The organism is Enterobacter sp. BWH64 (assembly GCF_001037645.1).
In the GTDB taxonomy this organism is placed as follows: Bacteria; Pseudomonadota; Gammaproteobacteria; order Enterobacterales; family Enterobacteriaceae; genus Enterobacter; species Enterobacter hormaechei_C.
On sequence record NZ_KQ089922.1, the window covers coordinates 1,318,351 to 1,433,693 of the forward strand.

Here is a 115,343-nt window from a genome sequence, read left to right on the forward strand (position 1 = left end):
TTGTTGGGAAAACCTCCGAAGCATCCGGATAAAGAGTGTGAGTATTTATTACACAATTATATCGGATGGCTGAGCAGGCGACGGACATTCAGAAGGCCGCTCTTGCGAGCGGCCAGCAGCTAGTTGCCGGGGTGGCGACAAACTTACGGAACTGCTTTCGGGCCCGGTGACGGGGTGCTATACCATGCTTAACGATTCAGCAAATTTTTTAATGTTGCTTTTTTGTAAACAGATTAACACTGTGCAGAAATCCTGCTATGCTGCCCGACGCGGTATCGGGCATTTACCCTACAAACTGCTGTCTCACAGGAGCGTGAAGAGAACGCCCGCCGCATATGACAATGAGAGCGAGGAGAACCGTCGTGCTAGAAGAATACCGTAAGCACGTAGCAGAACGTGCCGCCGAGGGAATTGTACCCAAACCGTTAGATGCAACCCAAATGGCCGCGCTCGTCGAGCTGCTGAAGAACCCGCCTGAGGGCGAAGAAGAATTCCTGTTAGATCTGCTGATCAACCGTGTACCGCCTGGCGTAGATGAAGCTGCCTACGTAAAAGCCGGATTCCTTGCCGCCGTTGCCAAAGGCGAAGCCACCTCCCCACTGGTTACTCCTGAAAAAGCGATTGAACTGCTCGGCACCATGCAGGGCGGCTATAACATTCATCCGCTGATTGACGCGCTGGATAACGACAAGCTGGCGCCAATTGCTGCCAAAGCGCTCTCTTCAACGCTGCTGATGTTCGATAACTTCTACGATGTGGAAGAAAAAGCCAAAGCAGGCAACGTTTACGCGAAGCAGGTGATGCAGTCCTGGGCCGATGCCGAATGGTTCCTGAACCGCCCTCAGCTTGCTGAAAAAATTACCGTTACCGTCTTTAAAGTGACCGGTGAAACCAACACCGATGACCTTTCTCCGGCGCCGGATGCATGGTCTCGCCCGGATATCCCACTGCACGCCCTGGCGATGCTGAAAAACGCCCGTGAAGGCATTGAGCCGGATCAGCCAGGCGTGGTTGGCCCGATCAAACAGATCGAAGCCCTGCAACAAAAAGGTTTCCCGCTGGCTTACGTCGGTGACGTGGTTGGTACCGGTTCTTCCCGTAAATCCGCCACCAACTCCGTGCTGTGGTTCATGGGCGACGACATTCCGCACGTGCCGAACAAGCGCGGCGGCGGCCTGTGCCTCGGCGGCAAAATTGCGCCAATCTTCTTCAACACCATGGAAGATGCGGGCGCGCTGCCAATTGAAGTGGACGTGAGCAACCTGAACATGGGCGACGTGATTGACGTTTACCCGTATAAAGGCGAAGTGCGCAACCACGAAACCAACGAACTGCTGGCCAGCTTCGAACTGAAAACCGACGTGCTGATCGACGAAGTGCGTGCCGGTGGCCGTATTCCGCTGATCATCGGCCGTGGCCTGACCACCAAAGCGCGTGAAGCGCTGGGTCTGCCGCACAGTGACGTATTCCGTCAGGCGAAAGACGTGGCCGAGAGCAACCGCGGTTACTCTCTGGCGCAGAAAATGGTGGGTCGCGCCTGCGGCGTCACTGGTATCCGTCCTGGCGCGTACTGCGAACCGAAAATGACCTCCGTGGGGTCTCAGGACACCACTGGCCCAATGACCCGTGATGAACTGAAAGACCTGGCGTGCCTGGGCTTCTCTTCCGATCTGGTGATGCAATCCTTCTGCCACACCGCGGCGTATCCGAAGCCGGTTGACGTAACCACGCACCACACGCTGCCAGACTTCATTATGAACCGTGGCGGTGTCTCCCTGCGTCCGGGCGACGGCGTTATCCACTCCTGGCTGAACCGCATGCTGCTGCCGGATACCGTCGGTACCGGCGGTGACTCCCATACCCGATTCCCAATCGGGATCTCCTTCCCGGCGGGTTCCGGTCTGGTGGCGTTTGCCGCAGCGACCGGCGTGATGCCGCTGGACATGCCGGAATCGGTGCTGGTGCGCTTCAAAGGCAAAATGCAACCGGGCATTACCCTGCGCGATCTGGTGCACGCGATCCCGCTGTATGCCATCAAACAGGGTCTGCTGACCGTTGAGAAGAAAGGCAAGAAAAACATCTTCTCTGGCCGCATTCTGGAAATTGAAGGTCTGCCGGATCTGAAAGTTGAGCAGGCGTTCGAACTGACCGATGCCTCTGCCGAGCGTTCTGCGGCGGGCTGTACCATCAAGCTGAACAAAGAGCCGATCATTGAGTATCTGACCTCCAACATCGTGCTGCTGAAGTGGATGATTGCGGAAGGCTACGGCGACCGTCGTACGCTGGAGCGTCGTATTCAGGGCATGGAAAAATGGCTGGCGGATCCGCAGCTGCTGGAAGCCGATGCAGACGCAGAGTACGCGGCGGTGATTGAGATCGATCTGGCGGATATCAAAGAGCCAATCCTGTGTGCGCCTAACGATCCGGACGATGCGCGTCTGCTCTCTGACGTGCAGGGCGATAAGATCGACGAAGTGTTCATCGGCTCCTGTATGACCAACATCGGCCACTTCCGTGCGGCCGGTAAGCTGCTGGATACCCACAAAGGCCAGCTGCCGACCCGTCTGTGGGTGGCGCCGCCAACCCGTATGGACGCGGCACAGCTGACCGAAGAGGGTTACTACAGCGTGTTTGGTAAGAGCGGGGCGCGTATCGAAATCCCTGGCTGTTCCCTGTGTATGGGCAACCAGGCGCGCGTGGCCGACGGTGCGACGGTGGTTTCCACCTCAACCCGTAACTTCCCGAACCGTTTAGGTACCGGGGCGAACGTTTACCTGGCCTCTGCGGAGCTGGCGGCGGTTGCGGCGCTGATTGGCAAACTGCCAACGCCGGAAGAGTACCAGACCTTTGTGGCTCAGGTAGATAAGACGGCGGTGGATACTTATCGTTATCTGAACTTCGACCAGCTCTCTCAGTACACCGAGAAGGCTGACGGGGTGATCTTCCAGACCGCAGTATAAATGCTACCCTCCCCCGTGGGAGAGGGGCTGGGGGTGAGGGCACCAGACCGCTCCGCACCTGACCCATTGCCCGGTGGCGCTACGCTTACCGGGCCTACAAAACCCATCGCAACGTCGGTGGGTTTTTTATTTTCATTCCTCCCACCTCTCCCGCTTTTTTTCTTCCTCTCTGCTGCGATAATTACCCTAATGGCTTTGCAGAGGAAAACGCTATGGATTACGAATTTTTGCGCGACATCACCGGCGTGGTGAAAGTGCGAATGTCGATGGGGCACGAAGCCGTTGGACACTGGTTTAACGAAGAGGTGAAAGAGAACCTCGCGCTGCTGGATGAAGTCGAACAGGCGGCGGAAACGGTGAAAGGCAGTGAACGCTCCTGGCAACGCGCCGGGCACGAATACACGCTGTGGATGGATGGCGAAGAGGTGATGGTGCGCGCCAACCAACTTGAGTTCTCGGGTGATGAGATGGAAGAGGGGATGAGCTACTACGACGAAGAGAGCCTGTCGCTTTGCGGCGTGGAAGACTTCCTGAGCGTGTTGAACGCCTACCGCGATTTTATGCAACAGAAGTAATTCCCCGAAGCGTCCCTGCTCCGGATCACGTTTACACGGTCGGAATGTTACGGCCGTAGTAAATTTCGCGCATCTCTTTCCAGAGCAGGTCGGTAATGACCTTACGCTCTTCGTCACTTAAATCTTCCGGCCTGGTATGGAACATATAGTGCTTAAGATCGAACTCTTTAAGCATCATCTTGGTATGGAAGATATTCTCCTGATAGACGTTCACATCCATCATGTCGTACAGCGACTTCATGTCCTCGGACATGAAGTTCTGAATGGAGTTGATCTCATGATCAATGAAGTGCTTCATGCCGTTGATATCACGGGTAAAACCACGCACGCGATAATCAATAGTGACGATATCGGATTCCAGCTGGTGGATTAAATAATTCAACGCATTCAGCGGTGAAATCACGCCGCAGGTCGACACTTCAATATCCGCGCGGAAGGTACACAGCCCGCCTTCCGGGTGGCTTTCCGGGTAGGTGTGCACGCAGATGTGGCTTTTATCCAGGTGGGCGACTACCACTTCCGGCAGCGGGCCGGGGTGCTCGGTTTTGTCGATAAGCTTCGGGTCAACCGGCTCTTCACTCACCAGAATGGTGACGCTCGCACCCTGAGGCTCATAATCCTGGCGCGCGATATTCAGGATGTTCGCGCCGATAATCGAGCAGGTCTCTGTCAGGATCTCGGTCAGACGGTTGGCGTTGTAGAGTTCATCGATATAGGCGATGTAACCATCGCGCTCTTCTGCTGTTTTGGCGTAGCAGATATCGTAAATACAAAAACTCAGGCTTTTGGTCAGATTGTTAAAGCCATGCAGTTTAAGCTTTTTCAATTAGTTCACCTCCTTTGAGGACAGCGCGTCTTGCAGATATTGAGGCAACGCAAAGGCTGCGGTGTGGATCGCCGGGTTGTAGTACCGGCACTGGAGTCCGGCCTGGTGGAAGCGGGCCTGCACGATCTCGGTAGAAAGATGGCGCAGTACGTCGTTATCCGTCGCCCAGGCAAAGGTCATGATCCCACCGTAGTAAGTGGGGATCGCCGCCTGGTAGAAGCTGACGTCAGCAAAATAGGTGCTCAGCTTACGGTGGCTATCAAGTGCTTCATCCTGTTGCAGGAAGCAAACGCCGTTTTGCGCCACAAAAATTCCGCCAGGCTTCAGGCAGCGCTTGCAGCCTTCGTAAAACGACGAGGTAAACAGCGACGCGCCCGGACCGATAGGGTCGGTACAGTCAGAGATAATGACATCAAACGTTTGCGTGGTCTGGTTAACAAAATTGACGCCATCGTCGATAACCAGATTAAACCGCGGATCGTCATAGCTGCCGGCATTATGGTTGGGCAGATACTGGCGGCAGAACGACACCACACCGGCGTCGATTTCCACCATGGTGATGGTTTCGACATTCTGATGGCGAGAGACTTCACGCAGCATCGCGCCGTCGCCGCCGCCGATAATCAGCACGTCCTTCGCGTGGCCGTGGGCCAGCAGCGGGACGTGGGTCATCATTTCGTGATAGATAAACTCGTCGCGCTCGGTGGTTTGCACCACGCCGTCCAGCGCCATCACGCGGCCAAAGGCGGCGTTTTCGAAGATTATCAAATCCTGATGATCGGTTTTCTCATGATAGAGCACGTTATCCACGGCAAAATACTGACCAAACTGGTCATGCAGCGTTTCTTGCCATACCGTTTTTTCGGTCATGGGGAGCACCTCCTTCGTTAACATCCATTACATCCGGCAGATGGGCGCAACACAACACCGCCGTGAGGCGGTAAGCGGGTCAACAAGGGGCGTCGGGAAGGTTACTTCACGTAGGCGAGCAGGCTGAGTGAATCGCGAGCCAGCGCTTTGCATTTTTTAGCAGTGGGAATGCCAATACCGCTTAAATCACGGTAGCTGTCTTCACCGAGCGCCTTCATGTCGAAGCTGTCGTAGTTGCTGAGGTCCCATTGGTTCTGCTGGGCAAAAAAGACCAGTGCGCGACGAATTTGCCCATTGGGTAAATTCTGGTAACCACAATCGTTTTTCAGAAAAACAAAAACTGCCGTCAGATCGGCCATATCTTCCGCTTCGTTTTCACTTAGCGCGTAACTGTTCGCACACATCGCCATCAGGCTGGCGAACAAAATTGTTCTGAAAAACGTCTTCATTGCCTTTACCACTGCATCACGGAAAATTAACGTTAGCATACTTGATGCCAGGCCGACGATCTTTATTATTGCCGCCGTGCTTGACCTTCCGGTAAGGGGAGGGTTTATGCTCAAAAGATCGCCTGCTGGAAATAAGGAAATGCACATGCAACGTCGTGATTTTTTAAAATTTTCTGCCGCGCTGGGGGTTGCCAGCGCGTTACCTCTCTGGAGCCGCGCCGTTTTTGCCGCCGACAGACCGGCTTTACCCATTCCTGAATTACTCGCCGCAGATGCCCGGAGCCGCATTCAGCTTGTGGTGCAGGCCGGTAAAACCACGTTCGGTCAGCACGCCGCCACGACGTGGGGCTATAACGGCAATCTGCTCGGCCCGGCGTTGCAGTTACGCAAAGGGAAGGCGGTGACCGTAGACATTCATAACACGCTTGCGGAAGAGACCACGCTGCACTGGCACGGGCTGGAAGTCCCGGGCGAAGTGGATGGAGGGCCTCAGGGCATTATCAGGCCTGGTGGTAAACGCAGCGTAACCTTTACTCCGGAACAACGCGCGGCGACCTGCTGGTTCCACCCGCATCAGCATGGCAAAACGGGCCATCAGGTGGCGATGGGGCTGGCCGGCCTGGTGCTGATTGAAGACGATGAAAGCCGCCTGCTGCGCCTGCCAAAACAGTGGGGAATCGACGATGTCCCGGTGATTGTGCAGGACAAAAAATTCAACGCTGACGGGCAAATTGACTATCAGCTGGACGTAATGAGCGCGGCGGTAGGCTGGTTTGGCGATACACTCCTGACCAACGGCGCGATCTACCCGCAGCATGCCGCGCCAAAAGGCTGGCTGCGCTTACGTCTGCTTAACGGCTGTAACGCCCGCTCGCTGAACTTCGCCACCAGCGATAAACGCCCGCTTTACGTGGTGGCAAGCGACGGCGGCCTGCTGCCGGAGCCGGTGAAGGTGAGCGAGCTGCCGATGCTGATGGGGGAGCGCTTCGAGGTGCTGGTGGACATCAGCGATGGCAAAGCGTTTGACCTGGTGACCCTGCCGGTCAGCCAGATGGGGATGGCCGTTGCGCCGTTTGATAAGCCGCATCCGGTCCTGCGCATTCAGCCGCTACAGATCACCGCCTCCGGTACGCTGCCGGAGACCCTCACCACGCTGCCAGCACTCCCGTCGCTGGACGGGCTTACGCAGCGTAAACTTCAGCTTTCTATGGACCCGATGCTAGACATGATGGGCATGCAGGCGCTGATGAAGAAGTACGGCAATCAGGCCATGGCGGGAATGCATCACGGCCAGATGATGGGCCATATGAATATGGACCACGGTAAAATGGGCGGCATGGATCACGGCGGCCATGGTTTCGATTTCCACAACGCCAACCGCATCAACGGCAAAGCGTTCGATATGAACACGCCCATGTTCGCCGCCATGAAAGGGCAGTTTGAACGCTGGGTGATTTCAGGCGAAGGCGACATGATGCTGCACCCGTTCCATATCCACGGCACGCAGTTCCGTATTCTGTCTGAAAATGGTAAAGCACCGGAGGCGCATCGTGCGGGCTGGAAAGATACGGTGAGAGTGGAAGGCGGCGTCAGCGAGGTGCTGGTGAAGTTTGACCACGAGGCGCCGAAAGAGTTTGCCTATATGGCCCACTGTCATCTGCTGGAGCATGAAGATACGGGGATGATGCTCGGTTTTACCGTATAAAAAAAGCCGGGTGGCGGCTTCGCCTTACCCGGCCTACATAGGGCACCCGTAGGCCCGGTAAGCGTTAGCGCCACCGGGCTTTTTCGTTACTTAGCGTCGTCAGGCAGTGCATACGCGACAATATAGTCGCCCATCTTCGTGCCAAACGAACCGTGACCACCCGCAGAGATGACAACGTACTGCTTGCCATTCACTTCATAGGTCATCGGCGTTGCCTGTCCACCGGCTGGCAGACGGCCTTGCCACAGTTTCTCACCGTTGGTCATGTTGTACGCGCGCAGGTAGTTATCTGCGGTTGCCGCGATGAACAGCACGTTACCGGCGGTGGAGATTGGGCCACCCAGCATTGGCATACCCATAATGAAAGGCACTGGAACAGGCATCGGGAACGGCATGCTGTCCTGTGGCGTACCAATACGTTTCTTCCAGACGATCTTGTTGGTCTTCAGATCCAGACCGGAGATGTAACCCCAGGCAGGCTGTTTACACGGCAGACCAAACGGAGACAGGAACGGATTCAGGGTCACACCATAAGGAACGCCATACTGTGGCTGGATACCGGCTTCGGTACCGCTGCCTTTCGCATCTTTCGGCTGCTCCATTGGGTTACCCGGACCACGAGGGATCAGGCGGGAAACGAACGGCAGCGCCATTGGGTTAGCGATGGCGACCTGACGGTTAGGGTCAACGGAGATCCCACCCCATTCGAACATCCCCAGGTTACCCGGGAAGACCAGCGTACCCTGCTCTGACGGCGGGGTGAAAATCCCTTCGTAGCGCAGCTGGTGGAACATCACGCGGCATACCAGCTGGTCAAACATGGTGGCACCCCACATGTCTGCACCGCTGAGATCTTTCTTCGGACGGAAGCTCAGGTCAGAGAACGGCTGCGTTTTGGTGACGTAGTCGCCTTTGGCCGCACCCTGCGGAACCGGTTTTTCCGGCGCAGGAACAACCAGCTTACCGTTGCTACGATCAAGCACGAAGATGTTACCGGTTTTCGCCGGGGCGTAAATCACCGGTACGGTTTTACCGTTAACGGTAATGTCCGCCAGCGTCGGCTGGGACGGCATATCCATATCCCACAGATCGTGGTGAACGGTCTGGTAGCTCCATGCCAGTTTACCGGTCGTTGCGTTCAGCGCCACGATGGAGCTGGCGTAACGTTCCTGCTCCGGCGTACGGTTACCGCCCCAGATATCCGGCGTGGTCACGCCCATCGGCAGATAGACCAGGTCCAGCTTCGCGTCATACGCTGCCGGTGCCCAGGAGTTCGGTGAGTTAAAGGTAAAGGTGTGTTCATCCGATGGGATCGCGTTAGGATCTTTCGCGCCCGGGTCGAAGGCCCACAGCAGTTTACCGGTGTTCACGTCGAAACCACGGATAACGCCGGAGGTTTCACGGGTAGAGAAGTTATCCGTTACCGAACCGGCAATCACGATGGTTTTATCGGTGATGATTGGCGGGGAGGTCGGCTCATACAGGCCCGGCGTGGTGTCCGGCATGTTGGTCTGAAGATTCAGAATGCCTTTATTGGCGAAGGTTTCGCACAGCTTGCCGGTCTCAGCGTTAATGGCAAACAGGCGGCCATCGTTCACCGGCAGCATAATGCGGCGAGGACAGTCGGCAATGACTTCCGGGCTGGCATTATCGGCGCGCGCTTCGTGGTAAGAGACGCCGCGGCAGGTAATGTGCTGGAACGACGGGTTGGAGTTCAGCTGTGGATCAAAGTGCCATTTCTCTTTACCGGTAGCCGCGTCGAGCGCGAACAGACGCTGGTGCGCCGTACACAGGTAGAGCATGTTGCCCACTTTAATCGGGGTCACTTCGTTGGTCAGCTCACCCGGATCGTTTGGCATCTTCAGGTCGCCGGTACGGAATACCCAGGCTTCCTTCAGGTTTTTCACGTTGTCCGCGTTGATCTGCTTCAGCGGGGAGTAGCGTTGACCTTCCTGGTTACGACCATAAGCAGGCCAGTCACCGTCCGCCACCTGCGAAATAGCCGCAGCCGGCGTGGATTCCGCGTTCAGCGTACCGTTGATCTCCTGCGGGTCGTTAAAACCGGCCCAGGTCAGGATGCCGCCACTAATCAGCAGGGCAACGACCAGACCGGCCACGGCGCCACTGGAAGGGACGATCAGACGACGCCAGACAAACGGCAGGATCAGCCAGATACCGAAGAAGACCAGAATGTCGCTGCGCGGCGTCAACGCCCAGAAGTCGAACCCGACTTCCCAGACGCCCCAGATCATGGTTGCGAGCAGTAACGCTGCGTACAGCCACAGAGCAGATTGTTTTCTGCGTAAAAGCAGGACGGTTACGCCAACCATAACCAGACCCGCAATCGGGTAGTACCAGGAGCCGCCAATCGCGACCAGCCATACGCCACCGATTAACAAATACAGCGCGCAGAATGCGGCAAACGCGGCTGTTAATGTCACCAGTAGACGCGGCTGTTTAGTTTTTGTTTCAGCCATAGAAAAGTACTCGTCAGTTTTGTTAATTATTTGCTAGCAATTAATTATAGGTATTAACAACTGTGATCGGAATCACAAATATTGCTTTTTATAACTCATACGCCAGGCTTATCCATTTACTGGTATAATGGCTGGCTTGCGTATCGATGCCGGAGCGAGAGTCATCCGCATTGAGAGATTTTCACTAAAATCATTTGGTTAGTAATATGAAACATACTGTTGAAGTGATGATCCCGGAAGCCGAGATCAAAGCGCGTATCGCCGAACTGGGTCGTCAAATCACCGAACATTACAAGGACAGCGGCAGCGAAATGGTGCTGGTCGGTCTGTTGCGTGGCTCTTTCATGTTCATGGCAGACCTGTGCCGTGAAGTGCAGGTGCCGCACGAGGTCGATTTTATGACCGCCTCCAGCTACGGCAGCGGCATGTCCACAACCCGTGATGTGAAAATCCTGAAAGATCTGGATGAAGATATTCGTGGCAAAGATGTGTTGATTGTTGAGGACATCATCGACTCCGGCAACACGCTCTCTAAAGTGCGTGAGATCCTGAGCCTGCGTGAACCAAAATCACTGGCGATTTGTACTCTGCTGGATAAGCCTGAGCGCCGTGAAGTGCAGGTGCCGGTGGAGTTCGTTGGTTTCTCCATCCCGGACGAATTCGTGGTGGGTTACGGCATTGATTACGCGCAGCGTTATCGCCATCTGCCGTATGTTGGGAAAGTAGTGATTCTGGACGAATAATTGCGGGCTGATGCCCTCACCCCAGCCCTCTCCCACAGGGAGAGGGTGAAAACCCCCGGCTTTGTTATTTATGGTTAACGTGCTTAAGCTTGAGGTTGGCAATTCCCGAGCGGTAACGCTGTTCCAGCGTTTCGCGGTTGGTGGCGGTCACTTCCAGATTGCGTAGCAGGCCGTCGTGAATACCGTACGCCCAGCCGTGGATGGAGACCTTCTGTCCGCGTTTCCAGGCAGACTGCATAATCGTCGAGTGGCCTAGGTTATAGACCTGCTCCATCACGTTCAGCTCACACAGCGTGTCGAGACGGCGCTCCTGCGGCATTTCGCCCAGCAGTGAGCTATGTTTGAACCAGATATCACGGATGTGCAGCAGCCAGTTATCGATTAACCCCAGCTCTGTATTTTCGACCGCCGCCTGTACGCCGCCGCAGCCGTAGTGGCCACAAATAATGATGTGCTCAACCTCCAGAACGTCAACGGCATACTGAACAACCGAAAGGCAGTTGAGATCGGTATGAATAACGAGGTTAGCAACATTGCGGTGAACAAACAGTTCGCCCGGTTCAAGACCGGTCAGACGTTCGGCGGGGACGCGGCTGTCGGAACATCCAATCCAGAGAAAGCGCGGGTTCTGCGCCTGTGCCAGTTTTCCAAAAAATCCGGGGTCTTCCTCCACCAGCATTTTTGACCATAGTGCATTGTTGCTGATGAGTGTATCTATGTCGTTCATGGAGGTTAGCGACCTGTAACCAAGTGATTGCGTTGCGCTACTATAGGGTAACCCGACTTTTAATGAAACCACACAACGAGTGTCAGAACTTAAGGTAAGTTGAATTCATGGCGATTGCACTGGAGCTTGAACAGCTCAAAAAAACCTACCCGGGGGGCGTCCAGGCGCTGCGCGGGATAGATCTTAAAGTCGAAGCGGGAGATTTCTACGCGCTTCTGGGGCCGAACGGGGCGGGAAAATCGACCACCATCGGGATTATCAGCTCGCTGGTCAATAAAACGTCTGGTCGCGTTAGCGTGTTTGGCTACGACCTGCAAAAAGACGTGGTCAACGCCAAGCGCCAGCTGGGGCTGGTGCCGCAGGAGTTCAACTTCAACCCGTTTGAGACGGTACAGCAGATTGTTGTTAACCAGGCGGGTTACTATGGCGTTGAGCGCAAAGAAGCGCTGGAGCGCAGCGAAAAGTACCTGAAACAGCTTGATCTGTGGGAGAAGCGTAACGAGCGCGCGCGGATGTTGTCCGGGGGGATGAAGCGCCGCCTGATGATTGCTCGCGCGCTGATGCACGAGCCAAAGCTGCTCATTCTTGATGAACCGACCGCTGGCGTGGATATTGAACTGCGTCGTTCCATGTGGGGCTTCCTGAAGGATCTGAACGACAAAGGCACCACCATCATCCTGACCACACACTACCTGGAAGAGGCAGAGATGCTGTGCCGCAACATCGGCATCATTCAGCACGGCGAGCTGGTGGAAAACACCTCGATGAAGAACCTGCTCTCCAAGCTGAAATCAGAAACCTTTATTCTCGACCTGGCGGCGAAAAGCGCCCTGCCGAAGCTGGAGGGGTATAACTATCGCCTGGTCGATACCTCGACGCTGGAGGTAGAAGTGCTGCGCGAGCAGGGAATCAACAGCGTGTTCTCCCAGCTGAGCGCGCAGGGCGTTCAGGTATTAAGCATGCGTAACAAAGCGAACCGACTGGAAGAGCTGTTTGTCTCTCTGGTGCACGATAAACAAGGAGACAAGGCATGACGCATCTTTACTGGGTCGCGCTGAAAAGCATCTGGGCGAAAGAGATTAACCGCTTTATGCGCATCTGGGTGCAAACCCTGGTGCCGCCGGTGATCACCATGACGCTCTACTTCATCATTTTCGGCAACCTGATTGGCTCCCGCATTGGTGAGATGCACGGCTTTACCTATATGCAGTTTATCGTGCCGGGCCTGATCATGATGGCAGTGATCACCAACGCTTACGCGAACGTGGCGTCCTCATTCTTCAGCGCCAAGTTCCAGCGCAACATTGAAGAGCTGCTGGTGGCGCCAGTGCCGACGCACGTCATTATCGCCGGTTACGTGGGCGGCGGCGTGGCGCGCGGGCTGTGCGTGGGTATTCTGGTGACGGCGATTTCGCTGTTCTTCGTGCCGTTCCAGGTGCACTCGTGGCTGTTCGTGGCGCTCACGCTATTGCTGACGGCGATCCTGTTCTCACTGGCTGGCTTGCTGAACGCCGTGTTCGCCAAAACGTTCGATGACATCAGCCTGATCCCGACCTTCGTGCTGACGCCGCTAACCTATCTGGGCGGGGTGTTCTACTCCCTGACGCTGCTGCCGCCGTTCTGGCAGGCGCTGTCGCACCTGAACCCGATTGTCTATATGATCAGCGGCTTCCGCTTTGGTTTCCTCGGCATTACCGATGTCCCGCTGTTCACCACCGTTGTGGTGCTGGCGGTATTTATCGTGGCGTTCTATCTGCTGTGCTGGTATCTGATCCAGCGTGGACGTGGGCTGCGTAGCTAATCTTCTGCCCGGCGACGTTCTGTTTGCCGGGCACTTTCTTTGACAGTTATCACCGTAAACTAACCTTCACCTGGATAAACTACTCGCCTGCTAAGGAGAGACGTTATGCTGGGATGGGTTATCACCTGCCACGATGAAGAGGCACAGGAAATGCTCCTGAAGCTGGAGGCCCGATTTGGCCCTCTGGCGCAATGTCGTGCGGTAAATTACTGGCGAGGGCTGAGCACCAATATGCTAAGCCGGATGATGTGCGACGCGCTGCATGAAACCGACACCGGTGATGGCGTGATTTTTCTCACCGACAGATCGGGCGCGGCGCCTTACCGTTTAGCGGCGTTAATGAGCCATAAGCATGATAACTGTGAAGTAATCTCCGGTATCAGCCTGCCTTTACTCGAAGCGATGTATCCGCTGCGCGCAACGTTGAGCAGCGCTGAGTTTCGTCACGCCATTGTGGCGCAGGGCTCGCCGGGCGTGAGCAGCCTGTGGCACCAGCAGCAGAAGAATCCGCCTTTCGTTCTGCTTCACGATCTGTATAAGCATTAAACATTGGTATTGATGTCGCTTTTGGTACAATGGCGACTGATTATCCGTATCGATTTATATCCCATGTTCATGCGCGTTATCTTTATCCTTCTGCTACTGGTCTCCGGTGGTGCGTCTGCCAGCCTGACCAGTCAGCAAGGCCTTCCTGCCCAATATATGCAAACCACCGAAGATGCGGCCATCTGGGCGCAGGTGGGAAATGCCGTCGTGAACGTGGGCAATGTCCGCGCCGGGCAGATCCTCGCCGTCTTTCCGGCCGCGGCGGATTACTATGAATTTCGTTTCGGATTCGGTACGGGGTTTATTGATAAAGAGCACCTGGAAAAAGTGCAGGGTAAGCAACGCGTTGAGGACAGTCTGGGCGATCTGAACAAGCCGCTCAGCAATCAAAACCTCATCACCTGGAAAGACACGCCGGTGTATAACGCCCCCAGCAGCGGAAGCGCGCCCTTTGGCACCTTAAGCGCCAATCTTCGCTATCCGATTCTGAATAAGCTGAAAGATCGCCTGAACCAGACCTGGTTTCAAATTCGCATCGGCAATCGTCTGGCGTGGATCAGCAGCCTGGATGCACAGGAAGATAACGGACTGCCGGTTCTGACCTACCACCATATCCTGCGTGATGAAGAGAACACCCGTTTTCGACATACCTCCACGACAACCAGCGTACGTGCGTTTAATAATCAGATGGCCTGGTTACGCGATCAAGGCTATACCACGCTGACAATGTACCAGCTTGAAGGGTACGTGCGTAACAAGATGAACCTCCCCGCGAAAGCGGTGGTGATCACTTTTGATGATGGCCTGAAATCGGTGAGCCGCTACGCGTATCCGGTGCTGAAAGAGTATGGCTTCAACGCGACGGCGTTTATTATTTCATCCCGAATCAAAGGTCACCCTCAGAAGTGGGATCCCCGATCGCTACAGTTTATGAGCGTTCAGGAAATTAAGGCTATTCAGGATGTGTTCGACATTCAGTCTCACACCCACTTCCTGCATCGCGTAGATGGGTATAAACACCCCATCTTATTGAGCCGCAGCTATCACGTGATCCTGTTCGATTTTGAACGCTCACGGCGTGCACTGGCGCAGTTCAACCCGCGCGTGCTGTATGTTTCGTACCCGTTTGGCGGGTATGACAATAAAGCGATTAAAGCCGCGAATGATGCCGGTTTTCATCTGGCAGTGACAACGGTGAAGGGGAAGGTGAAGCCGGGGGATAATCCGTTCTTACTGAAGCGACTGTATATTCTGAGAACGGATTCGCTGGAGACAATGTCGCGGCTGATCAGCAATCAGCCGCAGGGGTAGGTTATTCGTACGTGGTCTGAATGGTCACGGTGGTACCGAAAACACCGACGGTTACCGGATCGCTACCGGTTTTGACCAACCTGGCCCAAAGTGATCTGTCAATAATACTAACAGGATCCCCAACAACCTCTCCTATAGCAATGACACGTTGGTAACTGTCTGCCGGCACGGGGTAATGATCATTTTCAGAATCCGTAATCATGACGCCGACGCCTCCTGCCGCAGTAACACCACCAGTATTCTCGACGGTATTGGTAAAATATTTTTTATCTGCGGTGGTATGTGTGGAGGATAACGTATAGTAAACAGCGGTTGTATTTACACATGTACCCGTAACATGGAACTCGACTTTGCTGGTATTCCCGTTTTCGACTTCTGCGGGATACCAGTCACCAAGATTTACCGTTGTGGGCGCACGTAAGACACAGGTCGGGCGATTTAAAGGCATGCTAAATGACATCTCGCTCATGTTCACATGGGGACGAGGGTGATCGGATGTCTTCGGATCGCTTGGATCGCCCAGAATGATCTGACCAATCGGGCCTGCACCGGCCGTTAAAAAATTAACATCCGAAGGAACACCCTGAAATCCATTGGTTTGATAGATTTCCATGCGCACATGCCAGGTTTTTTCGTCAAGCAACTCTTCGTGATCGTCATTAGGTGCGGTCATATACCAGGACCCTGCGTTGGGCGGGAACCACGCGGTGACGCCGTTACCATCGGGATACATCGCCAGGGTATAGACAATACCCGGAATATTCGTCCGGAAGGTGGCTTTGTTATCTATGTAGCCTGCCAGCATTGAGTTGTCGGTAATCTGATAGGTGTTTTCACCGTCATTTCCCCCAGCACAGTGAGATTTTAACGCAGGCGTTGTTTCCATAATGATCGTATTACTGATCTGTATGGGAGTTGTTACTGTGCCCACAGGCAGAGGAGTGATAACTGGTTGTGCACCTGGAGACATAATCTGCAAGTCATCATTACCGTAAAATTTGCACTCCTCGAAATTAGCCCGTGCTGCGCCAGACAGCCCGAACGCTGCGAACGCTAATATAGTGAGGTATTTTTTCATCCTAAATCCCTTTATTCGTAGCTGACATTAACCAGAACATTACTTATCACAGCGCCGCTGGTGATCGTTCCAATATTCTGATAACGTGCGTAAAAGCCATAATCCTTTATATAGTTCTCACTACTTCCACTGACATCGTAAATAACGTTTGATGTCCCGTCGCTGTTCAGGACGTTAGTTTTGAACGTATCTGAAAAAATAACGATACCCACATTTTCAGCCGCACCGGCTGTGGCATCGTTTTTAAACACCTGGTTGTGATTACTCCAGAAACCATTTTGCGGAGCAAAACTAAATTTTAGTTTGTTAATCGTTGCGCCTTCTGTACTGCTCGCATAGCAGTCATCTACGTGGATGGTAAAAGGCGTTCCAGCTTCATCATCGTTTGGCGATAAACGATCGCTCTTGTCGCTGTTATAAAACCAGTCTCGTGACACGGTCGGCAAAGTGATCTCTCCGCCGTTTTCGACGCTTAGCCGACAGGTATTATTAACGATGTTTGCTGTCAGGTTTACATCCATACCTGAACCTGCCTGGCTTACGCCAGGCAGAGTGCTACCAGCCAGACCGATAAGCAACACAAGACCGGGCTGGTGTAAATTAAACGGTGATTGTTGCATAATGGTTCCTGGAATTATTGATAGGTGACTGTGAAGGTTACTGGCGCAGTAACGGCACCTGTGCCAACATCGGCAATATTTCTGTCTTTCGCAATCACAATGCGTGAGTTCATCGGGAATTCCCCTACACCGTCAGCAATGGTGACCTCCTGTGCCGCCGGAGGCCTTTTGCAACTCAACATTACGCCAGTATCTACAACTCCTGACCAGATTTCGAAGCCTGTTGCTAACCCAGCAGAATAAGAATCTCCGTCCGTTTTCGGACCCGAGCATCCCCCACCTGCACCACTCGCTGCGGCTACCGTTGCCTTAGTTACACCAGAGCAGTTTGTAAAGGCAATTTTTAACGGCTCGACACGAGTCTTATTTACCAGATCGGTTTTATATACGTCGCCAAACGCAATTTCAGTGGACGCAGTTCCTGCACCGTTAAGCACTTTTGCTGTACACGTGCCCGAGACTATTTTTGATTTTATCGTTAATTTAACACTGTCAGTACCTGTAATTGCTGCGTTTGCCATTCCCGAATACAGAAGTGCAGAAACGGACAGGGCGATAAAAGTAGATTTAAATTTCATAATGTTGCTCCGTTTTCCTGCACCAATTACTCGTAGCTAAATTCAAAAGTCGCAGTAGCCTCAAAATCACCAACTGTCATGCTATTAACTTTGGTTTCACGTATTGTGGCTACTAAAGGAACTTCTTTATTCTGGATTTCTGTTGCACTCCAGACCAGTCGCTTAGCATCATCGTAAGAGTTGATGATAAACGGGGCCTCCGGTGCGCTGGCTCTGGCTATTTCAACAGCAGAGTAGTCTGCGCCTCCATCGGCTTTTGGTTTTTGGTTAACAAGGCCGCTAAGCAAATAACCCGATTGGTTTCCTTTTACCGTGGCTTTCAGTGAGGTCAGAGAGGCCGGGCACTCAACAATCACAATTTTGAAATTGGCATTTGCGGTGCCAGCTTTGACATCGTCGAGACGCACCTGGCCGCCGTTACCAATGAGCAGTGTTTGATCCGTATCGGAACCCGTACCGCCCATCAGTTTCATATCACAAGTGGTTTCACGGATATTGGCCGTAAAGTTAACATCGAGATTCGTGCCCTCGGCGAGCGCCGAACCTGATAACGCCAGCATCGTTACGGCAACGACTGACAGGCTATAAAGATTTTTTTTCATACAAACTCTCGTCTATTTTCCCGAATAATTACATCTGGCACACTTGATTGCTGAGCACCGTTGTAAGTCCTACTTTTTGAGCATGTGATGAGACGTTATAATGCACGTCACATTTACTGTCTTTATCGCTTCCCCAGACAACATGAAGCGTGCCTTCATCCTCAACGCCGCGGACATAGGCTTGCCCCGCCTGTCCCACGGTGCCAATAGATTCATTTTTTTCATTTAAAACATCAGCGCCTAAAGGAATAAATCCGTTATCGGTGCGCTTAAGTTCTAAAATTAATGAACGACCTTCATCGGTTGCAAAATCAACCAGCACAACGGAACCACTGCGGGGAACCGTAATTTCACTGGTGTTTTTAATTTCAACGTCGTTTTCCAGCGTGCTGATATCAAGGTATACGCGGTTTTCACGGTAGGCAGACATATAAGGCAGAATGCCATAGCCGGAACTGCCTATTTCGCTGTTACCAAAGCCGATACCGGCGCCTTTCGCACCACTCGCTTTGACCAGTGCCAGCGCATCGTTGTCACCAATACTCCCTGGCGCAAATGCAATACCTCCTGAATGGATGACCATGCCACCGTTATAGGAGGCAGAATATTGTTTACTGTTGTCATCACCAAAAGAGGCAGATAAACCCAGCGGGCCATATTCACTGTTATAGGACCCGTAGCCGCTTATCTGATTCAGGTCACCATAATTACCACTGTTTGACGAGGCGCTAACGGAATAACTCACCTTATTATCTTGCGTATTTCCACCCGCGGACGTGTTAAAGCTTGTGCCGCCTTTAAGGTCGGAACGTAATCCCATATTGATGTTCGAGAATCCACCGGCATTCCCTCTATCTTTTGAGAATACACTTAATGGAATGCTTAGGCTTAAATAAACGCTGTCGTCTTTCTTGCCGTTCTGATCATAGGTTCGCTGTAATGACAAGCTGTAGCTGCCGTAGGTGAAGCTATTGTTATACCCAATATTGTAATTGGAAGTAGAGCCCGTCGCGTTCCAGTAATCCTGCCAGGTGCCGCTTACATACAGGGAGCCAAAATTGTCTTCTCCGGAGGTCAGCGGTTGGTTAAGACTAATTTGCACCTGGTTTTTGGTGCGCTGATAGTCTGCATATAGCGCTTCGTTTGAGTCATAGCTACGGTTTGAGTACTTCTGGTGCCTAATACTGTCCTGAAGTTGCGCCGCATCGTTAAGCGTCAGGTAGTCTTCCGTCGAGAAACGATAAGCCGCAACGTTAAAGGAAGTATTCGTCGACTCAATCATTTTGCTGTAGGTTAAACGATAACTTTGCCCGCTTAATTTATCCAGCCCCTCAATATCTGCATAAGATTGCGTAACGTCGAATGCAAACGCACCAACAGGGGTGTTCATTGCCACGCCGAGAATACCGGCATAAAAATCCATGTCGGTATATTGCGCGCCAATATAACCCGTGAACGTATTATTCAGGCCATAGTAAAGTGTACCGTAACCCACTTTAGGCGCATCAATCAGTGAATCGTCATTTAACTCACCTAAACCGACGTCCCAGCGAGAGGCTCCCGGACGGAGCATCTGCGTGACGGATGAAAAGGGTACGGTAAAGGAGCGTTTGCTGCCATCAGCTTCTTCAATCGTTACCAGTAAATCATTTCCGTAACCTGTGGTACTCAGGTCGTTTATTTCAAACGCGCCTGGTGGCACCGAGGTTTCATAAATCTTATTGCCGCTCTGCGTGACGCTGACCTTCGCGTTACTGTTCGCGACACCCCGAATGACAGGCGCGTAGCCTGTGGACCCCATTGGCAACATGCGATCGTCACTGTACATGCGTGCGCCGCGAAGGCTCATAGAGTTAAATGCCTCGCCACGCGTGTAAGAGTCGCCGATGACAAACTGAGCACTCAATGGTGTAATATCGCGCTGCAAATAGACATCCTGACTGGAGTATTTTGTGCCGCTATCTTTGTCCCAGTTAAAATTGCCACGCGAGCGCAGGCGCCATGGCCCCATATTCAGACCATAGCGTAACCCTACATATGCACTTTCTGATGTACTGCCGTTGTTCTCGCTACGCCAGCCGTTCATGTCATAAGAGAGCAGAGCGGAAGGAATCCCGTTATCCCACAACGATGGATCGACATAGCCCGCCGGGCGTTTCAGCACATAAATCTGGGGAAAATTAAAATCCATAGCCTGCTTGCCACTGTCATAGCTAACCGTAGCGCCAGCGAAAGATTTTTTAATATCGACGCAGGTTTCATCGTCTTCCGGTCCGTCAGGCAATGTGCTGGTGTCGACACCCGATTGTGACAGCAGCAGTTTTGTTATGCACGGGGTCGCACGAGGTGTTCCGTTATCTTTAAACGTGACCTCCACGGTGGACTTCAGTTTACCGTTCAGGTTGATCTTAGTGCGATAGGTCCCCGGTAAAACCGGGTTGCCATGTGAAAAACGATTAATATCAATATTAGCGCTGCCATTTAAAAGAAATTGATCGTTAAACTCGACCTCTTCTTCATTATCAGGCAGATCTTTTGCTGGCGTGATATTTTCTGCACAGGCATAAAAAGGCAATGCTGCACTTATCGTAAGACATAAAAGAGAACGTTTAAATAACATGGCACATCCACTTAATCAGTGCAGAGAGGGTCCTCTCCACAGAGTTAATGCTATTAATTATTATATGTATTAAAGGGTGCTCTATTTTAGTCCCGCTTCGTGATGGTCTGTGCCGCCATAGTCATTAATAGAATCAAACTCTACTTTACCATTTACGGCAGAAGCTAAACCTTTAACCGTCATTGTGGTATCACTGAACGGTGGAACGGCCTTATGATCAACGTCGTATGTTTTTTGACTGGCTTTAATGGTTACCGCCGAAACGGAGACGTTATACGGTGAATTATTATGGGCAACAAGCTTAACCGCGTTTCCTTCTTTTTTCTGCGTCCATGTCAAATGCTCAGCTGCTTCACCTGCCGAGCCTTTTAACCCGTCAGGACGGTAAAAGAATTTAATACGTGTTCTGAATGCCAGCTGAAGCTGGTTAAGATTCTCTTTATCCGCAGCTTTTGATTTTGGTGGAATCTCCAGGACATTGAACCAGAAAAGCGATTCACGATCCTGTGGTAAAGGTGTACCTGTGTAGGTAATACGTACGGATTGGCCTTTTTTCGGGTCAATACGGGATACTGGAGGGGTAATGATAAAAGGAAGCTTTAACTCTTCCGGATTTACGCCATCACGCCCATCATCAAGCCAGGTTTGAACCAAAAGCGGTTTGGTTCCATGGTTATCGAGATTAACAACAACATCCTTCGATGACTGTGGATAGATAATACGGGTGCCGGAAATAACAATATCCGCACTTGCATTCGATGTGGCCAAAACGGCAGTTGCGAGCAATACGGCTTGAAAACTTTTAATGAAGACTGAATGAGACATTTTTTCCACTTCCTTTTGGAATTACACAAGCAATCCCTCATTCATCATGAAGGATTGCTTAATTTAAAGTTTACGAATCTCTTATTCGTAAATCATGGTGAAGGCAACCTGTGCCTGCACGGTACCAGCAGAAACTGGATTACTTGTTGCATCCCAACCCTGACCCTGGGTGTACGCTACGCGGTAGTACAGGTTTCCTGCGCCAGAAGTTTCATCGATGGTTGCTTTCTGGGAGTTGTTAGTCTGGTCAATTTTGATCTGATCGACAGCTGAGTTACCGTCGTTTGACAGCACCAGGTTAACGTTCTTAGCTGAACCCTGAGCATTGCTTGGTGGAACCAGCAGACCGCCTTCGGTAGAAGAGGAGCCAGCCCAGGAAGAGAACTGTGCAGATGCTTTCTTCACAGTTGCGGTATCACAACCGGTCAGTGAAAGGCTGAATTTCTTTTCACCCAGGGTGCTGGTGCTACCCAGTGCGTTTGCGAAATCACGCACAAATACAGTGTCCAGAGTCACATCAAAATCGTTACCGTTCTGATCGATTTTCTGGTCAAGGGAGACCTGGCAAGTATTGTTAGAAACCATGCCGTGGAAAGTAATAGTGCCGGTGTCAGGATCTGCCGCTACCGCTGAACCCGCAGCCAATACGCTTGCCATAGCAATTGCCAAACCATATTTTTTAGAAATCATTTAAATATCCATATTCGTTGAGTGAATAATAAGTGCCCGTAAATCTTTTATTTGAAATTAAATTTCGTGGCGAATTATATTGTTAATCTCAATGAAATATAGATGTTGTGCGTGATTTAAACTAAATGAATAGTTTAGTAAATTTAAAATTATTTATTATCAATGTGATGGGATTGTCTGGTTGTGCGGGGAGAGTTTGAATATTAATTCTATAAATGCTTTTTAAAGACCCATTCATTTAATAAATGCGCAGGAATGGGTCGTGGGATAAATATTATCAGGCAACCTGTACCGGAATCGCCTTCGCGGTACGTTTCATCTCATTGTCGCCTTCAAAGTAGGCTACTTTTGGCTGCCAGCGACGCGCTTCTTCGTCAGACATCATGACAAAGCTGGCGATAATCACGATATCGCCTACGTCCGCGCAGTGCGCCGCCGCCCCGTTGACGGAGATGATTTTGGACCCGCGCTCAGCGGCAATGGCGTAGGTAGAGAAGCGTTTGCCGTTATTTACGTTCCAGATATCAATGGCTTCGTTTTCGAGAATACCCGCCGCGTCGAGAAAATCCTGGTCGATCGCGCAGGAGCCTTCATAATGCAGGTCGGCCTGAGTGACTTTCACACGGTGAAGCTTACCTTGCAGCATTTTGCGAATCATTACGTTTACCTTTCATCTTCCGGGTAGAAAAACTACGCCAGCTCAACCACTTTGTTATCGATAAGGCGGGCCTGGCCGAGCCATGCCGCCACCAGAATTACCGCACGTTTGCTGGTCTCTGTAAGTGCCAGAAGCGTATCGGCATCCCGAATTTGAACGTCGTCAGCACGAAGACCTTTCTCGTTCAGCGCCTGTTCAGCCAGGGCGATAATCTCTTCTGCTGTTAACTCTTTTGCCAGCAGTTGCTCTGCCATCGTATTCATGACTTTGCTTAAGCCCGGCGCAATTTTACGCTGTTCGGCGGTCAGATAGCCGTTACGGGAACTGAGCGCCAGGCCATCTTTCGCACGCACAATCGGTACGCCGACGATCTCGATGTCGTAGCCCATGTCGGCAACCATTTTGCGGATCAGCGCCAACTGCTGGAAATCTTTCTCGCCAAAGCAGGCGATGTCCGGCTGCACAAGGTTAAACAGCTTGCTGACGATGGTGGAGACGCCACGGAAATGGCCCGGGCGGCTGGCGCCCTCCAGCATGGTCGAAATACCCGGCACGTCGACGTAGGTCGATTCAGTGGTACCCTGGGGATACACATCTGCGGGTGCCGGTGCGAAGACGATATCCGCATGACGTTTTTTGAGCTTCTCGCAATCTTCCTGCAAGGTACGTGGGTAGCGCGCCAGATCGTCTTCGCGATCGAACTGCATCGGGTTAACGAAGATACTGACCACCACGATATCTGCCCGGGCTCTCGCTTCATCGACCAGCTTCATATGGCCGTCGTGCAGGTTGCCCATGGTTGGAACAAGGGCGATACGTTTACCTTCCTGACGCGCCCGACGAATATGCTGACGCAGCAGCGGCAGGGTTTCTATGATTAGCACACCTGGACTCCTTAATGGAAACTGTGTTCTTCGCCCGGATAAACGCCGGACTCAACCTCGGCAATATACTGCCGCACAGCAGCACGCATGTCGCCTGCTTCTGACAGGAAATTTTTAGCAAATTTTGGAATGTGGCCGCCGGTGATCCCGAAGGCGTCGTGCATGACCAGAATCTGGCCATCGGTGACGTTACCCGCGCCGATACCGATCACCGGAATCGACAGCGCCTCAGTGATACGCTTAGCCAGCTCAACCGGCACACACTCCAGCACCAGCAGCTGCGCGCCCGCGGCTTCCAGCGCCACGGCATCATCAAACAGCGTCTGCGCCGCATCGCCTCGGCCCTGCACCTTATATCCGCCAAAGATGTTGACCGACTGCGGCGTCAGCCCCAAATGACCACAAACCGGCACGGCGCGGTCGGTGAGCATTTTCACCGTATCGACCAGCCAGGCGCCGCCTTCGATTTTGACCATATTGGCGCCGGCGCGCATCACTGTCGCCGCATTTTCGAAGGCCTGCTCCGGGGTGGCATACGCCATAAACGGCAGATCGGAAAGCAGCAGGCAGGCGGGGGCACCCCGGCGCACGGCGCGGGTATGGTAAGCAATATCCTCGACCGTGACCGGCAGAGTGGAATCATGTCCTTGTACCGTCATCCCTAACGAGTCTCCGACCAGCATGACGTTGATCCCTTCTTCGGCAAACAGTTTTGCGAAGCTGTAGTCATACGCGGTGATAGTGGCGAAGCGTTTTTTTTCCTGTTTGCATTTCTGCAATAAGGAGATGGTGGTTGGTTTCATACTGTTTCCTGATGGCCCAAAAGCGAATCTTTGCGCATTCTAACAGTAACATTTGAGGGAACAATGATTTTAGGCAATCGATTAACCGCAAATAAGGAATGGTTAATCGATGCGGAGGCGGGATTACCAGCGGGCCGGTTTATCCGCGTTGAGATTTTGCAGAACGGCTTGCAGCGAGGCGCCGTCAGGGAAGGTGAGATCGGGCGCGACTTCAAACAGTGGCCAGAGCATAAACCCACGGTTTTTCATGTCGTAATGCGGAACGGTGAGGCGTTCGGTGTTAATCACCTCGTGACCGAAAAGCATAATATCGAGATCGAGCGTGCGCGGTCCCCAGCGTTCGGCTTTGCGGACACGACCCTGCTGTAGCTCAATACACTGGGTATTATCCAGCAGCGTTTCTGCGTCAAGGGTCGTTTCCAGCACCACGGCGGCGTTCAGATAATCAGGTTGATCCTGCGGGCCGAGCGGCGGCGTACGGTAAAATGAGGACAGCGCGACAATGCGGCTTTGGGGGATCTCTCCCAGGGCCTGCACGGCAGCGTTAACCTGCTCCAGCGGAGAGGCCAGATTGCTGCCGATGGCGATATATGCAAGGGTCATGCCGTACCTTCACGACGCGGTGCGCGCTTGCGCGGGCGACGGTGACGACGGCGCGGTGCCGGTTCATCATCCAGATCCGTAAGCATATCTTTCTGCTCCGGTGGCGCAGAAACCTGAAACTCGCCCCACCACTGCGCCAGGCGCTGTAGTTCCGGGTTCCTTTCCACTTCAGCACGCAGAGAGAGCAGATCGAACGCGGCGCGGAACTTAGGATGCTCCATCAGCTTCCAGGCGCGTTTACCCTGACGGCGGGACATACGCAGCTGAAGCTGCCAGATATCACGCACCAGCGTGGTAATACGTTTCGGGATCGCCAGCGTGCGACAGCCTTCGTCCAGCACGTCGTTTGCCGCCAGCGCGAACGCATCATAATAGGCGAGACCGCTCTCCTGGGTAATGCGCTGCGCCGTTTCCAGCAGCGGATACCAGAACATGGCCGCGAACAGGAACGCCGGATTCACGCGCATATCGTTATGAATACGGGTATCGGTGTTCTTCAGCACCTGCGCAATTATCCGCTCCATTGCGCTGTCACCGTTTTCGGTGAAGTAGCGGGTAATGGTCGGGAACAGCGGCTGGAACAGGTTGTACTCACGCAGCAGGTTGTAGGTTTCAAACCCGTAGCCTGCCTGGAGCAGCTTTAACGACTCCTCAAACAGACGGGCAGGGGGCACGTCGTTGATCAGCGTCGCCAGGCGCGGGATCGGCTCTGCGGTTTCCGGGCTGATACGCATGTTCAGCTTGGCGGCGAAACGCACAGCGCGCAGCATTCGGACCGGATCTTCGCGATAGCGTGTTTCCGGCGTGCCGATCAGGCGAATCAGACCGTCTTTCAGATCCTGCATACCGCCGACGTAATCGCGCACGGTAAAATCCGCCACGCTGTAGTAAAGACTGTTGATGGTGAAATCGCGACGCTGAGCATCTTCTTCAATAGAGCCGAAGATGTTGTCACGCAGCAGCATGCCGTTTTGGCCGCGCTGGGAAGTCGTGCGATCGTTAACGCCCGCTTCGTGGTGACCGCGGAAGGTCGCCACTTCAATAATTTCCGGTCCAAACATCACGTGCGCCAGACGGAAACGGCGGCCAACCAGACGGCAGTTGCGGAATAATTTACGCACCTGCTCAGGCGTGGCGCTGGTCGTCACGTCGAAATCTTTTGGTTTTTTGCCCAGCAGTAAATCGCGCACCCCGCCGCCGACGAGATAGGCCTCGTAGCCTGCTTTATTCAGACGATAGAGCACCTTGAGGGCATTTTCACTGATATCTTTGCGGGAAATATTGTGCTGCTCACGCGGAATGACCGACATGTGTGGCTGTGCAATAGCGTCGTTCGCCATGCTCTCTTCGCGGCTCAGCACTTTACGGCAAAAATTAGCGACTCGGGTAAAAATAGTACACCTCGTAGTGTGTTTTGTTATCAAAAAAGCGGCTAATCATAGCTCAGCGCAACGCATTTGAGAATGCTGGATTTTTGGCACGGCCATAAGCGTCCAGTCAGCAATGGCCGTTTTCAGCAATTCATCCAGACTCAGATCCTGCCATTCCTGCGTTACATTCTGGTTGAGAAATCGCAGCGCGTCGATCAAAACCGGGCGCGGATCGCCGTCAGGCAGCGCCGGGGCATGATTCTGTTTCGATAGCTTATTTCCCTGTTCATTGACTGCCAGCGGCAGATGGATGTAATCCGGCACCGCCCAGCCAAACTGCTGGTAAAGCGATATTTGCCGCACGGTAGGCTCAACCAGATCCGCCCCGCGCACGATTTCCGTAACGCCCTGGAAATGGTCATCGATAACCACCGCCAGGTTATAGGCAAACAAACCATCACGACGGTGAATAATAAAATCTTCACGCGCCAGGCGTTCATCCGCCTGAATTGTTCCTGAGAGTACGTCGGTAAACTGCGTCACCGGAGAACGCTGTATCAGCCGTACGGCGGCATTCTCAGGACCGTTGTGCCGCGTACGGCAGTGGCCGTCATAAACGCCACCTACGCTCTGAATACGCGCCCGCGTGCAGGTGCAGTTATAGGAAAGGCCCTGTTCAGCAAGCCACGCCAGACGTTCACGGTAGGCATCATGGCGTTGAGACTGCCAGAGTACGTCGCCGTCCCAGTGAAGACCGTAATGTTCCAGCTGACGCAGAATAGTGTCTGCTGCACCGGGAACTTCACGTGGAGGATCGATATCTTCAATGCGGACCAGCCATTGACCCTGGCGGGCGCGAGCCTGTAGGTAGCTGCCGAGCGCGGCAATTAATGAGCCGAAGTGTAATTCACCGGAGGGAGATGGCGCAAAGCGCCCGATATAGTGAGATTCAGACATATCAACGGTAACAAGGCGGGAGAGACTCCCGCCTTAGCTGAGTAGTGAGAGGGCAGGCGTTAGCCGGCCATCTGTTTTTCGCGGATTTCTGCCAGCGTTTTACAGTCGATGCACAGATCGGCTGTTGGACGCGCTTCCAGGCGACGAATACCGATTTCAACACCGCAGGATTCGCAGTAGCCAAAATCTTCGTCCTCGACCTTCTTCAGCGTTTTTTCGATCTTTTTGATCAGTTTGCGCTCGCGGTCACGGTTACGCAGTTCGAGGCTGAACTCTTCTTCCTGAGCGGCACGGTCGACCGGGTCCGGGAAGTTAGCAGCTTCATCCTGCATATGTGTAACGGTGCGATCGACTTCATCCCTGAGTTGATTACGCCATGCTTCAAGAATACGCTTGAAGTGCGACAGCTGGGCTTCGTTCATATACTCTTCGCCCGGCTTCTCTTGATACGGCTCCACCCCAGCGATGGCGAGAATACTCAGGGACGATGTTTTACGGTTTTGCCCTTCTTGCATGTTGCTTCTCCTTAACACGCACTATCGATCCCCGTGTTGGGGGAAAAATCAGGTCGCTATAAATAGCAGATGCTTTTCCGTATGGCAATTATCTAAACGTAACACTTGACAACCCTGTGAGGAAAAGCGTATTTGCGCACGCGGCCAGAACACTTATTAGTCAATCGTCTAATCCCTTATAAGACAATGGGAAGAGAGGATCTCAGAGTCATATTATCGGCAGAAAGTTCCGCTTTATAGGCGAAAATCTCTACCCCCTGCTTTTGTGCCTCATTCAACAATTGCGCGTATTTAGGATCAATATGACGGGCCGGGGAAAACCGTTCAATGGCTGAATGCAGAACCGCAAACAGCAACACGGCGCGCTTGCCCGCCGCCGCTACACTCATTAGCTCTCGCAGATGCTTCTGGCCACGTAGCGTTACCGCATCCGGAAAGAAGCCGTTTTCCTGTTCCGCTAACGTCACTGATTTCACTTCAATATAGCACTCAGGGCGGTCTTCCGCCTGTAACATAAAATCAATTCTGCTGCCTTCATCGCCATATTTCACTTCGCTTTTTTGCGTGCCGTAACCCACCAGTTCAGGAAGCATTCCATTTGTCAGGGCTTCCTTAACCAGCTGATTTGCGCGCAGGGTATTCACGCAAATAAATGCCCCGCTTTGCGTCTCGGTCATTTCCCAGGTATGAGGATATTTGCGTTTAGTATTTTCTGATGTGGAATACCAGACCGTGTCACCCGGCGTGGCGCAACCGGTCATGGCGCCGGTGTTAGGGCAGTGCAGCGTGAGCGTTTCGCCCTCAGGGGTGATCACGTCAGCGAGAAAGCGTTTGTAACGCTGGATCAGCGTGGCGGGCTGGAGTGCAGGGCTAAACTTCATCAGGATTCCTTAACGTGTCGCCCAGCGTCCAGCGCTGAAGCGGAGTATAGCGGGTGCGTCCTTGTACAAAGGCAGATTCGTACAGCGCAAATTCATTCACCTGAAAGGACCAGTGAAAGCCCGGTGGCGGGATGGCAACGGCCTGACCCGCATCGCGCAGCAGGGTAATGTGGGGATGAAACGGCTGCGGGCTCTGATAACAGCCGCTGCGCGCGGCCTGCGCCCGCAGCATGTTGGCGAGCTGTAGCAGTCCGCGAGGGGGCTGCCGCGTCCCCAGCCAGACCACCCGAGAGCGCAGCCATTGCCCGGCATCGTCAAGATGCAGCGTAAACCCCGGCTGCGAAATGCGTCCGGCCATTGCGCTTAACGCGCGCTGCTTTTCAGCGCTTACTTCACCAAGAAAGGCTAACGTCAGGTGCATATTGGCGGCGACGACGGGGCGGCCCGCTTCTGCGGGGAAGTGGCTGGCGCGCCAGCGAACAATCTGCCGTTGAAGCGTGGTGGGTAATTCAATGGCGAAGAATAGCCGTTTTGACTCAGACATGCGCAAGACTCGGTAATGATATGCGCCGATGCTACAATGTACGCCGATTAATGTTAACCCTCTGGAGCCGTAAGTGTCCTCTTTGCCCGTCGCCGTCGTCCTTCCTGAGCTACTCGCAGCCTTAGAACATGCGCCACAGGTTTTGCTCAGCGCGCCCACCGGAGCGGGTAAATCCACCTGGCTGCCCCTGCAAATTCTGCGCGAGGGGAGCATCAGCGGGAAAATTATCCTGCTGGAGCCGCGCAGGCTGGCGGCGCGCAATGTGGCGCAGCGCCTGGCTGAACTGCTGAATGAAAAACCGGGCGAGACGGTAGGGTACCGGATGCGCGCCGAAACCTGCGTTGGACCGTCCACGCGGCTGGAGGTGGTCACCGAAGGTATTCTCACCCGTATGCTGCAAAACGATCCGGAGCTGACCGGCGTCGGGCTGGTGATCCTTGATGAATTTCACGAGCGCAGCCTCCAGGCCGATCTGGCCCTTGCGCTGCTGCTCGACGTTCAGCAGGGGCTGCGCGACGACCTTCGGTTGCTGATTATGTCGGCGACGCTGGATAACGAGCGGCTCCGGCAGACGCTCCCTGACGCGCCGATGATCTCCTCTGAAGGGCGTGCGTTCCCGGTCGAGCGCCGCTATCAGCCGCTGCCTGCCCATCAGCGTTTTGACGAAGCGGTTGCCATCGCCACCGCCGAATTGCTCCGTCAGGAACCCGGCTCGCTGCTGCTGTTTTTACCCGGCGTAGGCGAAATCCAGCGCGTACAGGAGCAGCTGGCATCCCGGGTGAACAGTGACGTTATGCTGTGCCCGCTCTACGGCGCGCTGCCGTTGGCTGACCAGCGCAAGGCGATCCTTCCCGCACCGGCGGGGCAGCGCAAAGTGGTGCTGGCAACCAATATCGCGGAAACCAGTTTGACCATCGAAGGCATTCGCCTGGTGGTGGACAGTACGCAGGAGAGGGTGGCCAGTTTTGATCCGCGTACCGGGCTGACCAGGCTACTGACGCAGCGCATCAGCCAGGCCTCAATGGTGCAGCGCGCAGGGCGAGCAGGGCGTCTTGAGCCGGGTATTTGCCTGCATTTAACCAGCGCCGAGCAGGCGGAGCGTGCGGCATTGCAGAGCACGCCTGAGATTTTACAAAGCGATCTCTCCGGGCTGGTGATGGATCTGATGCAGTGGGGCTGCCCGGACCCTGACCAGCTCACCTGGCTTAATCCTCCGCCTGTCGTGAACCTTTCCGCCGCGCGCAGCCTGCTGACCCAGCTTGGCGCGCTGGAAGACGAGCGACTGACGGCGCGCGGTCAGAAAATGGCGGCGCTGGGCAACGATCCGCGTCTGGCGGCAATGCTGGTGGCAGCACAGGGCGACGATGAAATTGCCACGGCGGCAAAACTGGCGGCTATTCTTGAGGAGCCGCCGCGCGGTGGCAGCAGCGATCTGGGACAGGCCTTTTCTCGCCATCAGGGAAACTGGCAACAACGCGCGCAGCAGCTGTGTAAACGCCTGAATTGCCGGGGCGGTTCGCCTGACAGCGATAAAGTTATCCCTCTGCTGGCCCAGGCCTTCCCGGACAGGATCGCGCGCCGTCGCGGGCTGGATGGTCGCTATCAGCTGGCAAATGGGATGGGCGCGATGCTGGACAGCGATGACGCCCTGACGCGTCACGAATGGCTGATCGCGCCGCTCTTGCTCCAGGGCAGCCACTCCCCGGACGCGCGTATTTTACAGGCGGTTGCCGTGGATATTGACGCCCTGACGCGTGCCTGCCCGCAGCTGCTTCAGCAATCTGACATCGTGGAATGGGATGATGCCCAGGGCACGCTGAAGGCGTTACGTCGTAGCCAGATTGGCAAACTGACGCTCGGGACGAAACCGCTGGCGAAGCCGTCGGAGGAAGAGTTACACCAGGCGATGCTGAACGGCATTCGGGAAAAAGGGCTGAGCGTACTGAACTGGACGCCGGAGGCCGAACAGTATCGCATTCGCCTGCATTGCGCCGCGAAGTGGCTGCCGGAACAGGGGTGGCCAGCGGTGAATGATGAGACGCTGCTCGCGACGCTTGAACAATGGCTGTTGCCGCAGATGAACGGCGTACACTCGCTGCGCGCCCTGAAGGCGCTTGATGTTAAGGCAGCGTTACAGAATTTACTGGACTGGTCGTTACGTCAACGTCTGGATAGTGAACTGCCTGGGCATTACACTGTGCCAACCGGGAGCCGGATTGCCATTCGTTATCATGAGGATAATCCGCCGGCGCTGGCGGTTCGGATGCAGGAGATGTTTGGTGAGGCCACCACGCCATCCATCGCTGAAGGGCGCGTGCCGTTAGTGCTTGAGCTGCTTTCGCCTGCGCATCGTCCCTTGCAGATCACCCGCGATCTGGGGGCGTTCTGGGCGGGGAGCTATCGTGAAGTGCAGAAAGAGATGAAAGGGCGATATCCCAAACACGTCTGGCCGGACGATCCGGCGAATACCGCGCCGACACGGCGCACGAAGAAATATTCGTAATGGATCGAAAAGGGGAGTGCGGCCTGATGCCCTCACCCCGGCCCTCTCCCACAGGGAGAGGGAGAAACAAACTTTGAGAGATTTCTTCTTTCACTGACCTGTGCAAGATAAGAAAATCTGGCCTTTGCGCCTGAATGTTGCGGAGAAAAAGCATGGCGGGGAATGACCGCGAGCCAATAGGACGTAAGGGAAAGCCGACGCGTCCGGCGAAAGAAAAGGTAAGCCGTCGTCGCCTCAGAGATGAGGAGTATGACGATGACTATGAAGACGATTATGAGGATGAAGAACCGATGCCACGTAAAGGGAAAGGCAAAGGGCGTAAGCCTCGTGGTAAGCGCGGCTGGTTCTGGTTGCTGCTGAAGCTGTTCATTGTTTTTGTTGTCCTGATCGCGATTTACGGCGTTTATCTGGATCAGAAGATCCGCAGCCGTATCGACGGGAAAGTCTGGCAATTGCCTGCGGCAGTGTACGGTCGCATGGTGAACCTTGAGCCGGACATGTCCATCAGCAAGAACGAGATGGTGAAGCTGCTGCAAGCCACGCAGTATCGTCAGGTCACGAAAATGACCCGTCCGGGTGAATTTACCGTCCAGGCGAAAAGCATTGAGATGATCCGCCGTCCGTTCGACTTCCCGGACAGTAAAGAAGGGCAGGTGCGCGCGCGTCTGACCTTTGACGGCGATCGTCTGGAAACCATTGAGAACATGGATAACGATCGCCAGTTCGGTTTCTTCCGTCTCGATCCGCGCCTCATCACCATGCTGTCGTCCGCAAACGGCGAACAGCGCCTGTTCGTGGCGCGTAATGGCTTCCCGGATCTGCTGGTAGATACCCTGCTGGCAACCGAAGACCGCCACTTCTACGAGCACGACGGTATTAGCCTTTACTCCATTGGTCGTGCGGTACTGGCGAACCTGACCGCCGGGCGTACGGTGCAGGGGGCGAGTACCCTGACCCAGCAGCTGGTGAAAAACCTGTTCCTCTCCAGCGAACGCTCTTACTGGCGTAAAGCCAATGAAGCGTACATGGCCGTGCTGATGGATGCACGCTACAGCAAGGATCGTATTCTTGAGCTGTACATGAACGAGGTGTACCTCGGTCAGAGCGGTGACAACGAGATCCGCGGCTTCCCGCTGGCGAGCCTGTACTACTTTGGTCGTCCGGTAGAAGAGCTGAGCCTTGACCAGCAGGCACTGCTGGTGGGCATGGTGAAAGGCGCGTCGATCTACAACCCGTGGCGTAACCCGAAACTGGCGCTGGAGCGTCGTAACCTGGTGCTGCGTCTGCTGCAACAACAGCAGGTGATTGACCAGGAGCTGTACGACATGCTGAGCGCGCGTCCGCTGGGCGTTCAGCCGCGTGGTGGGGTGATTTCTCCGCAGCCAGCCTTTATGCAGATGGTGCGTCAGGAGTTGCAGTCTAAGCTCGGGGATAAAGTGAAAGATCTCTCCGGCGTGAAGATCTTTACCACCTTTGACTCCGTGGCACAGGACGCCGCAGAAAAAGCGGCGGTAGAAGGTATTCCGGCGCTGAAAAAGCAGCGTAAGCTGAGCGATCTGGAAACCGCGATGGTAGTGGTTGACCGTAACACCGGCGAAGTTCGTGCCATGGTGGGTGGCGCTGAGCCGCAGTTTGCGGGCTATAACCGTGCCATGCAGGCGCGTCGTTCAATTGGTTCACTGGCAAAACCGGCGACCTATCTGACCGCGCTGAGCCAGCCGAATCTTTATCGCCTGAATACCTGGATTGCCGATGCGCCAATTTCCCTGCGCCAGCCTAACGGCCAGGTTTGGTCACCGCAGAACGATGACAGACAGTTCAGCGGCCAGGTCATGCTGGTGGATGCGTTAACCCGCTCGATGAACGTGCCAACGGTTAACCTCGGAATGGCGCTGGGCCTGCCGGCCATTACCGACACCTGGCAGAAGCTGGGGGTACCGAAAGATCAGCTGCACCCGGTGCCAGCGATGATTCTGGGGGCGCTTAACCTGACGCCAATCGAAGTGGCGCAGGCGTTCCAGACCATCGCCAGCGGCGGTAACCGTGCTCCGCTTTCCGCTCTGCGTTCGGTGATTGCCGAAGATGGCTCCGTGCTGTATCAGAGCTTCCCGCAGGCAGAACGTGCAGTTCCGGCGCAGGCGGCCTATATGACGCTGTGGACCATGCAGCAGGTTGTCCAGCGCGGTACAGGCCGTCAGCTGGGAGCGAAGTATCCGGGCCTGCATCTGGCGGGTAAAACCGGGACCACCAACAACAACGTCGATACCTGGTTCGCCGGTATTGATGGTCGTGAAGTGGTCATCACCTGGGTGGGGCGCGATAACAACCAGCCGACCAAACTGTATGGCGCGAGCGGTGCGATGTCGATTTACCAGCGCTACCTGGCCAACCAGTCTCCGGTGCCGCTGAACCTGGTTGCCCCGGAAGATATCGTTGATATGGGCGTGGACGCATCGGGCAACTTTATTTGCGGTGGCGGGATGCGTACGCTGCCGGTCTGGACGACTAACCCGGATGCGCTGTGTCAGCAAAGTCAGCCAGAAGAACCGACAGGTAACCCGTTCGATCAGTCTTCTCAACCTCAGCAGCCGCAGCAGCAACAGCCGCAGCAGCAGAATGAGAAGAAAGACAGCGACGGTGTCGCCGGCTGGATCAAGGACATGTTTGGCGGAAACTAATTAGTTTCCTGAATAAAAGGCCGCTTAATGATTAAGCGGCCTTTTTTTATGTTTACATTCATTTATATTTAAAATTATTAAATTTAAAATGTAGAATTATTAATTTTTGCTTTTTTTCATCTAAAACAGAAAGTTGTGTCCGATTATTCGGGTGTTATCATTTTGCGATCTAGACGTGATGAAGAATAATCTGATTAAATCCTCTCCAGAAATTTACTGACCTCACAGGATATTCCTTAGAGGACTTCCCAACATTTTTGTATATATCAAGAATGGATATCTTCATCATCACATATAAGGATATTGTTATGAGTAAATATGTTGTTTCAACGGTGTTGGCCAGCACGCTTATGGCTGCACTCTCTCTGCCGGTATTTGCAGCGAATGATTCTGGTACGGTAAATTTCGCCGGAAAAATTGTGGCGGATACCTGTGAAATTGATGTTGATGGCTCGGGGTCCAATACTTCCACCGTCACATTTGCAGATACTTATCCTTCTGATTTTGGCACTGACGGTCAGGTCGGGACGTCGAAGGCCTTTAAGATTGAAGTGAAAAAATGCGATCCGCTGGTTGCCAAACTGAACCTCAAGTTCAGCGGCACCACAACGGATGCGGAATACAAGCGCCTGAAGAACGATCTTTCCGGCGCTGGCAATGCGACCAACGTTGGCATCATTGTCAGTAATGAAAATGGGACTAAGGGGGACGTGGTTTTCAACGGATCAGAACCGGAAGCCGGTACCGATGTTGCGAACGATGCCACTGGCGCCACAGCATCTGTCTTTAATTACACCGCGAAAGTTATTCAGGTTGGTGATAACAAACCAACAGCAGGTCACTACTCCTCATCTGCAACGTTCGAGGTTGTTTATCGCTAAATCTATTTTGGCAGCCTGAAAGGGCTGCCTTCTGGAACGTAGTATGAATTATTTATTAAAATTGTTAGGTGGATGTTTGATTATCTCTTGCTGTTCAGTACAGGCAAGTGTGGTTCTCGGTGGCACGCGAATTATTTATCCATCGAATAAATCCGAAGTACAAATAGCACTAAAAAATAAAGACCCTCATACTCGATATCTGGTGCAAAGCTGGGTGAGTTACCCCAATGATGCAAAAGCACCTTTCATCATTACGCCGCCTGTCTATAAATTACAGGAAAATCGTCAGACCCTTTTGCACATCATTTTTACCGGCGATAAAAAAAATCTGCCCGCAGATCGCGAATCTTTATTTCTGGCGAATGTGAAATCCGTCTCGGCGTTATCACCTGACTTAAAAGACAAGAATACGCTGCAATTCGCGATGAAAACGCGTCTGAAGCTGTTCTGGCGCCCTGCTGATTTGAAAGAAGCCGATGCCCTTCAGGCCTATGAAAAAATCACCTTCCGCCGCCAGGGTAACAGGCTCATTGCGAAAAACCCAACGCCGTTTTACGTCTCCTTTGGCGAGCTGGCCGTGGGCGGGAAAAGTGTCCCTGTGACTGACACAAAAACCACGCCGGGGGCAATTTCAATGATGGTCGCACCTTTCAGCGAGCAATATTTTTCTGTGCCTCAATCTGCAAACGGGCCCGTGACGTGGACTGCTATTAGCGATTTCGGCGCGCAAACCTCCCAGCGCAAGCAGGCTCTTTAAACACACAATGCTGGTACCCTATGTCGTCATCTCCACTCTACAAACAGGTTCTGAAGGGAATCGCGTTAGCGCTGCTCGCGATGATCCAGCCTGTGAGTGCAGATGACGAATTTAACCTGCGGATCCTTGAGATGGACACTCCGCTGGAAAACACCTCAACGCTAAAAAATTTCATCAATGATAATGGCTTACTGCCGGGAAACTTTCTGACGACCATTATGTGGGATCGGGATGTTCTGGATAAACGCACGGTGAGTTGGATCTTGTCTGACGATAAGCAGCGCCTGTTACCGGAGCTGACCAAAGCGGATCTGCGTGCATTAGGGGTAAAAGTCGACACGATCCCGGACATGAAAGATCTGGATGATGCGGCGATAATCGATGACATCTCCCATTTTATTGATAATGCCCGCTACGATTACGACCAGGATAATCAGACCCTCAAGCTGGTGATCCCGCAAAAATACCGCGATCAGGCTGCGGCCGGGGCTATCGAGCCGAAATTCTGGGATGACGGTGCTCCCGCCGCCTGGACAAGCTACCAGTTTAGCGGCTCTCAGCAGCACTACCGTTCTGGTGAAACGTCATCTGTATGGCTTGGTCTGGAGTCGGGGATCAACCTCGGGGCGTGGCGGTTGCGTAACAACAGCACCTGGAGTGACAACGCCGGTTGGGATGCAATCGCCAGTACGCTGCAACGTGATATCAAAACCCTGCAAAGCCAGCTTGAGATAGGCCAGACGTACACTAACGGCGAGCTTTTCGACAGCGTCCAAATGACCGGCGTGAAGCTGGAAACGGATACTTCCATGCTGCCCACCAGCCAGCAGGGGTTTGCCCCCGTGGTGCGTGGTATCGCAAATAGCGATGCAAAAGTCACCATCAGGCAAAACGGCTACACCATTTATCAAAGCAACGTCTCCCCGGGGCCATTTGAGATCCGCGATTTAAGCCAGGTCACATCCGGCGCGGATCTGGAGGTGACGGTGGAAGAGGCCGACGGCAGCGAACACAGCTTCATCCAGGCCAGTGCATCGGTTCCGGTGCTACAGCGGGAAGGAGCATTTAAATATTCGCTGGCGGCAGGGCGTTATCGCGGTAATGAAGGTGAGGACGAGCCCCCTTTTCTGCAAGGGACGGTCATTTACGGCCTGCCTTATGGCGTAACAACATACGCCGGCGCGCTCCTTGCATCGTCGTATCAGGCTATGCTGGCGGGAACAGGGGCCGATCTTGGCCGTTTCGGATCGGCATCCGTGGATGTGACCGCCGCCCGTACGGCTTTTGATGATGGACGAGATGATGCCCGCGGGATGTCATGGCGTGCGCAGTATTCCAGGGATATTCCGGATACAGACACCACCGTGACGCTTGCCAGCTACCGTTATTCCACCTCAGGGTTTTATACCTTTCAGGAAGCTGTCGACCAGCGTGACAGCGAGATTGACGATGGGATTTATACCTATCGGCGAACCAATAATCGGCGCAGCCGCATGCAGGTTAATCTTTCCCAACGCGTTTCGGACTGGGGATCGGCTTACCTTAATGGCTATCAGCAGGATTACTGGAACATGGCGGGACACGAGCGCAGCGTCAGTGCGGGGCTAAGCTCCGGCTGGCGCGGTATAACCTGGTCGGTAAGCTACAGCCTGACGCGTACGCCGGACGCCAATACCGATCGGCAAATGGCGTTGATGGTCAACGTACCTCTTTCACGCTGGCTAGCGAACGCATGGTCAACTTACAGCGCCAACACTGCCAGCGGTGGATTCGTTTCGCATCAGGTAGGGATCGGCGGCACGGCACTTGAGAACAATAACCTCAGCTATAACCTCCAGCAGACCTATGCCAGTCACGATACTGGCTATGGTGGCAGTGTATCCGGGCGCTACCGGGGATCTGCCGGTGATGTCGGGCTGGGGTATAACTACGGGGGCGATAACCGACAGTGGAACTACAGCGCGCAGGGTTCAATTGTTGCGCATGAACATGGAGTAACCCTGGGGCAATCCGTCCGCGACGCCTTTGCCATTGTCCATATCAAAGATGGCGATAACGTCAAAGTACAGAACGGGCGAGGGATCTACACCGATCGCTTTGGTAACGCGATTGTCCCTTCCCTGACGGCCTACCGGAAAAACGGTATTACGGTCAACACCCAGGATCGTGAAGATATTGAAATTGCCGCCGCTACCCAGGATGTTGTCCCAACAAAAGGTGCGGCCATCTCAGCGAATTTTGATGCACGAGTGGGGAAGCGTGCGCTTATCACGCTGCTTTTCCACGGCAAGCCGGTACCTTTCGGCGCCATTGTCACGCAGGAAAGTGCAACGGCTATCGTCGGTGATGAAGGAGAAGTCTGGCTTACCGGTCTGCATGAAGCGGTTTCCCTGAATGTGCAGTGGGGTGACGGGCGCGATCAACGGTGTGCGTGGGCGGGGGATCTCCCTCCCGGGCGCTCAGCAACTATTTTGAAAATGACGGTAAATTGCCAATGAGGCGTAGCAAAGAACTATTCATCAGCGCAATGGCTGGCCTAATCATGCTGTTTTCAGCTCCGGCATTCGCAACTTGTACATTTACGGGAGGCGGAAGTAGCGGGGGAATTGTTACCTTCAACATTCCCGCTGTCATCCAGCTTGAGCCAGACGTTCAGGTCGGTACCATTATTTATGACGCCAGTGTGGAATCAGGTGAAATTGCGCAAAGATGTGATGGTGATTCCGTTCGGGTACGTAGAGGCTATCTCTCATTGAGTGATGCTGATGCACGTGAAGATGTTTTACCCGGAGTGTATAAAACCAACGTGGCCGGGATTGGCATTCGCGTTGCAGCGTCTACAACCCAGTTCCCCAGCTATACCGAAGAAGACATTATCAGGCCGGAAACTTATCTTGGCACGATCAGAAGCTTTTCAACGAATTACAATTTCCGGGCTACCGCTCAGTTGATCGTTATTGGTGAAGTCGAAGAGGGCGATCTTAATACGTCCCTGTTAACCTCACATGAAACTTACGATAACGACGTGATAGGCGAAATTCGCTTTTCACCAACCAGTGTGCACATTACGACAAACACCTGTAACCTGGCGGATAAAAACATCTACGTGCCGCTGGAAACGGTCAATGCGCACGATTTTAACGGTCAGTATTCTGACATCCTGACCGACAGTCGTTTCAGGATTGATATTACGGACTGCGCCGCCGGGACAAAAATTGATTATCAGTTCACCAGTGCAGGGTCGACTGGCGTAACGGATGGCAATATCCTCAATATTGCTACCGGAGACAACGCTGCAAGCGGCGTAGGCATTCAAATCCTCGACAAGAACGATGCGGTGTTACAGTTCGACCAGAGCTACACGGCAATAACCCGTAGCCAGGACAACGTCCCGGTTGAGATCCCACTCAAAGCCCGTTACATCAAAACGGGAGAGGTTAAAGCCGGGAAAGTCGACGCCGTCGCGACTTTCGAACTCTTCTATCGTTAAGCCCACCGGCCCGTTTCGGCGGGCTTTAGCGATCATTTCGCTAACTTCATTAACCCTCTATTTTCATCTGGTTAATTCTTAAACCCTTAAATCTTGTAGGGCCGCATACTGCTTGCTATGCAGCCAACGTTTCGCATATTATTCTGCGGTCATAATAATAATTCTCGTTTACGTTATCATTCACTTTTCCATCAGAGATCCATCATGGCGCTTTCCAATACTGCTCAGCCAATTAACACGTCGCTGCGTAAAATCGCGGTCGTCGTAGCCACAGCGGTTGCCGGCATGTCTGCTTATGCTCATGCCGCCGAAACCCCGAAAAAAGAAGAAACCATTACTGTTACTGCCGCACCGGCTGCGCAGGAGAGTGCCTGGGGGCCTGCACCGACGATTGCAGCAAAGCGCACTGCAACGGCGACGAAAACCGATACACCGATCGAGAAAACCCCGCAGTCCATTTCCGTGGTCACACGTGAAGAGATGGACATGAAACAGCCGGGGACGGTTAAACAGGCGCTGGCCTACACGCCGAGCGTTTTCGCAACGCGCGGCGCCTCCACGACCTATGACGTGGTTTCTATTCGTGGTTTTACGACCTCCAGTACAGTGAACACCAACCAGTATCTGGACGGTATGAAGCTGCAAGGGGATAACTACTCTGAAGCGTCGATGGACCCATACTTCCTGGAGCGCGTAGAGCTGCTGCGAGGCCCGACGTCCGTACTGTATGGAAAAAGCCACCCTGGCGGCGTAGTGAGTATGGTCAGCAAGCGTCCAACCACGGAACCGTTAAAAGAAATTCAGTTCAAAATGGGGACGGATAACCTGTGGCAGACTGGGTTTGACTTCAGCGACGCGATTGATGATAACGGCGTGTGGTCCTACCGTCTGACCGGCCTGGGACGCAGTGAAAATGCGCAGCAGGAGATGGTGAAGTCTACTCGTTACGCGATTGCGCCGTCTTTCAGCTGGCGTCCTGATGATAAAACCGATTTCACTTTCCTGAGCAACTTCCAGAGCGATCCGGATGCGGGTTACTACGGCTGGCTGCCGCGTGAAGGTACCGTTGTGCCTTACTATGATGCTAACGGAAAGGCGCACAAACTGCCGACCGATTTCAACGAAGGCGATGAAGACAATAAGATCTCCCGTCGTCAGAAAATGGTGGGTTACAGCTTCGCGCATGAATTCAACGACACCTTCACCGTGCGTCAGAACCTGCGTTATACCAAAATCAATACGCTTTACCGTTCAGTTTACGGTAATGGCTATATCGCTCCGGCCCAGATCAGCCGTGCGTACGTGCGCTCAGATGAAGACCTCAACTCGTTCACGGTTGATACACAGCTCCAGTCGAAATTCGCGACCGGTGCCGTTGACCATACGCTGCTGACGGGGGTGGATTACCTTCGTATGCGCAATGATATTGATGCTGACTACGGTACCGCCGATCCGATCAGCATGAACAATCCGCAGCACGGCAATGCGAACGTCAATGTGAACTTCCCGTATGCCATGCTCAATCGTCAGGAGCAGACCGGGCTCTATGCGCAGGATCAGGCGGAATGGGATAAGTGGGTACTCACCATGGGTGGCCGCTATGACTTTGCAAAAACGTCTGCCTTTAACCGTAATAACGGGACCACCGCGGAAATTAACGATCAGGCATTTACCTGGCGCGGGGGGATTAACTACCTGTTCGACAACGGGATTACCCCATACTTCAGCTACAGTGAATCCTTTGAACCGCTCTCTGGCACCACCCAGGGCGGCAAACCGTTCGATCCGGCGCGCGGCAAGCAGTATGAAGCGGGCGTGAAGTATGTTCCGAAAGATCTGCCTGTTGTGGTGACGGCCGCGGTATATCAGCTGACCAAGAACAACAACCTGACCGCCGATCCGGCGAACCCGACCAGCGGCTTTAGCGTGCAGGGCGGTGAAATTCGCTCCCGTGGCTTTGAGCTGGAAGCGAAAGCGGCGGTGTCGGCTAACGTGAACGTAACGGCGGCCTACAGCTACACCGATGCGGAATATACCCATGATACCTGGTATGAAGGTCGTCGTCCGGCAGAAGTACCGCGCAACATGGCATCCCTGTGGGCGGATTACACCTTCCACGAGACGGCGCTGAGTGGCCTGACCGTCGGTGCGGGCGCGCGTTACATCGGTAACACGGTGACGTACTACTCCTCAGCGTCGCCTAAAGCCTATGAGTCCTTTAACGTCGCGGGTTATGCCCTGGCGGATGCGACCGTGAAATACGATCTGGCGCGCTTCGGTCTGCCGGGATCTTCCGTCGGCGTCAACGTGAACAACATCTTTGACCGTGAATACGTCTCCAGCTGCTACAGCGAGTATGCATGCTACTGGGGAGCAGGACGCCAGGTTGTTGCCACCGCGACCTTCCGCTTCTAACCTCTTTATGGGCACGGTTCGCCGTGCCCTTTTTATTTAAGTTGGCTGACATGCAGGATAATAAAACGCAATCCGACTCCACCTTCACGCTTAACAATCTCTCCTTTCGCGTACCCGGGCGCACCTTGCTGCATCCGCTCTCTTTGACGTTTCCCGCAGGTAAAGTGACCGGTTTAATCGGGCACAATGGTTCCGGTAAATCGACGCTGCTGAAGATGCTGGGTCGTCATCAGCCGCCGTCCGAGGGCGACATATTGCTGGATGACCAGCCGCTGGCGAGCTGGAGCAGTAAGGCCTTTGCCCGCAAGGTGGCCTATCTGCCGCAGCAGTTGCCGCAGGCGGAGGGGATGACGGTGCGCGAGCTGGTGGCGATTGGACGTTATCCGTGGCACGGTGCGCTCGGGCGTTTTGGCGTCGCTGACAGAGAGAAAGTGGAAGAGGCGATCGCGCTGGTTGGGTTAAAACCGCTGGCGCACCGTCTGGTGGATAGCCTGTCCGGTGGCGAGCGTCAGCGCGCATGGATCGCGATGCTGGTGGCGCAGGACAGCCGCTGCCTGCTGCTCGACGAACCCACGTCGGCGCTGGACATTGCGCATCAGGTTGACGTCCTGGCGCTGGTGCATCGCTTAAGTCAGCAGCGCGGCCTGACGGTGATTGCCGTTCTGCATGATATCAACATGGCGGCACGCTATTGCGACTACCTGGTAGCGCTGCGCGGCGGTGAAATGATCGCTCAGGGTACGCCTGCCGAACTGATGCGCAGCGAAACGCTGGAACATATCTACGGTATTCCTATGGGCATCCTGCCTCACCCGGCCGGTGCTGCACCCGTGAGCTTTGTCTACTGATGCTGGATCCAACATTCATTAGCCGCCGTCGCCTGCTGACGGCCATGGCGCTCTCACCGCTGCTGTTAAAGATGGGTCCGGCCCGCGCTGCCTCTATCGATCCGCACCGCATCGTGGCGCTGGAGTGGTTGCCCGTCGAACTGATGATGGCGCTTGGCGTGACGCCTTACGGCGTGGCCGATATTCCCAACTACACCCTGTGGGTGAATGAGCCAAAACTGCCGGACTCCGTCATCGACATTGGCCTGCGTACGGAGCCGAACCTTGAGCTTCTCACCCAGATGAAACCGTCTTATTTATTCTGGTCTGCGGGGTATGGCCCGTCGGAAGAGACCATGGCGAAGATTGCGCCCGGACGGGGCTTTTCCTTTAGCGACGGCAAAAAGCCGCTGACCATGGCAAAAAATTCCATCCACGAGATGGCGCAGTTTCTCAACCGTGAGGCTCAGGCGAAAAAACATCTCGATGAATTTGATGCGCTGATTGATTCCCTCAAGCCGCGCTTTGCCCATCGTGGCGATCGGCCTTTGCTGATGGTAACCCTGCTGGATGCCCGCCATATGCTGGTCTTTGGAAATAACTGTCTGTTCCAGGAAGTGCTCGACAGCTTTGGCATTCGCAATGCCTGGGAAGGCGAGATGACGTTCTGGGGCAGTACCGCCGTGGGTATTGACCGTCTGGCGGCGTTTCGTGATGTGGACGTGCTGTGCTTCGATCACGGGAACGAGCGCGAGATGCAAACCCTGATGGCGACCCCGCTCTGGCAGGCAATGCCGTTCGTCCGCGAGCAGCGCTTCCTGCGCGCGCCAGCGGTATGGTTCTACGGCGCGACGCTGTCGGCAATGCATTTTGCCCGCGTGCTGGACAATGCACTGGGAGGCAAGGCATGAGCACGCGTATGGCCCGTTTCCCGATGTTACTGTTAGCGCTCATGTTTCTGGCTGCCCTGGTGTTAACCGGCTTTAACCTGACCACGGCGTTACCGCGCGATCAGTGGGCAGCCGCGTTTGCCGCACCGGATATCGATAATATTCAGCAAATGCTGTTCCACTACAGCCTGCTGCCGCGTCTGGCTATCTCCCTGCTGGTCGGGGCGGGACTGGGACTGGTGGGCGTACTGTTTCAGCAGGTGCTGCGTAACCCGCTGGCAGAGCCGACCACGCTGGGCGTGGCGACGGGGGCTCAGCTGGGGATCACCATCACCACTCTCTGGACCCTGCCGGGAGCGTTAACCTCGCAGTTTGCCGCGCTGGCAGGCGCATGTGTGGTCGGTGCGCTTGTCTTTGGCGTGGCCTGGGGAAAACGTCTCTCGCCGGTCACGCTGATCCTCGCGGGGCTGGTCGTCAGCCTCTACTGTGGGGCGATCAACCAGCTGCTGGTGCTGTTTCACCACGACCAGCTGCAAAGCATGTTTATGTGGAGTACCGGCACGCTCACCCAGACCGACTGGAGTATCGTCCAGCGCCTGTGGCCGCAGCTGTTCGGCGGCGTGGTGCTGACGCTGCTGCTGCTGCGTCCGCTGACGTTGATGGGCCTCGATGACGGCGTGGCGCGCAATCTGGGGCTGGCGCTGTCGCTGGCGCGTCTGGCGGCCCTGACCCTGGCGATTGTGCTGAGTGCGTTACTGGTTAACGCCGTCGGCATCATCGGTTTTATCGGCCTGTTTGCGCCGTTGCTGGCAAAAATGCTCGGCGCACGCCGTCTGCTGGCGCGGCTGATGCTGGCTCCGCTGATTGGCGCGCTGATCCTCTGGCTTTCCGATCAACTCATTCTCTGGCTGGCGCGCGTCTGGATGGAAGTTTCCACGGGCTCGGTGACGGCCCTGATCGGCGCGCCGCTGCTGCTGTGGCTGTTGCCGCGCCTGCGCAGCATTAGCGCCCCGGCAATGGATGCCGGCGATAAAGTACATGCCGAACGTCAGTCGGTGGTGTGGTTCAGCCTTGCCGGACTGGCGGTGCTGGTTATCGTCTCGTTTGCCGCACTCTCGCTGGGACGCGACGCCACAGGCTGGCACTGGGCGACGGGGGATTTGCTGCATGAACTCATGCAGTGGCGCTGGCCGCGGATCTTCTCCGCGCTGATTGCGGGCGTCATGCTGGCGGTGGCGGGCTGTATTATCCAGCGTCTCACCGGCAACCCGATGGCAAGCCCGGAAGTATTAGGGATCAGCTCCGGAGCCGCGTTTGGCGTAGTGTTGATGTTGTTCCTCGTGCCGGGAAATGCGTTCGGCTGGCTGATGCCTGCCGGGAGTATCGGCGCGGCAGTCACGCTGATGATTATCCTGATCGCCTCCGGGCGAGGGGGGTTCTCACCTCACCGCATGCTGCTGGCCGGGATGGCGCTCAGCACCGCGTTTACTATGCTGCTGATGATGTTGCAGGCGAGCGGCGATCCGCGCATGGCGCAGATCCTGACCTGGATTTCCGGTTCAACGTACAACGCCACCGGCAGTCAGGTGGTGCATACCGGGATTGTGATGATCGTGCTGCTGGCGATTGTGCCGCTGTGCCGTCGCTGGATGACCATTCTGCCGCTGGGTGGGGATACCGCCCGCGCGGTCGGGGTGGCGCTGACGCCAACGCGTATCGCCCTGTTGCTGCTGGCCGCGTGCCTGACGGCGACGGCCACCATGACTATCGGCCCGCTCAGTTTTGTCGGATTAATGGCGCCGCACATCGCCCGTATGATGGGCTTCCGCAGGACTTTGCCGCATATCGTGATCTCTGCGCTGACGGGCGGAGCGATCCTGGTCTTTGCTGACTGGTGCGGAAGGATGGTGCTGTTTCCGTATCAGATCCCGGCGGGCCTGCTGTCGACCTTTATCGGCGCGCCGTACTTTATATATCTGTTGAGAAAGCAGAGTCGGTAATAAAAGTAAACGGCAATCCTTAGATTGCCGTTTTCGTGTTTGCTCCCTCTCCCAAGGGAAGATGGAGAACATCGTAGGCCGGGTAAGCGTTAGCGCCACCCGGCAATGCCCTTAGAGCTTCGCAAACACCTTACGCGCTGCGTCGATGGTGTTATTGATATCTTCTTCGCTGTGCGCCACGGACATAAAGCCCGCTTCAAACGCTGACGGGGCCAGATACACGCCTTCTTCCAGCATCAGGTGGAAGAAGCGTTTGAAGCGTTCCACGTCGCATTTCACCACGTCCTGATAGCAGGTCACGGTTTTCGCATCGGTGAAGAAAATCCCGAACATCCCGCCGACGTGGTTTACCACCAGCGGAATACCCGCGTCTTCTGCGGCTTCCAGCAGGCCGTTTGCCAGCTGCGTCGTCCGGTCCGTCAGGGTTTCGTGGATACCCGGCTGCGCCACTTCGGTCAGACAGGCAAAGCCCGCCGCCATCGCAATCGGGTTACCGGAGAGCGTACCCGCCTGGTAAACCGGACCGGTTGGCGCCAGCGCGTCCATCACGTCCTTACGGCCGCCAAACGCGCCGACAGGCATGCCGCCGCCAATGATTTTACCGAGGCAGGTCAGATCCGGCTCTACGCCGTAGTATGACTGCGCTCCCGCCAGCGCGACGCGGAAACCGGTCATCACTTCGTCGATGATCAGCAGCGCGCCGAACTCATCGCACAGTGCGCGCAGGCCCGGCAGGAAATCCGGCTGCGGTGGAATACAGTTCATGTTGCCCGCCACCGGTTCAACGATGATGCAGGCGATCTCCTGCGGATACTGCTCGAACGCGGCGCGAACGGTGTTCAGATCGTTATAGGTGCAGGTCAGCGTGTGTTTCGCGAAATCAGCCGGCACCCCCGGGGAGTTCGGTTGACCGAGCGTCAGCGCGCCGGAACCGGCTTTTACCAGCAGGCAGTCGGCGTGGCCGTGATAACAACCTTCGAACTTGATGATCTTGTCACGACCGGTAAAACCGCGCGCCAGACGGATAGCGCTCATGGTCGCTTCGGTACCGGAGTTCACCATACGCACCATGTCCATCGTTGGCACCAGCTCGGTGACCAGCTCCGCCATTTTGACTTCCATCTCGGTTGGCGCGCCGAAGCTCAGGCCGCGCTGAGCGGCTTCAATCACCGCGTTGCGGATCGCCGGGTGGTTGTGCCCCAGTACCATCGGGCCCCAGGAGCCGACGTAATCGACATAGGCTTTACCATCCACATCATACAGATATGCCCCATCCGCACGTTCGATAAACAGCGGGGTGCCACCCACGCCGGTAAAGGCGCGCACGGGTGAATTCACGCCGCCTGGGATAAGCTCGCGGGCTGCGCTGTAGAGGTTTTCAGACTTGCTCATGGCGTCGTTCCTGGTTCGTAGAAATAAGTTAAGGCAACTATTCTAAGTGATTCGGAAGAGGTTATAAAATTTTTGCCCCTCAGAAGGCTTAACAATTGTTAAGTATTTTTCAGGGGACGAGGGGATTGTCTCTGGTAGAATCCCTGCGGCCTTTTGTATGACGAAACAGAACAGGTAATGAACGAGAACACACCTTCTTTTGAACAACAACAGTTTACGCGCGCGAAGCACCGGGTCAGTATCCGGCGGCTGCTCAACCGTGACAAAACCCCGTTAGCCATTCTGCTGGCAGCCGCCGTGGTCGGTACGCTGGCCGGGCTGGTGGGGGTCGCATTCGAGAAAGCGGTCAACGCGGTGCTCAACTGGCGCATAGGTACCGTCGCCAGCTTTGCCGATCGGGAATGGCTGGTCTGGGTGTGGGCCTTTGGCCTTTCGGCGCTGTTTGCCATGGTGGGGTATTTTCTGGTGCGTAAATTCGCACCTGAAGCAGGTGGCTCGGGGATCCCTGAAATTGAGGGGGCGCTGGAGGAGCTACGCCCGGTTCGCTGGTGGCGGGTGCTTCCTGTGAAATTTATCGGCGGGATGGGAACCCTCGGGGCGGGCATGGTGCTCGGTCGGGAAGGGCCAACGGTACAGCTGGGCGGTAACGTCGGGCGCATGGTCGGCGATCTGCTCCGTATGCGCAGCGCCGAAGCACGGCATACGCTGCTGGCGACGGGGGCCGCAGCGGGGCTGTCTGCGGCGTTTAACGCGCCGCTGGCGGGTATCCTGTTTATCATTGAAGAGATGCGTGCCCAGTTCCGCTACAACCTGATCTCCATTAAAGCGGTGTTTACCGGCGTGATTATGTCGAGCATTGTCTTTCGCGTCTTTAACGGCGAAGGAGCGGTGATTGAAGTTGGCAAGCTGACCAATGCGCCGGTCAATACTTTATGGCTGTATCTGGTTCTTGGGATGATTTTTGGCGTCGTCGGCCCGCTTTTTAACACCCTGATTTTACGGGCGCAGGATATGTTTCAGCGCATCCATGGCGGAAATACCACGAAATGGGTGCTGGTGGGAGGCCTGCTTGGCGGCGTGTGCGGGATCCTCGGCTTCATCGAACCGAATGCGGCGGGCGGCGGTTTCGGCCTGATTCCCATTGCCGCGGCGGGGAATTTCAGCGTAGGCCTGCTGCTGTTTATGTTTATTTCACGCGTCATCACCACGGTATTGTGCTTCTCCTCTGGCGCCCCGGGCGGCATTTTTGCTCCGATGCTGGCACTGGGGACGCTGCTGGGTACGGCGTTCGGGATGGCGGCGGCGGCAGGTTTCCCGGCCTACCATCTGGAGGCGGGGACGTTTGCGGTTGCGGGAATGGGGGCGCTGCTGGCGGCCTCCCTGCGCGCGCCGCTGACCGGGATCGTACTGGTGCTGGAAATGACCGACAATTACCAGCTCATTTTGCCAATGATCATTACCTGTCTCGGCGCGACACTATTAGCCCAATTCCTGGGTGGAAAACCGCTATACTCCACCATTCTTGCCCGTACCCTGGCGAAACAGGAAGCTGAACAGGCCCTGAAGCAGAATACTTGAATGAATTACCAGGGTATTAGATAATGACAAAAAGAATTGGGTGATTTTTGCCCAATAGCAGTCGCAGTATTCATGGGAGCATAAGATGAGTGATGACGTAGCGTTGCCGCTGGAATTTACCGAAGCAGCAGCGAAAAAAGTGAAAACCCTGATCGCCGACGAGGACAATCCGGATCTGAAACTGCGTGTTTATATTACCGGCGGCGGCTGTAGTGGCTTCCAGTATGGTTTTACCTTTGACGATCAGGTTAACGATGGTGATATGACTATCGAGAAACAGGGCGTCGCGCTGGTGGTTGACCCGATGAGCCTGCAATATCTGGTGGGCGGTTCAGTGGACTACACTGAAGGTCTGGAAGGTTCGCGCTTTGTGGTGACTAACCCGAATGCGACCAGCACCTGCGGGTGTGGTTCTTCGTTCAGTATTTAAGCCTGAATGCAGATTGTAGGCCCGGTAAGCGAAGCGCTACCGGGCTTATAAACGACGCCTATCTTGAATTTTCATCCAGCGCAAACGTCGGCAGCTTCAGGTGCCAGCGTATCGCCGCTAAACGGATCACCAGCGTGACCACCATCCCCAGCATCGCCGCATTCTCCAGCGGGACAGCAAAGGTGTAATACGCCGTGGCGTGAACAATCCCCCCGATGATACAGGCCGTCGCGTAGATTTCCGTTCGCAGGATCATCGGGACTTCTCGCGCCAGTATGTCGCGAATAATCCCTCCGCCCACGCCGGTTAACACGCCCATACAGATCGCCACCAGCGGGCCAGTCCCGGCAATAAAGGCTTTATTCACCCCTATCCCCACAAAGACTGCCAGACCGACGGCATCCAGCACCGGTAATATCCATTTTGGCAGTCTGCGAGGCTGACGAACCAGCACGATGGTTAACAGGCAGGTGACCATCGCCACCACCAGATCCGTGGGATCTTTTACCCAAAATACCGGGCCATTTGCCAGCGCCATATCGCGGATCGTTCCGCCTCCCACTGCCGTAACGACGCCGAGTACCAGTACGCCAAAAGGGTCCATGCGCAGTTTTCCGGCAAGCAAAACGCCGGAGATAGCAAAAACGGCTGTGCCAAGAATATCCAGCCAATACACGAGCATCGTTAAATCCTCGAAGGGGGTATTTATCTGTTTGAGTGACTCTCTGCCAGTTCGGCGCAGAGTTGTTTTGCGGCGAGGATAATACGCGGGCTGGCGCGTTCAAACCAGTCGCTGTTGAGTGCGATGACCGGAATTTTAAGCTGCCGATGCCAGAATTGTTCTATTTTAGGAATCTCGCTCGCATTTCCGACCACCACAATGGCCTGCGGTTGTCGCGCAAGAACCTGCTCACGACTGACCTGGGGCCAGGGAACCCGGCTTTCTGCAAAGATATTTTCACCTCCACAGGTTTCAAGCACCTGGTTCTGGATCGAGCCTTTCCCGGTAGTGAACAGCGGCTGACTGCCAAATTGCAGAAAAACGCGTTGTTTCGGTTGCGTGCCGTATCGGGCTTTTAGCGCGGCATAGTCGTTGAGCATCTGCTGTGCAGCCTGCCCGGCGCGTTGGGGGGTAGGGCTGAAAGGCGCGAGGTCACGGAGGGTTTGCGCCACCTGTTCGATGCTCACCGCGTCCACCCATTTCACCGTTATTCCCAGCGAAGAGAGCTGGTTCACCTGCCGTTCGGCATTACCGCCGCGCCAGGCGAGGACCAGATCGGGCTTTAGCGCCACGATGCGTTCCAGGTTCATTCCCTGCCAGGTGGCAACCTGTTCGATATGGGCGGCCTGCGGTGGATAATCGGAAAAGCTGCTCACCGCAACGGGCGTGATCCCGGCGGCAAACGCCAGTTCCGTATTGGCAGGGGAGAGAGTGATCACCCGCGGCGCGGCGATGAGCCAGGCCGGAGCGAGCAGAAGCAGGGCGACCAGCGCCCTGAATGACACCTTACCCACGCGCCAGTTTCTGCACCAGGGTTTCCACCATCACGGTGGACTGTTTGGCCGCAACGGCCAGGAATTCGTCGAAGCTGATGTGGGACTGCTGGTCCGCCACGTCAGAGATCGCGCGAACGACCACGAACGGCACGCTGAAGTTATGGCATACGTGCGCGATGGCTGTGGCTTCCATCTCCACGGCCACAGCCTGCGGGAAGTTATGACGGATTTTCGCCAGACCGACAGAGCCGTTGATAAAGGCATCGCCGCTGACGATCAGGCCACGCACCGCATTGAGGTTCAGCTCGTTAATGCAGCTTTCAGCGGCGGCAATCAGCTTATCATCCGCTTTAAACCCGGCCGGGCAGCCCGGAAGCTGACCATATTCGTAGCCGAATGCGGTGACATCTGCATCGTGATAACGCGCTTCGTCGGAAACCACGATATCGCCCACTTTCAGCGTCGGCGCCAGACCGCCCGCAGAACCCGTATTAATGATAACGTCAGGCTTGCAGCGCTCAAGCAGCAGGGTCGCGCCCAGTGCCGCTGCAACTTTACCGATGCCTGATTTCAGCAGAGCCACGTCAACACCGTTCAACTGGCCGGTGTAGATCTCACAGCCACCGAGGGAGAGGGTCTGACGGTTCTCAATTTTGTCACGCAGCAGCGTAACTTCTTCTTCCATTGCACCAATAATGCCGATTTTCATAGATTTACTCGCGATGTGCCTTGTTAAGATGCATAGTCTATCATGCGGTTAAGGGGAAACGCATTCTCACGCGGGGGAGCACATGGCACCAATCGATTTTCGCACCAAAATTAACTGGCACCGACGTTTCCGTTCGCCACAGGGCGATAAGAGCGAACATGAGATCCTGCGCATTTTCGAAAGCGATCGCGGACGCATCATCAACTCGCCCGCTATCCGTCGGTTACAGCAAAAAACCCAGGTGTTCCCGCTGGAGCGTAACGCCGCGGTGCGTACGCGGTTAACGCACTCCATGGAAGTGCAGCAGGTGGGGCGCTACATTGCGAAAGAGATCCTCAGTCGCCTTAAAGAGCAACGTCTGCTGGAAACCTACGGACTGGATGAACTGACCGGGCCGTTCGAAAGCATCGTTGAGATGGCCTGCCTGATGCACGATATCGGCAATCCTCCCTTTGGTCATTTCGGCGAGGCCGCCATCAATGACTGGTTTAAACAGCGGCTTTTTCCCTCTGACGCCATAAGCCAGCCGCTCAGCGATGACCGCTGTGTGGTACGCGATTTATGCCTGCGTGAAGGCGAAGATAGCCTGAACGATCTGCGCCGTAAGGTGCGCCAGGATCTGTGTCATTTCGAAGGTAACGCGCAGGGGATCCGTCTGGTGCACTCCCTGATGCGGATGAATCTGACCTGGGCCCAGGTGGGCTGTATTCTTAAATACACGCGTCCCGCATGGTGGACCGGAGAAACGCCCGCCACGCATAGCTACCTGATGAAAAAACCGGGCTATTACTTATCGGAAGAAGCATACATCGCGCGGTTGCGTAAAGAACTGTCTCTGACCCCTAATGGCCGTTTTCCATTGACATGGATTATGGAAGCGGCTGATGACATTTCTTATTGCGTGGCCGATCTGGAAGACGCGGTGGAAAAAAGAATATTCAGCGTCGAGGAGCTGTATCAGCATCTTCATGATGCCTGGGGAGAGCATGAAAAAGGTTCTCTGTTTGCGCAGGTCGTCGAGAATGCCTGGGATAAATCGCGTTCAAATTCGCTGAGCCGCAGTACCGAAGATCAGTTCTTTATGTATTTGCGGGTGAACACGCTGAATAAACTGGTGCCGTATGCGGCCGCCCGTTTCATTGATAATTTGCCGATGATATTTAGCGGGGAATTTAATCACGCCCTGCTGGAAGATGAGAGCAGTTTTAGTCAGCTTCTTGAATTATATAAAAACGTGGCTGTTCGCCATGTTTTCAGCCACCCGGATGTCGAACAGCTGGAGCTGCAAGGATACCGGGTTATCAGCGGGTTGCTGGAGATTTATGGCCCGCTGCTCCAGCTGACGGTCGATGAGTTCAGTGAGCTGGTCGAAAATGAACGTGTTCGCCGCCTGCCGATTGAATCTCGTCTCTATCAGAAGCTTTCAACCCGCCACCGGCTGGCATACATTGAAGCCGTCAGTAAAATAGAACGCCATTCTTCCCAATGGCCAGTCATGGAATATTATTATCGCTGTCGTCTTATCCAGGACTATATCAGCGGGATGACAGATTTGTATGCCTGGGATGAATACCGCAAGCTTATGGCCGTTGAATAAGCCATGAGTTTTGTAAAGACGACCAATAAATTTTTACTTTTTCCATAAACTTAATCCCGGAACTAAGCGGTATAAAACGAATCTGAGTTACACAGCAATTTTGCGTTATCTGGTAAATCGAGATTGAGAAACATGAAAAAAACCACATTAGCAATGAGTGCACTGGCTCTGAGTTTAGGTTTAGCGCTGTCCCCTCTGGCGATGGCGGCCGAGACAGCTTCCTCGGCAGCGACTGCGCAGCAGATGCCAAGCCTGGCCCCGATGCTCGAAAAAGTGATGCCATCGGTGGTGAGTATTAACGTTGAGGGCAGCACGACCGTCAATACGCCGCGTATGCCGCGTAATTTCCAGCAGTTCTTCGGCGATAATTCGCCATTCTGCCAGGACGGTTCGCCATTCCAGAGCTCCCCGTTCTGTCAGGGCGGCGGCGCAGGGGATGACGGCATGGGCGGCGGCCAGCAGCAGAAATTCATGGCACTCGGCTCGGGCGTGATTATTGATGCAGCGAAAGGCTACGTGGTGACCAATAACCACGTGGTAGATAATGCTAACACCATTAAGGTGCAGATGAGCGATGGCCGTAAATTCGATGCCAAAGTGGTTGGTAAAGACCCGCGCTCCGACATCGCGCTGATTCAAATCCAGGATCCGAAGAACCTGACGGCGATTAAGCTTGCCGACTCTGACGCGCTGCGCGTGGGTGACTACACCGTCGCCATCGGTAACCCATTTGGTCTGGGCGAAACCGTGACCTCGGGTATCGTCTCTGCGCTGGGACGTAGCGGCCTGAATGCGGAAAACTATGAAAACTTCATTCAGACGGATGCGGCCATTAACCGTGGTAACTCCGGCGGTGCGCTGGTTAACCTGAACGGTGAGCTGATCGGTATCAACACCGCTATCCTGGCACCGGACGGTGGCAACATCGGTATCGGCTTTGCTATCCCGAGCAACATGGTGAAAAACCTGACTGCGCAGATGGTGCAATATGGACAGGTGAAACGCGGTGAGCTGGGGATCATGGGTACCGAACTGAACTCCGAGCTGGCGAAAGCGATGAAAGTGGACGCTCAGCGCGGCGCATTCGTAAGCCAGGTCATGCCGAACTCTTCGGCGGCGAAAGCCGGCATTAAAGCGGGTGACGTGATCACCTCTCTGAACGGTAAGCCGATCAGCAGCTTTGCCGCCCTGCGTGCGGAAGTGGGTTCTATGCCAATCGGCAGTAAAGTGACCCTCGGCCTGCTGCGTGAAGGTAAGCCGGTTAACGTGAGCCTGGAACTGCAACAAAGCAGTCAGAATCAGGTCGATTCCAGCACCATCTTCAGCGGTATTGAAGGTGCCGTGATGAGCAACAAAGGGGCAGATAAAGGCGTGGTGGTGAACAACGTGAAAGCGAACTCACCTGCTGCCCGTATCGGCCTGAAAAAAGGTGATGTGATCATGGGCGCTAACCAGCAGCCGGTGAAAAACATCGCTGAACTGCGCAAAATTCTCGACAGCAAGCCTTCTGTGCTGGCACTGAATATTCAGCGTGGTGATACCTCTATTTATCTCCTGATGCAGTAATCTTCTTAAGCCCCTGTTCGCAGGGGCTTTCTCTTTTCTGTGACCTTTCCCACAACTCCATACATCTCTCTCTGCCTTTGGGCATCTGCACAATGCAGCCTTAGCTGAACTTCCCTATGCTTGAGCTCTGCTCACGGGAGGGTTATATGGCTGGCTGGCATCTTGATACCAAAATGGCGCAGGATATCGTGGCGCGAACCATGCGCATCATTGATACCAATATCAACGTAATGGATGCCCGCGGGCGCATTATCGGCAGCGGCGATCGTGAGCGTATTGGGGAATTGCACGAAGGGGCGTTGCTGGTGCTCTCTCAGGGGCGCGTGGTCGACATCGATGACGCCGTGGCGAAACATCTGCACGGGGTCCGTCAGGGGATCAACCTGCCGCTGCGTCTGGAAGGAGAGATTGTTGGCGTTATCGGTCTGACCGGCGACCCTGAATCGCTGCGTAAATACGGTGAGCTGGTCTGCATGACGGCGGAGATGATGCTGGAGCAGTCGCGTCTGATGCATCTGCTCGCCCAGGACAGCCGCCTGCGTGAAGAGCTGGTGATGAATTTGATTCAGGCGGAGGAGCACACGCCTGCTCTGAGCGAATGGGCGCAGCGTCTGGGTATCGACCTGAATCAGCCTCGCGTAGTCGCCGTTATTGAGGTGGATAGCGGCCAGCTTGGTGTGGACAGCGCCATGGTGGAGCTACAGCAGCTGCAAAACATGCTGGCGACGCCGGAGCGTAACAACCTGGTGGCGATTGTCTCTTTGACGGAAATGGTGGTGCTCAAGCCTGCGCTTAATCAGTTTGGTCGCTGGGACGCGGAAGATCATCGTCGCCGCGTTGAGCTGCTCATCGAGCGCATGAAGGAGAACGGACAGCTCCGTTTTCGCGTCGCGCTGGGAAATTACTTTACCGGGCCGGGAAGTATTGCCCGTTCATGGCGAACGGCGCGCACCACCATGATGGTGGGTAAACAGCGCATGCCGGAGAGCCGCAGTTATTTCTATCAGGATCTGATGCTGCCGGTCCTGCTCGACAGCCTGCGCGGTGGCTGGCAGGCCAACGAGCTGGCGCGTCCGCTGGTGCGTCTGAAAGCGATGGACAACAACGGGCTGCTGCGCCGCACGTTGCAGGCGTGGTTCCGGCATAACGTGCAGCCGCTGGCAACGTCAAAAGCGCTGTTTATTCACCGTAATACGCTGGAGTATAGGCTAAACCGGATCTCGGAACTGACGGGGCTGGATTTAGGGAATTTTGACGACCGGCTACTGCTGTATGTGGCGTTGCAGCTGGATGAACAGAGATGATGCTGTTTGCCGGGTGGCGGCTTCGCCTTACCCGGCCTACATGTGTTCGTAGGCCCGGTAAGCGAAGCGCCACCGGGCAATAAAACGGCTCATTTGTTACGCGTCAATTTCTCAAGATCCGCTTCAATCTCGCTGATCTTATTGGTGACTACGCTTTCCAGGTGACGCAGGTCGTCAAGGATCTTACGTTTCAGATCGACTTCGCTGCGATCGCGCTGGCAGATTTGATCGAGTTCGTCGATCACGTAGCGCAGGTTAGGGCTGATTTCCTGTACTTCTTTATATCCCTGACCGATACCGTCAGCGACAACGGTCTTACGCTGGCGAGGGTATTTAAACTTCACGCTTTTGGCGAAGAACTCTCCTTTGTCCTTGTGAAAATAGATTTTCAAAATATCGTTATTGGCTTCCTGGCGGAGACTATAACGATCAATTTCATCAGGATTGGTAATGCCCAGACTTTTCAGATTATCGTACATAGCGGTACCCTTGATCTCAACATAACCTATGAATAATTAACGAAAAAATCTATTTTCGCCACCTTCGGATATAAAAAAAGCGGGGTTGCCCCCGCTTTTTGTTATACCCGATTAATCGATGGTGCGCAGCAGTTCATTGATGCCCACTTTACCGCGCGTTTTCGCGTCCACTTTTTTCACGATGACCGCGCAATACAGGCTGTATTTGCCATCTTTAGACGGCAGGTTGCCGGAAACCACAACGGAACCAGCTGGAACGCGGCCGTAGTGAATTTCACCGGTTTCGCGATCGTAAATACGGGTGCTCTGGCCAATATAAACGCCCATGGAGATCACAGAACCTTCTTCGACGATCACGCCTTCAACCACTTCGGAACGTGCGCCGATGAAGCAGTTGTCTTCGATGATGGTTGGGTTAGCCTGAAGTGGCTCAAGAACGCCACCGATGCCCACACCGCCGGACAGGTGAACGTTTTTACCGATCTGCGCGCAGGAGCCGACGGTAGCCCAGGTGTCCACCATGGTGCCTTCGTCAACGTAGGCGCCGATGTTCACGTAGGATGGCATCAGCACGGTGTTGCGTGCGATGAAGGCACCCTGACGAACGGCCGCCGGTGGTACTACGCGGAAGCCCTCTTTCTGGAAGCGCGCTTCGTCGTAATCCGCAAATTTCATTGGCACTTTATCGAAGTAGCGGCTTTCTGCTCCGTCGATAACCTGGTTATCGTTGATGCGGAAAGAGAGCAGCACAGCTTTCTTCAGCCATTGATGAGTAACCCACTGACCGTCGATTTTTTCTGCCACGCGCAGCGCGCCGGAATCCAGCAGGGAAATAACCTGGTTTACCGCTTCACGGGTCACGGTATCCACATTTGCCGGAGTGATGTCGGCGCGACGCTCAAAAGCGGACTCAATAACGTTCTGTAACTGCTGCATTGTTTACTCTTTCCATTTCACTAAAAAACACGTCACCCTTTATCGTTTGGATTGAGGGCTGCTGTCAACCGTTGTTGCACTTCAAGTTGCAGGTCATTATTAAGGGCACGCCGGTCGGCCGTCGCGATTATAAATAAATCTTCTACTCGTTCGCCAATGGTTGTAATTCGGGCGCCGTGAAGCGAAATTCCCAGATCGGCAAAAACCTGACCGACGCGGGCTAGCAGCCCTGGCTGGTCGAGCGCAATCAGCTCAAGGAACGATTTACGGTCGGTATGGGTCGGCAGGAAATTGACCTCGGTATCGACGGTAAAGTGGCGCAGTTTTGCCGCCTGACGACGCGGCTGCGGAGGTTGCCAGCTGCGCTGCGTAATCGCCTGCTCGAGGCCAAAGCGTATCCCCTCATGCCTGTCCGACGACAGCGGGCTGCCGTCCGGCTCCAGCACAATAAAGGTGTCCATCGCCATGCCGTCGCGGGTGGTAAAAATCTGCGCGTCGTGCACGCTCAGGTTACGCCTGTCCAGCTCGGCACAGACCGCTGCAAACAAATAAGGCCGGTCCGGACTCCAGATGAAAATTTCCGTCCCGCCGCGCGTGGCCTGCGGGCTGAGCAGAATCATCGGTTTTGTCAGGTCGTGCTTCAGCAGATGCCGGGCGTGCCAGGCAAGCTGGTTTGGGCTGTGGCGCACAAAGTAGTTGGCGCGACAGCGCGCCCAAATCTGATGCAGCGCCTCTTCGTTGATGTTATCCATGCGCAGCAGAGCCAGCGCCTGCAACTGATGGTGGCGCACACGCTCACGCATGTCGGGGGTGTTCTGCATCCCGCGACGCAGCTGTTTTTCGGTGGCGAAGTAGAGTTCGCGCAGCAGGCTCTGCTTCCAGCTGTTCCACAGGGTTTCGTTGGTGGCGCAGATATCGGCTACCGTCAGGCAGACCAGGTAGCGCAGGCGGTTCTCCGTTTGCACTTCCTCGGCGAACTGCTTGATCACTTCCGGATCCTGAATATCACGACGCTGAGCGGTAACTGACATCAGCAGATGATGGCGAACCAGCCAGGCGATAAGCTGCGTTTCACGCGAGTTCAGGCCGTGCAGCTCGGCAAATTTCAGCACGTCCTGCGCACCGAGTACGGAGTGGTCGCCGCCGCGACCTTTGGCGATATCATGGAACAGGGCGGCGATCAGGATCAGCTCCGGGTGCGCCAGACGTGGCCACAGATCAACGCACAGCGGATGGCGGGATCGCGTCTCTTCTTTAGCGAAGCTTTCCAGCTTCAGCATGACGCGGATTGTGTGCTCATCTACCGTATAGGCGTGAAACAGGTCGAACTGCATCTGCCCGACAATATGCGACCACTGGGGCATATAGGCCCACAATACGCTGTGACGGTGCATCGGCAGCAGACCGCGGCTGACGGCGCCCGGATGACGAAGCATGCTCAGGAACAACGAGCGCGCCTCCGGGATGTAACACAGCGGCTGCTTCAGATGACGTCGTGCATGGCGCAGATGACGCAGGGTAGTGGAGTAGATCCCGGTGATCGTGCTGTTGCGCACCATGGTGTAGAACATTCGCAGGATCGCTTCCGGTTCGCGGATGAACAGCGTTTCGTCGCGCAGATCGATCAGCGTGCCGCGCAGCTGAAATTCGTCATCAATCGGACGCGGTTTTTCGTCTGCCGTCAGCGCGAGGATCGCCTCATCGAACAGCTGTAACAGCATCTGGTTCAGTTCAGAGACGCGGCGGGTGACGCGGAAGAAATCCTTCATCATTTGCTCGACCGGCTCGTTGCCCTCGCCCTGGTAATTCAGGCGCTGCGCCACGCTGAGCTGTCGGTCAAACAGCAGGCGATTATCGTAGCGGGTGACTTCCAGGTGCAGGGCAAAACGGATGCGCCACAGCAGATGCAGACACTCATTGAGTTCGTTACGTTCGGCTTCGGTCAGAAAACCAAACCCGACCATTTCGTCCAGCGATGTTGCCCCAAAATGGCGACGGGCGACCCATTGCAGCGTGTGGATATCGCGCAGGCCACCGGGGCTGCTTTTAATATCCGGTTCGAGATTATAGCTGGTACCGTGATAGCGCTGGTGGCGCTGGTTTTGTTCTTCGACTTTCGCGGCGAAGAATTTTTCCGAAGGCCAGAAGCCGTCGCTAAAGATGTGCTTTTGCAGTTCGAGGAACAGCGCAACGTCGCCAATCAGCAGGCGGGTTTCAATCAGGTTGGTGGCGACGGTCAGGTCAGATAACCCTTCCAGCAGACACTCTTCCAGCGTGCGTACGCTGTGGCCCACTTCCAGCTTTACGTCCCAGAGCAGGGTCAACAGTTCACCGATTTTCTGCGCCCGATCGTCCGGCAGTTTTTTACGGCTTAAGATCAGCAGGTCGATATCAGAGAGTGGATGCAGTTCACCCCGGCCATAGCCGCCGACCGCAACCAGCGCGACGTCGCTCACCTGTCCGAAACCGTAGTCGATCCACAGACGTTGCAGGAGCTGGTCGATAAATTCGGTGCGCGCTTCAATGAGCTGTTCGGCCGAAATGCCTACGTCAAATGCGTTACCCAGCCAGCGATGGAAAACCTCCATGTGGGCTTTGATATGCGCGCAGGTCAGCTCATGCGGTGGCCAGACGCCCGGGTTATCAGGCTGGTCGGGGAGGGTGGGAAGTGCTGTATTAGCATACTGTTCGGGTAAGAGATTACTCATCGTGCGCCACCCATAAGAAAAAGCTATCGCCATTAAAAAAGCCGGCATTCGCCGGCTTCTTATCACTCAATGTTCGTCAGTATCGCCGGGATGGTGTCATCCTTGCGCAACGTCATAATTTCGCAGCCGTTGTCTGTAACCACAATAGTATGCTCGTACTGGGCAGACAAGCTTCTGTCTTTGGTTTTTACCGTCCAGCCATCTTTCATGGTACGGATGCGGTAATCACCCGCGTTGACCATTGGTTCGATAGTGAAGGTCATGCCCTTTTGCAGCACTACGCCGCCGTCGTCTGCATCGTAGTGCAGAACCTGCGGTTCTTCATGGAACACACGACCAATACCGTGACCGCAATATTCGCGCACCACGGAGAAACCTTCCGCTTCCACAAATTTCTGAATTGCGGCGCCGATGGTGCGCAGGCGGATGCCCGGCTTCACCATTTTCAGCGCCAGGTAGAGGCTCTCTTGCGTCACTTTGCACAGACGCTCGCCCAGAATCGTTGGCTTGCCAACGATGAACATCTTAGAAGTGTCGCCGTGGTACTCGTCTTTAATCACGGTCACGTCGATGTTGACGATGTCGCCATCTTTCAGCAGCTTCTCGTCATCCGGAATGCCGTGGCAAACCACTTCATTAATAGAGATGCAGACGGATTTCGGGAAACCGTGATAGCCAAGGCAGGCGGAGACCGCGTGCTGCTCGTTGACGATATAGTCGTTACAGATGCGATCCAGTTCGCCAGTGCTGACGCCCGGTTTCACAAACGGCTCGATCATTTCCAGCACGTCCGCGGCCAGACGACCGGCGACGCGCATCTTTTCAATTTCTTCAGGTGTCTTAATAGAGATAGCCATGTAATCTGTCCATCGGTGTCGATTTTTTCGACAATACTAGTGTAAGTGTTGTCAATGGTATCAGTCAGGCGCACCCCGTGCCAAATTGAGAATCATTAACAGCACACTCCGCCAACAATTATTGGTTTCTGGCCGTGTTTTGTGATATAAAGCGCGCCGGACTTCCGATCCATCTCAGATACACAGGCTGGACGGGAGCGACAAATCTCACTTTGTGTAACAACACACACGTATCGGCACATATTCCGGGGTGCCCTTCGGGGTCGGTAATATGGGATACGTGGAGGCATAACCCCAACTTTCAATATAGAGGTTTTAAACATGGCAACTGTTTCCATGCGCGACATGCTCAAGGCTGGTGTTCACTTCGGTCACCAGACCCGTTACTGGAACCCGAAAATGAAGCCTTTCATCTTCGGCGCACGTAACAAAGTTCACATCATCAACCTTGAGAAGACTGTACCAATGTTCAACGAAGCCCTGGCTGAGCTGAACAAGATCTCTTCCCGTAAAGGTAAGATTCTGTTCGTTGGTACTAAGCGCGCTGCAAGCGAAGCTGTGAAAGATGCTGCTAACAGCTGCGACCAGTTCTTCGTGAACCATCGCTGGTTGGGCGGCATGCTGACCAACTGGAAAACTGTTCGTCAGTCCATCAAGCGCCTGAAAGATCTGGAAACCCAGTCTCAGGACGGTACTTTCGATAAGCTGACTAAGAAAGAAGCGCTGATGCGCACTCGTGAACTGGACAAGCTGGAAAACAGCCTGGGCGGTATCAAAGATATGGGCGGCCTGCCAGACGCGCTGTTCGTAATCGATGCAGACCACGAGCACATCGCAATCAAAGAAGCTAACAACCTGGGTATCCCGGTATTCGCTATCGTTGATACCAACTCCGATCCGGACGGTGTTGACTTCGTTATCCCGGGTAACGACGACGCAATCCGTGCTGTTAGCCTGTACCTGAGCGCTGTAGCTGCTACCGTTCGTGAAGGCCGTTCCCAGGATCTGGCTTCTCAGGCGGAAGAAAGCTTCGTAGAAGCTGAATAATAAGGTTTTACCCCTTATTAGTACCGTGTATGAATAGGGGCCCATTATCGGCCCCTTTTTTCAATTTATACTGTTTGGCTCCCGGCCGGGCAGTTCACATCTCCCGAGGATTTAAGAATGGCTGAAATTACCGCATCCCTGGTAAAAGAGCTGCGTGAGCGTACTGGCGCAGGCATGATGGATTGCAAAAAAGCGCTGACCGAAGCGAACGGCGACATCGAGCTGGCAATCGAAAACATGCGTAAATCCGGTGCGATCAAAGCAGCTAAGAAAGCAGGCAACGTTGCTGCTGACGGCGTGATCATCACCAAAATCGACGGCAACTACGGCATCATTCTGGAAGTTAACTGCCAGACTGACTTCGTTGCTAAAGATGCTGGTTTCCAGGCATTTGCTAACAAAGTTCTGGACGCAGCGGTTGCAGGCAAAATCACTGACGTTGAAGTTCTGAAAGCACAGTTCGAAGAAGAGCGTGTAGCGCTGGTTGCTAAAATCGGTGAGAACATCAACATCCGTCGCGTTTCTTCCCTGGAAGGCGATGTTCTGGGCTCTTACCAGCACGGCGCGCGTATCGGTGTTCTGGTTGCGGCTAAAGGCGCTGACGAAGAGCTGGTTAAACAGCTGGCAATGCACATCGCTGCAAGCAAACCAGAATTCGTTAAGCCAGAAGACGTGTCTGCTGAAGTGGTAGAGAAAGAGTACCAGGTTCAGCTGGACATCGCGATGCAGTCTGGTAAGCCAAAAGAAATCGCAGAGAAAATGGTTGAAGGCCGCATGAAGAAATTCACCGGCGAAGTTTCTCTGACTGGCCAGCCTTTCGTAATGGATCCAAGCAAGTCTGTTGCTCAGCTGCTGAAAGAGCACAACGCTGATGTAACTGGCTTCATCCGCTTCGAAGTGGGCGAAGGCATCGAGAAAGTTGAGACTGACTTCGCAGCAGAAGTTGCTGCAATGTCCAAGCAGTCTTAATGATTGAAAAGGAGCCGCCTGAGGGCGGCTTCTTTTTGTCACCCGTCTCACGAAATCAGACAGGCTCCAGTATCGCTGTGCTGATTTGCGACATATCATGTCGCCAGAATTAACCCCATCTTAATCGTTGACAGTCTCAGGAAAGAAACATGGCTACCAATGCAAAACCCGTGTACAAACGCATTCTGCTTAAGCTGAGTGGCGAAGCGCTGCAAGGATCGGAAGGCTTCGGTATTGACGCAAGCATCCTTGATCGCATGGCACAGGAAATCAAAGAACTGGTCGAACTGGGTATTCAGGTTGGCGTGGTCATTGGCGGTGGCAACCTTTTCCGTGGTGCTGGTCTGGCGAAAGCGGGGATGAACCGCGTAGTGGGCGACCACATGGGTATGCTGGCAACCGTGATGAATGGCCTGGCGATGCGTGATGCGCTTCATCGCGCCTATGTGAACGCTCGCCTGATGTCCGCTATTCCTTTGAATGGCGTATGCGATAACTACAGCTGGGCAGAGGCCATCAGCCTGCTGCGCAACAACCGCGTGGTGATCCTCTCCGCCGGTACGGGTAACCCGTTCTTTACCACCGATTCCGCAGCCTGTCTGCGCGGTATCGAAATCGAAGCCGATGTGGTGCTGAAAGCGACCAAAGTAGATGGCGTGTTTACTGCCGACCCGGCAAAAGATCCTTCAGCGACCATGTACGATCAGCTGACCTACAGCGAAGTGCTGGAAAAAGAGCTGAAAGTGATGGATCTTGCCGCCTTTACGCTGGCTCGTGACCACAAACTACCGATCCGTGTCTTCAACATGAACAAGCCTGGCGCGCTGCGTCGCGTTGTTATGGGCGAAAAAGAAGGCACTTTGATCACGGAATAATTTCCGTCGGCGATAAATACAGGTAAGATTCCGCTTTATTTCGACGTGGTATCTTACCCGGGCGCGCCTTTGGCGTTGTCATGAATTAAACGCGACTATACTTAGCACACCTGTAGCGCTGTGCTGGCGGATAGTCTGCCTGAGACAAGTTTTCAAGGATCCGTAACGTGATTAACGACATCAGAAAAGATGCTGAAGTACGCATGGAAAAATGCGTAGAAGCGTTCAAAAACCAAATCAGCAAAATCCGTACTGGCCGTGCTTCCCCAAGCCTGCTGGATGGCATTATCGTAGAATATTACGGTACGCCAACGCCTCTGCGTCAGCTGGCGAGCGTGACGGTAGAAGATACCCGTACCCTGAAAATCAACGTGTTCGACCGCTCAATGAGCCCGGCCGTTGAAAAAGCGATCATGGCATCCGACCTGGGTCTGAACCCAAGCTCAGCCGGCGCGGATATTCGCGTTCCACTGCCTCCGCTGACGGAAGAGCGTCGTAAAGACCTGATCAAAGTAGTTCGTGGTGAAGCTGAGCAGGGTCGTGTTTCCGTACGTAACGTGCGTCGCGATGCGAACGATAAAGTGAAAGCCCTGCTGAAAGAAAAAGAGATCAGCGAAGACGACGATCGTCGTTCTCAGGACGACATTCAGAAAATGACCGACGCGGCCATCAAGAAAATTGATGCGGCGCTGGCAGAAAAAGAAGCGGAACTGATGCAGTTCTGATTTTCGCTGTACACTGATAAACGCCGTTCAGAAGGACATTGAGTCTTGCTGGCGGCGTTTTGCTTTTATCTGGTCTAACTTTTGGGCATCTCATGAAGCATCTCACTCTCCTCGGCTCGACCGGCTCTATCGGTTGCAGCACTCTCGACGTTGTACGTCATAATCCTGACAGCTACACCGTGGCCGCGCTTGTGGCCGGAAAAAACGTGCAGCGAATGGTCGAACAGTGCCTGGAGTTTACCCCCCGTTTTGCGGTGATGGATGACGAAGAGAGCGCCCGCCAGGTGAAAGCGCTGTTGCAGGAGAAGGGCTGCCGTACCGAGGTACTCAGCGGGCAACAGGCGGCGTGCGATATGGCCGCGCTTGATGAAGTTGATCAGGTCATGGCGGCAATCGTCGGGGCGGCGGGTCTTCTGCCGACGCTTGCCGCTATTGATGCGGGTAAAGATGTCCTGCTTGCGAACAAAGAGTCGCTGGTCACCTGCGGACGCCTCTTTATGGAAGCGGTAAAACAGCGTGGGGCGCGTCTTTTGCCGGTCGATAGCGAACACAACGCGATTTTTCAGAGTTTACCTCAACCTTTTCAACAAAACCTGGGGTACGCTGACCTGGAGCAGAATGGCGTTGTGTCGATTCTGCTTACCGGGTCTGGTGGCCCGTTCCGTGAAACGCCACTGTCTGAATTGAGCGCAATGACGCCGGATCAGGCGTGTCGTCATCCGAACTGGTCAATGGGGCGTAAGATCTCCGTCGATTCGGCCACCATGATGAACAAAGGTCTGGAATACATTGAAGCTCGCTGGCTGTTCAATGCGTCGGCGAAACAGATGGAAGTGCTGATCCACCCGCAGTCGGTGATTCACTCGATGGTGCGCTATCAGGACGGCAGCGTGCTGGCCCAGCTGGGCGAACCGGATATGCGTACGCCTATTGCTCATACGATGGCGTGGCCAAACCGCGTAAAATCGGGCGTTAAGCCTCTCGATTTTTGTAAGCTGAGTTCACTGACGTTTAGCGAGCCTGATTACGACCGTTATCCCTGTCTGAAACTGGCGATGACGGCCTTCGATCAGGGGCAGGCGGCGACAACGGCGCTTAATGCAGCCAATGAAGTGACCGTTGAAGCATTCCTGAATCAGCAGATCCGCTTTACTGACATCGCCGCGTTGAATTTATCCGTGCTGGAGATAATGGATTTGCGTGAGCCGCAGAGCGTGGAAGAGGTGCTGGCCGTGGATGAACAGGCACGCATTGTTGCGCGTAAACAGGTGACACGTCTCGCAAGCTGGTGATAAAGCAAGCACTAGTCGTCGTGCTATTTGTTAGCGTTGGGCTTCAGTGATATAGTCTGCGCCACCTGATCGCAGGTATTTGGCTTTAAGTGGTCAGGTAAGCCGTGGTTTGACACGGCTTTTTTATGTATAGGCTTCAGTATTCCTGTGTACCGTTAAATCCTTTCAGGGACTAAAAACGCGTTATGTTGTCTGCGAATCAACCAATAAGCGAAAACTTGCCAGCACATGGCTGTCGCCATGTTGCAATCATCATGGATGGCAATGGCCGCTGGGCGAAAAGACAAGGGAAGATACGAGCCTTTGGGCATAAAGCTGGGGCGAAATCTGTTCGCCGCGCCGTCTCTTTTGCCGCCAATAACGGCATTGATGCGTTAACGCTCTATGCTTTTAGCAGTGAGAACTGGAATCGACCTGCGCAGGAAGTGACTGCGTTGATGGAACTGTTCGTGTGGGCGCTCGATAGTGAAGTAAAAAGCCTGCACCGCCACAACGTCCGCTTGCGTATTATTGGCGAAACCAGTCGCTTTAACTCACGTTTGCAGGAACGGATTCGCAAAGCAGAAGCGCTGACGGAAAATAATACCGGCCTGACGCTCAATATCGCGGCGAATTACGGCGGACGCTGGGATATTATCCAGGGGGTTCGGCATTTGGCTGAGCAGGTTCAGGAAGGGCTGTTAAGACCCGACCAGATTGATGAAGAGGCGCTGAGTCAGCAAATCTGCATGAATGAACTGGCACCCGTGGATTTGGTTATAAGGACAGGGGGGGAACATCGCATAAGTAACTTTTTGCTGTGGCAAATTGCCTACGCCGAACTTTACTTTACGGATGTTCTTTGGCCAGATTTTGATGAACAAGACTTTGAAGGTGCGCTGCATGCCTTTGCCAATCGAGAGCGTCGTTTCGGCGGCACCGAGCCTGGTGGCGATAACGCCTGATGGGGGTAGCTTTTGCTGAAGTATCGCCTGATTTCCGCTTTTGTATTAATACCCGTCGTCATCGCAGCGCTGTTTTTACTGCCTCCGGTGGGATTCGCTATTGTTACGCTGGTGGTGTGTATGCTCGCCGCGTGGGAATGGGGGCAGCTTAGCGGCTTTACCTCGCGCACTCAGCGGGTATGGCTGGCGGTACTCTGTGGTTTTTTACTGGCCCTGATGCTGTATACCTTGCCTGAATATCATCATGATGTTCACCAGCCGCTGGTTGCCGGATCCTTATGGATATCGCTGGCCTGGTGGATTGCTGCGCTTGTTTTAGTGCTTTTCTATCCGGGCTCTGCGGCGATCTGGCGCAACTCTAAAGTGTTGCGCCTTATTTTTGGTCTGCTCACGATTGTTCCGTTTTTCTGGGGGATGGTTGCGTTGCGCGCCTGGCACTATGACGAAAACCACTACAGCGGCGCGATATGGCTGCTTTATGTGATGATTCTCGTCTGGGGGGCTGACTCCGGGGCCTATATGTTTGGTAAACTGTTCGGCAAACATAAACTGGCGCCAAAGGTTTCTCCGGGCAAAACCTGGCAAGGCTTCATCGGCGGCCTGTTTACGGCAGCGATTATCTCCTGGGGCTATGGCGTCTGGGCGAATCTTGAGGTTGCCCCCTCCACGCTGCTGGTATGTTCGATTTTCGCGGCGCTGGCATCGGTGCTGGGTGATTTAACCGAGAGTATGTTTAAGCGTGAAGCAGGGATTAAGGACAGTGGTCACCTGATTCCAGGACATGGCGGAATACTGGATCGCATTGACAGCCTTACCGCGGCTGTTCCCGTATTTGCTTGCCTGCTTTTACTGGTGTTTGGGACGATATAACGGAAGGTTTTATGCTGAGCATTCTCTGGAATCTGGCGGCGTTCATTGTTGCACTGGGTGTACTGATTACCGTGCATGAATTTGGCCATTTCTGGGTTGCCCGGCGCTGTGGTGTGCGGGTGGAGCGATTCTCGATTGGCTTTGGCAAATCGCTCTGGAAGCGCACCGATAAGCATGGCACCGAGTTTGTCATTGCTCTGATTCCCCTGGGCGGCTATGTCAAAATGCTCGACGAACGCGTTGAGCCTGTCGCCCCGGAACTTCGCCATAGCGCGTTTAACAATAAAACTGTTGGACAACGTGCTGCCATCATCGCTGCCGGCCCGGTAGCCAATTTCATCTTCGCTATCTTCGCTTACTGGCTGGTGTTTATCATCGGCGTGCCTGGCGTGCGCCCGGTCGTGGGCGAAATCACTACGGGTTCTATTGCGGCAACGGCGCAAATTACACCGGGAATGGAACTTAAAGCGATTGATGGTATCGAAACCCCTGATTGGGATGCCGTGAGGTTACAACTGGTTGCCAAAATTGGTGATGAGCAGACAACCGTCAGCGTATCGCCATTTGGTTCCGACCAGCGGCAGGAAAAAGTGCTGGATTTACGCCACTGGCGCTTTGAGCCAGACAAAGAGGACCCTGTCGCCGCACTCGGGATTCGACCGCGCGGCGCGCAGATCGAGCCGGTATTAGCCGAAGTACAGGCCAAATCGGCAGCGAGTAAAGCAGGTTTACAAGCGGGTGACAGGATCGTTAAAGTCGATGGTCAGCCATTAACACAATGGATGACCTTTGTTACTCTGGTGCGCGATAATCCAGGCAAGCCGCTCGCGCTGGAAGTGGAAAGGCAGGGGAGTTCGCTCTCACTGACTCTCACCCCGGATACCAAATCGGGCGGCGGTAAGGCGGAAGGGTTTGCAGGCGTTGTGCCGAAAGTGATCCCACTGCCAGATGAGTACAAGACAATACGCCAGTATGGGCCGTTTAGCGCCATCGTTGAGGCCACGGATAAAACATGGCAGCTGATGAAGCTTACGGTCAACATGTTGGGGAAATTGATAACCGGTGATGTGAAACTGAACAACCTCAGTGGGCCAATTTCGATTGCTCAGGGGGCTGGGATGTCAGCGGAGTTCGGGGTGATTTACTATCTCATGTTCCTTGCGCTGATTAGCGTGAACCTGGGGATAATCAACCTGTTCCCGCTTCCCGTATTAGATGGGGGCCATCTGCTGTTTTTAGCGATTGAAAAGCTAAAAGGCGGACCGGTATCCGAGCGAGTTCAAGACTTTAGTTATCGCATTGGCTCGATTTTGCTGGTGCTGTTAATGGGGCTTGCACTTTTCAATGATTTCTCTCGGTTGTAAGAGAGTTAGTTAGGAAGAACGCATAATAACGATGGCGATGAAAAAGTTGCTCATAGCGTCGCTGCTGTTTAGCAGCGCGACCGTATACGGTGCTGACGGGTTCGTAGTGAAAGATATTCATTTCGAAGGCCTTCAGCGTGTCGCCGTTGGTGCGGCCCTCCTCAGTATGCCTGTGCGCCCCGGCGATACGGTTAATGATGAAGATATCAGTAACACCATCCGTGCTCTGTTTGCCACTGGCAACTTTGAGGACGTCCGCGTCCTGCGCGATGGTGATACGCTGGTGGTTCAGGTAAAAGAACGTCCAACGATTGCCAGCATCACTTTCTCCGGTAACAAATCGGTGAAAGACGACATGCTCAAGCAGAACCTTGAGGCATCGGGTGTTCGTGTGGGGGAATCTCTGGACCGCACAACCCTTGCAGACATTGAAAAAGGTCTGGAAGATTTCTACTACAGCGTCGGTAAATACAGCGCGAGCGTTAAAGCGGTTGTTACACCGCTGCCACGTAACCGTGTTGACCTGAAACTGGTCTTCCAGGAAGGTGTTTCTGCGAAGATCCAGCAGATCAACATCGTGGGTAACCACGCGTTCAGCACCGACGAACTGATCTCCAACTTCCAGCTGCGTGACGAAGTGCCGTGGTGGAACGTGGTAGGCGATCGTAAATACCAGAAACAGAAACTGGCGGGTGACCTTGAAACCCTGCGCAGCTACTATCTGGATCGCGGTTACGCCCGTTTCAACATCGATTCAACTCAGGTGAGTCTGACTCCGGACAAGAAAGGTATCTACATTACCGTTAACATCACAGAAGGCGATAAGTACACGCTTTCGGGTGTTGAAGTCAGCGGCAATCTGGCAGGACATTCAGCTGAAATTGAATCTCTGACCAAAATTCAGCCGGGCGATCTGTACAGCGGATCTAAAGTCACCAAAATGGAAGACAGCATTAAGAAGCTGCTCGGCCGTTATGGTTATGCGTATCCGCGTGTGCAAACGCAGCCGGAAATTAACGACACGGATAAAACCGTTAAGCTGCACGTTAACGTTGATGCGGGCAACCGCTTCTACGTGCGTAAGATCCGCTTCGAAGGTAACGATACCTCTAAAGACTCCGTTCTGCGCCGTGAAATGCGCCAGATGGAAGGGGCATGGCTGGGAAGCGATCTGGTAGATCAGGGTAAAGAGCGTCTGAACCGTCTGGGCTACTTCGAAACGGTCGATACCGATACTCAGCGTGTACCAGGTCGTCCGGATCAGGTTGATGTTGTTTATAAAGTTAAAGAACGTAATACCGGTAGCTTCAACTTCGGTATTGGTTACGGTACTGAAAGTGGCGTGAGCTTCCAGGTCGGTGTTCAGCAGGATAACTGGCTGGGTACGGGCTACTCTGTCGGTATCAACGGGACGAAAAACGACTACCAGACCTACTCTGAGTTTTCCATTACCAACCCATACTTCACCGTTGACGGTGTAAGCCTGGGCGGTCGTATCTTCTATAACGACTTTAAAGCGGACGACGCGGACCTCTCCTCGTATACCAACAAGAGTTACGGTCTGGATGGTACGCTTGGCTTCCCGGTTAACGAATACAACACCTTGCGCGCAGGTTTAGGGTACGTGCATAACGACCTGTCCAACATGCAACCGCAGGTGGCGATGTGGCGTTACCTGGACTCCATCGGTCAGTCGGCGAGTACGTCCAGCGATGACAACGGTTTCGCCGCGGATGACTTCACCTTCAACTACGGTTGGACCTACAACCGTCTTGACCGTGGCTACTTCCCGACGGAAGGTTCACGCGTCAACCTGAACGGTAAAGTGACTATCCCGGGCTCGGATAACGAGTTCTACAAGGTCACGCTGGATACGGCGTCCTACTTCCCAATTGATGAAGATCACAAGTGGGTTGTTCTGGGTCGTACCCGTTGGGGTTATGGTGACGGTATTGGAAGCAAAGAACTGCCGTTCTATGAAAACTTCTACGCCGGTGGTTCAAGCACCGTGCGTGGCTTCCAGTCCAATAACATTGGTCCGAAAGCGGTTTATTACGGCGGTAATGACGAAGATAACTGCGCAAGCCGTGATCCTAAGCAAGTATGTAGCTCTGATGACGCAGTAGGTGGTAACGCTATGGCCGTGGCGAGCCTCGAGTTCATCACGCCTACGCCGTTTATCAGTGATAAGTATGCGAACTCCGTGCGTACCTCCTTCTTTATGGATGCAGGTACGGTGTGGGACACCAACTGGGAGAACACCGCCCAGATGCGTGCGGCGGGGGTTCCGGACTACAGCGATCCGAGCAACATTCGCATGTCCGCAGGTATCGCATTACAATGGATGTCACCGCTGGGGCCGTTGGTCTTCTCTTACGCCCAGCCGTTTAAGAAATACGATGGAGACAAAGCGGAGCAGTTCCAGTTTAACATTGGTAAAACCTGGTAATAATCCGCTGCAATGGAATGCGTTGGCAGTGTAGCGCTGACAACCGGCGATCGGTAACACGGTCGCCTTGCCACGCAAAGAACGGTACCCCTCGGGTGCCAATGGGATGGTAAGGAGTTAATTGTGAAAAAGTGGTTATTAGCTGCAGGTCTCGGTTTAGCGATGGCAACTTCTGCTCAGGCAGCGGATAAAATTGCAATCGTCAACATGGGTAATTTGTTCCAGCAGGTTGCACAGAAAACCGGTGTTTCTGCAACGCTGGAAAACGAATTCAAAGGCCGTGCGAGCGAACTGCAACGTATGGAAGGTGATCTTCAGTCCAAGATGCAGCGTCTTCAGCGTGATGGTTCTACCATGAAAGCGAGCGAGCGCAGCAAACTGGAAAAAGACGTCATGTCTCAGCGCCAGACCTTCTCTCAGAAAGCACAGGCTTTCGAGCAGGATCGTCAGCGTCGTTCTAACGAAGAGCGTGGCAAACTGGTGACGCGTATTCAGTCTGCCGTTAAAGCAGTAGCAGCCGATCAGAGCATCGATCTGGTTGTTGATGCGAACGCCGTTGCATTCAACAGCAGCGATGTTAAAGACATCACCGCTGATGTTCTGAAACAGGTTAAATAAGTAATGCCTTCAATTCGACTGGCTGATTTAGCTCAGCAGTTGGATGCAGAATTACACGGTGATGGCGATATCGTCATCACCGCTGTTGCGTCCATGCAATCTGCTAAAGCAGGCACTATTACCTTCATGGTAAGCCCTAAGTACCGTGAACACCTGGCCCAGTGCCAGGCGTCTGCCGTTGTGCTGACGCAGGACGATCTTCCGTTTGCCACTAGCGCTGCACTGGTAGTGAAAAATCCCTACCTGACCTATGCGCGCATGGCCCAAATTCTTGATACCACGCCGCAGCCGGCACAGAACATTGCAGCCAGTGCTGCGATTGATCCGACGGCTCAGCTGGGTAACAACGTATCAGTCGGCGCAAACGCCGTTATCGAATCCGGCGTTGTTTTGGCTGATAACGTGGTGATTGGCCCTGGCTGCTTTGTTGGAAAAAATACGAAAATTGGCGCAGGGACTCGTCTGTGGGCCAATGTCTCTGTCTACCATGAGGTTGAGATTGGCGAGAATTGTCTCGTTCAGTCCAGCACGGTGATTGGTTCTGACGGATTTGGTTACGCCAACGATCGGGGTAACTGGGTTAAGATCCCTCAGCTGGGTCGCGTGATTATCGGCGATCGTGTGGAGATCGGCGCTTGCACAACTATCGACCGCGGTGCGCTTGACGACACCATTATTGGTAACGGTGTTATCATAGACAACCAGTGCCAGATTGCACATAACGTTGTGATTGGCGACAATACCGCAGTTGCGGGTGGTGTTATCATGGCAGGCAGCCTGAAAATTGGCCGTTACTGCATGATTGGCGGTGCCAGCGTGATCAATGGCCATATGGAAATATGCGACAAAGTCACGGTGACGGGGATGGGTATGGTGATGCGTCCAATCACTGAGCCTGGCGTTTATTCCTCAGGTATTCCGCTGCAACCGAACAAGGTCTGGCGTAAAACAGCTGCACTGGTGATGAATATTGATGATATGAGCAAGCGACTCAAAGCGATTGAGCGCAAAATCGATCAACAAGACTAAGCGTTCATCCGTTTAACGCTAAATTTCCCGGCCTGTCGGCTTTGTTTATAAACCGGCAGGCCGTGTTATTATTGCTACTTAGTACATTTGACAGGAAGAGTATTTTGACTACTGACACTCATACTCTGCATATTGAAGAGATTTTAGAACTTCTGCCGCACCGCTATCCGTTTTTACTGGTAGACCGTGTGCTGGATTTTGAAGAAGGTCGTTTTCTGCGCGCAGTGAAAAATGTCTCCGTTAACGAGCCGTTCTTCCAGGGGCACTTCCCTGGTAAGCCTATCTTCCCGGGTGTATTGATCCTGGAAGCGATGGCACAGGCTACCGGTATTCTGGCGTTTAAAAGCGTAGGTAAACTGGAACCGGGTGAACTCTATTACTTCGCGGGTATCGATGAAGCGCGCTTCAAGCGTCCGGTCGTGCCTGGTGATCAAATGATCATGGAAGTCACTTTTGAAAAAACGCGTCGCGGCCTGACTCGCTTCAAAGGCGTAGCTATGGTTGACGGCAAAGTTGTTTGCGAAGCGACAATGATGTGTGCGCGTAGCCGGGAGGCCTGATACGTGATTGATAAATCCGCCTTTATTCATCCTACCGCCATTGTGGAAACGGGTGCCATCATTGGTGCCAACGTCCACATTGGCCCGTTTTGTATTGTTGGACCCCATGTCGAAATTGGTGAGGGTACAGTACTGAAATCTCACGTTGTCGTGAATGGTCATACCACCATTGGCTGCAACAATGAGATCTATCAGTTCGCCTCCATCGGCGAAGTTAACCAGGATCTCAAGTATGCTGGCGAACCGACCCGCGTGGAAATCGGCGATCGTAACCGCATTCGCGAAAGCGTCACCATTCATCGTGGTACAACGCAAGGCGGTGGATTGACGAAGGTGGGCAGCGACAACCTGTTTATGGTTAATGCGCATATTGCGCACGACTGTACCGTGGGTAGCCGCTGTATTCTCGCCAACAACGCAACGCTGGCGGGACACGTATCGGTTGATGATTTCGCCATTATTGGCGGCATGACCGCAGTCCATCAGTTCTGCATCATTGGTGCACACGTGATGGTCGGCGGATGCTCCGGTGTGGCGCAGGACGTCCCACCGTTTGTGATTGCGCAGGGCAACCATGCCACGCCGTTTGGCGTGAACATCGAAGGTCTCAAGCGTCGTGGTTTTAGTCGCGAAGCGATTACTGCCATCCGCAACGCGTACAAACTGCTGTACCGTAGCGGTAAAACGCTGGAAGAGGCTAAGCCGGAAATTGCCGAGCTGGCGAATAAGCACCCTGAAGTGAAAACGTTCATGGAATTCTTTGAACGTTCAACCCGTGGTCTGATTCGTTAATGGTCGACAGTCGTCCGCTTACCATCGCCCTGGTCGCCGGAGAAACCTCCGGCGATATTCTTGGTGCAGGTCTTATCCGCGCGCTTAAAGCCCGTGTACCCAATGCTCGCTTTGTGGGCGTGGCTGGGCCGCTGATGCAGGCCGAAGGCTGTGAAGCCTGGTATGAAATGGAAGAGCTGGCTGTGATGGGCATCGTCGAGGTGCTGGGGCGCTTGCGTCGCCTGCTGCATATTCGCGCCGACCTTACCCGCCGCTTTACCGACCTCAAGCCCGATGTTTTTGTCGGCATTGATGCGCCTGATTTCAATATTACCCTTGAAGGGAACCTGAAAAAGCAGGGGATCAAAACTATCCATTACGTCAGTCCGTCCGTGTGGGCGTGGCGACAGAAACGCGTTTTCAAAATCGGACGATCCACTAATCTGGTGCTGGCTTTTCTGCCTTTCGAAAAAGCGTTTTACGACAGATTTAATGTCCCGTGCCGTTTTATCGGTCATACCATGGCGGATGCCATGCCGCTGGATCCGGATAAAAACGCGGCGCGTGACGAACTGGGCATCCCGCATGATGTGCACTGTCTGGCGCTGCTGCCAGGGAGCCGGGGTGCGGAAGTTGAAATGCTCAGTGCCGATTTCCTGAAAACGGCGCAAATTCTTCGCAAGACTTACCCCGATCTTGAAGTGGTCGTGCCGCTGGTGAATGCCAAACGCCGCGAGCAGTTTGAGCGTATCAAAGCTGACGTCGCCCCGGATCTTCACGTCCGCCTGCTGGACGGGAAAGGGCGGCAAGCCATGTTTGCGAGCGATGCCGCACTACTGGCTTCCGGCACGGCTGCGCTGGAGTGTATGCTGGCAAAATGCCCAATGGTGGTCGGTTATCGCATGAAGCCGTTTACCTTCTGGCTGGCAAAACGTCTGGTAAAAACAGATTACGTATCCCTGCCAAACCTGCTTGCGGGTCGCGAGCTGGTGAAAGAGCTCTTGCAGGATGAATGCCAGCCGCAGGCGCTGGCTGATGCATTACTGCCGCTGCTGGCCAACGGTAAAACCAGCCACCAGATGCATGATACCTTCCGTGAACTGCATCAACTGATCCGCTGTAATGCTGATGAGCAGGCGGCCGATGCGGTGCTGGAGTTAGCACAATGATGGAATTTATTTATCCCCATACCCACCTCGTTGCCGGTGTGGATGAAGTCGGTCGTGGCCCGTTAGTGGGTGCCGTTGTGACCGCGGCGGTGATCCTCGATCCAGCCCGCCCGATCGTTGGCCTGAACGACTCGAAAAAACTGAGTGAAAAGCGTCGCCTGGCGCTGTTCGATGAAATTAAAGAAAAGGCGCTGGCCTGGAGTCTCGGGCGCGCAGAGCCGGATGAGATCGACGATCTGAACATTCTGCACGCCACCATGCTGGCGATGCAGCGTGCCGTCGCTGGCCTGAAGATTGTGCCTGAGTATGTGCTGATCGACGGTAACCGTTGCCCGGCGCTGCCGATGCCTTCCATGGCTGTTGTTAAAGGCGATAGCCGCGTCGCAGAAATCAGTGCGGCGTCAATCATTGCCAAAGTGACGCGCGATGCCGAAATGGCCGCGCTGGACCTCACTTATCCCGCGTATGGTTTCGCCCAGCACAAGGGATATCCAACGGCTTTCCATCTGGAAAAGCTGGCTGAACATGGCGCAACTGAACATCATCGGCGCAGCTTTGGCCCGGTGAAACGCGCGCTGGGACTGGTGTCCTGAATCAAGACGCAAGCAATTAAGTAACGCGGGATCTGAAGATGGCTGAACCACGTTTCGTACACCTGCGGGTGCATAGCGACTACTCCATGATCGATGGGCTGGCAAAGACCGGGCCGCTGGTAAAAAAGGCGGCCTCGCTTGGCATGCCTGCGCTGGCGATCACCGATTTTACCAACCTGTGTGGCCTGGTGAAGTTCTACGGAACGGCGCATGGCGCAGGATTAAAGCCCATCGTCGGCGCGGATTTTCATGTGCAGAGCGACCTGCTCGGCGATGAGATGACGCAAATTTCCGTGTTAGCCATGAATAACACGGGTTATCAGAACCTCACTCTGCTGATCTCAAAAGCCTACCAACGCGGTTACGGCGCACTGGGTCCATGGATTGACCGCGACTGGCTGGCGGAGCTGAACGAAGGTTTGCTGCTGATCTCCGGTGGCCGTATGGGGGATGTCGGCAAATGTCTGCTACGCGGTAATAACGCGCTGGTGGATCAGTGCGTCTCGTTCTACGAAGAGTATTTCCCGGATCGTTATTACCTGGAGCTGATCCGTACCGGGCGTGCGGATGAAGAGAGCTACCTGCATGCGGCCGTCGCCCTGGCGGAAGCGCGTGGCCTGCCTGTGGTGGCCACCAACGATGTGCGCTTCCTTGAGGCGGGTGATTTTGACGCGCATGAAATTCGCGTCGCTATCCACGACGGTTTCACCCTCGACGATCCAAAACGCCCGCGCAACTACTCATCGCAGCAGTACATGCGCAGCGAAGAGGAGATGTGTGAGCTCTTCTCGGACATCCCGGAAGCGCTGGAAAACAGCGTAGAGATTGCCAAGCGCTGTAACGTCACCGTGCGTCTCGGCGAATACTTCCTGCCGCAGTTCCCGACGGGAGACATGACCACCGAAGATTTCCTGGTCATGAAATCGAAAGAGGGTCTGGAAGAGCGTCTGGAATTCCTCTTCCCGGATGAAGCGGTCCGTAAAGAGAAACGTCCTGAATATGACGAGCGCCTGGATATTGAACTCCAGGTGATCAACCAGATGGGGTTCCCAGGCTACTTCCTGATCGTGATGGAGTTCATCCAGTGGTCGAAAGATAACGGCGTGCCGGTAGGTCCGGGCCGTGGTTCTGGTGCCGGCTCGCTGGTGGCGTATGCTCTGAAAATCACCGATCTCGATCCGCTGGAATTTGACCTGCTGTTCGAACGTTTCCTCAACCCGGAACGTGTCTCCATGCCCGACTTTGACGTCGACTTCTGCATGGAAAAACGCGACCAGGTGATTGAGCACGTGGCCGATATGTACGGTCGTGATGCGGTTTCGCAGATCATTACCTTTGGTACGATGGCCGCGAAAGCGGTTATCCGCGACGTGGGCCGCGTTCTGGGCCACCCGTACGGTTTTGTCGATCGTATCTCTAAGCTGGTGCCGCCCGATCCGGGCATGACTCTGGCGAAAGCCTTTGAAGCTGAACCTCAGCTGCCGGAAATCTACGAAGCCGACGAAGAGGTCAAAGCGCTGATCGACATGGCGCGCAAGCTGGAAGGCGTCACGCGTAACGCCGGTAAGCATGCGGGGGGGGTGGTTATCGCCCCGACCAAAATCACCGACTTTGCGCCGCTGTACTGCGACGAAGCGGGCCAGCATCCGGTCACCCAGTTCGACAAGAACGACGTAGAATACGCCGGGCTGGTGAAGTTCGACTTCCTCGGCCTGCGTACGCTGACCATCATCAACTGGGCGCTGGAGATGATCAACGCCCGTCGCGAGAAGAACGGCGAACCGCCGCTGGATATCGCGGCTATCCCGCTTGATGACAAGAAAAGTTTCGACATGCTGCAACGCTCGGAGACGACAGCCGTCTTCCAGCTTGAATCCCGCGGCATGAAAGATTTGATTAAGCGTCTGCAACCAGACTGCTTCGAAGATATGATCGCGCTGGTGGCCCTGTTCCGTCCGGGGCCGTTGCAGTCGGGGATGGTAGATAACTTTATCGACCGTAAACACGGGCGCGAAGAGATTTCCTACCCGGACGTGCAGTGGCAGCATGAAAGCCTGAAACCGGTACTGGAGCCAACCTATGGCATCATCCTGTATCAGGAACAGGTCATGCAGATCGCCCAGGTGCTTTCTGGTTATACCCTTGGCGGCGCAGACATGCTGCGTCGTGCGATGGGTAAGAAAAAGCCGGAAGAGATGGCCAAGCAGCGTTCCATCTTTGAGGATGGGGCGAAGAAAAACGGCGTCGATGGCGAACTGGCGATGAAAATCTTCGACCTGGTGGAGAAATTCGCCGGGTACGGATTTAACAAATCCCACTCCGCCGCCTATGCTTTGGTTTCGTATCAAACGCTGTGGCTGAAGGCTCACTATCCCGCTGAGTTTATGGCGGCGGTAATGACCGCCGATATGGACAACACCGAGAAGGTGGTTGGCCTGGTGGACGAGTGCTGGCGCATGGGGCTGAAGATCCTGCCGCCGGATATTAACTCTGGCCTGTACCATTTCCACGTTAACGATGACGGGGAAATCGTCTATGGGATCGGCGCGATCAAGGGCGTAGGTGAGGGGCCGATCGAGGCGATCATCGAAGCGCGTAACAACGGCGGCTATTTCCGCGAGCTGTTCGATCTGTGCGCCCGCACCGATACCAAAAAACTGAACCGCCGGGTGCTGGAAAAACTGATCATGTCCGGCGCGTTTGACCGGCTGGGGCCACACCGCGCCGCGCTGATGAACTCGCTCGGCGATGCGCTGAAAGCAGCCGATCAGCACGCGAAAGCGGAAGCCATTGGCCAGGCAGATATGTTCGGCGTGCTGGCGGAAGAGCCAGAGCAGATTGAGCAGTCTTATTCCAACTGCCAGCCCTGGCCAGAACAGGTGGTGCTGGATGGGGAGCGGGAAACGTTAGGCCTGTACCTGACGGGGCACCCGATCAACCAGTATCTGAAAGAAATTGAGCGCTATGTCGGCGGCCACAGGCTTAAAGACATGCATCCGACAGAACGTGGTAAAATCACCACGGCTGCGGGGCTCGTGATTGCTGCAAGGGTAATGGTCACCAAGCGCGGCAATCGTATCGGCATCTGTACCCTGGATGACCGTTCCGGGCGTCTGGAGGTGATGTTGTTCACCGACGCGCTGGATAAATACCAGCAATTGCTGGAAAAAGACCGCATACTTATCGTCAGCGGACAGGTCAGCTTTGATGACTTCAGCGGGGGGCTTAAAATGACCGCCCGCGAAGTGATGGACATTGACGAAGCCCGGGAAAAATATGCTCGCGGGCTTGCTATCTCGCTGACGGACAGGCAAATTGATGACCAGCTTTTAAACCGACTCCGTCAGTCTCTGGAACCCCACCGCTCGGGGACCATTCCAGTACATCTCTACTATCAGAGGGCGGATGCACGTGCGCGGTTGCGCTTTGGTGCAACGTGGCGTGTCTCTCCGAGCGATCGTTTACTGAACGATCTCCGTGGCCTCATTGGTTCGGAGCAGGTGGAACTGGAGTTTGACTAATACAGGAATACTATGAGTCTGAATTTCCTTGATTTCGAACAGCCGATTGCAGAGCTGGAAGCGAAAATCGATTCTCTGACAGCCGTGAGCCGTCAGGATGAAAAACTGGATATTAACATCGACGAAGAAGTGCATCGTCTGCGCGAAAAAAGCGTAGAACTGACGCGCAAAATCTTTGCCGATCTCGGCGCATGGCAGATCGCCCAGCTGGCGCGTCATCCACAGCGTCCGTACACCCTGGATTATGTCCGCCTGGCGTTTGACGAATTTGACGAACTGGCAGGCGACCGCGCATACGCTGACGATAAAGCTATCGTCGGCGGTATCGCGCGTCTGGATGGACGTCCGGTGATGATTATTGGTCATCAGAAAGGCCGTGAAACCAAAGAGAAAATCCGTCGTAACTTCGGTATGCCAGCGCCAGAAGGCTACCGTAAGGCCCTGCGTCTGATGGAGATGGCTGAGCGTTTCAATATGCCTATCATCACCTTCATCGACACGCCGGGTGCTTACCCGGGTGTTGGCGCTGAAGAGCGCGGTCAGTCTGAAGCCATCGCACGCAACCTGCGTGAGATGTCTCGCCTGAAAGTGCCGGTCATCTGTACCGTTATCGGTGAAGGTGGGTCCGGCGGTGCGCTGGCAATTGGCGTGGGCGATAAAGTGAATATGCTACAGTACAGTACCTATTCCGTTATCTCTCCGGAAGGCTGTGCCTCCATTCTGTGGAAAAGTGCCGATAAAGCGCCGCTGGCTGCTGAAGCGATGGGCATCATTGCCCCACGTCTGAAAGAGCTGAAGCTGATCGACACCGTTATCCCTGAACCGCTGGGTGGCGCGCATCGTAAGCCGGAAGTGATGGCTGCTTCCCTGAAAGCGCAGCTGCTGGCAGATCTGGCGGACCTGGACGTGCTGAGCACAGAAGATCTGCTCAACCGTCGTTATCAGCGTCTGATGACCTACGGTTACGCGTAAGCCTCACAATTATCCTAAAAGCCGCACATTGTTGCGGCTTTTTTTATACCTGCCGTTTACCTTAACTATACTTATCTGATGTTTTTCAAGGAGGTAAACCATGAACATCATTGCCATCATGGGGCCACACGGCGTCTTTTATAAAGACGAACCCATCAAGGAGCTGGAGCAAGCCCTCAAAGCACGCGGATACCAGCTGATCTGGCCGCAAAACAGCGCCGACCTGCTGAAATTTATCGAACACAATCCGCGCATCTGTAGCGTGATATTCGACTGGGACGAATACGACATGGAGTTGTGCAGCGATATCAATAAGCTCAACGAATATCTTCCGCTGTACGCGTTTATCAACACTCACTCGACCATGGACGTGAGCGCGCATGATATGCGTATGGCACTATGGTTCTTCGAATACTCACTCGGCGTTGCCGAGGACATTGCGACCCGCATTCAGCAGTACACCGGTGAATACCTCGATAACATCACACCGCCGTTCACGCGCGCGCTGTTCACCTATGTGAATGAAGGGAAGTACACCTTCTGTACGCCAGGCCACATGGCGGGAACAGCCTATCAAAAAAGCCCGGTGGGATGTCTGTTCTACGATTTCTTCGGCGGTAACACGCTGAAGGCGGATGTGTCGATTTCGGTCACCGAGTTAGGCTCTCTGCTGGATCATACCGGCCCGCATCTGGAAGCCGAAGAGTACATCGCCCGGACCTTTGGCGCCGAGCAAAGCTACATGGTGACCAACGGTACCTCAACCTCGAACAAAATCGTCGGGATGTACGCCGCGCCTGCCGGCAGTACGCTGCTGATTGACCGCAACTGCCATAAATCACTGGCGCATTTGCTGATGATGAGCGACGTGGTGCCGCTCTGGCTGTCGCCTACGCGTAATGCGCTGGGTATTCTCGGCGGCATTCCTCGCCGTGAATTCGCGCATGAAGCCATTGAAAATAAGATCGCAGCGATCCCCGAGGCAAGCTGGCCTGTGCACGCGGTGATCACCAACTCCACCTATGACGGGCTGCTTTACAACACGAACTGGATCAAGCAGACGCTCGACGTACCGTCGATCCACTTTGACTCCGCGTGGGTGCCTTACACCAATTTCCACCCGATTTACTCGGGTAAAAGTGGGATGAGCGGCGAGCGGGTGCCGGGGAAGGTGTTCTTCGAAACGCAGTCGACGCACAAAATGCTGGCCGCGTTTTCCCAGGCGTCTCTCATTCACATCAAGGGCGAGTACGACGAGGACACCTTCAACGAAGCCTTTATGATGCACACGACCACGTCGCCGAGCTACCCGCTGGTGGCGTCCATCGAAACGGCGGCGGCGATGCTGCGCGGTAATCCGGGTAAACGCCTGATCAATCGTTCGGTGGAACGGGCGCTGCATTTCCGAAAAGAGGTTCAGCGGCTTAAAGATGAAGCGGACGGCTGGTTCTTTGATATCTGGCAGCCGGAAGAGATTGATGAGGCAGAATGCTGGCCCGTCGCGCCGGGGGGGAGCTGGCACGGTTTTCGGGATGCCGATGCGGACCACATGTTCCTCGATCCGGTTAAGGTGACGATCCTGACGCCGGGCATGGATGAGCAGGGCGTGATGGGTGAGGAAGGGATCCCGGCTGCGCTGGTGGCGAAGTTCCTTGATGAGCGCGGCGTGGTGGTGGAGAAAACCGGCCCCTATAATTTGCTGTTCCTGTTCAGCATCGGGATCGATAAAACCCGCGCGATGGGGCTGTTGCGCGGACTGATGGAGTTTAAGCGTGCATATGATCTGAACCTGCGGGTGAAGAATATGCTGCCGGATCTCTACGCGGAAGATCCTGACTTCTATCGCAATATGCGTATTCAGGATCTGGCCCAGGGGATCCACAGGCTGATCCGCCAGCACGATCTGCCGCGCCTGATGTTGCAGGCATTTGATGTTCTGCCTGAAATGAAGCTGACGCCGCACAGGGCGTGGCAGCGCCAGGTGAAAGGGGAGGTTGAAACCGTTGAGCTGGAGAACCTGGTCGGGCGGGTATCGGCCAACATGATCCTGCCTTATCCGCCGGGCGTGCCGCTGCTGATGCCGGGTGAAATGATCACCGAGGAGAGCCGGGCGGTGCTCGATTTCCTGCTGATGCTCTGTTCGGTAGGGCGCCACTATCCGGGCTTTGAAACGGACATTCATGGCGCGAAACGCGATGATAACGGCGTGTACTGGGTGAGAGTCCTAAAATAAAAGGGTCTGCTTGCCAGGGGCGGGTTGTCGGTTGTAACGTTCAGAGCATCATAAAAAGGAGAAACTATGCTGGGTTTAAAAGCGGTTCATCATATTGCGATCATTGCCACCGATTACGCGAAAAGTAAGGCATTCTACTGCGACGTTCTCGGCTTTACGCTGTTGAGCGAGGCTTACCGTGAGGAGCGCGACTCCTGGAAAGGCGATCTGGCGTTAAACGGACAATATGTGATTGAACTGTTCTCTTTTCCTTTCCCGCCAGCGCGTCCTTCACGCCCGGAAGCCTGCGGCCTGCGCCACCTGGCCTTCAGCGTCGATGACCTGGACAGCGCGGTAAAACATCTGGAAGCCCACGGCGTGGCCTGCGAAGCGATTCGTGTCGATCCCTTTACCGATAAACGTTTCACTTTTTTCAACGATCCGGACGGGCTGCCGCTGGAGCTTTACCAGCAGTAATCGCCGTCATGTGTGATAATGCCCGTTCAGTTCGGGCATTTTTTATGTGTAATTTCCTATGACCTTACCCGCTATCGCGCACGCCGTTTCACCCTATCGCCAGCTGCTGGTGGGGTTCAGCGGTGGCCTGGATTCCACCGTTTTGCTGCACCGCCTTAAGCTCTGGCGCGACCGTGAGCCTGACGTCCAGCTGCGGGCGATGCATATCCATCACGGCTTAAGCCCCCATGCCGACGACTGGGTGGCGCACTGCGAAGCGGTGTGCTCAGGGTGGGCAATCCCGCTGATCGTTGAACGCGTCACGCTTGAGGATGAGGGGCTGGGTATTGAGGCGCAGGCGCGGAAAGCCCGCTACGCCGCGTTTTCCGGCGCATTACAGCAAGGGGAAGCGTTGGTCACCGCGCAGCATCTGGACGACCAGTGCGAGACGTTTTTACTGGCGCTCAAGAGGGGCAGCGGGCCTGCGGGGTTATCTGCCATGCCTGAGCGCGCTGATTTTGCTGAAACAGAGCTCATCCGCCCACTACTGGGTGAGACGCGCGCATCACTGGAAGCCTGGGCGCAGCAGCATCATCTGTGCTGGATTGAAGACGAGAGCAATCAGGACGACAGCTACGACCGTAACTTCCTGCGCCTGCGCGTCTTACCGCTGCTGAGTGAGCGCTGGGCCCATTTTTCCGAAGCGGTGGCCAGAAGCGCCATGCTGTGTGCTGAACAGGAAAGCTTGCTGGATGAGTTGCTGAGCGAGGAGCTGGATACGCTGATTACCGCTGACGGTGCCCTGAACATTGCGCCATTGAAAGTGATGAGCCCTCTGCGTCGGGCTGCTCTGATTCGTCGCTGGCTGGCTTACCACCGTGCGGTTATGCCGTCCCGGGCGATGCTCAACCGTATCTGGGAGGAAGTTGCACAGGCGAGGGAAGATGCCGCCCCGTGTATACACCTGAATGGTTATGACGTCAGGCGCTATAAAGGGCAACTCTGGTGGGTGAAATCTGTGCCGTCGCTGGCTGACGTTGTGCTCGACTGGCCGTCGCCGGAAAAAGCATTAACGCTACCGATGAATGCCGGTGTCGTTGCGTTAAGCCATTCGGGCAATGTGCGTCTACCTGAGCCGGACGAGAACGTTACCATACGCTTCAGGACCAGCGGCATGCTGCATATCGTCGGTCGTAACGGCGGGCGTAAGCTGAAGAAAATCTGGCAGGAACAGAACGTTCCGCCCTGGCGACGTGATACCACGCCGCTTCTGTTTTACGGCGACACGCTCATCGCGGCGGCAGAGGTGTTCATCACTGAAGAGGGGTGGGCTGAAGCGGGTGTTAATTTTGAATGGAAAGCGTAACGGGCAGCCTGGCTGCCCGTTGGTTATCAGGATTCGCTCACCACAACGGTGCCGATTTCCGGATGGCTGAAACTGGCAATTTTGTCGAGGCGTAGCTCACGCGTTGCACCTGCATCTTCCACAACCAGGTATTCCACATTTTTACGGGAAACCAGATCGCTGGCCTTTGCCTTTAGCACTTCGCCATCTTTTAACTCCAGCGTCAGTATTAAATGATGCTGGCAGGCGAGTTCGAGGTTGTCATAGTCATCACAATTGATGGGTTGATAGGTATCATTCATCGACATAATCGCTCACCAGTAAATTCGCCGCAGCATACGCTGCTTTTTCCCTAACCGATTCAGAAAGGCTCTCATCAGAGGCCACTTCATTTAGCACGTTCAATACACAGCCCAACGCATCCGGAATGTACCCCAGATCTCCGCTGGCGATCTCCGCATACCGTCTGCGAATCAACTCACAATAATTATTCACATCACCTCCTGCCAGCGTACTGACTTACTGTGAGATATCATTAAGCCTACGAAGTTAAACTCGGTTTAGCAAGGTGACTATACCATACTCATTTAAGCATTATCAGCGCCTTGATAAGAGGGAGACACCACCTCGTAACAGCCTTTTGCCGCGGTTTTCGCTACAATGTACGCCTGATTCGAAAGGAGTTCTCTCATGGCGCTGAAAGCGACAATTTATAAAGCTGTGGTCAATGTGGCGGATCTTGACCGTAACCAGTTTCTGGATGCGTCATTGACGCTGGCGCGTCACCCTTCTGAAACCCAGGAGCGCATGATGCTGCGCCTGCTGGCGTGGATTAAGTATGCCGACGAGCGTCTGCAATTTACCCGTGGTTTAAGCGCGGAAGATGAACCGGAAGCCTGGCTGCGCAACGATCATCTGGGTATCGATTTATGGATTGAGCTTGGCCTGCCGGATGAACGCCGGATCAAAAAGGCCTGCACCCAGTCTGCTGAAGTGGCGTTGTTTGCCTACAACCAGCGAGCGGCGGAGATCTGGTGGCAACAAAATAAAAATAAATGTGCGCAGTTCAAAAATCTTACCGTCTGGTATCTGGATGATGAACAGCTGGCGCAGCTGAGTGCGTTCGCCAGCCGGACGATGGCGCTACAGGCGACGATTCAGGACGGCGCCATCTGGCTTTCCGATTCTCAGAATAATCTGGAAATTCATCTCACAGCCTGGCAGCCCGCATCATGATTGTATTGTCCCGAAACGTCAGCATCCCTGATAACGAGCTGGAGATCACCGCCATCCGGGCCCAGGGAGCAGGGGGACAGCACGTTAACAAGGCCTCAACGGCTATCCATTTGCGCTTTGACATTCGGGCCTCCAGCCTGCCAGAGTATTATAAAGAAAGCCTGCTTGCCGCCAGCCATCACCTGATCACCAGCGAGGGTGTGATGGTGATTAAAGCGCAGGAGTATCGCAGCCAGGAGCTTAACCGGGAAGCGGCAATAGCCCGGCTGGTCGCGGTCATTAAAGAGCGGACGGCTGTACAGAAAAGTCGCCGGGCAACACGTCCAACGCGGGCATCGAAAGAACGTCGGTTGTCATCGAAGGCGCAGAAATCCACCGTAAAATCACTGCGTGGCAAAGTCAGTCACCCATAATGTGACGAAAGGGATACCCTTTTTCATAAGGAAAGTATTGTGAAAAAAGCATTATTATCAGCGCTGGCCGTGACAAGCCTGTTCGCGCTTTTTGGCTGTAATAACCGTTCAGAAACGCAGGTACTACAGCCAACGCAAAATGAAGAATTAAAGCCGATGCAGCAAAGCTGGCGCGGCGTATTACCGTGTGCAGATTGCGAGGGCATCGAAACCTCTCTGTTCCTGCAAAAAGATGGCACCTGGGTCATGAACCAGCGTTACCAGGGGGCGAAAGAACCGTCTTCTTTTGCATCTTACGGAACATGGGCGCGTACGGCTGAGAAGCTGGTATTGACGGATACCACGGGCGATAAAACCTTCTTCCGCGCCAAAGGCGAGGGGATGGAGATGCTCGATCGCGAAGGCAATCCGATTGAATCCCAGTTCAACTACACGTTGGCCCCGGTGAAAGCGACCCTGCCAGCCACCCCAATGGCGATGCGAGGGATGTATTTCTACATGGCGGATGCGGCGATCTTCACTGACTGTGCAACCGGGAAGAAAGTCAGCGTGGCGAACAATGCCCAGCTGGAGCGAGACTATGCCGTCGCGCGCGGCAACGACAGTAAGCCAGTGTTGCTGACGGTTGAAGGGCATTTTACGCTGGAGCCAAACCCGGATAGCGGCGAGCTGGTGAAAACGCTGGTGGCAGATAAAGATGCGAAGTTTGCTGCGGGGAAAGACTGCGAAAGCAAATAAGATATAGCCATTAAAAAACCCCGCACTGGCGGGGTTTTTTGTTTCTTAACCTTTGATGGCTTTCACCAGGTAATCAAGAATATCTCCCGTCTTGATCATCTGTTTTTCGCCGTTGCGACGGTATTTGTATTCAATCTCGTCGCTGTCGAGGTTACGGTCGCCAATGACGATGGTGTGTGGAATACCGATCAGTTCCATGTCAGCAAACATCACGCCAGGACGCTCTTTACGGTCATCCATCAGCACGTCGATACCTTTCGCGCTCAGCTCAGCGTAGAGTTTCTCAGCCAGCTCCTGCACGCGGTAAGACTTGTGCATGTTCATTGGCAGGATCGCCACCTGGAACGGCGCGATGTTATCCGGCCAGACGATTCCGCGTTCGTCATAGTTCTGCTCGATAGCGGCAGCAACAACGCGCGTTACGCCAATGCCGTAGCAGCCCATGGTCAGAACCTGGTTACGGCCATCTTCGCCCTGAACGGCAGCGTTCATTGCGCGCGAGTACTTATCGCCCAGCTGGAAGATGTGGCCTACTTCGATACCGCGTTTGATCATCAGGGTACCCTTGCCGTCCGGGCTTGGATCGCCTGCGACCACGTTACGGATGTCAGCCACTTCCGGCGTCGCCACGTCACGATCCCAGTTGATGCCGAAGTAGTGTTTACCGTCGATGTTTGCGCCCGCAGCGAAGTCGCTCATCGCCGCAACGGTGCGGTCAATGACCACCGGAACAGGCATGTTCACCGGACCCAGAGAACCAGGACCTGCATTCACCACGGCGCGGATCTCCGCTTCCGTTGCGAAGGTCAGCGGGCTGGCAACCTGCGGCAGCTTCTCGGCTTTCACTTCGTTCAGCTCGTGATCGCCTCGTACCAGCAGGGCAACCAGTGGATAAGCGCTACCTTCAGCCGATTTCACCAGCAGGGTTTTCACGGTTTTTTCGATCGGCAGAGTAAACTGCTCAACCAGCTCGGCGATAGTTTTCGCGTTTGGCGTATCAACCAGCGTCATCTCTTGCGTTGCCGCGCCGCGTGGTTCTTTCGGTGCCAGCGCTTCTGCAAATTCGATGTTCGCGGCGTAATCAGAGGAGTCAGAGAAGATCACATCGTCTTCGCCGCTCTGCGCCAGAACCTGGAATTCATGGGAGGCGCTACCGCCGATTGAACCGGTATCAGCCTGTACAGCACGGAAATCCAGCCCCATGCGGGAGAAGATTTTGCTGTAGGCCGCGTACATTTTGTCGTAGGTCTCTTGCAGCGATTCCTGAGAAGTATGGAAAGAGTAAGCATCTTTCATCAGGAACTCGCGAGAACGCATGACGCCAAAGCGTGGACGCACTTCGTCACGGAACTTAGTCTGGATCTGGAAGAAGTTCAGCGGCAGCTGTTTGTAAGAGCTCAGCTCGTTACGGATCAGGTCGGTGATCACTTCTTCATGCGTTGGGCCGAGAACGAATGGACGATCGCCACGATCGGCAATACGCAGCAGTTCAGGACCGTACTGCTCCCAGCGACCGCTCTCCTGCCACAGTTCAGAGGGCTGAACGACCGGCATTAACACCTCGATAGCACCGGCGTTGTTCATCTCTTCACGCACGATGTTTTCGACTTTTTTCAGGACGCGCACGCCGGTCGGCAGCCAGGTGTATAACCCGGAGGCCAGCTTGCGGATCATCCCGGCGCGCAGCATCAGCTGGTGGCTGATCACCTCGGCGTCGGCAGGTGTCTCCTTCAGAGTGGAGAGCAGATATTGGCTAGTACGCATGTTGTTACGGTTCCATTTCGACGATTGGAACAGGCTGAAACACCAGCCTGACACAAAAAAAGTGGTTTAGTTTACCAGTGTGGCAAAGATGCCAAAAGAGAGGAGAACAAAATTACCTGGGTTCCAGGGCAAACACTTCAAAACCCGCCGCAGTCACGCGCCAGCGCACGTTAAAGTCCAGCAGCCAGACGGCGTACGTATTCCCGGCTTCCTCTTCTTTGCGGTAGGCGGGACGGGGGTCCTGGGCCAGCACTTCAACGATAAAGTCACGCAGGCGAGGATAACGCTTTTCCAGCTCGCTGATTTGCGTTGTAATTTCAGACGTGAAGTGAACCGCCATATCTGCCTGCGGTGCGTCCTGAGCATAGCTTGCCCGGGCATCCGGCAGCGCTTCGGCGAAGGGCAGGTAAGGCTTAATATCTATGACCGGCGTGCCATCAACCAGGTCAAGGCTACCTAACTCCAGGATCACCTGATCTTTCTGACAACGTATGCCTTTCAGCTCGACCAGCGACATCCCGATGGGGTTGGGACGAAAGGTTGAGCGGGTGGCAAAGACACCCATTCTGGCATTTCCGCCCAGACGAGGCGGACGCACGGTGGGACGCCAGCCGCCTTCCATGGTCTGGTGAAATACAAAGACCACCCATAAATGGCTGAACGCCTCAAGCCCGCGCACTGCATCGGCCTGATTATACGGCGCGACAAGATGAAGCTCGCCGCCGCCGTTAATGACCAGACCCGGCTGACGCGGCACGGCGAACTTTTCTTTATAAGGGGAGCGAATAACGCCTATCTGCTCGAACTGAAATGAACTCATTTCGCCGTAATATTAAGCGCAGAACCGATACATACCGCCTGGCGATAGCAACCTGGTGTGCCGCTGGTGACTTCGCAGCTGTGCAGCAGCACCGCGTTGGCTTTCATTTTCGACGCGTTGATTTGCATACGCTTGCGGGCTGTCGGAATATTAGGTGGGGAGTCCTGATTCGTTGCCTGGCAGGATTCGCCGCTCACTTCGCCCAGTTCACGGAATGGCTTACCGACCAGCTCGTCGGCTTTGGTAATAATACGTACCGGCGCAGCGCGAGGCGCTTTCGGTTTTGCTGGCTCCGCTTTTGGCGGGGTTGCAGTGCTTTGAACAGGTTCAACAGGAGATCTGCTTAGCATAGAACAGCCGCTCAGCATCAGTGCTAAAAGACAGATCGGTAAAGCACGCATAATAATTCCTCAGTGGATAATCAAAACGTCAGATATTGAAGCAGTTGACCGCACAAATGACAAGACGGGCAAACGCCCGTCTTGATGATATTACACTGCCGGGAGATTACCAGCCTTTAACCGCGCCGCCGTTAAACACCTTATTGGCTTCCTGGTACACTTCTTCAGACTGATATGCCTGTATGAATTTCTTCACATTCTCCGCGTCTTTGTTGTCTTCGCGAGTCACGATCAGGTTGACGTACGGGGAATCTTTATCTTCAACGAAGATACCATCTTTCGCTGGGGTCAGGCCGATCTGGCTGGCGTAAGTGGTGTTGATCACGGCCAGGGCGATCTGCGCATCGTCCAGAGAACGTGGCAGCTGTGGTGCTTCCAGCTCAACAATTTTCAGATTTTTCGGGTTTTCGGTTACGTCCAGAACGGTCGGTAACAAGCCAACGCCTTCTTTCAGTTTAATCAGGCCCACTTTCTGTAGCAGAAGCAGGGAACGGCCAAGGTTGGTTGGGTCGTTAGGGACGGCAACCTGTGAACCCGGCTGGAGTTCATCCAGAGATTTAATTTTCTTGGAGTAACCGGCAATCGGGTAAACGAAGGTGTTACCGACAGCAACCAGTTTGTAGCCGCGATCTTTGATCTGCTGATCCAGGTACGGTTTATGCTGGAAGGCGTTAGCGTCAATGTCGCCTTTGCTCAGCGCTTCGTTCGGCAGAACGTAATCGTTGAAAGTCACCAGTTCAACGTCCAGGCCATATTTCTCTTTAGCGATTTTCTGCGCGGCCTCAGCAACCTGCTGTTCTGCACCGACGATAACGCCTACTTTGATGTGGTTTGGATCTTTTTCGTCCTGACCGCAACCCACCAGTGCCAGCGAGCCAATCAGTGCGCCTACTGCTGCGAAGGTCTTAAATTTAAACGCCATGTTATATCCTTAACTCGTCGAGTTTGTGTTGTTTGTAACGTTATTTATGCGTAACAGCCCGGACGATACGATCGCCAGAGAATTGAATTAAGTAAACCAGCACAACCAGCAATACCAGAACGGTATTCATTACGGTAGCGTTATAGCCAATATAGCCGTACTGATATCCAATCTGGCCTAAACCGCCAGCACCTACGGCGCCGCCCATTGCGGAATAACCGACCAGGGTGATAAGCGTGATGGTTGCTGCGTTCACCAGCCCAGGCAGCGCCTCTGGCAGCAGAACTTTGCGAACGATCTGCATTGGCGTCGCACCCATAGCGCGGGAAGCTTCGATCAGGCCGGTTGGGATTTCCAGCAGGGCGTTTTCCACCATACGGGCGATAAACGGTGCCGCGCCTACGGTCAGCGGGACAATAGCTGCCTGCAAACCAATCGACGTCCCGACGATCACGCGCGTAAACGGAATCATCCACACCAGCAGAATAATGAACGGAATAGACCGGAAAATGTTCACCAGCGCAGAGAGCGTACGATACAGCTTCGCGTTTTCAATAATTTGACCCGGGCGCGTAACGTACAGCAGCACGCCGACCGGCAGCCCAATCACAAAACCAAAGAAGCCCGATACGAAGGTCATTGCCAGCGTTTCCCAAACGCCGCGAACCAGTAGCCACATCATCGGCTCAGACATAACCCAGTACCTCTACTTTTACGTGATGTTCTTGCAGCCAGGCAATTGCCGCCTGGGTTTCTTCCTGTGTGCCGTGCATTTCCGTCAGCATAATGCCGAACTTCACGCCACCGGCGTAGTCCATCTGCGCGCTAATAATGTTGTTATTCACGTTAAAGCGACGCGCGGTTTCGGACAGCAGCGGTGCGTCAACGGACTGGCCCGTGAACTCCATGCGCAGCATCGGGACGCTGTCAGGCGTTGCGTCTGTTTTTAAACGTTCCAGATAATCTTCCGGAATATCCAGATGCAGTGTGGACTGAATGAACTGCTGAGCCAGCGGCGTTTTCGGGTGCGAGAAGACTTCACTCACCGTGTCCTGCTCAATCAGCTCACCGTTGCTGATGACCGCCACGCAGTCGCAGATGCGTTTCACTACATCCATTTCATGCGTAATAAGGAGAATCGTCAGGCCCAGGCGACGGTTAATGTCTTTTAACAGTTCCAGAATAGAGCGCGTGGTGGCCGGGTCTAACGCGCTGGTGGCTTCATCGCACAGCAGCACCTTAGGATTGCTTGCCAGCGCGCGGGCAATGGCCACACGCTGTTTTTGCCCACCGGACAGATTTGCCGGGTAGCTATCATGCTTGTCGCCCAGACCAACAAGGTCGAGCAGTTCGGTGACGCGACGCGTAACTTCTTCTTTCGGCGTGTTATCCAGCTCAAGCGGCAGGGCAACGTTGCCGAACACGGTGCGGGATGCCAGCAGGTTAAAGTGCTGGAAAATCATGCCAATCTGGCGACGCGCTTTGGTGAGTTCTTTTTCTGAGAGAGCGGTAAGCTCCTGGCCGCCAACTTCTACGCTGCCCTGGGTTGGGCGCTCAAGCAGGTTAACACAACGGATCAGCGTACTTTTACCCGCACCCGATGCGCCAATGACGCCATAAATCTGACCAGCAGGCACATGCAGGCTGACGTTGTTCAGTGCCTGAATGGTTCGGTTCCCCTGCTGGAACACTTTGGTGATATTGGAAAGTTTAATCATTAGATTATTTTTATCGTAAGTAAGTTAGCCGTGGCATTTTCTTCTGCCAGATACGGGGAATGACCGTAAACAAAATGGATGTTAAGGCATCCAGACGTCTAAATCAATCCACCTCTGTGCGATGAGCACTTTATTGCGCTGCGATTCATGAGATACTAGCTGAACAAGACTTTTTCAGGAGCAAACCGGTGGCAAAATCTGTACCCGCAATTTTTCTCGATCGTGACGGCACTATTAATGTGGATCACGGTTACGTCCATGAGATTGATGAGTTCGAGTTTATCGAGGGCGTAATAGATGCCATGCGCCAGTTGAAAGAGATGGGCTATGCGCTGGTGGTGGTGACTAACCAGTCCGGTATCGCCCGGGGTAAATTCACCGAAGCGCAATTCGAGACGCTGACGGAATGGATGGACTGGTCTCTGGCCGATCGTGGCGTCGATCTTGATGGCATCTATTATTGTCCGCATCACCCGCAGGGAAGTGTAGAGGCGTATCGTCAGACCTGTGATTGCCGTAAGCCACACCCGGGCATGTTTATCTCTGCACAGGAATTCCTGCACATTGATATGGCCGCATCTTATATGGTGGGCGATAAACTGGAAGATATGCAGGCAGCAGCGGCGGCAGGTGTAGGTACCAAGGTATTAGTGCGTACCGGTAAACCGGTCACCACAGAAGCAGAAAATGCAGCCGACTGGGTGATAACTAGTCTGGCAGAACTGCCAAAAGAGATTAAAAAGCACCAAAAATAAGGCGTTTTGGCGAAAAGGTGAGCGGTTGAAATAAAAATGCATTTTTCCGCTTGTCATTCCTCGGCGGCTCCCTATAATGCGCCTCCATCGACACGGCGGATGTGAATCACTTCACAGATAACCCGGTCGGTTGAAGAGAAAAAATCCTGAAAATCAGGGTTGACTCTGAAAGAGGAAAGCGTAATATACGCCACCTCGCGACAGAGCGCTGAAGCGCGTCGCAACTGCTCTTTAACAATTTATCAGACAATCTGTGTGGGCACTCAAAGTGACATGGATTCTTAATGTCCTCGGACACTAAATGAATACCAAGTCTCAACGAGTGAACACGTAATTCATTACGAAGTTTAATTCATTGAGCATCAAACTTTTAAATTGAAGAGTTTGATCATGGCTCAGATTGAACGCTGGCGGCAGGCCTAACACATGCAAGTCGAACGGTAACAGGAAGCAGCTTGCTGCTTCGCTGACGAGTGGCGGACGGGTGAGTAATGTCTGGGAAACTGCCTGATGGAGGGGGATAACTACTGGAAACGGTAGCTAATACCGCATAACGTCGCAAGACCAAAGAGGGGGACCTTCGGGCCTCTTGCCATCGGATGTGCCCAGATGGGATTAGCTAGTAGGTGGGGTAACGGCTCACCTAGGCGACGATCCCTAGCTGGTCTGAGAGGATGACCAGCCACACTGGAACTGAGACACGGTCCAGACTCCTACGGGAGGCAGCAGTGGGGAATATTGCACAATGGGCGCAAGCCTGATGCAGCCATGCCGCGTGTATGAAGAAGGCCTTCGGGTTGTAAAGTACTTTCAGCGGGGAGGAAGGCGATAAGGTTAATAACCTTGTCGATTGACGTTACCCGCAGAAGAAGCACCGGCTAACTCCGTGCCAGCAGCCGCGGTAATACGGAGGGTGCAAGCGTTAATCGGAATTACTGGGCGTAAAGCGCACGCAGGCGGTCTGTCAAGTCGGATGTGAAATCCCCGGGCTCAACCTGGGAACTGCATTCGAAACTGGCAGGCTAGAGTCTTGTAGAGGGGGGTAGAATTCCAGGTGTAGCGGTGAAATGCGTAGAGATCTGGAGGAATACCGGTGGCGAAGGCGGCCCCCTGGACAAAGACTGACGCTCAGGTGCGAAAGCGTGGGGAGCAAACAGGATTAGATACCCTGGTAGTCCACGCCGTAAACGATGTCGACTTGGAGGTTGTGCCCTTGAGGCGTGGCTTCCGGAGCTAACGCGTTAAGTCGACCGCCTGGGGAGTACGGCCGCAAGGTTAAAACTCAAATGAATTGACGGGGGCCCGCACAAGCGGTGGAGCATGTGGTTTAATTCGATGCAACGCGAAGAACCTTACCTACTCTTGACATCCAGAGAACTTTCCAGAGATGGATTGGTGCCTTCGGGAACTCTGAGACAGGTGCTGCATGGCTGTCGTCAGCTCGTGTTGTGAAATGTTGGGTTAAGTCCCGCAACGAGCGCAACCCTTATCCTTTGTTGCCAGCGGTTAGGCCGGGAACTCAAAGGAGACTGCCAGTGATAAACTGGAGGAAGGTGGGGATGACGTCAAGTCATCATGGCCCTTACGAGTAGGGCTACACACGTGCTACAATGGCGCATACAAAGAGAAGCGACCTCGCGAGAGCAAGCGGACCTCATAAAGTGCGTCGTAGTCCGGATTGGAGTCTGCAACTCGACTCCATGAAGTCGGAATCGCTAGTAATCGTGGATCAGAATGCCACGGTGAATACGTTCCCGGGCCTTGTACACACCGCCCGTCACACCATGGGAGTGGGTTGCAAAAGAAGTAGGTAGCTTAACCTTCGGGAGGGCGCTTACCACTTTGTGATTCATGACTGGGGTGAAGTCGTAACAAGGTAACCGTAGGGGAACCTGCGGTTGGATCACCTCCTTACCTTAAAGAACCTGCCTTTGTAGTGTCCACACAGATTGTCTGATGAAAAACAGCAGTAAAAAACCTCTACAGGCTTGTAGCTCAGGTGGTTAGAGCGCACCCCTGATAAGGGTGAGGTCGGTGGTTCAAGTCCACTCAGGCCTACCAAATTTTTGCTGATGCTGCGTTGCGGCGACACTCACATACATAAGTATGCTTCGTGTCACCACGCCTTGCCTCAACAAAAATTACCGGTACAGAGGTGACTACGATGGGGCTATAGCTCAGCTGGGAGAGCGCCTGCCTTGCACGCAGGAGGTCTGCGGTTCGATCCCGCATAGCTCCACCATCTTTTACTGCGAACACAAGAAAACTTCAGAGTGAACCTGAAAAGGTGCACTGCGAAGTTTTGCTCTTTAAAAATCTGGATCAAGCTGAAAATTGAAACGACACACAGCTCATGTGTGTTCGAGTCTCTCAAATTTTCGCAATCAGAAGTGAAACATCTTCGGGTTGTGAGGTTAAGCGACTAAGCGTACACGGTGGATGCCCTGGCAGTCAGAGGCGATGAAGGACGTGCTAATCTGCGAAAAGCGCCGGCGAGGTGATATGAACCTTTGACCCGGCGATGTCCGAATGGGGAAACCCAGTGCAATTCGTTGCACTATCGTTAACTGAATACATAGGTTAACGAGGCGAACCGGGGGAACTGAAACATCTAAGTACCCCGAGGAAAAGAAATCAACCGAGATTCCCCCAGTAGCGGCGAGCGAACGGGGAGCAGCCCGGAGTCTGAATCAGCTTGTGTGTTAGTGGAACGGTCTGGAAAGTCCGACGGTACAGGGTGATAGTCCCGTACACGAAAGCACACATGCTGTGAACTCGAAGAGTAGGGCGGGACACGTGGTATCCTGTCTGAATATGGGGGGACCATCCTCCAAGGCTAAATACTCCTGACTGACCGATAGTGAACCAGTACCGTGAGGGAAAGGCGAAAAGAACCCCGGCGAGGGGAGTGAAAAAGAACCTGAAACCGTGTACGTACAAGCAGTGGGAGCCTCTTTATGGGGTGACTGCGTACCTTTTGTATAATGGGTCAGCGACTTATATTCTGTAGCAAGGTTAACCGTATAGGGGAGCCGAAGGGAAACCGAGTCTTAACTGGGCGTTAAGTTGCAGGGTATAGACCCGAAACCCGGTGATCTAGCCATGGGCAGGTTGAAGGTTGGGTAACACTAACTGGAGGACCGAACCGACTAATGTTGAAAAATTAGCGGATGACCTGTGGCTGGGGGTGAAAGGCCAATCAAACCGGGAGATAGCTGGTTCTCCCCGAAAGCTATTTAGGTAGCGCCTCGTGAACTCATCTTCGGGGGTAGAGCACTGTTTCGGCTAGGGGGCCATCCCGGCTTACCAACCCGATGCAAACTACGAATACCGAAGAATGTTATCACGGGAGACACACGGCGGGTGCTAACGTCCGTCGTGAAGAGGGAAACAACCCAGACCGCCAGCTAAGGTCCCAAAGTCATGGTTAAGTGGGAAACGATGTGGGAAGGCACAGACAGCCAGGATGTTGGCTTAGAAGCAGCCATCATTTAAAGAAAGCGTAATAGCTCACTGGTCGAGTCGGCCTGCGCGGAAGATGTAACGGGGCTAAACCATGCACCGAAGCTGCGGCAGCGACACTATGTGTTGTTGGGTAGGGGAGCGTTCTGTAAGCCGTTGAAGGTGTGCTGTGAGGCATGCTGGAGGTATCAGAAGTGCGAATGCTGACATAAGTAACGATAAAGCGGGTGAAAAGCCCGCTCGCCGGAAGACCAAGGGTTCCTGTCCAACGTTAATCGGGGCAGGGTGAGTCGACCCCTAAGGCGAGGCCGAAAGGCGTAGTCGATGGGAAACAGGTTAATATTCCTGTACTTGGTGTTACTGCGAAGGGGGGACGGAGAAGGCTATGTCAGCCGGGCGACGGTTGTCCCGGTTTAAGCATGTAGGCGGAGGTTCCAGGTAAATCCGGTACCTTTTAACGCTGAGGTGTGATGACGAGGCACTACGGTGCTGAAGTGATAAATGCCCTGCTTCCAGGAAAAGCCTCTAAGCATCAGGTAACACGAAATCGTACCCCAAACCGACACAGGTGGTCAGGTAGAGAATACCAAGGCGCTTGAGAGAACTCGGGTGAAGGAACTAGGCAAAATGGTGCCGTAACTTCGGGAGAAGGCACGCTGATGTGTAGGTGAAGCCCCTGCGGGCGGAGCTGAAATCAGTCGAAGATACCAGCTGGCTGCAACTGTTTATTAAAAACACAGCACTGTGCAAACACGAAAGTGGACGTATACGGTGTGACGCCTGCCCGGTGCCGGAAGGTTAATTGATGGGGTTAGCGGCAACGCGAAGCTCTTGATCGAAGCCCCGGTAAACGGCGGCCGTAACTATAACGGTCCTAAGGTAGCGAAATTCCTTGTCGGGTAAGTTCCGACCTGCACGAATGGCGTAATGATGGCCAGGCTGTCTCCACCCGAGACTCAGTGAAATTGAACTCGCTGTGAAGATGCAGTGTACCCGCGGCAAGACGGAAAGACCCCGTGAACCTTTACTATAGCTTGACACTGAACACTGGTCCTTGATGTGTAGGATAGGTGGGAGGCTTTGAAGCGTGGACGCCAGTCTGCGTGGAGCCAACCTTGAAATACCACCCTTTAATGGCTGGTGTTCTAACGTAGACCCGTAATCCGGGTTGCGGACAGTGTCTGGTGGGTAGTTTGACTGGGGCGGTCTCCTCCCAAAGAGTAACGGAGGAGCACGAAGGTTGGCTAATCCTGGTCGGACATCAGGAGGTTAGTGCAATGGCATAAGCCAGCTTGACTGCGAGCGTGACGGCGCGAGCAGGTGCGAAAGCAGGTCATAGTGATCCGGTGGTTCTGAATGGAAGGGCCATCGCTCAACGGATAAAAGGTACTCCGGGGATAACAGGCTGATACCGCCCAAGAGTTCATATCGACGGCGGTGTTTGGCACCTCGATGTCGGCTCATCACATCCTGGGGCTGAAGTAGGTCCCAAGGGTATGGCTGTTCGCCATTTAAAGTGGTACGCGAGCTGGGTTTAGAACGTCGTGAGACAGTTCGGTCCCTATCTGCCGTGGGCGCTGGAGAATTGAGGGGGGCTGCTCCTAGTACGAGAGGACCGGAGTGGACGCATCACTGGTGTTCGGGTTGTCATGCCAATGGCACTGCCCGGTAGCTAAATGCGGAAGAGATAAGTGCTGAAAGCATCTAAGCACGAAACTTGCCCCGAGATGAGTTCTCCCTGAGACTTTAAGTCTCCTGAAGGAACGTTGAAGACGACGACGTTGATAGGTCGGGTGTGTAAGCGCAGCGATGCGTTGAGCTAACCGATACTAATGAACCGTGAGGCTTAACCTTACAACGCCGAAGCTGTTTTGGCGAAGAGACAGACACGATTTTCAGCCTGATACAGATTAACAGAATTTGCCTGGCGGCTTTAGCGCGGTGGTCCCACCTGACCCCATGCCGAACTCAGAAGTGAAACGCCGTAGCGCCGATGGTAGTGTGGGGTCTCCCCATGTGAGAGTAGGGAACTGCCAGGCATCAAATTAAGTAGTAAGCCGGTGCATTAATCCGGTGGTTACAGAAGTATTCGGTGGAGCGGTAGTTCAGTCGGTTAGAATACCTGCCTGTCACGCAGGGGGTCGCGGGTTCGAGTCCCGTCCGTTCCGCCACTTATTAAAAGCCCTGAGCTAACGCTCAGGGCTTTTTTCTTATCTGTCGTTTGATTGTTGCGAAATTAACAAAAATCCTCTGCGTTTCACGATCTTTTTCGTCATAACAACTACAGCGATAATTCTCCTCAGTTTATGAACATAACGATTGAGGAATCATATGACTATCCCTGCACTGGGTCTGGGCACTTTCCGCCTGAAAGACGATGTTGTTATTGCATCTGTTAAAACCGCACTCGAGTTGGGCTATCGTGCTATTGATACGGCGCAGATTTATGATAACGAAGCTGCCGTAGGCCAGGCCATCGAAGAGAGTGGCGTACCGCGCGACGAACTTTTCATCACCACTAAAATCTGGATTGAGAATCTCGGCCAAGACAAGCTGATCCCAAGCCTGAAGGAAAGTCTGAAAAAGCTGCGTACTGACTATGTTGATCTTACGCTGATCCACTGGCCATCACCTGACGATGCCGTCTCTGTGGAGGAGTTCATGCAGGTGCTGCTGGAAGCGAAAGAGCAGGGCTTAACGCGTGAAATTGGCATCTCTAACTTCACCATCCCGTTGATGGAAAGGGCGATTGCGGCAGTGGGTAAAGAGAATATTGCCACCAACCAGGTTGAACTCTCTCCTTACCTGCAAAACCGCAAAGTCGTGGACTGGGCGAAACAGCATGGTATTCACATCACCTCGTACATGACGCTGGCATATGGTAAGGCGCTGAAAGATGAAGTGATTGCACGCATCGCTGAAAAACACAATGCGACAGCCGCACAGGTGATCCTGGCATGGGCGATGGGTGAGGGCTATGCCGTGATCCCGTCTTCAACCAAACGTGAAAACCTGGCAAGTAACCTGTTAGCGCGGGATCTCCAGCTTGATGATGAAGATAAAAACGCGATCGCTGCACTGGAATGCAACGATCGTCTGGTCAGCCCGGAAGGGTTAGCACCAGACTGGGATTAATAAAAGCCCTTCCTCTGTACCCTTAAACCCTCACACAGCTCCTCCGGGAGCTGTTTTTATATGTTCGCTAAGGAAGTCGATAAAAGCGCGTATGCGCGTACTTACCGCTCTGTCACTGTAATACACTGCGCTAAAAGGCATCTCTACAGGTAAGCGTTTGTCAGCCATCAGTTCTACAAGCTGACCCGCAGCTATTTCCTTATCGATCATATAGTCTGATAAACAGGCGATCCCATTTCCTTCAAGACAAAGCTGTTTCAGCGTTTCTCCGCTATTAGACGAAAGTCCGCAAGTGATCTCATGAAGTTGTCCGTCATGACAGGCCACGGGCCAGGTGTTCAGCGAGACAGGTTCCGTAAAGCCCAGGCACAGGTGCTGCTTCAGCTCCTCAACAGTCTCCGGTTTGCCATGCTCTGCAATATATTGCGGTGACGCGATAATTTTGCGGTAGCTGGTGAACAGAGGGCGAGCGCGTAAACTTGAATCCGTCAGGGTTCCCGCGCGGATCGCCACATCAACTTTACGCTCAATCAGGTTAATAAACGTCTCTGAAGAGACCAGGGACAGAGTCATCTCCGGATAACGTTCCCGGAATGGCTTGATTAACGGCATCAGAAAATGAAGCACGACCGGCGTCGCCGCATCAATGCGTAGCAATCCACGCGGAGTGCTACGCGACTCCATTATTTCCGTCTCAGCTGCCGCCATCTCCTGCAAAACGGATTGTACGCGGCGAAAATAACGTTCACCTTCTTCCGTCAGGCTGAGCTGCCGCGTTGTTCTGTTGAGCAGACTTACCCCGAGCTTCATCTCCAGCTTTTTCACCGAGCGGCTGATGGCGGAGTTCGCCTGCCCGAGCTGTTCGGCCGCACGGCTGAAGCTGCCGCTTTCAACAACGGCAACAAAGATAGTCAGTTCTTCCGATGTGGCTTTCATTATTGCATCATCCGCAAAATTCTATTGAGATTCTAACCATTTTTGTTATTTAAACACTGGCGCATACTGCCTGTCATCTTAATCCTTAAGAGACGGAGTATTTATGCCACTGGCGCTTCTTGCCCTGACGATCAGTGCCTTCGCAATTGGCACGACCGAATTTGTTATTGTAGGACTTGTTCCCACTATTGCTGAACAACTCGCCATTTCGCTGCCTTCTGCCGGGCTGCTGGTATCTATTTACGCGTTAGGCGTCGCTGTTGGGGCGCCTGTGCTGACCGCACTGACTGGACGCTTTCCACGTAAACAACTGTTAGTTGCCCTGATGGTGCTCTTCACCGCCGGCAATATTCTGGCGTGGCAGGCTCCGGACTACACCACTCTGGTCATTGCCCGTTTGCTGACTGGCCTCGCACACGGTGTCTTCTTCTCCATCGGCTCCACGATTGCAACCAGCCTGGTGCCAAAAGAGAAAGCGGCGTCAGCCATTGCGATTATGTTTGGCGGCTTAACCGTCGCGCTGGTCACCGGCGTGCCGTTAGGAACGTTTATTGGGCAACATTTTGGCTGGCGAGAAACCTTCCTCGCGGTATCGCTGTTGGGCGTAATTGCTCTGGTAGCCAGCCTGCTACTGGTGCCCTCCAGTATTCCGGGGCGCGCGAGCGCCAGCCTGAGCGATCAGGTTAAGGTTCTGACACACCCGCGCCTGCTGCTGATCTATGCCGTTACGGCTCTGGGTTATGGAGGTGTGTTCACTGCGTTCACTTTCCTTGCACCGATGATGCAGGAACTGGCTGGTTTTTCTCCGGGCGCAGTGAGCTGGATTTTACTGGGCTACGGTATCTCCGTCGCAATCGGCAATATCTGGGGCGGCAAGCTTGCAGATAAGCATGGTGCGGTACCGGCGCTAAAATTTATCTTCGCCGCGCTGGTTGTCCTGCTGATGATTTTCCAGTTCACCGCGTCGATACAATACGCAGCGCTGGTAACTGTGTTGGTTATGGGAATATTCGCGTTTGGTAACGTACCGGGATTGCAGGTCTATGTTGTACAGAAAGCCGAACGCTATACGCCCAATGCGGTGGATGTCGCATCCGGCCTGAATATCGCCGCATTCAATATCGGTATCGCACTCGGATCGGTTATCGGCGGGCAGACGGTTGAACACGTTGGATTAACCCAAACGCCATGGATTGGTGCGGTAATTGTGCTTGTCGCTTTCCTGCTTATTGGTCTGAGTGGACGGCTTGATAAACCCGCTCGTATCGCGCTTGGATAAGTATCAGTAAGTGCTTGCTTACAAAACTGGAAAGCGGTTTCTCAGTAATTGCGTTGAAAGTGTGACCTAAAATCCCTATAACATTAGAACCAGTCCGTTTTCCGGGCTGGTTCATGTTACAGAGGTCGTTTCCAAAAGTGCGAAAAAATACCTATGCCATGCGTTATGTTGCCGGAATGCCCGCGGAGAGGATCTTGCCTCCGGGGTCGTTTGCGAGCCTGGGTCAGGCATTACCAGCGGGCACGCCATTAAGCAGTGACGAAAAAATTCGCGTACTGGTGTGGAACATCTTTAAACAACAGCGTGCGGAGTGGTTATCCGTACTTAAAAATTTTGGTAAAGATGCGCATCTGGTTCTGTTACAGGAGGCGCAAACCACGCCTGAGCTGGTCAGGTTTGCAACGACAAACTATCTTGCAGCCGATCAGGTGCCTGCCTTTGTTCTGCCACAGCATCCTTCTGGGGTGATGACCCTTTCAGCCGCACATCCGGTCTATTGCTGCCCGCTGCGTGAACGTGAGCCAATCCTGCGTCTGGCAAAATCGGCGCTGGTCACGGTCTATCCGTTGCCCGACACCCGTCTGCTGATGGTGGTAAACATTCATGCGGTGAACTTCAGCCTGGGTGTTGATGTGTACAGTAAGCAGTTACTACCCATTGGCGATCAGATTGCTCATCACAGTGGGCCGATCATTATGGCCGGGGACTTCAATGCCTGGAGCCGTCCACGTATGAACGCGTTGTACCGCTTCGCGCGTGAAATGTCGCTGCGTGAAGTTCGTTTTAACGATGACCAGCGCAAGAAAGCGTTTGGTCGTCCTCTCGATTTTGTCTTCTATCGGGGTTTAAGCGTGCACGACGCCTCCGTTCTGGTGACGCGCGCCTCCGATCATAATCCTCTACTAGTTGAATTCAGTCCCGGCAAACCTGATAAATAATGGTGCGTCAGGTCTGCCGTGGGGCAGGCCTGTGCGGGTGCTGCCCTTTATTTTTTAACCCATAAAAGGACAGCAACATGACAACAACACACTCCCATCATGACAACGTCGAAAAACAGTTTGGTTCTCAGGCAAGTGCCTACCTGAGCAGCGCCGTGCACGCCTCTGGCCGCGACCTGGTGCGTCTCGGCGAACGGCTCGCCGCGTTTCCTGACGCGCACGTGCTGGACTTAGGCTGCGGGGCGGGGCACGCCAGTTTTACCGCCGCACAGCAGGTTGCTCAGGTGACGGCATATGACTTATCGAGCCAGATGCTGGATGTGGTTGCTGAAGCGGCGAAAGCGAAAGGGCTGAATAACGTCACGACGCGCCAGGGCTACGCTGAATCTTTACCCTTTGAGGATGCGTCGTTTGAGGTTGTGATTAGCCGTTACTCTGCACACCACTGGCATGATGTGGGGCAGGCATTACGGGAAGTGAAACGCGTGCTCAAACCGGGCGGAATCTTCATCATCATGGACGTGATGTCTCCCGGACATCCGGTACGAAATATCTGGCTCCAGACGGTTGAAGCGCTGCGTGATACCTCGCATGTGCAAAACTACTCCAGTGGAGAGTGGCTTACGTTTATCACCGAAGCCGGCTTGATTTCACGCTCATTGATAACCGACCGTTTGCCGCTGGAGTTCACATCATGGATTGCACGGATGCGCACACCCGAGGCATTGACTCAGGCGATCCGATTGTATCAGGAGAGCGCCTCTGCTGACGTGAAGGCGTACTTTGAACTGCATGATGATGGTTCGTTTACCAGCGACACCATTATGGCTGAAGCGCAAAAAGCGGGATAAATAAAAAAGGCACCGAGGGGAATCGGTGCCTTTTTAACAAGCGATCGTACTATCAGGAATCTGGCGTAGCGCTGTTTTTCACAAACAACGTCAGCTGGTCGCCAGGTTGCAGGTTGTCAGTATCGTTGTTCCAGCGCATCACATCTTTGATGTTTACGCCGTGACGCTTAGCAATACTGGACAGCGAGTCGCCTTTACGTACGCGATAGGTAATGCTATCGCTGTTCTTAGCGAGACGCTGTGCGCTGCTACCTGCACCTACGGTCAGCGTTTGACCCACTTTCAGACCAGATCCGCGCAGATTATTCCACTGCTGGAGATCTTTCGCATTCACGCCAAGACGTGATGCAATACCTGAAAGCGTATCACCTGAACGCACCTTATAGCTGCGGCTGCTTACAGGCGACGTATCAGCGATCAGCGTGGACTGAACGGCTGCAATTTCACCCGAAGCTAAAGACTCTCGTAACTGTTCCGCATGTTTCTGCGGAACCATCACATAGCCAGGGCCACTAGCGCCCAGCGTGGAGCCTTTAACACCTGCATTAAAGGTTTTAAGCTTACTTACCGACATACCCGTCATATCGGCAACCTGTTGAATATCAACCGGGCTGCTGAGGCGGACACGCGCCAGTGCACGACTTTCGTCTGGTGTTGGCAGTTGTACACCGTAACGTTTGCTGTTCTTGAGAATATCGCCCAGTGCCAGCATTTTCGGTACGTAAATCTTTGTTTCCTGTGGCAGTGAGAGCGACCAGAAGTCTGTGGGTTTTCCACGCGCTTTATTCGCTTTCATTGCCTTCAGTACACGACCTTCACCACTGTTATACGCCGCGACGGTCAATAACCAGTCGCCGTCAAACATCTTGTTCAGACGTTGCATCATGTCGAGAGCGGCTGTCGTTGAAGCGACAACATCACGACGCGCATCGTAGTTGCGGGTCTGCTTTAAACCATAATTTCGCCCTGTGCTCGGAATGATCTGCCAGATGCCTGCTGCATTGGCGCCAGACGTCGCGTGCGGGTCAAAAGCGCTCTCCACTATGGGTAGTAGTACCAGTTCCATAGGCATGTTACGTTTCTTAACTTGCCCGGCTATCCAGTACATATACGGCTCTGCCCGTAATGTTACATCGTGGAGATAGCTCTTATTTCTCAAATACTTCTGTTTCTGTTCGCGAATCCGGCTGTTTTCCGGAATTCCCATCTTTAGCTCGTCGCCAATAGAGGCCCACAAGTCTTGTTCCTGCGCGAAGGATGTCCCATCGTCCAACCATCGCGCCTGACTCGTAAACTTCCCTGCTTCCCCTTGACCAGCCGCAGAAAGGCTCTGTGCGTGCTGTTGTACGTTGCTGCCGTTTTGTGACTGGCAACCTACAAGCAGGACAGAGGCGAGTAATATCGCTTTTGCCTTCATGTGTGTGTCAATAGTTGCTTAAAAGACGAGCGATGATAACGGCGAAATTTTGAAAAGGCAACCCGCAATTATCTGAAGTTATCTTTCTTTGACCTTAACCATGCAAATCGCGCTTCAGGTTGTAACAAATTTGTTTCTTGATTAATTTTATTAATTAAATCAACATCATCAGTTCTTAAAAATAAATTTATTTGTCGCTCATTTTTCAGAATTACGGGGAGTGTTTTTTGGTTTTTTGCACGTAACTCCTTCACTTTCTGGTAATAATCCTGAATCGCCCGATCCTCAGGCAGCACGCTTGCAGCAAACTTCATATTCCCTAATGTATACTCATGTGCGCAACAAATTACGGTGTCGGCTGGCAGCGCATTAATTTTTTGTAAAGATTGATACATCTGTTCTGGCGTGCCTTCAAACAGCCTTCCACAGCCGCCAGAAAACAGCGTGTCGCCACAAAACAGATAAGGTTTGCTGTAGAAACAGAGATGACCGGAAGTGTGACCTGGCGTAGCAAATACGGAAAACTCCCACCCGAGGATGAGGATACTTTCGCCTTCTTCGACAACTTGCGTTGTACCCTTATCCTGTGTCTCTGCTGGTCCGTAGACGGGTAGATGGGGATAGCGCGCAAGGAGATCGGGAACACCGCCGACATGATCGTGATGGTGATGGGTAAGGAGGATCGCCTCCGGCTGCCAGCCGTTTTCTTTAATCGCGTGCAGGATCGGTGCGGATTCGCCTGGATCAACAATGATGCATCTGCGATCGTCGTCGACTAAAACCCAGATGTAATTGTCCTGAAAGGCGGAAATACTGATAAGATTCATGCATTACCTCTTATAGCGTGGCGGGTGTTTTGATGAAACCGGCAAGGATACCTCAGACTGTCGCACCACCGGAACGTTGGGCAGAGTTGCCCTGGGGTGAATATTATCGCGAGGCCTTAGAACTTCAGCTTAAACCCTGGCTCGCGAAAATGTATGGTTTTCACCTGCTTAAGATTGGCAATCTGAGCGCAGAAATCAATACCGAAAGCTGCGCTATCTCGCATCAGGTTAGCGTATCGCTTAATGGCTCCCCGGTTCAGGTGAAAGCGGATCCGCTGCATTTGCCGTTTGCGGAAAAATCCATTGATGCCTGTCTGCTCGCCCACACGCTGCCCTGGTGCAGCGATCCCCATCGTCTGCTGCGGGAAGCCGACCGCGTTTTGATTGATGACGGCTGGCTGATCCTGAGCGGTTTTAATCCGCTGAGTCTGATGGGGCTACGTAAACTGACGCCCGTTCTGCGTCGCACGCCGCCTTATAACAGCAGGATGTTTACCATGATGCGCCAGCTGGACTGGCTTTCACTGTTAAATTTCGAAGTGCTAAGCTACGGGGGTTTTCAGGTCATCCCCTGGACGCGTAAAGGCGGGGTCTTATTAAGTACCCATTTACCCGCGCTGGGCTGCATGCAATTTATTGTCGCGCGTAAGAGGACGATCCCCCTTACGCTCAACCCGATGAAGCAAAGCAAATCAAAAACGCGGATCCGCCAGACCGTGGGGGCCACGCGGCAGTACAAAAAACCGTGATCAGGATTCAGGTTGATAACCTGCATCCTCATGGGTCGGGTTGGATGCCGCCGCGCGAGCCAGCTCGTCACAGCGTTCGTTTTCAGGATGACCGGCGTGCCCCTTTACCCACTCCCATTTGATTTCGTGCTGACCGAGGGCGGCATCAAGACGCTTCCAGAGATCGACATTCTTGACGGTTTTTTTCTCTGCCGTTTTCCAGCCCCGCTTTTTCCAGTTGTGGATCCATTGGGTAATGCCCTGGCGGACATACTGGCTGTCGGTACTCAGCACCACGTCACAATGTTCTTTTAACGCTTCCAGCGCCACGATGGCCGCCATCAACTCCATGCGGTTGTTGGTGGTCAGGAAATAGCCTTCACTAAATGTTTTTTCATGCTGGCGATAGCGCATAATGGCGCCATAGCCGCCGGGCCCTGGGTTACCGAGACAAGATCCATCGGTGAAAATTTCTACCTGTTTACGCATCTCTGGTAGACTTCCTGTATTTGAAACGTTCAGTAAAACGATAAGTCTGACATAAATGACCGCTATGAGCACTGCAATTACTCGCCAGATTGTTCTTGATACCGAAACCACCGGTATGAACCAGATTGGCGCCCACTACGAAGGGCACAAAATCATTGAGATTGGTGCCGTTGAAGTGGTGAACCGTCGCCTTACGGGCAACAACTTCCACGTTTACCTTAAACCCGATCGGCTGGTGGACCCGGAAGCGTTCGGCGTTCACGGAATTGCCGATGAGTTTTTGCTGGATAAGCCCACCTTTGCCGACGTCGCAGATGAATTTCTCGACTACATCAGAGGTGCGGAACTTGTCATTCATAACGCGTCGTTCGATATCGGCTTTATGGACTATGAGTTCAGCAAGCTCAACCGTGATATTCCGAAGACGAATACGTTCTGTAAAGTCACGGATAGCCTGGCGCTGGCAAGGAAGATGTTCCCCGGCAAGCGTAACAGCCTTGATGCCCTGTGCTCTCGCTATGAGATAGACAACACCAAGCGAACGCTGCACGGCGCGTTGCTCGATGCCCAGATCCTGGCCGATGTCTACCTGACCATGACCGGCGGGCAAACGTCGATGAAATTCAGTATGGAAAATGAATCCCAGCAGACGCGGGATGAAGGGGGAATTCAGCGTATTGTGCGTCAGGCGAATCGCCTGCGGGTTGTTTTAGCCAGTGATGAAGAACTGATGAACCATGAATCTCGTCTCGATTTAGTGCAGAAGAAGGGCGGAAGCTGTCTGTGGCGCACGTGAAAATGTGCTGAAACGTTTGTTAAATCACCGTTTGGGTGAATTTTGCAGCAAACGATTCAAAACCTGAGAAAAAGCGTTGACGAGTTCAGAGGCAAACCGTAATATTCGCCTCGTTCCCCAAACGGGAACAGTGGAGCGGTAGTTCAGTCGGTTAGAATACCTGCCTGTCACGCAGGGGGTCGCGGGTTCGAGTCCCGTCCGTTCCGCCACTATTCAGAAAGCCTGAGTCAGAAATGATTCAGGCTTTCGTCGTTTTATAGTCCCTCGAATATTGTTTATTCCTCTTTTTATTTCCATTAACAAAAAGTTAATAAATACGGTGCATTTTATTAACAAGTGCACGATTTTAGTGCATTATTTGCACTGTTTTTGTGCGTTTTTTGCTCATCCTTACCTTCGCGCCCATCTTCTTATGTAATAATTATGTAAAATAATTGGTAGGAAATCATTCGGTTACCGATCATTTTTCAGAAAATTAACGAACCAATACGCTATTGGTTCGTTAATTGCTTAATTACTAGCACGTTAAGTTCTGCGTCATATCAATAACTTATTATTAATAAAAATAAAGCAATGATGAAAGCGAGCGAACCAATATGGAAAAGCCTTCACGGTTTTTAGCTAATTCCAGTACCGCGCTTGAGCAGCTGCGCGGGCTTATCAACCAGCACGAGTCAACACCAGGCATTCCGCTGCCCACTGAACGTGAGCTGTCGGACACTCTCGGCGTAGGCCGACGTGAAGTGCGTCGCGCGCTGGACGTGCTGGAAGAGGAAGGGCGTATCTGGCGCAAGCAGGGCAAGGGTACCTTCATTGGTCCATCTGCCCCGGTTGAGCCGTTGGCGCTTCAGGGATTGGTTCAGCAAACCAACCTGCTGGAAGTCATGGAAGCTCGACTACAGCTCGAACCCGGCTTAGCCCGACTTGCGGCACTGCGTGCCACCAGGGAAAACCTCGCGCTCATGCAGCGTATGCTGGAACGCATTAATAAGGTCAGCCCGGATGACCGCGATCTCAACGAACTGTGGGATAGCGCCTTCCACCGCGCCATTGCGGAGGCAGCAGGTAACCGCCTGATGCTTGGGCTTTTTGATGCGATAGATGCCGTCCGCCGGGAGCCTGGCTGGCAGCATTTACGCGAACTTGCCCGCACCCCTGAACGTGTCGATAGCTACAACGACCACCATCACAAAATCATGTCAGCGATTATTCATCGCCAGCCTAACGAAGCAGCTGCCGCCATGCGCGAACACCTGCTCAGCCTGCAAACCGCCCTGATTCAGGCTATTCACCTTGAGGACGATTCCACGCTATGACGACGATACCCTTTAAGGACTCCACGCCCGTACTGCGGCTGCAAAACCTCAACGTTAAATTCGCGGGCTCGCCGGTGAGCGTGCTCGACGATATCTCGCTGACGGTCAGGGCGGGAGAAACGCTGGCGCTGGTAGGCGAGTCCGGCTGCGGTAAAAGCATCACTTCCCTGGCGCTGATGGGGTTATTACCTGCCAGCGCCCGGATCGTCAGCGGGGAGATGAATTTCCGCCGCCAGGATCTGCGCAAGCTCTCGCCGCGGGAGTATGCCGATCTGCGCGGCAGCGAGCTGGCGATGATATTCCAGGAGCCCATGACCTCGCTCAACCCGGCCTTCACGCTTGGCGATCAGCTCAGTGAAGCGGTGATGCGCCATCAAACGATCTCCCGGGCTGAGGCGATGACGGTTGCGCTACAGATCCTGGAGAAGGTGCAGATCCCGGCAGCAGAGATGCGCCTTAAGGCTTACCCGCATCAGCTTTCCGGCGGTATGCGCCAGCGCGTGATGATTGCGATGGCGCTGATAAACCATCCCAAACTACTCATTGCTGACGAACCCACTACCGCTCTGGACGTGACCATTCAGGCGCAAATTCTCTCCCTGCTCAATACTTTAAAAGAAGAAACGGGCACGGCGGTGCTGATGATCACCCACGATTTAGGCGTGGTGGCTGAAGTCGCGCAGCAGGTGGCGGTGATGTATGCCGGACAGGTAGTGGAGCAGGGGAGTGTTGAAGCCCTGTTTGCCGATCCGCAGCACCCCTATACCATTGGCCTTATGGGTTCCCTTCCTTCTATGGGTGCGCGTAAAGGCCAGCTATCAACTATTCCCGAATCGGTCCCGCTGCCGGAATCCATGCCTCAAGGCTGCCGCTTTGCCACCCGATGTCCCTTCGCGCAGACGCGCTGTCATGCTGAAAAACCACCGCTCACTACGCTTGGTACGGGCCATCAGGTTGCCTGCTTCCGCGTGCCGCTCGAACACCACATTGCCCTGGGAGAGACCGCATGACCATGCCCATTCTTGAAGCCCGCGATCTGAGCAAGCTTTTCCCCGGCCCGAAAAAACTGTTTACGCCGGCCCGCTTTGTCACCGCTGTCGACCGAGTTTCGATGTCGGTGATGCCTGGCGAAACGCTGGCAATTGTCGGCGAGTCGGGTTCCGGGAAATCTACCCTTGGTCGTCTGCTGCTGCGCCTGCTGGGCGCCAGCGAAGGGCGGGTATTTTATCAGGGTGAGGAGATCACCCACGCCTCGGGCGCCCGTCTGAACCAGCTCCGGCGTGAGCTACAGATCATCTTTCAGGATCCCTTCGCTTCGCTGAACCCGCGCATGACGGTGGAGCAAATTGTCGGTGAGCCGCTGTGGCTGCACCAGAACATGAAAAAAACGGATCGCCAGTACCGCGTCTCCGAGCTACTCAGGACGGTCGGCTTGCCCTCAGCCTGGGCCGGGCGTTATCCACACGAATTTTCCGGCGGGCAGCGTCAGCGTATCGGCATTGCGCGCGCGCTGGCGTCAGGCCCAAAGCTGCTGCTGGGTGATGAGCCGGTTTCTGCGCTGGACGTTTCCGTTCAGGCACAGGTGGTTAATTTACTGGAAAGCCTGAAGCACCAGTTGGGGCTAACGATGGTGATCGTCGCCCACGGGCTGGCGGTTATCCGTCATATGAGCGACCGCGTGGCGGTAATGTATCTTGGGCAAATCGTCGAGCTGGCCACCGTCGACGACATCTTCGACGCACCGTTGCATCCTTATACCCAGGCGTTGATTGCCTCAGCGCCGCAAATGCAGCCAGGCGTAGCGCGGGATACGCCGCTGTTGCAGGGTGATTTACCGAACCCGGCTAACCCGCCGTCCGGCTGCCGTTTCCACACCCGTTGCCCCTACGTTACAGATGAATGCCGCCAGATCGAGCCGATTAATCAGGTGCTCGACGGCGGACGTCAGGTTGCTTGCCATCGCTGGCAGGAGATCAATCGCGATCGCAGCGTTATCCAGATCGCACCGCCATCCGCCGCTTTTCTGCGCCGCCGCGCGCTGTTTGAACACGCGGCCACTCACTCCTCCCTTCCTTCAAGGAACTCATGATAATGACAATGCGTAATTCTCTTTTGACCGTACTGGGAAGTGTTATGTTGCTTGGCGCGGCGCTGCCCGCCCATTCTGAAAGCGTGCTGCGGATCGGCCTGGGGGCCGACCCGGATATGCTCGACCCGCATCTGGCGCGCACCTACTATGGCCGTTTCGTGTTTGCCTCCCTGTGCGACAGGCTGGTGGACGTCGACGAGCACCTGAAAGTGGTGCCGGGTCTGGCAAAATCCTGGGCCTGGAGCGAAGATGGCAAAACGCTGACTATGGATCTACGCGAAGGTGTGACCTTCCACGACGGTGAAAAATTTGATGCCGCTGCGGCAAAATACAACCTCGACCGCGCCCTGACCCTCAAAGGCTCCTTGCGTAAAAGCGAGATCTCATCCGTTGAATCGGTCGAGGTCACCGGCCCGATGCAGATTGCGCTGCACCTGAAAACACCGGATGCCGCGCTGCTAATGCAGCTCACCGACCGCGCGGGCGCGATGATGGCACCCGATGCGGCGAAAAAGCCTGACTTTGCCGCCCATCCCGTCTGCTCCGGTCCATACAAATTCGACAGCCGCGTGTCGCAGGACCGCATCGTTCTGACCCGCTTCGACAACTACTGGAACAAAGACGCCTATCACTTCGACAAAATCATCTATCTGCCGATCCCGGATGCCTCCGTGCGTCTCGCGAACCTGCGCGCGGGCGATCTCGACCTGACCGAAGGCATTGCCGCCAGCGACGTCAAAACCGTCGAAGCCGACAGCAAGCTGGCGCTGGCGAAGGTCACCGGTCTGGGCTATCAGGGGATCACCTTCAATATTAACAACGGCAAGGTGCCGGCCAACGATCCGTTCAAAGATGCCCGCGTGCGCGAGGCATTTTCTCAGGCAATCGATCGCGATGCCTTAAACCAGGTGGTCTTTGAAGGGCTCTACACCCCGGCAAATCAGGCGTTTTCACCGGTCAGCCCGTACCACGTTAACCTGCCGGTCCCGCCGCGCGACGTCGATAAAGCCAAAGCGCTGCTGAAAGCCGCCGGTGTAACCACGCCGCTGAGCGTCAATCTGCTGGTGCCGAACAACCCAACCTCGCAGCAGGTGGGACAGGTATTGCAGGCGATGGTGGCAGAGGCGGGCTTTAACCTGAACCTGCAAATGACCGAGTTCGCCACGCTGCTGGATCGCCAGCAGAGCGGTGACTACCAGTTGAGCTTCTCCGGCTGGTCGGGGCGCCCGGATCCGGATGGCAGCATTTACGGCTTTATCAACAGTAAAGGCACCCTGAACGACGGCCGATACAGCAACGCGCAAATCGATGAATGGCTGACTCAGGCGCGTCAGAGCACCGACCAGGCCGCACGCCAGCCGCTGTACGACAAGGTGGTGAAGCAGCTCCAGACCGACATGCCGATTGCCTACCTCTACTTCGAGCCGCGCATTTTTGGACTGAACAAGAACGTGCAGGGCTTTAAGCCGTACCCGGACGGCATCGTGCGTCTGGCCGGTTTGACGCTGGCAAAATAAACGTCCTGAGGAGAACCCATGCTGGAACTGATTTGCAAACGTCTGCTGCTGGCCGTCCCGACGCTATTGCTGGTGAGCATGATGGTGTTCGGGCTGCAAAAGCTGCTGCCCGGCGACCCGCTGATCGCCATGGCCGGGGAGGAGCGCGATCCGGCGGTCATTGCCCAGCTGCGTGCTGAGCTTAATCTGGATGCGCCGATCCCCGTGCAGTATTTCCATTGGCTAACGCGCGCGCTGCAGGGCGATCTGGGCGTCTCCTTGCGCACGCATGAACCGGTCACGCAGCTGATTGCCAGCAAGCTGCCGGTCACGCTGGAGCTCTCTCTGCTGGCGATGATCATCGCGCTGGTGTTTGGCATCAGCATGGGGATCCTTGCGGCGGTGAATAAAAACAGCTGGGTCGATCACGGGGCGAACTTTGTGGCGATCTCGGGGATATCAATTCCGCACTTCTGGCTGGGGATCCTGCTGATTCTGGTCTTTTCGGTGAACTTGCAATGGTTACCTGCGTCCGGTTATGTGCCATTCAGTGAAGATCCGATCCAGAACCTGCGCACGCTGCTGCTACCCGCGTCCGTGCTCGGAACCGGACTGGCGGCGACGCTGATGCGCCATACCCGTGCGTCGATGATTGCGGTACTGAAGGCGGATTACATCCGCACCGCGCGCGCTAAGGGGCTGCTGCCGAAAGCAGTGATCCTGAAGCACGCCTTTCGCAACGCGCTGGTGCCTGTAATCACCCTCACCACGCTTCTGTTCGGCGAGCTACTGGGCGGCGCGGTGCTGACCGAGCAGGTCTTCACCATTCCGGGCTTTGGCAAAATGATCGTCGACTCGGTGTTCAATCGTGACTATGCGGTGGTGCAGGGCGTGGTGCTGATCGTGGCGATCGGCTTCCTGATGCTCAATCTGCTGGCCGACGTGCTCTACGTCCTTATCAACCCGAAAATGCGAGGTTAACCATGGCGGAACTGACGACGCAAACCGTTGCCCCCACGCTGCCGCGCGCGCAGAACCGGGTGCTGAAGAAATTTCTCGGCAATAAAAGCGCGGTGATTGGCGCGCTTGTGGTGGGCTTTTTTGTCCTGGTGGCGCTGCTGGCGCCGTGGATCGCCCCCTTCGACCCGGTCAAAGCCAACTTCCTGGCGGTGCGCAAAGCGCCGTCGGCGATGTACTGGTTCGGCACCGACGAGCTGGGGCGTGACATCTTATCCCGCATTATTTGGGGGGCGCGCACCTCGCTGATGGCGGGCTGTATGTCGGTCATTATTGCCGTGGTCATCGGCGTGCCGCTGGGGCTGGTGGCGGGCTACTTCCAGAAGATGTGGGACGGCGTGATCTCGCGCTTTATTGAGGCCTTGCTGGCCTGTCCGTTCCTGATCATGGCGATCGCGCTGGGGGCATTTTTGGGCCCAAGCCTGACGAATGCGATGATCGCCATTGGTCTCTCGGCAATGCCGATTTTCGCCCGGCTGACGCGCGGCCAGGTGATCGCCATTCGCAACGAAGAGTATATCGACGGCGCGCGGGCGATTGGCCTGCCGGATCGCTGGATCATCATTAAATACGTCCTGCCAAACGTGATGTCGCCGATCCTCGTGCAGGCCACGCTGGCGATCGCCTCGGCGATTATCGCCGAAGCCAGCCTGTCGTTTTTGGGGCTGGGACAGCAGCCGCCAAATCCGTCCTGGGGCTCCATGCTCAACACCGCGAAAGGGTTTCTGGAGCAGGCTCCGTGGATGTCCGTTTTCCCCGGCGTGGCGATTTTCCTTGCCGTGCAGGGCTTTAATCTACTCGGCGACGGGCTGCGCGATGCGCTCGATCCGCGCCACGACTAAGGAGTCATGATGACCAAAGCGCTTGATTTTACGTCCGGTTACGATTCACGCCGCCCGCCGATGCTGGGCCATAACGCGGTTGCCACGTCGCAGCCGCTGGCGGCGCAGGCGGGGATGAAGATGCTGCAACTGGGCGGCAATGCCGTCGATGCAGCCATTGCCACCGCGATGGCGCTGACGGTGGTTGAGCCGACCGGCAACGGGATCGGCAGCGACGCCTTTGCCATCGTCTGGGACGGTGAAAAGCTTCACGGCCTCAACGCATCAGGCCGCTCGCCGGCCAGCTGGCATGCGGATCTGTTTGCCGGAAAAAGCGCAGTGCCGGAAATTGGCTGGGACGCGGTGACCGTGCCGGGAGCGGTATCCGGCTGGGTCGCGCTGGCGGAGCGCTTCGGCACGCTGCCGCTGACCACGCTGGCGCAGCCTGCCATTGACTACGCGCGCAACGGCTTTCCCGTCTCGCCG

101 protein-coding genes, 4 tRNA genes and 3 rRNA genes (1 of these 108 running past the window's edge) are annotated in these 115,343 nt (G+C 54.3%); 67 read left to right on the forward strand and 41 right to left on the reverse strand.

The features are described 5' to 3' along the window. Positions 1-362 precede the first annotated feature (362 nt). Both acnB and yacL read left to right on the forward strand, forming a co-directional pair. Positions 363-2,960: a bifunctional aconitate hydratase 2/2-methylisocitrate dehydratase gene (acnB, locus tag SK50_RS06250; protein WP_017383766.1), complete on the forward strand. Its 2,598-nt coding sequence runs from the start codon at positions 363-365 to the stop codon at positions 2,958-2,960. 212 nt (positions 2,961-3,172) lie between these two features. After that, positions 3,173-3,535 (forward strand): protein YacL, encoded by a 363-nt coding sequence (gene yacL, locus SK50_RS06255; RefSeq protein ID WP_015572693.1) that lies wholly within the window; start codon positions 3,173-3,175, stop codon positions 3,533-3,535. A gap of 31 nt (positions 3,536-3,566) precedes the next feature. Here yacL and speD read toward each other — a convergent pair whose 3' ends face one another. The 3 genes from speD to SK50_RS06270 all read right to left on the reverse strand — a co-directional run bounded on the left by speD (position 3,567) and on the right by SK50_RS06270 (position 5,680). Then, positions 3,567-4,361: an adenosylmethionine decarboxylase gene (gene speD / locus SK50_RS06260; protein ID WP_017694500.1), complete on the reverse strand. Its 795-nt coding sequence runs from the start codon at positions 4,359-4,361 to the stop codon at positions 3,567-3,569. Next, positions 4,362-5,231 carry a polyamine aminopropyltransferase gene (gene speE, locus SK50_RS06265; protein WP_015572694.1) on the reverse strand — a complete coding sequence of 290 codons (870 nt, stop codon included), beginning with the start codon at positions 5,229-5,231 and terminating at the stop codon, positions 4,362-4,364. It abuts the gene before it with no gap. Positions 5,232-5,332: 101 nt separating this feature from the next. Then, positions 5,333-5,680 carry a YacC family pilotin-like protein gene (locus SK50_RS06270; RefSeq protein WP_003856306.1) on the reverse strand — a complete coding sequence of 116 codons (348 nt, stop codon included), beginning with the start codon at positions 5,678-5,680 and terminating at the stop codon, positions 5,333-5,335. A 145-nt stretch (positions 5,681-5,825) separates the two neighbouring features. On the opposite strand from SK50_RS06270, the gene cueO reads away from it, so the two are divergent. Beyond that, positions 5,826-7,385: a multicopper oxidase CueO gene (gene cueO, locus SK50_RS06275; RefSeq protein WP_045344470.1), complete on the forward strand. Its 1,560-nt coding sequence runs from the start codon at positions 5,826-5,828 to the stop codon at positions 7,383-7,385. 86 nt (positions 7,386-7,471) lie between these two features. Here cueO and SK50_RS06280 read toward each other — a convergent pair whose 3' ends face one another. Further along, positions 7,472-9,862, reverse strand: a complete 2,391-nt coding sequence (locus SK50_RS06280) for a glucose/quinate/shikimate family membrane-bound PQQ-dependent dehydrogenase (RefSeq protein ID WP_048229202.1) — start codon at positions 9,860-9,862, stop codon at positions 7,472-7,474. 206 nt (positions 9,863-10,068) lie between these two features. Between SK50_RS06280 and hpt the strand changes: the two genes are divergently transcribed. Next, positions 10,069-10,605, forward strand: a complete 537-nt coding sequence (hpt, locus tag SK50_RS06285) for a hypoxanthine phosphoribosyltransferase (RefSeq protein ID WP_003856303.1) — start codon at positions 10,069-10,071, stop codon at positions 10,603-10,605. A 64-nt stretch (positions 10,606-10,669) separates the two neighbouring features. Here hpt and can read toward each other — a convergent pair whose 3' ends face one another. After that, positions 10,670-11,332, reverse strand: a complete 663-nt coding sequence (gene can / locus SK50_RS06290) for a carbonate dehydratase (RefSeq protein ID WP_003856301.1) — start codon at positions 11,330-11,332, stop codon at positions 10,670-10,672. Between the two features lie 107 nt (positions 11,333-11,439). Here can and SK50_RS06295 point away from each other — a divergent pair, with 107 nt between their 5' ends. The 4 genes from SK50_RS06295 to SK50_RS06310 all read left to right on the forward strand — a co-directional run bounded on the left by SK50_RS06295 (position 11,440) and on the right by SK50_RS06310 (position 14,990). Then, the gene (locus SK50_RS06295) at positions 11,440-12,366 is read left to right on the forward strand and encodes an ABC transporter ATP-binding protein (protein ID WP_017383763.1); all 927 of its coding nucleotides are present in this window, start codon (positions 11,440-11,442) and stop codon (positions 12,364-12,366) included. After that, positions 12,363-13,133 carry an ABC transporter permease gene (locus tag SK50_RS06300; protein ID WP_006810078.1) on the forward strand — a complete coding sequence of 257 codons (771 nt, stop codon included), beginning with the start codon at positions 12,363-12,365 and terminating at the stop codon, positions 13,131-13,133. Before SK50_RS06295 ends, SK50_RS06300 begins: the two co-directional genes overlap by 4 nt. Before the next feature lie 105 nt (positions 13,134-13,238). Beyond that, entirely contained in the window at positions 13,239-13,679 is a 441-nt protein-coding gene (locus SK50_RS06305) for a PTS sugar transporter subunit IIA (RefSeq protein WP_048229206.1), read from the forward strand. A 63-nt stretch (positions 13,680-13,742) separates the two neighbouring features. Next, positions 13,743-14,990 carry a polysaccharide deacetylase family protein gene (locus SK50_RS06310; protein WP_032103194.1) on the forward strand — a complete coding sequence of 416 codons (1,248 nt, stop codon included), beginning with the start codon at positions 13,743-13,745 and terminating at the stop codon, positions 14,988-14,990. A gap of 1 nt (position 14,991) precedes the next feature. Here the strand turns inward: SK50_RS06310 and SK50_RS06315 are convergent, their stop codons facing one another. The 16 genes from SK50_RS06315 to thpR form a co-directional block, all read right to left on the reverse strand. Further along, the gene (locus SK50_RS06315) at positions 14,992-16,068 is read right to left on the reverse strand and encodes a fimbrial protein StkG (RefSeq protein ID WP_045350060.1); all 1,077 of its coding nucleotides are present in this window, start codon (positions 16,066-16,068) and stop codon (positions 14,992-14,994) included. Between the two features lie 11 nt (positions 16,069-16,079). Further along, positions 16,080-16,688, reverse strand: a complete 609-nt coding sequence (locus SK50_RS06320; protein ID WP_032103196.1) for a fimbrial-like protein — start codon at positions 16,686-16,688, stop codon at positions 16,080-16,082. Between the two features lie 14 nt (positions 16,689-16,702). Next, positions 16,703-17,266 carry a fimbrial protein gene (locus SK50_RS06325; RefSeq protein ID WP_015572702.1) on the reverse strand — a complete coding sequence of 188 codons (564 nt, stop codon included), beginning with the start codon at positions 17,264-17,266 and terminating at the stop codon, positions 16,703-16,705. A gap of 26 nt (positions 17,267-17,292) precedes the next feature. Beyond that, complete coding sequence (locus SK50_RS06330; protein WP_045344472.1) at positions 17,293-17,868, reverse strand: fimbrial protein; 576 nt, start codon at positions 17,866-17,868, stop codon at positions 17,293-17,295. 28 nt (positions 17,869-17,896) lie between these two features. Next, positions 17,897-20,488 carry an outer membrane usher protein gene (locus tag SK50_RS06335; RefSeq protein ID WP_045344473.1) on the reverse strand — a complete coding sequence of 864 codons (2,592 nt, stop codon included), beginning with the start codon at positions 20,486-20,488 and terminating at the stop codon, positions 17,897-17,899. Positions 20,489-20,569: 81 nt separating this feature from the next. Further along, on the reverse strand, positions 20,570-21,313 hold the full coding sequence (locus SK50_RS06340) for a fimbrial chaperone (protein WP_015572704.1): 744 nt from the start codon (positions 21,311-21,313) through the stop codon (positions 20,570-20,572). Positions 21,314-21,394: 81 nt separating this feature from the next. Next, the gene (locus tag SK50_RS06345; RefSeq protein WP_017383757.1) at positions 21,395-22,003 is read right to left on the reverse strand and encodes a fimbrial protein; all 609 of its coding nucleotides are present in this window, start codon (positions 22,001-22,003) and stop codon (positions 21,395-21,397) included. Between the two features lie 277 nt (positions 22,004-22,280). Further along, entirely contained in the window at positions 22,281-22,661 is a 381-nt protein-coding gene (gene panD, locus SK50_RS06350; protein WP_003856284.1) for an aspartate 1-decarboxylase, read from the reverse strand. 32 nt (positions 22,662-22,693) lie between these two features. Beyond that, positions 22,694-23,545 (reverse strand): pantoate--beta-alanine ligase, encoded by an 852-nt coding sequence (gene panC, locus SK50_RS06355; RefSeq protein ID WP_003856282.1) that lies wholly within the window; start codon positions 23,543-23,545, stop codon positions 22,694-22,696. Positions 23,546-23,556: 11 nt separating this feature from the next. Further along, positions 23,557-24,348: a 3-methyl-2-oxobutanoate hydroxymethyltransferase gene (panB, locus tag SK50_RS06360; RefSeq protein ID WP_015572705.1), complete on the reverse strand. Its 792-nt coding sequence runs from the start codon at positions 24,346-24,348 to the stop codon at positions 23,557-23,559. 123 nt (positions 24,349-24,471) lie between these two features. Then, positions 24,472-24,951: a 2-amino-4-hydroxy-6-hydroxymethyldihydropteridine diphosphokinase gene (folK, locus tag SK50_RS06365; RefSeq protein WP_045344474.1), complete on the reverse strand. Its 480-nt coding sequence runs from the start codon at positions 24,949-24,951 to the stop codon at positions 24,472-24,474. Next, entirely contained in the window at positions 24,948-26,345 is a 1,398-nt protein-coding gene (gene pcnB / locus SK50_RS06370) for a polynucleotide adenylyltransferase PcnB (RefSeq protein WP_026080645.1), read from the reverse strand. Before pcnB ends, folK begins: the two co-directional genes overlap by 4 nt. Positions 26,346-26,387: 42 nt before the next feature. After that, positions 26,388-27,278, reverse strand: a complete 891-nt coding sequence (gene gluQRS, locus SK50_RS06375) for a tRNA glutamyl-Q(34) synthetase GluQRS (RefSeq protein ID WP_023303096.1) — start codon at positions 27,276-27,278, stop codon at positions 26,388-26,390. 59 nt (positions 27,279-27,337) lie between these two features. Beyond that, entirely contained in the window at positions 27,338-27,793 is a 456-nt protein-coding gene (gene dksA, locus SK50_RS06380; RefSeq protein WP_001155232.1) for an RNA polymerase-binding protein DksA, read from the reverse strand. A gap of 176 nt (positions 27,794-27,969) precedes the next feature. Continuing rightward, positions 27,970-28,674 carry a DNA/RNA nuclease SfsA gene (sfsA, locus tag SK50_RS06385; protein WP_017694492.1) on the reverse strand — a complete coding sequence of 235 codons (705 nt, stop codon included), beginning with the start codon at positions 28,672-28,674 and terminating at the stop codon, positions 27,970-27,972. Then, positions 28,664-29,218 carry an RNA 2',3'-cyclic phosphodiesterase gene (thpR, locus tag SK50_RS06390; protein ID WP_003856249.1) on the reverse strand — a complete coding sequence of 185 codons (555 nt, stop codon included), beginning with the start codon at positions 29,216-29,218 and terminating at the stop codon, positions 28,664-28,666. The genes sfsA and thpR overlap by 11 nt, the downstream gene beginning before the upstream one ends. Positions 29,219-29,291: 73 nt before the next feature. On the opposite strand from thpR, the gene hrpB reads away from it, so the two are divergent. From hrpB to fhuB, 10 genes are all read left to right on the forward strand, one after another. After that, positions 29,292-31,721, forward strand: coding sequence for an ATP-dependent helicase HrpB (gene hrpB / locus SK50_RS06395; protein WP_032620933.1), 2,430 nt, complete (start codon positions 29,292-29,294; stop codon positions 31,719-31,721). Between the two features lie 152 nt (positions 31,722-31,873). Next, a complete protein-coding gene (gene mrcB / locus SK50_RS06400) occupies positions 31,874-34,399 on the forward strand; it encodes a bifunctional glycosyl transferase/transpeptidase (protein WP_015572709.1) in 2,526 nt (841 codons plus the stop codon). 272 nt (positions 34,400-34,671) lie between these two features. Further along, positions 34,672-35,280, forward strand: a complete 609-nt coding sequence (locus SK50_RS06405; RefSeq protein ID WP_015572710.1) for a fimbrial protein — start codon at positions 34,672-34,674, stop codon at positions 35,278-35,280. A 43-nt stretch (positions 35,281-35,323) separates the two neighbouring features. Further along, a complete protein-coding gene (locus SK50_RS06410; RefSeq protein ID WP_032682231.1) occupies positions 35,324-36,037 on the forward strand; it encodes a fimbrial biogenesis chaperone in 714 nt (237 codons plus the stop codon). Positions 36,038-36,057: 20 nt separating this feature from the next. After that, positions 36,058-38,535 (forward strand): fimbria/pilus outer membrane usher protein, encoded by a 2,478-nt coding sequence (locus tag SK50_RS06415; protein WP_047728719.1) that lies wholly within the window; start codon positions 36,058-36,060, stop codon positions 38,533-38,535. 44 nt (positions 38,536-38,579) lie between these two features. Further along, positions 38,580-39,527 carry a fimbrial protein gene (locus SK50_RS06420; RefSeq protein ID WP_223826492.1) on the forward strand — a complete coding sequence of 316 codons (948 nt, stop codon included), beginning with the start codon at positions 38,580-38,582 and terminating at the stop codon, positions 39,525-39,527. Positions 39,528-39,731: 204 nt separating this feature from the next. Continuing rightward, positions 39,732-41,942, forward strand: a complete 2,211-nt coding sequence (fhuA, locus tag SK50_RS06425) for a ferrichrome porin FhuA (RefSeq protein ID WP_015572711.1) — start codon at positions 39,732-39,734, stop codon at positions 41,940-41,942. A gap of 50 nt (positions 41,943-41,992) precedes the next feature. Next, a complete protein-coding gene (fhuC, locus tag SK50_RS06430) occupies positions 41,993-42,790 on the forward strand; it encodes a Fe3+-hydroxamate ABC transporter ATP-binding protein FhuC (RefSeq protein ID WP_003856242.1) in 798 nt (265 codons plus the stop codon). Next, on the forward strand, positions 42,790-43,680 hold the full coding sequence (gene fhuD, locus SK50_RS06435) for a Fe(3+)-hydroxamate ABC transporter substrate-binding protein FhuD (RefSeq protein ID WP_045344477.1): 891 nt from the start codon (positions 42,790-42,792) through the stop codon (positions 43,678-43,680). Before fhuC ends, fhuD begins: the two co-directional genes overlap by 1 nt. After that, positions 43,677-45,659, forward strand: a complete 1,983-nt coding sequence (gene fhuB, locus SK50_RS06440) for a Fe(3+)-hydroxamate ABC transporter permease FhuB (RefSeq protein WP_048229208.1) — start codon at positions 43,677-43,679, stop codon at positions 45,657-45,659. The genes fhuD and fhuB overlap by 4 nt, the downstream gene beginning before the upstream one ends. Before the next feature lie 111 nt (positions 45,660-45,770). Here fhuB and hemL read toward each other — a convergent pair whose 3' ends face one another. After that, entirely contained in the window at positions 45,771-47,051 is a 1,281-nt protein-coding gene (gene hemL, locus SK50_RS06445; protein WP_015572714.1) for a glutamate-1-semialdehyde 2,1-aminomutase, read from the reverse strand. A 177-nt stretch (positions 47,052-47,228) separates the two neighbouring features. On the opposite strand from hemL, the gene clcA reads away from it, so the two are divergent. After that, a complete protein-coding gene (gene clcA, locus SK50_RS06450; RefSeq protein WP_045142230.1) occupies positions 47,229-48,629 on the forward strand; it encodes a H(+)/Cl(-) exchange transporter ClcA in 1,401 nt (466 codons plus the stop codon). An 85-nt stretch (positions 48,630-48,714) separates the two neighbouring features. Further along, entirely contained in the window at positions 48,715-49,059 is a 345-nt protein-coding gene (erpA, locus tag SK50_RS06455; RefSeq protein ID WP_003856230.1) for an iron-sulfur cluster insertion protein ErpA, read from the forward strand. A 58-nt stretch (positions 49,060-49,117) separates the two neighbouring features. Here erpA and SK50_RS06460 read toward each other — a convergent pair whose 3' ends face one another. Genes SK50_RS06460 through mtnN form a run of 3 tightly spaced genes read right to left on the reverse strand, consistent with a single transcriptional unit; the run spans position 49,118 to position 51,265 of the window. Beyond that, positions 49,118-49,741, reverse strand: coding sequence for a TRIC cation channel family protein (locus tag SK50_RS06460; RefSeq protein ID WP_003856227.1), 624 nt, complete (start codon positions 49,739-49,741; stop codon positions 49,118-49,120). A 23-nt stretch (positions 49,742-49,764) separates the two neighbouring features. Beyond that, positions 49,765-50,574, reverse strand: a complete 810-nt coding sequence (btuF, locus tag SK50_RS06465; protein WP_017383741.1) for a vitamin B12 ABC transporter substrate-binding protein BtuF — start codon at positions 50,572-50,574, stop codon at positions 49,765-49,767. Further along, a complete protein-coding gene (gene mtnN / locus SK50_RS06470; RefSeq protein ID WP_003856223.1) occupies positions 50,567-51,265 on the reverse strand; it encodes a 5'-methylthioadenosine/S-adenosylhomocysteine nucleosidase in 699 nt (232 codons plus the stop codon). Before mtnN ends, btuF begins: the two co-directional genes overlap by 8 nt. An 82-nt stretch (positions 51,266-51,347) precedes the next feature. Here mtnN and dgt point away from each other — a divergent pair, with 82 nt between their 5' ends. The 3 genes from dgt to SK50_RS06485 all read left to right on the forward strand — a co-directional run bounded on the left by dgt (position 51,348) and on the right by SK50_RS06485 (position 55,732). Next, entirely contained in the window at positions 51,348-52,862 is a 1,515-nt protein-coding gene (dgt, locus tag SK50_RS06475) for a dGTPase (protein ID WP_045344480.1), read from the forward strand. A 132-nt stretch (positions 52,863-52,994) separates the two neighbouring features. Beyond that, entirely contained in the window at positions 52,995-54,428 is a 1,434-nt protein-coding gene (gene degP / locus SK50_RS06480; protein WP_045344481.1) for a serine endoprotease DegP, read from the forward strand. Between the two features lie 146 nt (positions 54,429-54,574). Then, the gene (locus SK50_RS06485) at positions 54,575-55,732 is read left to right on the forward strand and encodes a CdaR family transcriptional regulator (RefSeq protein WP_003856217.1); all 1,158 of its coding nucleotides are present in this window, start codon (positions 54,575-54,577) and stop codon (positions 55,730-55,732) included. Positions 55,733-55,821: 89 nt separating this feature from the next. Here SK50_RS06485 and SK50_RS06490 read toward each other — a convergent pair whose 3' ends face one another. The 4 genes from SK50_RS06490 to map all read right to left on the reverse strand — a co-directional run bounded on the left by SK50_RS06490 (position 55,822) and on the right by map (position 60,712). Beyond that, complete coding sequence (locus SK50_RS06490) at positions 55,822-56,211, reverse strand: DUF3461 family protein (RefSeq protein WP_015572719.1); 390 nt, start codon at positions 56,209-56,211, stop codon at positions 55,822-55,824. A 111-nt stretch (positions 56,212-56,322) separates the two neighbouring features. Next, positions 56,323-57,147, reverse strand: a complete 825-nt coding sequence (gene dapD / locus SK50_RS06495) for a 2,3,4,5-tetrahydropyridine-2,6-dicarboxylate N-succinyltransferase (protein ID WP_003856214.1) — start codon at positions 57,145-57,147, stop codon at positions 56,323-56,325. Positions 57,148-57,179: 32 nt separating this feature from the next. Further along, a complete protein-coding gene (gene glnD, locus SK50_RS06500) occupies positions 57,180-59,855 on the reverse strand; it encodes a bifunctional uridylyltransferase/uridylyl-removing protein GlnD (protein WP_045344487.1) in 2,676 nt (891 codons plus the stop codon). A gap of 62 nt (positions 59,856-59,917) precedes the next feature. Next, positions 59,918-60,712, reverse strand: coding sequence for a type I methionyl aminopeptidase (map, locus tag SK50_RS06505; RefSeq protein ID WP_015572721.1), 795 nt, complete (start codon positions 60,710-60,712; stop codon positions 59,918-59,920). Between the two features lie 321 nt (positions 60,713-61,033). Here map and rpsB point away from each other — a divergent pair, with 321 nt between their 5' ends. The 20 genes from rpsB to tilS all read left to right on the forward strand — a co-directional run bounded on the left by rpsB (position 61,034) and on the right by tilS (position 84,514). Continuing rightward, positions 61,034-61,759 (forward strand): 30S ribosomal protein S2, encoded by a 726-nt coding sequence (gene rpsB, locus SK50_RS06510; RefSeq protein WP_003856207.1) that lies wholly within the window; start codon positions 61,034-61,036, stop codon positions 61,757-61,759. 117 nt (positions 61,760-61,876) lie between these two features. Beyond that, entirely contained in the window at positions 61,877-62,728 is an 852-nt protein-coding gene (gene tsf / locus SK50_RS06515) for a translation elongation factor Ts (protein ID WP_015572722.1), read from the forward strand. Positions 62,729-62,877: 149 nt separating this feature from the next. Further along, on the forward strand, positions 62,878-63,603 hold the full coding sequence (gene pyrH / locus SK50_RS06520; protein ID WP_002889306.1) for a UMP kinase: 726 nt from the start codon (positions 62,878-62,880) through the stop codon (positions 63,601-63,603). 167 nt (positions 63,604-63,770) lie between these two features. Next, entirely contained in the window at positions 63,771-64,328 is a 558-nt protein-coding gene (gene frr, locus SK50_RS06525) for a ribosome recycling factor (protein ID WP_017383739.1), read from the forward strand. 92 nt (positions 64,329-64,420) lie between these two features. Next, positions 64,421-65,620, forward strand: a complete 1,200-nt coding sequence (ispC, locus tag SK50_RS06530) for a 1-deoxy-D-xylulose-5-phosphate reductoisomerase (RefSeq protein WP_015572723.1) — start codon at positions 64,421-64,423, stop codon at positions 65,618-65,620. Positions 65,621-65,805: 185 nt separating this feature from the next. Next, positions 65,806-66,564: a (2E,6E)-farnesyl-diphosphate-specific ditrans,polycis-undecaprenyl-diphosphate synthase gene (gene ispU / locus SK50_RS06535; protein WP_003856176.1), complete on the forward strand. Its 759-nt coding sequence runs from the start codon at positions 65,806-65,808 to the stop codon at positions 66,562-66,564. A gap of 12 nt (positions 66,565-66,576) precedes the next feature. Next, positions 66,577-67,434: a phosphatidate cytidylyltransferase gene (gene cdsA, locus SK50_RS06540; RefSeq protein WP_003856175.1), complete on the forward strand. Its 858-nt coding sequence runs from the start codon at positions 66,577-66,579 to the stop codon at positions 67,432-67,434. An 11-nt stretch (positions 67,435-67,445) separates the two neighbouring features. Then, complete coding sequence (rseP, locus tag SK50_RS06545; protein WP_023303108.1) at positions 67,446-68,798, forward strand: sigma E protease regulator RseP; 1,353 nt, start codon at positions 67,446-67,448, stop codon at positions 68,796-68,798. A gap of 31 nt (positions 68,799-68,829) precedes the next feature. Next, on the forward strand, positions 68,830-71,247 hold the full coding sequence (bamA, locus tag SK50_RS06550) for an outer membrane protein assembly factor BamA (protein WP_045344482.1): 2,418 nt from the start codon (positions 68,830-68,832) through the stop codon (positions 71,245-71,247). A 123-nt stretch (positions 71,248-71,370) separates the two neighbouring features. Continuing rightward, positions 71,371-71,865, forward strand: a complete 495-nt coding sequence (gene skp, locus SK50_RS06555; protein ID WP_006810039.1) for a molecular chaperone Skp — start codon at positions 71,371-71,373, stop codon at positions 71,863-71,865. Between the two features lie 3 nt (positions 71,866-71,868). Further along, positions 71,869-72,894 carry a UDP-3-O-(3-hydroxymyristoyl)glucosamine N-acyltransferase gene (lpxD, locus tag SK50_RS06560; RefSeq protein WP_045344483.1) on the forward strand — a complete coding sequence of 342 codons (1,026 nt, stop codon included), beginning with the start codon at positions 71,869-71,871 and terminating at the stop codon, positions 72,892-72,894. Positions 72,895-72,998: 104 nt separating this feature from the next. Beyond that, the gene (gene fabZ, locus SK50_RS06565; protein ID WP_003856165.1) at positions 72,999-73,454 is read left to right on the forward strand and encodes a 3-hydroxyacyl-ACP dehydratase FabZ; all 456 of its coding nucleotides are present in this window, start codon (positions 72,999-73,001) and stop codon (positions 73,452-73,454) included. Between the two features lie 3 nt (positions 73,455-73,457). Next, positions 73,458-74,246: an acyl-ACP--UDP-N-acetylglucosamine O-acyltransferase gene (lpxA, locus tag SK50_RS06570; RefSeq protein ID WP_003856164.1), complete on the forward strand. Its 789-nt coding sequence runs from the start codon at positions 73,458-73,460 to the stop codon at positions 74,244-74,246. Next, positions 74,246-75,394, forward strand: a complete 1,149-nt coding sequence (gene lpxB, locus SK50_RS06575; protein WP_003856161.1) for a lipid-A-disaccharide synthase — start codon at positions 74,246-74,248, stop codon at positions 75,392-75,394. Before lpxA ends, lpxB begins: the two co-directional genes overlap by 1 nt. Further along, positions 75,391-75,987: a ribonuclease HII gene (gene rnhB, locus SK50_RS06580; RefSeq protein ID WP_015572727.1), complete on the forward strand. Its 597-nt coding sequence runs from the start codon at positions 75,391-75,393 to the stop codon at positions 75,985-75,987. Before lpxB ends, rnhB begins: the two co-directional genes overlap by 4 nt. A gap of 38 nt (positions 75,988-76,025) precedes the next feature. Beyond that, on the forward strand, positions 76,026-79,508 hold the full coding sequence (dnaE, locus tag SK50_RS06585) for a DNA polymerase III subunit alpha (RefSeq protein ID WP_017694479.1): 3,483 nt from the start codon (positions 76,026-76,028) through the stop codon (positions 79,506-79,508). Between the two features lie 12 nt (positions 79,509-79,520). Continuing rightward, a complete protein-coding gene (accA, locus tag SK50_RS06590; RefSeq protein ID WP_003856154.1) occupies positions 79,521-80,480 on the forward strand; it encodes an acetyl-CoA carboxylase carboxyl transferase subunit alpha in 960 nt (319 codons plus the stop codon). Between the two features lie 100 nt (positions 80,481-80,580). Next, positions 80,581-82,713 (forward strand): lysine decarboxylase LdcC, encoded by a 2,133-nt coding sequence (locus tag SK50_RS06595; RefSeq protein WP_048229211.1) that lies wholly within the window; start codon positions 80,581-80,583, stop codon positions 82,711-82,713. 66 nt (positions 82,714-82,779) lie between these two features. Continuing rightward, positions 82,780-83,169: a VOC family protein gene (locus SK50_RS06600; RefSeq protein ID WP_003856151.1), complete on the forward strand. Its 390-nt coding sequence runs from the start codon at positions 82,780-82,782 to the stop codon at positions 83,167-83,169. 58 nt (positions 83,170-83,227) lie between these two features. Further along, positions 83,228-84,514 (forward strand): tRNA lysidine(34) synthetase TilS, encoded by a 1,287-nt coding sequence (tilS, locus tag SK50_RS06605; protein ID WP_017383736.1) that lies wholly within the window; start codon positions 83,228-83,230, stop codon positions 84,512-84,514. A gap of 26 nt (positions 84,515-84,540) precedes the next feature. Here tilS and rof read toward each other — a convergent pair whose 3' ends face one another. Together rof and SK50_RS06615 are read right to left on the reverse strand one after the other, a co-directional pair. Then, positions 84,541-84,801: a Rho-binding antiterminator gene (gene rof / locus SK50_RS06610; RefSeq protein ID WP_003856148.1), complete on the reverse strand. Its 261-nt coding sequence runs from the start codon at positions 84,799-84,801 to the stop codon at positions 84,541-84,543. Beyond that, the gene (locus tag SK50_RS06615) at positions 84,788-84,988 is read right to left on the reverse strand and encodes a YaeP family protein (protein ID WP_003856146.1); all 201 of its coding nucleotides are present in this window, start codon (positions 84,986-84,988) and stop codon (positions 84,788-84,790) included. The genes rof and SK50_RS06615 overlap by 14 nt, the downstream gene beginning before the upstream one ends. Before the next feature lie 195 nt (positions 84,989-85,183). On the opposite strand from SK50_RS06615, the gene SK50_RS06620 reads away from it, so the two are divergent. Genes SK50_RS06620 through nlpE form a run of 3 tightly spaced genes read left to right on the forward strand, consistent with a single transcriptional unit; the run spans position 85,184 to position 86,880 of the window. Next, the gene (locus SK50_RS06620) at positions 85,184-85,729 is read left to right on the forward strand and encodes a YaeQ family protein (protein WP_003856144.1); all 546 of its coding nucleotides are present in this window, start codon (positions 85,184-85,186) and stop codon (positions 85,727-85,729) included. Further along, the gene (gene arfB / locus SK50_RS06625) at positions 85,726-86,142 is read left to right on the forward strand and encodes an alternative ribosome rescue aminoacyl-tRNA hydrolase ArfB (protein WP_048229213.1); all 417 of its coding nucleotides are present in this window, start codon (positions 85,726-85,728) and stop codon (positions 86,140-86,142) included. The genes SK50_RS06620 and arfB overlap by 4 nt, the downstream gene beginning before the upstream one ends. Positions 86,143-86,181: 39 nt before the next feature. After that, on the forward strand, positions 86,182-86,880 hold the full coding sequence (nlpE, locus tag SK50_RS06630) for an envelope stress response activation lipoprotein NlpE (RefSeq protein WP_017383734.1): 699 nt from the start codon (positions 86,182-86,184) through the stop codon (positions 86,878-86,880). A 45-nt stretch (positions 86,881-86,925) separates the two neighbouring features. Here the strand turns inward: nlpE and proS are convergent, their stop codons facing one another. The 6 genes from proS to metN form a co-directional block, all read right to left on the reverse strand. Then, on the reverse strand, positions 86,926-88,644 hold the full coding sequence (proS, locus tag SK50_RS06635; protein WP_003856138.1) for a proline--tRNA ligase: 1,719 nt from the start codon (positions 88,642-88,644) through the stop codon (positions 86,926-86,928). 112 nt (positions 88,645-88,756) lie between these two features. Next, entirely contained in the window at positions 88,757-89,464 is a 708-nt protein-coding gene (tsaA, locus tag SK50_RS06640) for a tRNA (N6-threonylcarbamoyladenosine(37)-N6)-methyltransferase TrmO (protein WP_017694476.1), read from the reverse strand. After that, a complete protein-coding gene (rcsF, locus tag SK50_RS06645) occupies positions 89,461-89,865 on the reverse strand; it encodes an Rcs stress response system protein RcsF (protein WP_003856133.1) in 405 nt (134 codons plus the stop codon). The genes tsaA and rcsF overlap by 4 nt, the downstream gene beginning before the upstream one ends. 106 nt (positions 89,866-89,971) lie before the next feature. After that, a complete protein-coding gene (gene metQ, locus SK50_RS06650) occupies positions 89,972-90,787 on the reverse strand; it encodes a methionine ABC transporter substrate-binding lipoprotein MetQ (protein ID WP_003856132.1) in 816 nt (271 codons plus the stop codon). A gap of 40 nt (positions 90,788-90,827) precedes the next feature. Then, positions 90,828-91,481, reverse strand: a complete 654-nt coding sequence (locus SK50_RS06655) for a methionine ABC transporter permease MetI (protein WP_003856130.1) — start codon at positions 91,479-91,481, stop codon at positions 90,828-90,830. Next, positions 91,474-92,505 (reverse strand): methionine ABC transporter ATP-binding protein MetN, encoded by a 1,032-nt coding sequence (gene metN, locus SK50_RS06660; RefSeq protein WP_006810022.1) that lies wholly within the window; start codon positions 92,503-92,505, stop codon positions 91,474-91,476. Before metN ends, SK50_RS06655 begins: the two co-directional genes overlap by 8 nt. Before the next feature lie 188 nt (positions 92,506-92,693). Between metN and gmhB the strand changes: the two genes are divergently transcribed. The 8 genes from gmhB to dkgB all read left to right on the forward strand — a co-directional run bounded on the left by gmhB (position 92,694) and on the right by dkgB (position 99,857). Then, complete coding sequence (gene gmhB / locus SK50_RS06665) at positions 92,694-93,260, forward strand: D-glycero-beta-D-manno-heptose 1,7-bisphosphate 7-phosphatase (protein ID WP_017694475.1); 567 nt, start codon at positions 92,694-92,696, stop codon at positions 93,258-93,260. Between the two features lie 372 nt (positions 93,261-93,632). After that, positions 93,633-95,174, forward strand: a 16S ribosomal RNA gene (locus SK50_RS06670). A 70-nt stretch (positions 95,175-95,244) separates the two neighbouring features. Next, positions 95,245-95,321, forward strand: a tRNA-Ile gene (locus SK50_RS06675). Between the two features lie 105 nt (positions 95,322-95,426). Continuing rightward, positions 95,427-95,502, forward strand: a tRNA-Ala gene (locus SK50_RS06680). Between the two features lie 170 nt (positions 95,503-95,672). Beyond that, a 23S ribosomal RNA gene (locus SK50_RS06685) occupies positions 95,673-98,576 on the forward strand. 69 nt (positions 98,577-98,645) lie between these two features. Next, a 5S ribosomal RNA gene (gene rrf / locus SK50_RS06690) occupies positions 98,646-98,761 on the forward strand. The 16S, 23S and 5S rRNA genes sit together here with 3 tRNA genes alongside, the layout of an rRNA operon. A 55-nt stretch (positions 98,762-98,816) precedes the next feature. Beyond that, positions 98,817-98,893, forward strand: a tRNA-Asp gene (locus SK50_RS06695). A gap of 160 nt (positions 98,894-99,053) precedes the next feature. Continuing rightward, the gene (gene dkgB / locus SK50_RS06700) at positions 99,054-99,857 is read left to right on the forward strand and encodes a 2,5-didehydrogluconate reductase DkgB (protein WP_017694474.1); all 804 of its coding nucleotides are present in this window, start codon (positions 99,054-99,056) and stop codon (positions 99,855-99,857) included. A gap of 30 nt (positions 99,858-99,887) precedes the next feature. On the opposite strand, the gene yafC is transcribed toward dkgB, so the two are convergent. Next, a complete protein-coding gene (yafC, locus tag SK50_RS06705) occupies positions 99,888-100,793 on the reverse strand; it encodes a DNA-binding transcriptional regulator YafC (protein ID WP_015571393.1) in 906 nt (301 codons plus the stop codon). 103 nt (positions 100,794-100,896) lie between these two features. On the opposite strand from yafC, the gene SK50_RS06710 reads away from it, so the two are divergent. The 3 genes from SK50_RS06710 (at position 100,897) to SK50_RS06720 (ending at position 103,861) form a co-directional block, all read left to right on the forward strand. Then, a complete protein-coding gene (locus SK50_RS06710) occupies positions 100,897-102,072 on the forward strand; it encodes an MFS transporter (RefSeq protein ID WP_017383719.1) in 1,176 nt (391 codons plus the stop codon). A 137-nt stretch (positions 102,073-102,209) separates the two neighbouring features. Then, on the forward strand, positions 102,210-103,010 hold the full coding sequence (locus tag SK50_RS06715; protein WP_026080641.1) for an endonuclease/exonuclease/phosphatase family protein: 801 nt from the start codon (positions 102,210-102,212) through the stop codon (positions 103,008-103,010). A 77-nt stretch (positions 103,011-103,087) separates the two neighbouring features. Then, on the forward strand, positions 103,088-103,861 hold the full coding sequence (locus SK50_RS06720) for a class I SAM-dependent methyltransferase (protein WP_015571390.1): 774 nt from the start codon (positions 103,088-103,090) through the stop codon (positions 103,859-103,861). A gap of 52 nt (positions 103,862-103,913) precedes the next feature. Here SK50_RS06720 and mltD read toward each other — a convergent pair whose 3' ends face one another. Together mltD and gloB are read right to left on the reverse strand one after the other, a co-directional pair. Then, entirely contained in the window at positions 103,914-105,278 is a 1,365-nt protein-coding gene (mltD, locus tag SK50_RS06725) for a murein transglycosylase D (RefSeq protein ID WP_023295957.1), read from the reverse strand. Positions 105,279-105,346: 68 nt separating this feature from the next. Beyond that, positions 105,347-106,105 (reverse strand): hydroxyacylglutathione hydrolase, encoded by a 759-nt coding sequence (gene gloB / locus SK50_RS06730; protein ID WP_032102816.1) that lies wholly within the window; start codon positions 106,103-106,105, stop codon positions 105,347-105,349. A 32-nt stretch (positions 106,106-106,137) separates the two neighbouring features. On the opposite strand from gloB, the gene SK50_RS06735 reads away from it, so the two are divergent. Continuing rightward, positions 106,138-106,854: a class I SAM-dependent methyltransferase gene (locus tag SK50_RS06735; RefSeq protein WP_017383714.1), complete on the forward strand. Its 717-nt coding sequence runs from the start codon at positions 106,138-106,140 to the stop codon at positions 106,852-106,854. Here SK50_RS06735 and rnhA read toward each other — a convergent pair whose 3' ends face one another. Continuing rightward, entirely contained in the window at positions 106,855-107,433 is a 579-nt protein-coding gene (gene rnhA, locus SK50_RS06740) for a ribonuclease HI (protein ID WP_181010111.1), read from the reverse strand. Here rnhA and dnaQ point away from each other — a divergent pair. The 9 genes from dnaQ to SK50_RS06785 form a co-directional block, all read left to right on the forward strand. Continuing rightward, entirely contained in the window at positions 107,387-108,118 is a 732-nt protein-coding gene (gene dnaQ / locus SK50_RS06745) for a DNA polymerase III subunit epsilon (protein WP_003863237.1), read from the forward strand. The two genes, rnhA and dnaQ, sit on opposite strands and share 47 nt — an antisense overlap. A gap of 132 nt (positions 108,119-108,250) precedes the next feature. Beyond that, positions 108,251-108,327: transfer RNA gene (locus SK50_RS06750), tRNA-Asp, on the forward strand. Between the two features lie 387 nt (positions 108,328-108,714). Next, positions 108,715-109,434 carry a FadR/GntR family transcriptional regulator gene (locus SK50_RS06755; protein WP_015571386.1) on the forward strand — a complete coding sequence of 240 codons (720 nt, stop codon included), beginning with the start codon at positions 108,715-108,717 and terminating at the stop codon, positions 109,432-109,434. Further along, positions 109,431-110,444 (forward strand): ABC transporter ATP-binding protein, encoded by a 1,014-nt coding sequence (locus SK50_RS06760; RefSeq protein ID WP_048229218.1) that lies wholly within the window; start codon positions 109,431-109,433, stop codon positions 110,442-110,444. The genes SK50_RS06755 and SK50_RS06760 overlap by 4 nt, the downstream gene beginning before the upstream one ends. Continuing rightward, the gene (locus tag SK50_RS06765; protein WP_015571384.1) at positions 110,441-111,523 is read left to right on the forward strand and encodes an ABC transporter ATP-binding protein; all 1,083 of its coding nucleotides are present in this window, start codon (positions 110,441-110,443) and stop codon (positions 111,521-111,523) included. Before SK50_RS06760 ends, SK50_RS06765 begins: the two co-directional genes overlap by 4 nt. Positions 111,524-111,525: 2 nt before the next feature. Beyond that, positions 111,526-113,040, forward strand: a complete 1,515-nt coding sequence (locus SK50_RS06770) for an ABC transporter substrate-binding protein (RefSeq protein WP_023295959.1) — start codon at positions 111,526-111,528, stop codon at positions 113,038-113,040. A gap of 18 nt (positions 113,041-113,058) precedes the next feature. Continuing rightward, complete coding sequence (locus SK50_RS06775) at positions 113,059-114,000, forward strand: ABC transporter permease (RefSeq protein ID WP_015571382.1); 942 nt, start codon at positions 113,059-113,061, stop codon at positions 113,998-114,000. A 2-nt stretch (positions 114,001-114,002) separates the two neighbouring features. Then, the gene (locus SK50_RS06780; protein ID WP_015571381.1) at positions 114,003-114,878 is read left to right on the forward strand and encodes an ABC transporter permease; all 876 of its coding nucleotides are present in this window, start codon (positions 114,003-114,005) and stop codon (positions 114,876-114,878) included. Between the two features lie 9 nt (positions 114,879-114,887). Then, positions 114,888-115,343, forward strand: partial view of a gamma-glutamyltransferase family protein gene (locus SK50_RS06785; protein ID WP_017383118.1) — the beginning only. The gene runs 1,146 nt beyond the window's last position; 456 of the gene's 1,602 nt are visible here — the first part of the coding sequence; the start codon lies at positions 114,888-114,890; its stop codon lies off the right edge, out of view.

Bases quoted from the DNA above. Each gene is read 5' to 3' on its own strand.
- map (WP_015572721.1), bottom strand. From the start codon at position 60,712: ATGGCTATCTCTATTAAGACACCTGAAGAAATTGAAAAGATGCGCGTC.
- SK50_RS06770 (WP_023295959.1), top strand. From the start codon at position 111,526: ATGACAATGCGTAATTCTCTTTTGACCGTACTGGGAAGTGTTATGTTG.
- tsaA (WP_017694476.1), bottom strand. From the start codon at position 89,464: ATGAGTTCATTTCAGTTCGAGCAGATAGGCGTTATTCGCTCCCCTTAT.
- gluQRS (WP_023303096.1), bottom strand. From the start codon at position 27,278: ATGTCTGAATCTCACTATATCGGGCGCTTTGCGCCATCTCCCTCCGGT.
- arfB (WP_048229213.1), top strand. From the start codon at position 85,726: ATGATTGTATTGTCCCGAAACGTCAGCATCCCTGATAACGAGCTGGAG.
- dnaQ (WP_003863237.1), top strand. From the start codon at position 107,387: ATGAGCACTGCAATTACTCGCCAGATTGTTCTTGATACCGAAACCACC.
- SK50_RS06755 (WP_015571386.1), top strand. From the start codon at position 108,715: ATGGAAAAGCCTTCACGGTTTTTAGCTAATTCCAGTACCGCGCTTGAG.
- fhuA (WP_015572711.1), top strand. From the start codon at position 39,732: ATGGCGCTTTCCAATACTGCTCAGCCAATTAACACGTCGCTGCGTAAA.
- proS (WP_003856138.1), bottom strand. From the start codon at position 88,644: ATGCGTACTAGCCAATATCTGCTCTCCACTCTGAAGGAGACACCTGCC.
- dksA (WP_001155232.1), bottom strand. From the start codon at position 27,793: ATGCAAGAAGGGCAAAACCGTAAAACATCGTCCCTGAGTATTCTCGCC.
- SK50_RS06620 (WP_003856144.1), top strand. From the start codon at position 85,184: ATGGCGCTGAAAGCGACAATTTATAAAGCTGTGGTCAATGTGGCGGAT.
- thpR (WP_003856249.1), bottom strand. From the start codon at position 29,218: ATGTCTGAGTCAAAACGGCTATTCTTCGCCATTGAATTACCCACCACG.
- cueO (WP_045344470.1), top strand. From the start codon at position 5,826: ATGCAACGTCGTGATTTTTTAAAATTTTCTGCCGCGCTGGGGGTTGCC.
- metQ (WP_003856132.1), bottom strand. From the start codon at position 90,787: ATGGCGTTTAAATTTAAGACCTTCGCAGCAGTAGGCGCACTGATTGGC.
- dnaE (WP_017694479.1), top strand. From the start codon at position 76,026: ATGGCTGAACCACGTTTCGTACACCTGCGGGTGCATAGCGACTACTCC.
- bamA (WP_045344482.1), top strand. From the start codon at position 68,830: ATGGCGATGAAAAAGTTGCTCATAGCGTCGCTGCTGTTTAGCAGCGCG.
- SK50_RS06330 (WP_045344472.1), bottom strand. From the start codon at position 17,868: ATGAAAAAAAATCTTTATAGCCTGTCAGTCGTTGCCGTAACGATGCTG.
- SK50_RS06780 (WP_015571381.1), top strand. From the start codon at position 114,003: ATGGCGGAACTGACGACGCAAACCGTTGCCCCCACGCTGCCGCGCGCG.
- dapD (WP_003856214.1), bottom strand. From the start codon at position 57,147: ATGCAGCAGTTACAGAACGTTATTGAGTCCGCTTTTGAGCGTCGCGCC.
- SK50_RS06305 (WP_048229206.1), top strand. From the start codon at position 13,239: ATGCTGGGATGGGTTATCACCTGCCACGATGAAGAGGCACAGGAAATG.
- SK50_RS06310 (WP_032103194.1), top strand. From the start codon at position 13,743: ATGTTCATGCGCGTTATCTTTATCCTTCTGCTACTGGTCTCCGGTGGT.
- SK50_RS06600 (WP_003856151.1), top strand. From the start codon at position 82,780: ATGCTGGGTTTAAAAGCGGTTCATCATATTGCGATCATTGCCACCGAT.
- SK50_RS06490 (WP_015572719.1), bottom strand. From the start codon at position 56,211: ATGTACGATAATCTGAAAAGTCTGGGCATTACCAATCCTGATGAAATT.
- mltD (WP_023295957.1), bottom strand. From the start codon at position 105,278: ATGAAGGCAAAAGCGATATTACTCGCCTCTGTCCTGCTTGTAGGTTGC.
- hpt (WP_003856303.1), top strand. From the start codon at position 10,069: ATGAAACATACTGTTGAAGTGATGATCCCGGAAGCCGAGATCAAAGCG.
- SK50_RS06300 (WP_006810078.1), top strand. From the start codon at position 12,363: ATGACGCATCTTTACTGGGTCGCGCTGAAAAGCATCTGGGCGAAAGAG.
- SK50_RS06595 (WP_048229211.1), top strand. From the start codon at position 80,581: ATGAACATCATTGCCATCATGGGGCCACACGGCGTCTTTTATAAAGAC.
- sfsA (WP_017694492.1), bottom strand. From the start codon at position 28,674: ATGAAGTTTAGCCCTGCACTCCAGCCCGCCACGCTGATCCAGCGTTAC.
- rof (WP_003856148.1), bottom strand. From the start codon at position 84,801: ATGTCGATGAATGATACCTATCAACCCATCAATTGTGATGACTATGAC.
- rcsF (WP_003856133.1), bottom strand. From the start codon at position 89,865: ATGCGTGCTTTACCGATCTGTCTTTTAGCACTGATGCTGAGCGGCTGT.
- SK50_RS06760 (WP_048229218.1), top strand. From the start codon at position 109,431: ATGACGACGATACCCTTTAAGGACTCCACGCCCGTACTGCGGCTGCAA.
- dgt (WP_045344480.1), top strand. From the start codon at position 51,348: ATGGCACCAATCGATTTTCGCACCAAAATTAACTGGCACCGACGTTTC.
- speE (WP_015572694.1), bottom strand. From the start codon at position 5,231: ATGACCGAAAAAACGGTATGGCAAGAAACGCTGCATGACCAGTTTGGT.
- SK50_RS06410 (WP_032682231.1), top strand. From the start codon at position 35,324: ATGAATTATTTATTAAAATTGTTAGGTGGATGTTTGATTATCTCTTGC.
- SK50_RS06340 (WP_015572704.1), bottom strand. From the start codon at position 21,313: ATGTCTCATTCAGTCTTCATTAAAAGTTTTCAAGCCGTATTGCTCGCA.
- SK50_RS06345 (WP_017383757.1), bottom strand. From the start codon at position 22,003: ATGATTTCTAAAAAATATGGTTTGGCAATTGCTATGGCAAGCGTATTG.
- panD (WP_003856284.1), bottom strand. From the start codon at position 22,661: ATGATTCGCAAAATGCTGCAAGGTAAGCTTCACCGTGTGAAAGTCACT.
- SK50_RS06720 (WP_015571390.1), top strand. From the start codon at position 103,088: ATGACAACAACACACTCCCATCATGACAACGTCGAAAAACAGTTTGGT.
- yafC (WP_015571393.1), bottom strand. From the start codon at position 100,793: ATGAAAGCCACATCGGAAGAACTGACTATCTTTGTTGCCGTTGTTGAA.
- fhuC (WP_003856242.1), top strand. From the start codon at position 41,993: ATGCAGGATAATAAAACGCAATCCGACTCCACCTTCACGCTTAACAAT.
- SK50_RS06405 (WP_015572710.1), top strand. From the start codon at position 34,672: ATGGATATCTTCATCATCACATATAAGGATATTGTTATGAGTAAATAT.
- tsf (WP_015572722.1), top strand. From the start codon at position 61,877: ATGGCTGAAATTACCGCATCCCTGGTAAAAGAGCTGCGTGAGCGTACT.
- SK50_RS06280 (WP_048229202.1), bottom strand. From the start codon at position 9,862: ATGGCTGAAACAAAAACTAAACAGCCGCGTCTACTGGTGACATTAACA.
- SK50_RS06765 (WP_015571384.1), top strand. From the start codon at position 110,441: ATGACCATGCCCATTCTTGAAGCCCGCGATCTGAGCAAGCTTTTCCCC.
- ispC (WP_015572723.1), top strand. From the start codon at position 64,421: ATGAAGCATCTCACTCTCCTCGGCTCGACCGGCTCTATCGGTTGCAGC.
- can (WP_003856301.1), bottom strand. From the start codon at position 11,332: ATGAACGACATAGATACACTCATCAGCAACAATGCACTATGGTCAAAA.
- SK50_RS06485 (WP_003856217.1), top strand. From the start codon at position 54,575: ATGGCTGGCTGGCATCTTGATACCAAAATGGCGCAGGATATCGTGGCG.
- accA (WP_003856154.1), top strand. From the start codon at position 79,521: ATGAGTCTGAATTTCCTTGATTTCGAACAGCCGATTGCAGAGCTGGAA.
- mrcB (WP_015572709.1), top strand. From the start codon at position 31,874: ATGGCGGGGAATGACCGCGAGCCAATAGGACGTAAGGGAAAGCCGACG.
- glnD (WP_045344487.1), bottom strand. From the start codon at position 59,855: ATGAGTAATCTCTTACCCGAACAGTATGCTAATACAGCACTTCCCACC.
- SK50_RS06335 (WP_045344473.1), bottom strand. From the start codon at position 20,488: ATGTTATTTAAACGTTCTCTTTTATGTCTTACGATAAGTGCAGCATTG.
- panB (WP_015572705.1), bottom strand. From the start codon at position 24,348: ATGAAACCAACCACCATCTCCTTATTGCAGAAATGCAAACAGGAAAAA.
- SK50_RS06325 (WP_015572702.1), bottom strand. From the start codon at position 17,266: ATGAAATTTAAATCTACTTTTATCGCCCTGTCCGTTTCTGCACTTCTG.
- lpxD (WP_045344483.1), top strand. From the start codon at position 71,869: ATGCCTTCAATTCGACTGGCTGATTTAGCTCAGCAGTTGGATGCAGAA.
- SK50_RS06655 (WP_003856130.1), bottom strand. From the start codon at position 91,481: ATGTCTGAGCCGATGATGTGGCTACTGGTTCGCGGCGTTTGGGAAACG.
- SK50_RS06270 (WP_003856306.1), bottom strand. From the start codon at position 5,680: ATGAAGACGTTTTTCAGAACAATTTTGTTCGCCAGCCTGATGGCGATG.
- SK50_RS06295 (WP_017383763.1), top strand. From the start codon at position 11,440: ATGGCGATTGCACTGGAGCTTGAACAGCTCAAAAAAACCTACCCGGGG.
- folK (WP_045344474.1), bottom strand. From the start codon at position 24,951: ATGACCCTTGCATATATCGCCATCGGCAGCAATCTGGCCTCTCCGCTG.
- SK50_RS06775 (WP_015571382.1), top strand. From the start codon at position 113,059: ATGCTGGAACTGATTTGCAAACGTCTGCTGCTGGCCGTCCCGACGCTA.
- rpsB (WP_003856207.1), top strand. From the start codon at position 61,034: ATGGCAACTGTTTCCATGCGCGACATGCTCAAGGCTGGTGTTCACTTC.
- rnhB (WP_015572727.1), top strand. From the start codon at position 75,391: ATGATGGAATTTATTTATCCCCATACCCACCTCGTTGCCGGTGTGGAT.
- SK50_RS06735 (WP_017383714.1), top strand. From the start codon at position 106,138: ATGAAACCGGCAAGGATACCTCAGACTGTCGCACCACCGGAACGTTGG.
- SK50_RS06315 (WP_045350060.1), bottom strand. From the start codon at position 16,068: ATGAAAAAATACCTCACTATATTAGCGTTCGCAGCGTTCGGGCTGTCT.
- mtnN (WP_003856223.1), bottom strand. From the start codon at position 51,265: ATGAAAATCGGCATTATTGGTGCAATGGAAGAAGAAGTTACGCTGCTG.
- fhuB (WP_048229208.1), top strand. From the start codon at position 43,677: ATGAGCACGCGTATGGCCCGTTTCCCGATGTTACTGTTAGCGCTCATG.
- SK50_RS06320 (WP_032103196.1), bottom strand. From the start codon at position 16,688: ATGCAACAATCACCGTTTAATTTACACCAGCCCGGTCTTGTGTTGCTT.
- SK50_RS06710 (WP_017383719.1), top strand. From the start codon at position 100,897: ATGCCACTGGCGCTTCTTGCCCTGACGATCAGTGCCTTCGCAATTGGC.
- ispU (WP_003856176.1), top strand. From the start codon at position 65,806: ATGTTGTCTGCGAATCAACCAATAAGCGAAAACTTGCCAGCACATGGC.
- gloB (WP_032102816.1), bottom strand. From the start codon at position 106,105: ATGAATCTTATCAGTATTTCCGCCTTTCAGGACAATTACATCTGGGTT.
- SK50_RS06415 (WP_047728719.1), top strand. From the start codon at position 36,058: ATGTCGTCATCTCCACTCTACAAACAGGTTCTGAAGGGAATCGCGTTA.
- dkgB (WP_017694474.1), top strand. From the start codon at position 99,054: ATGACTATCCCTGCACTGGGTCTGGGCACTTTCCGCCTGAAAGACGAT.
- hemL (WP_015572714.1), bottom strand. From the start codon at position 47,051: ATGAGCAAGTCTGAAAACCTCTACAGCGCAGCCCGCGAGCTTATCCCA.
- metN (WP_006810022.1), bottom strand. From the start codon at position 92,505: ATGATTAAACTTTCCAATATCACCAAAGTGTTCCAGCAGGGGAACCGA.
- SK50_RS06420 (WP_223826492.1), top strand. From the start codon at position 38,580: ATGCTGTTTTCAGCTCCGGCATTCGCAACTTGTACATTTACGGGAGGC.
- clcA (WP_045142230.1), top strand. From the start codon at position 47,229: ATGAACGAGAACACACCTTCTTTTGAACAACAACAGTTTACGCGCGCG.
- degP (WP_045344481.1), top strand. From the start codon at position 52,995: ATGAAAAAAACCACATTAGCAATGAGTGCACTGGCTCTGAGTTTAGGT.
- yacL (WP_015572693.1), top strand. From the start codon at position 3,173: ATGGATTACGAATTTTTGCGCGACATCACCGGCGTGGTGAAAGTGCGA.
- pyrH (WP_002889306.1), top strand. From the start codon at position 62,878: ATGGCTACCAATGCAAAACCCGTGTACAAACGCATTCTGCTTAAGCTG.
- lpxB (WP_003856161.1), top strand. From the start codon at position 74,246: ATGGTCGACAGTCGTCCGCTTACCATCGCCCTGGTCGCCGGAGAAACC.
- SK50_RS06460 (WP_003856227.1), bottom strand. From the start codon at position 49,741: ATGCTCGTGTATTGGCTGGATATTCTTGGCACAGCCGTTTTTGCTATC.
- tilS (WP_017383736.1), top strand. From the start codon at position 83,228: ATGACCTTACCCGCTATCGCGCACGCCGTTTCACCCTATCGCCAGCTG.
- fhuD (WP_045344477.1), top strand. From the start codon at position 42,790: ATGCTGGATCCAACATTCATTAGCCGCCGTCGCCTGCTGACGGCCATG.
- rseP (WP_023303108.1), top strand. From the start codon at position 67,446: ATGCTGAGCATTCTCTGGAATCTGGCGGCGTTCATTGTTGCACTGGGT.
- erpA (WP_003856230.1), top strand. From the start codon at position 48,715: ATGAGTGATGACGTAGCGTTGCCGCTGGAATTTACCGAAGCAGCAGCG.